The organism is Streptococcus sp. SO4 (assembly GCF_030440055.1).
Lineage (GTDB): Bacteria > Bacillota > Bacilli > Lactobacillales > Streptococcaceae > Streptococcus > Streptococcus nidrosiense.
Genome location: NZ_JAQFJI010000001.1, coordinates 1 through 115,343 on the forward strand (window position 1 = coordinate 1; position 115,343 = coordinate 115,343).

Annotated in this window: 113 protein-coding genes, 1 other RNA gene, 2 pseudogenes and 1 riboswitch (1 of these 117 running past the window's edge); of the genes and pseudogenes, 96 read left to right on the top strand and 20 right to left on the bottom strand. The window is 39.6% G+C overall.

From position 1 onward, the window contains the following. Positions 1-150 precede the first annotated feature (150 nt). The gene (locus PCY08_RS00005; RefSeq protein WP_000032544.1) at positions 151-633 is read right to left on the bottom strand and encodes an S-ribosylhomocysteine lyase; all 483 of its coding nucleotides are present in this window, start codon (positions 631-633) and stop codon (positions 151-153) included. Positions 634-856: 223 nt separating this feature from the next. On the opposite strand from PCY08_RS00005, the gene PCY08_RS00010 reads away from it, so the two are divergent. Further along, positions 857-2,833: a peptide ABC transporter substrate-binding protein gene (locus PCY08_RS00010; protein ID WP_301559015.1), complete on the top strand. Its 1,977-nt coding sequence runs from the start codon at positions 857-859 to the stop codon at positions 2,831-2,833. Between the two features lie 326 nt (positions 2,834-3,159). On the opposite strand, the gene pbp1a is transcribed toward PCY08_RS00010, so the two are convergent. Beyond that, positions 3,160-5,319 carry a penicillin-binding protein PBP1A gene (gene pbp1a, locus PCY08_RS00015; RefSeq protein ID WP_301559016.1) on the bottom strand — a complete coding sequence of 720 codons (2,160 nt, stop codon included), beginning with the start codon at positions 5,317-5,319 and terminating at the stop codon, positions 3,160-3,162. Beyond that, entirely contained in the window at positions 5,316-5,912 is a 597-nt protein-coding gene (gene recU / locus PCY08_RS00020; protein WP_049503036.1) for a Holliday junction resolvase RecU, read from the bottom strand. Before recU ends, pbp1a begins: the two co-directional genes overlap by 4 nt. Before the next feature lie 67 nt (positions 5,913-5,979). Here recU and PCY08_RS00025 point away from each other — a divergent pair, with 67 nt between their 5' ends. The 16 genes from PCY08_RS00025 to tig all read left to right on the top strand — a co-directional run bounded on the left by PCY08_RS00025 (position 5,980) and on the right by tig (position 21,086). Next, a complete protein-coding gene (locus PCY08_RS00025) occupies positions 5,980-6,507 on the top strand; it encodes an SLOG family protein (RefSeq protein WP_301559017.1) in 528 nt (175 codons plus the stop codon). 69 nt (positions 6,508-6,576) lie between these two features. Next, positions 6,577-6,906: a cell division regulator GpsB gene (gene gpsB / locus PCY08_RS00030; protein WP_000146538.1), complete on the top strand. Its 330-nt coding sequence runs from the start codon at positions 6,577-6,579 to the stop codon at positions 6,904-6,906. A gap of 18 nt (positions 6,907-6,924) precedes the next feature. Next, an RNA gene (gene rnpB, locus PCY08_RS00035) (RNase P RNA component class B) lies at positions 6,925-7,305 on the top strand. An 81-nt stretch (positions 7,306-7,386) separates the two neighbouring features. Beyond that, a complete protein-coding gene (locus PCY08_RS00040) occupies positions 7,387-8,544 on the top strand; it encodes a class I SAM-dependent RNA methyltransferase (RefSeq protein WP_301559018.1) in 1,158 nt (385 codons plus the stop codon). Positions 8,545-8,556: 12 nt separating this feature from the next. Beyond that, complete coding sequence (locus PCY08_RS00045; RefSeq protein ID WP_301559019.1) at positions 8,557-10,020, top strand: cell division site-positioning protein MapZ family protein; 1,464 nt, start codon at positions 8,557-8,559, stop codon at positions 10,018-10,020. A gap of 76 nt (positions 10,021-10,096) precedes the next feature. Then, positions 10,097-11,521 carry an NADP-dependent phosphogluconate dehydrogenase gene (gndA, locus tag PCY08_RS00050; protein ID WP_301559020.1) on the top strand — a complete coding sequence of 475 codons (1,425 nt, stop codon included), beginning with the start codon at positions 10,097-10,099 and terminating at the stop codon, positions 11,519-11,521. An 11-nt stretch (positions 11,522-11,532) separates the two neighbouring features. Beyond that, positions 11,533-12,222, top strand: a complete 690-nt coding sequence (locus tag PCY08_RS00055) for a response regulator transcription factor (RefSeq protein WP_301559021.1) — start codon at positions 11,533-11,535, stop codon at positions 12,220-12,222. A 95-nt stretch (positions 12,223-12,317) separates the two neighbouring features. Further along, positions 12,318-13,274: an N-acetylmuramoyl-L-alanine amidase family protein gene (locus tag PCY08_RS00060; protein ID WP_301559022.1), complete on the top strand. Its 957-nt coding sequence runs from the start codon at positions 12,318-12,320 to the stop codon at positions 13,272-13,274. A 123-nt stretch (positions 13,275-13,397) separates the two neighbouring features. After that, the gene (mvk, locus tag PCY08_RS00065; RefSeq protein WP_301559023.1) at positions 13,398-14,276 is read left to right on the top strand and encodes a mevalonate kinase; all 879 of its coding nucleotides are present in this window, start codon (positions 13,398-13,400) and stop codon (positions 14,274-14,276) included. Next, positions 14,258-15,211, top strand: a complete 954-nt coding sequence (gene mvaD, locus PCY08_RS00070; protein WP_301559024.1) for a diphosphomevalonate decarboxylase — start codon at positions 14,258-14,260, stop codon at positions 15,209-15,211. Before mvk ends, mvaD begins: the two co-directional genes overlap by 19 nt. Next, positions 15,198-16,211, top strand: a complete 1,014-nt coding sequence (locus tag PCY08_RS00075) for a phosphomevalonate kinase (RefSeq protein ID WP_301559025.1) — start codon at positions 15,198-15,200, stop codon at positions 16,209-16,211. The genes mvaD and PCY08_RS00075 overlap by 14 nt, the downstream gene beginning before the upstream one ends. Then, positions 16,189-17,190 (top strand): type 2 isopentenyl-diphosphate Delta-isomerase, encoded by a 1,002-nt coding sequence (gene fni / locus PCY08_RS00080; RefSeq protein WP_301559026.1) that lies wholly within the window; start codon positions 16,189-16,191, stop codon positions 17,188-17,190. Before PCY08_RS00075 ends, fni begins: the two co-directional genes overlap by 23 nt. A 94-nt stretch (positions 17,191-17,284) precedes the next feature. Further along, positions 17,285-17,983 carry a cell wall-active antibiotics response protein LiaF gene (gene liaF / locus PCY08_RS00085; RefSeq protein WP_049531077.1) on the top strand — a complete coding sequence of 233 codons (699 nt, stop codon included), beginning with the start codon at positions 17,285-17,287 and terminating at the stop codon, positions 17,981-17,983. Further along, a complete protein-coding gene (locus tag PCY08_RS00090; RefSeq protein ID WP_301559027.1) occupies positions 17,980-18,969 on the top strand; it encodes a sensor histidine kinase in 990 nt (329 codons plus the stop codon). The genes liaF and PCY08_RS00090 overlap by 4 nt, the downstream gene beginning before the upstream one ends. A gap of 18 nt (positions 18,970-18,987) precedes the next feature. Then, a complete protein-coding gene (locus PCY08_RS00095; RefSeq protein WP_045763599.1) occupies positions 18,988-19,620 on the top strand; it encodes a response regulator transcription factor in 633 nt (210 codons plus the stop codon). A 182-nt stretch (positions 19,621-19,802) separates the two neighbouring features. After that, complete coding sequence (gene tig, locus PCY08_RS00100; protein ID WP_301559028.1) at positions 19,803-21,086, top strand: trigger factor; 1,284 nt, start codon at positions 19,803-19,805, stop codon at positions 21,084-21,086. 47 nt (positions 21,087-21,133) lie between these two features. On the opposite strand, the gene PCY08_RS00105 is transcribed toward tig, so the two are convergent. The 3 genes from PCY08_RS00105 to rnhC form a co-directional block, all read right to left on the bottom strand. Then, positions 21,134-23,500: an ATP-dependent RecD-like DNA helicase gene (locus PCY08_RS00105; protein ID WP_301559029.1), complete on the bottom strand. Its 2,367-nt coding sequence runs from the start codon at positions 23,498-23,500 to the stop codon at positions 21,134-21,136. A 100-nt stretch (positions 23,501-23,600) separates the two neighbouring features. Then, a complete protein-coding gene (lepB, locus tag PCY08_RS00110; RefSeq protein ID WP_301559030.1) occupies positions 23,601-24,215 on the bottom strand; it encodes a signal peptidase I in 615 nt (204 codons plus the stop codon). Between the two features lie 3 nt (positions 24,216-24,218). Next, positions 24,219-25,100 carry a ribonuclease HIII gene (rnhC, locus tag PCY08_RS00115; protein ID WP_301559031.1) on the bottom strand — a complete coding sequence of 294 codons (882 nt, stop codon included), beginning with the start codon at positions 25,098-25,100 and terminating at the stop codon, positions 24,219-24,221. A gap of 86 nt (positions 25,101-25,186) precedes the next feature. Here rnhC and zapA point away from each other — a divergent pair, with 86 nt between their 5' ends. The 8 genes from zapA (at position 25,187) to PCY08_RS00155 (ending at position 34,816) form a co-directional block, all read left to right on the top strand. After that, positions 25,187-25,489, top strand: coding sequence for a cell division protein ZapA (zapA, locus tag PCY08_RS00120; RefSeq protein ID WP_000002025.1), 303 nt, complete (start codon positions 25,187-25,189; stop codon positions 25,487-25,489). After that, a complete protein-coding gene (locus tag PCY08_RS00125; protein ID WP_301559032.1) occupies positions 25,486-26,034 on the top strand; it encodes a CvpA family protein in 549 nt (182 codons plus the stop codon). Before zapA ends, PCY08_RS00125 begins: the two co-directional genes overlap by 4 nt. A gap of 263 nt (positions 26,035-26,297) precedes the next feature. Continuing rightward, positions 26,298-28,634, top strand: coding sequence for an endonuclease MutS2 (locus PCY08_RS00130; protein WP_301559033.1), 2,337 nt, complete (start codon positions 26,298-26,300; stop codon positions 28,632-28,634). Positions 28,635-28,780: 146 nt separating this feature from the next. Then, positions 28,781-28,869, top strand: a riboswitch (glycine riboswitch). A 90-nt stretch (positions 28,870-28,959) separates the two neighbouring features. Then, on the top strand, positions 28,960-30,282 hold the full coding sequence (locus PCY08_RS00135; RefSeq protein ID WP_301559034.1) for a sodium:alanine symporter family protein: 1,323 nt from the start codon (positions 28,960-28,962) through the stop codon (positions 30,280-30,282). Positions 30,283-30,781: 499 nt separating this feature from the next. Next, the gene (locus tag PCY08_RS00140) at positions 30,782-31,960 is read left to right on the top strand and encodes a ryptide export MFS transporter (protein WP_301559035.1); all 1,179 of its coding nucleotides are present in this window, start codon (positions 30,782-30,784) and stop codon (positions 31,958-31,960) included. A 223-nt stretch (positions 31,961-32,183) separates the two neighbouring features. After that, positions 32,184-32,732, top strand: a complete 549-nt coding sequence (locus PCY08_RS00145) for a carboxymuconolactone decarboxylase family protein (protein ID WP_301559036.1) — start codon at positions 32,184-32,186, stop codon at positions 32,730-32,732. A gap of 14 nt (positions 32,733-32,746) precedes the next feature. Continuing rightward, positions 32,747-33,811, top strand: a complete 1,065-nt coding sequence (locus PCY08_RS00150) for an acyl-CoA dehydrogenase family protein (RefSeq protein ID WP_301559037.1) — start codon at positions 32,747-32,749, stop codon at positions 33,809-33,811. A gap of 108 nt (positions 33,812-33,919) precedes the next feature. Beyond that, positions 33,920-34,816 carry a TDT family transporter gene (locus PCY08_RS00155; protein ID WP_301559038.1) on the top strand — a complete coding sequence of 299 codons (897 nt, stop codon included), beginning with the start codon at positions 33,920-33,922 and terminating at the stop codon, positions 34,814-34,816. An 84-nt stretch (positions 34,817-34,900) separates the two neighbouring features. Here the strand turns inward: PCY08_RS00155 and PCY08_RS00160 are convergent, their stop codons facing one another. Genes PCY08_RS00160 through PCY08_RS00175 form a run of 4 tightly spaced genes read right to left on the bottom strand, consistent with a single transcriptional unit; the run spans position 34,901 to position 36,556 of the window. Beyond that, positions 34,901-35,440 (bottom strand): DUF3278 domain-containing protein, encoded by a 540-nt coding sequence (locus PCY08_RS00160; protein WP_301559039.1) that lies wholly within the window; start codon positions 35,438-35,440, stop codon positions 34,901-34,903. 12 nt (positions 35,441-35,452) lie between these two features. After that, positions 35,453-35,794, bottom strand: coding sequence for a hypothetical protein (locus PCY08_RS00165; RefSeq protein ID WP_301559040.1), 342 nt, complete (start codon positions 35,792-35,794; stop codon positions 35,453-35,455). A gap of 10 nt (positions 35,795-35,804) precedes the next feature. Further along, positions 35,805-36,347: a DUF3278 domain-containing protein gene (locus PCY08_RS00170; protein WP_301559041.1), complete on the bottom strand. Its 543-nt coding sequence runs from the start codon at positions 36,345-36,347 to the stop codon at positions 35,805-35,807. A gap of 14 nt (positions 36,348-36,361) precedes the next feature. After that, positions 36,362-36,556 (bottom strand): helix-turn-helix transcriptional regulator, encoded by a 195-nt coding sequence (locus PCY08_RS00175; protein ID WP_006152985.1) that lies wholly within the window; start codon positions 36,554-36,556, stop codon positions 36,362-36,364. A 217-nt stretch (positions 36,557-36,773) separates the two neighbouring features. Between PCY08_RS00175 and PCY08_RS00180 the strand changes: the two genes are divergently transcribed. Next, positions 36,774-37,607, top strand: coding sequence for a metallophosphoesterase family protein (locus PCY08_RS00180; protein WP_301559042.1), 834 nt, complete (start codon positions 36,774-36,776; stop codon positions 37,605-37,607). Between the two features lie 63 nt (positions 37,608-37,670). Here the strand turns inward: PCY08_RS00180 and PCY08_RS00185 are convergent. After that, positions 37,671-37,895: pseudogene (locus PCY08_RS00185) on the bottom strand (transporter substrate-binding domain-containing protein); the annotation flags it as partial. A gap of 137 nt (positions 37,896-38,032) precedes the next feature. Here PCY08_RS00185 and PCY08_RS00190 point away from each other — a divergent pair. The 7 genes from PCY08_RS00190 to brnQ all read left to right on the top strand — a co-directional run bounded on the left by PCY08_RS00190 (position 38,033) and on the right by brnQ (position 43,678). Beyond that, entirely contained in the window at positions 38,033-38,533 is a 501-nt protein-coding gene (locus tag PCY08_RS00190) for a hypothetical protein (protein ID WP_301559043.1), read from the top strand. 195 nt (positions 38,534-38,728) lie between these two features. Further along, positions 38,729-39,334 carry a nitroreductase family protein gene (locus tag PCY08_RS00195; protein WP_000670142.1) on the top strand — a complete coding sequence of 202 codons (606 nt, stop codon included), beginning with the start codon at positions 38,729-38,731 and terminating at the stop codon, positions 39,332-39,334. 9 nt (positions 39,335-39,343) lie between these two features. Continuing rightward, positions 39,344-40,744 (top strand): dipeptidase PepV, encoded by a 1,401-nt coding sequence (gene pepV, locus PCY08_RS00200; protein WP_301559044.1) that lies wholly within the window; start codon positions 39,344-39,346, stop codon positions 40,742-40,744. 50 nt (positions 40,745-40,794) lie between these two features. After that, positions 40,795-41,379: a uracil-DNA glycosylase family protein gene (locus PCY08_RS00205; RefSeq protein ID WP_301559045.1), complete on the top strand. Its 585-nt coding sequence runs from the start codon at positions 40,795-40,797 to the stop codon at positions 41,377-41,379. Between the two features lie 12 nt (positions 41,380-41,391). Continuing rightward, positions 41,392-41,883, top strand: coding sequence for a prolyl-tRNA synthetase associated domain-containing protein (locus PCY08_RS00210; protein ID WP_301559046.1), 492 nt, complete (start codon positions 41,392-41,394; stop codon positions 41,881-41,883). A gap of 21 nt (positions 41,884-41,904) precedes the next feature. Next, positions 41,905-42,186, top strand: coding sequence for a rhodanese-like domain-containing protein (locus PCY08_RS00215; RefSeq protein WP_301559047.1), 282 nt, complete (start codon positions 41,905-41,907; stop codon positions 42,184-42,186). A 166-nt stretch (positions 42,187-42,352) separates the two neighbouring features. Further along, on the top strand, positions 42,353-43,678 hold the full coding sequence (gene brnQ / locus PCY08_RS00220) for a branched-chain amino acid transport system II carrier protein (protein ID WP_301559048.1): 1,326 nt from the start codon (positions 42,353-42,355) through the stop codon (positions 43,676-43,678). 46 nt (positions 43,679-43,724) lie between these two features. Here brnQ and PCY08_RS00225 read toward each other — a convergent pair whose 3' ends face one another. After that, positions 43,725-44,261 (bottom strand): DUF1307 domain-containing protein, encoded by a 537-nt coding sequence (locus PCY08_RS00225; protein ID WP_301559049.1) that lies wholly within the window; start codon positions 44,259-44,261, stop codon positions 43,725-43,727. A 133-nt stretch (positions 44,262-44,394) separates the two neighbouring features. Between PCY08_RS00225 and PCY08_RS00230 the strand changes: the two genes are divergently transcribed. The 6 genes from PCY08_RS00230 (at position 44,395) to pheT (ending at position 50,939) form a co-directional block, all read left to right on the top strand. Continuing rightward, on the top strand, positions 44,395-45,432 hold the full coding sequence (locus PCY08_RS00230; RefSeq protein WP_301559050.1) for a M42 family metallopeptidase: 1,038 nt from the start codon (positions 44,395-44,397) through the stop codon (positions 45,430-45,432). Position 45,433: 1 nt separating this feature from the next. Further along, the gene (locus PCY08_RS00235) at positions 45,434-45,895 is read left to right on the top strand and encodes an HIT family protein (RefSeq protein WP_045763571.1); all 462 of its coding nucleotides are present in this window, start codon (positions 45,434-45,436) and stop codon (positions 45,893-45,895) included. Positions 45,896-45,906: 11 nt separating this feature from the next. Further along, positions 45,907-46,623, top strand: coding sequence for an LD-carboxypeptidase LdcB/DacB (gene ldcB, locus PCY08_RS00240; RefSeq protein WP_301559051.1), 717 nt, complete (start codon positions 45,907-45,909; stop codon positions 46,621-46,623). Positions 46,624-46,900: 277 nt separating this feature from the next. Continuing rightward, on the top strand, positions 46,901-47,947 hold the full coding sequence (gene pheS, locus PCY08_RS00245; RefSeq protein WP_301559052.1) for a phenylalanine--tRNA ligase subunit alpha: 1,047 nt from the start codon (positions 46,901-46,903) through the stop codon (positions 47,945-47,947). Then, positions 47,947-48,456 (top strand): GNAT family N-acetyltransferase, encoded by a 510-nt coding sequence (locus PCY08_RS00250; protein WP_301559053.1) that lies wholly within the window; start codon positions 47,947-47,949, stop codon positions 48,454-48,456. Before pheS ends, PCY08_RS00250 begins: the two co-directional genes overlap by 1 nt. A 77-nt stretch (positions 48,457-48,533) precedes the next feature. Then, positions 48,534-50,939: a phenylalanine--tRNA ligase subunit beta gene (pheT, locus tag PCY08_RS00255; RefSeq protein WP_301559054.1), complete on the top strand. Its 2,406-nt coding sequence runs from the start codon at positions 48,534-48,536 to the stop codon at positions 50,937-50,939. Between the two features lie 119 nt (positions 50,940-51,058). On the opposite strand, the gene PCY08_RS00260 is transcribed toward pheT, so the two are convergent. After that, complete coding sequence (locus PCY08_RS00260) at positions 51,059-51,964, bottom strand: alpha/beta fold hydrolase (RefSeq protein WP_301559055.1); 906 nt, start codon at positions 51,962-51,964, stop codon at positions 51,059-51,061. A gap of 327 nt (positions 51,965-52,291) precedes the next feature. On the opposite strand from PCY08_RS00260, the gene PCY08_RS00265 reads away from it, so the two are divergent. The 11 genes and pseudogenes from PCY08_RS00265 to PCY08_RS00315 all read left to right on the top strand — a co-directional run bounded on the left by PCY08_RS00265 (position 52,292) and on the right by PCY08_RS00315 (position 63,817). Further along, entirely contained in the window at positions 52,292-53,185 is an 894-nt protein-coding gene (locus PCY08_RS00265) for an ABC transporter ATP-binding protein (RefSeq protein ID WP_301559056.1), read from the top strand. Next, entirely contained in the window at positions 53,182-54,381 is a 1,200-nt protein-coding gene (locus tag PCY08_RS00270; RefSeq protein WP_301559057.1) for an ABC transporter permease, read from the top strand. The genes PCY08_RS00265 and PCY08_RS00270 overlap by 4 nt, the downstream gene beginning before the upstream one ends. A 104-nt stretch (positions 54,382-54,485) precedes the next feature. After that, a pseudogene (locus PCY08_RS00275) lies at positions 54,486-54,629 on the top strand (aldo/keto reductase family oxidoreductase); the annotation flags it as partial. Positions 54,630-54,830: 201 nt separating this feature from the next. Then, positions 54,831-55,406: a TetR/AcrR family transcriptional regulator gene (locus PCY08_RS00280; RefSeq protein ID WP_301559058.1), complete on the top strand. Its 576-nt coding sequence runs from the start codon at positions 54,831-54,833 to the stop codon at positions 55,404-55,406. Next, positions 55,403-56,083 carry an ABC transporter ATP-binding protein gene (locus tag PCY08_RS00285; RefSeq protein ID WP_301559059.1) on the top strand — a complete coding sequence of 227 codons (681 nt, stop codon included), beginning with the start codon at positions 55,403-55,405 and terminating at the stop codon, positions 56,081-56,083. The genes PCY08_RS00280 and PCY08_RS00285 overlap by 4 nt, the downstream gene beginning before the upstream one ends. Before the next feature lie 3 nt (positions 56,084-56,086). Then, on the top strand, positions 56,087-57,232 hold the full coding sequence (locus tag PCY08_RS00290) for an FtsX-like permease family protein (protein WP_049527489.1): 1,146 nt from the start codon (positions 56,087-56,089) through the stop codon (positions 57,230-57,232). Between the two features lie 533 nt (positions 57,233-57,765). Beyond that, positions 57,766-58,341: a DNA-directed RNA polymerase subunit delta gene (rpoE, locus tag PCY08_RS00295; protein ID WP_000418422.1), complete on the top strand. Its 576-nt coding sequence runs from the start codon at positions 57,766-57,768 to the stop codon at positions 58,339-58,341. Positions 58,342-58,661: 320 nt separating this feature from the next. After that, positions 58,662-60,269 carry a CTP synthase gene (locus tag PCY08_RS00300; protein ID WP_000105251.1) on the top strand — a complete coding sequence of 536 codons (1,608 nt, stop codon included), beginning with the start codon at positions 58,662-58,664 and terminating at the stop codon, positions 60,267-60,269. Between the two features lie 118 nt (positions 60,270-60,387). Next, positions 60,388-61,521, top strand: a complete 1,134-nt coding sequence (locus PCY08_RS00305; protein ID WP_301559060.1) for an N-acetylmuramoyl-L-alanine amidase family protein — start codon at positions 60,388-60,390, stop codon at positions 61,519-61,521. A gap of 103 nt (positions 61,522-61,624) precedes the next feature. Next, on the top strand, positions 61,625-62,578 hold the full coding sequence (locus tag PCY08_RS00310) for a class I SAM-dependent methyltransferase (RefSeq protein ID WP_301559061.1): 954 nt from the start codon (positions 61,625-61,627) through the stop codon (positions 62,576-62,578). A 48-nt stretch (positions 62,579-62,626) separates the two neighbouring features. Further along, positions 62,627-63,817 (top strand): acetate kinase, encoded by a 1,191-nt coding sequence (locus PCY08_RS00315; protein ID WP_045763559.1) that lies wholly within the window; start codon positions 62,627-62,629, stop codon positions 63,815-63,817. A 55-nt stretch (positions 63,818-63,872) separates the two neighbouring features. On the opposite strand, the gene birA is transcribed toward PCY08_RS00315, so the two are convergent. Beyond that, a complete protein-coding gene (birA, locus tag PCY08_RS00320; RefSeq protein WP_301559062.1) occupies positions 63,873-64,808 on the bottom strand; it encodes a bifunctional biotin--[acetyl-CoA-carboxylase] ligase/biotin operon repressor BirA in 936 nt (311 codons plus the stop codon). A 210-nt stretch (positions 64,809-65,018) separates the two neighbouring features. Between birA and PCY08_RS00325 the strand changes: the two genes are divergently transcribed. Continuing rightward, positions 65,019-66,209, top strand: coding sequence for an O-antigen ligase (locus PCY08_RS00325; RefSeq protein WP_301559063.1), 1,191 nt, complete (start codon positions 65,019-65,021; stop codon positions 66,207-66,209). A 49-nt stretch (positions 66,210-66,258) separates the two neighbouring features. Here the strand turns inward: PCY08_RS00325 and PCY08_RS00330 are convergent, their stop codons facing one another. Then, positions 66,259-66,807: an NADPH-dependent FMN reductase gene (locus PCY08_RS00330; RefSeq protein WP_301559064.1), complete on the bottom strand. Its 549-nt coding sequence runs from the start codon at positions 66,805-66,807 to the stop codon at positions 66,259-66,261. A gap of 260 nt (positions 66,808-67,067) precedes the next feature. Between PCY08_RS00330 and PCY08_RS00335 the strand changes: the two genes are divergently transcribed. From PCY08_RS00335 to PCY08_RS00365, 7 genes are all read left to right on the top strand, one after another. Further along, positions 67,068-67,556, top strand: coding sequence for a DUF5590 domain-containing protein (locus PCY08_RS00335; protein WP_301559065.1), 489 nt, complete (start codon positions 67,068-67,070; stop codon positions 67,554-67,556). After that, positions 67,553-68,731, top strand: coding sequence for a pyridoxal phosphate-dependent aminotransferase (locus tag PCY08_RS00340; protein ID WP_301559066.1), 1,179 nt, complete (start codon positions 67,553-67,555; stop codon positions 68,729-68,731). The genes PCY08_RS00335 and PCY08_RS00340 overlap by 4 nt, the downstream gene beginning before the upstream one ends. Positions 68,732-68,878: 147 nt before the next feature. Further along, positions 68,879-70,225 (top strand): asparagine--tRNA ligase, encoded by a 1,347-nt coding sequence (asnS, locus tag PCY08_RS00345; protein ID WP_162489300.1) that lies wholly within the window; start codon positions 68,879-68,881, stop codon positions 70,223-70,225. A gap of 224 nt (positions 70,226-70,449) precedes the next feature. Further along, complete coding sequence (locus PCY08_RS00350) at positions 70,450-71,649, top strand: MFS transporter (protein ID WP_301559067.1); 1,200 nt, start codon at positions 70,450-70,452, stop codon at positions 71,647-71,649. A 67-nt stretch (positions 71,650-71,716) separates the two neighbouring features. Then, positions 71,717-72,484, top strand: coding sequence for an epoxyqueuosine reductase QueH (locus PCY08_RS00355; RefSeq protein WP_301559068.1), 768 nt, complete (start codon positions 71,717-71,719; stop codon positions 72,482-72,484). A 296-nt stretch (positions 72,485-72,780) separates the two neighbouring features. Beyond that, a complete protein-coding gene (locus tag PCY08_RS00360) occupies positions 72,781-73,554 on the top strand; it encodes a class I SAM-dependent methyltransferase (protein WP_045763551.1) in 774 nt (257 codons plus the stop codon). A 12-nt stretch (positions 73,555-73,566) separates the two neighbouring features. Next, positions 73,567-74,424: an Rgg/GadR/MutR family transcriptional regulator gene (locus PCY08_RS00365; RefSeq protein WP_301559069.1), complete on the top strand. Its 858-nt coding sequence runs from the start codon at positions 73,567-73,569 to the stop codon at positions 74,422-74,424. Between the two features lie 323 nt (positions 74,425-74,747). On the opposite strand, the gene PCY08_RS00370 is transcribed toward PCY08_RS00365, so the two are convergent. The 3 genes from PCY08_RS00370 to PCY08_RS00380 form a co-directional block, all read right to left on the bottom strand. Continuing rightward, complete coding sequence (locus tag PCY08_RS00370) at positions 74,748-75,281, bottom strand: DUF402 domain-containing protein (RefSeq protein ID WP_000775325.1); 534 nt, start codon at positions 75,279-75,281, stop codon at positions 74,748-74,750. A gap of 88 nt (positions 75,282-75,369) precedes the next feature. Beyond that, positions 75,370-76,146, bottom strand: coding sequence for a recombination regulator RecX (gene recX, locus PCY08_RS00375; protein WP_301559070.1), 777 nt, complete (start codon positions 76,144-76,146; stop codon positions 75,370-75,372). Between the two features lie 10 nt (positions 76,147-76,156). Then, positions 76,157-76,930, bottom strand: a complete 774-nt coding sequence (locus PCY08_RS00380) for an aminoglycoside 3'-phosphotransferase (protein WP_045763548.1) — start codon at positions 76,928-76,930, stop codon at positions 76,157-76,159. 55 nt (positions 76,931-76,985) lie between these two features. Here PCY08_RS00380 and rlmD point away from each other — a divergent pair, with 55 nt between their 5' ends. The 18 genes from rlmD (at position 76,986) to PCY08_RS00470 (ending at position 93,956) form a co-directional block, all read left to right on the top strand. Further along, complete coding sequence (gene rlmD / locus PCY08_RS00385; protein WP_045763547.1) at positions 76,986-78,353, top strand: 23S rRNA (uracil(1939)-C(5))-methyltransferase RlmD; 1,368 nt, start codon at positions 76,986-76,988, stop codon at positions 78,351-78,353. A gap of 117 nt (positions 78,354-78,470) precedes the next feature. Further along, positions 78,471-79,229, top strand: coding sequence for a triose-phosphate isomerase (tpiA, locus tag PCY08_RS00390; RefSeq protein ID WP_045763546.1), 759 nt, complete (start codon positions 78,471-78,473; stop codon positions 79,227-79,229). Between the two features lie 124 nt (positions 79,230-79,353). Then, complete coding sequence (locus PCY08_RS00395; protein ID WP_045763545.1) at positions 79,354-81,090, top strand: ABC transporter ATP-binding protein; 1,737 nt, start codon at positions 79,354-79,356, stop codon at positions 81,088-81,090. A gap of 10 nt (positions 81,091-81,100) precedes the next feature. After that, complete coding sequence (locus PCY08_RS00400) at positions 81,101-82,882, top strand: ABC transporter ATP-binding protein (protein WP_301559071.1); 1,782 nt, start codon at positions 81,101-81,103, stop codon at positions 82,880-82,882. 149 nt (positions 82,883-83,031) lie between these two features. After that, positions 83,032-83,550 (top strand): DNA starvation/stationary phase protection protein, encoded by a 519-nt coding sequence (locus tag PCY08_RS00405; RefSeq protein WP_016466667.1) that lies wholly within the window; start codon positions 83,032-83,034, stop codon positions 83,548-83,550. A gap of 127 nt (positions 83,551-83,677) precedes the next feature. Next, a complete protein-coding gene (locus PCY08_RS00410; RefSeq protein ID WP_301559072.1) occupies positions 83,678-84,184 on the top strand; it encodes a dihydrofolate reductase in 507 nt (168 codons plus the stop codon). Next, a complete protein-coding gene (locus PCY08_RS00415) occupies positions 84,184-84,354 on the top strand; it encodes a hypothetical protein (RefSeq protein ID WP_000442255.1) in 171 nt (56 codons plus the stop codon). The genes PCY08_RS00410 and PCY08_RS00415 overlap by 1 nt, the downstream gene beginning before the upstream one ends. Before the next feature lie 31 nt (positions 84,355-84,385). Continuing rightward, positions 84,386-85,618: an ATP-dependent Clp protease ATP-binding subunit ClpX gene (gene clpX, locus PCY08_RS00420; RefSeq protein ID WP_006145154.1), complete on the top strand. Its 1,233-nt coding sequence runs from the start codon at positions 84,386-84,388 to the stop codon at positions 85,616-85,618. 8 nt (positions 85,619-85,626) lie between these two features. After that, entirely contained in the window at positions 85,627-86,214 is a 588-nt protein-coding gene (gene yihA / locus PCY08_RS00425) for a ribosome biogenesis GTP-binding protein YihA/YsxC (RefSeq protein WP_045763541.1), read from the top strand. Positions 86,215-86,223: 9 nt separating this feature from the next. Then, positions 86,224-86,604: a RidA family protein gene (locus PCY08_RS00430; protein ID WP_001140424.1), complete on the top strand. Its 381-nt coding sequence runs from the start codon at positions 86,224-86,226 to the stop codon at positions 86,602-86,604. A 51-nt stretch (positions 86,605-86,655) separates the two neighbouring features. After that, positions 86,656-87,546 carry an RNase adapter RapZ gene (rapZ, locus tag PCY08_RS00435; protein ID WP_045763540.1) on the top strand — a complete coding sequence of 297 codons (891 nt, stop codon included), beginning with the start codon at positions 86,656-86,658 and terminating at the stop codon, positions 87,544-87,546. Next, on the top strand, positions 87,543-88,520 hold the full coding sequence (locus PCY08_RS00440) for a YvcK family protein (RefSeq protein WP_045763539.1): 978 nt from the start codon (positions 87,543-87,545) through the stop codon (positions 88,518-88,520). Before rapZ ends, PCY08_RS00440 begins: the two co-directional genes overlap by 4 nt. Then, a complete protein-coding gene (gene whiA, locus PCY08_RS00445) occupies positions 88,517-89,428 on the top strand; it encodes a DNA-binding protein WhiA (protein WP_045763538.1) in 912 nt (303 codons plus the stop codon). Before PCY08_RS00440 ends, whiA begins: the two co-directional genes overlap by 4 nt. A 305-nt stretch (positions 89,429-89,733) precedes the next feature. Further along, positions 89,734-90,429 carry a lantibiotic protection ABC transporter ATP-binding protein gene (locus PCY08_RS00450; protein ID WP_045763537.1) on the top strand — a complete coding sequence of 232 codons (696 nt, stop codon included), beginning with the start codon at positions 89,734-89,736 and terminating at the stop codon, positions 90,427-90,429. Between the two features lie 3 nt (positions 90,430-90,432). Beyond that, positions 90,433-91,170, top strand: coding sequence for a lantibiotic immunity ABC transporter MutE/EpiE family permease subunit (locus PCY08_RS00455; protein WP_045763536.1), 738 nt, complete (start codon positions 90,433-90,435; stop codon positions 91,168-91,170). Next, positions 91,170-91,907 carry a lantibiotic immunity ABC transporter MutG family permease subunit gene (locus PCY08_RS00460; RefSeq protein WP_045763535.1) on the top strand — a complete coding sequence of 246 codons (738 nt, stop codon included), beginning with the start codon at positions 91,170-91,172 and terminating at the stop codon, positions 91,905-91,907. The genes PCY08_RS00455 and PCY08_RS00460 overlap by 1 nt, the downstream gene beginning before the upstream one ends. Positions 91,908-91,926: 19 nt before the next feature. After that, the gene (locus PCY08_RS00465) at positions 91,927-92,586 is read left to right on the top strand and encodes a response regulator transcription factor (RefSeq protein ID WP_045763534.1); all 660 of its coding nucleotides are present in this window, start codon (positions 91,927-91,929) and stop codon (positions 92,584-92,586) included. Beyond that, complete coding sequence (locus PCY08_RS00470; RefSeq protein ID WP_045763533.1) at positions 92,577-93,956, top strand: sensor histidine kinase KdpD; 1,380 nt, start codon at positions 92,577-92,579, stop codon at positions 93,954-93,956. The genes PCY08_RS00465 and PCY08_RS00470 overlap by 10 nt, the downstream gene beginning before the upstream one ends. Before the next feature lie 381 nt (positions 93,957-94,337). Here the strand turns inward: PCY08_RS00470 and PCY08_RS00475 are convergent, their stop codons facing one another. Next, the gene (locus tag PCY08_RS00475; protein ID WP_301559073.1) at positions 94,338-95,306 is read right to left on the bottom strand and encodes an NAD(P)/FAD-dependent oxidoreductase; all 969 of its coding nucleotides are present in this window, start codon (positions 95,304-95,306) and stop codon (positions 94,338-94,340) included. Between the two features lie 134 nt (positions 95,307-95,440). On the opposite strand from PCY08_RS00475, the gene cdaA reads away from it, so the two are divergent. The 12 genes from cdaA to PCY08_RS00535 all read left to right on the top strand — a co-directional run bounded on the left by cdaA (position 95,441) and on the right by PCY08_RS00535 (position 106,891). Then, a complete protein-coding gene (cdaA, locus tag PCY08_RS00480; RefSeq protein WP_045763531.1) occupies positions 95,441-96,298 on the top strand; it encodes a diadenylate cyclase CdaA in 858 nt (285 codons plus the stop codon). After that, a complete protein-coding gene (locus tag PCY08_RS00485; RefSeq protein WP_301559074.1) occupies positions 96,285-97,058 on the top strand; it encodes a CdaR family protein in 774 nt (257 codons plus the stop codon). The genes cdaA and PCY08_RS00485 overlap by 14 nt, the downstream gene beginning before the upstream one ends. Positions 97,059-97,079: 21 nt before the next feature. Further along, positions 97,080-98,429, top strand: coding sequence for a phosphoglucosamine mutase (glmM, locus tag PCY08_RS00490; protein WP_301559075.1), 1,350 nt, complete (start codon positions 97,080-97,082; stop codon positions 98,427-98,429). A gap of 65 nt (positions 98,430-98,494) precedes the next feature. Beyond that, entirely contained in the window at positions 98,495-98,869 is a 375-nt protein-coding gene (locus tag PCY08_RS00495) for a DUF1149 family protein (protein WP_001050093.1), read from the top strand. Between the two features lie 3 nt (positions 98,870-98,872). Next, positions 98,873-99,721: a DegV family protein gene (locus PCY08_RS00500; protein WP_301559076.1), complete on the top strand. Its 849-nt coding sequence runs from the start codon at positions 98,873-98,875 to the stop codon at positions 99,719-99,721. A gap of 281 nt (positions 99,722-100,002) precedes the next feature. After that, positions 100,003-100,770 (top strand): 4-hydroxy-tetrahydrodipicolinate reductase, encoded by a 768-nt coding sequence (dapB, locus tag PCY08_RS00505; protein WP_301559077.1) that lies wholly within the window; start codon positions 100,003-100,005, stop codon positions 100,768-100,770. Next, positions 100,767-101,966 (top strand): CCA tRNA nucleotidyltransferase, encoded by a 1,200-nt coding sequence (locus PCY08_RS00510; protein ID WP_301559078.1) that lies wholly within the window; start codon positions 100,767-100,769, stop codon positions 101,964-101,966. Before dapB ends, PCY08_RS00510 begins: the two co-directional genes overlap by 4 nt. Continuing rightward, complete coding sequence (locus PCY08_RS00515; RefSeq protein ID WP_301559079.1) at positions 101,963-103,831, top strand: ABC-F family ATP-binding cassette domain-containing protein; 1,869 nt, start codon at positions 101,963-101,965, stop codon at positions 103,829-103,831. Before PCY08_RS00510 ends, PCY08_RS00515 begins: the two co-directional genes overlap by 4 nt. After that, complete coding sequence (locus PCY08_RS00520) at positions 103,831-104,436, top strand: hypothetical protein (RefSeq protein WP_301559080.1); 606 nt, start codon at positions 103,831-103,833, stop codon at positions 104,434-104,436. Before PCY08_RS00515 ends, PCY08_RS00520 begins: the two co-directional genes overlap by 1 nt. Before the next feature lie 122 nt (positions 104,437-104,558). After that, the gene (locus PCY08_RS00525; protein WP_006145170.1) at positions 104,559-105,071 is read left to right on the top strand and encodes an adenine phosphoribosyltransferase; all 513 of its coding nucleotides are present in this window, start codon (positions 104,559-104,561) and stop codon (positions 105,069-105,071) included. Between the two features lie 192 nt (positions 105,072-105,263). Beyond that, the gene (gene metA, locus PCY08_RS00530; RefSeq protein WP_001122704.1) at positions 105,264-106,208 is read left to right on the top strand and encodes a homoserine O-succinyltransferase; all 945 of its coding nucleotides are present in this window, start codon (positions 105,264-105,266) and stop codon (positions 106,206-106,208) included. A gap of 8 nt (positions 106,209-106,216) precedes the next feature. Continuing rightward, positions 106,217-106,891: a DnaD domain-containing protein gene (locus PCY08_RS00535; RefSeq protein ID WP_301559081.1), complete on the top strand. Its 675-nt coding sequence runs from the start codon at positions 106,217-106,219 to the stop codon at positions 106,889-106,891. A 198-nt stretch (positions 106,892-107,089) separates the two neighbouring features. Here the strand turns inward: PCY08_RS00535 and PCY08_RS00540 are convergent, their stop codons facing one another. Continuing rightward, on the bottom strand, positions 107,090-108,541 hold the full coding sequence (locus PCY08_RS00540) for an alpha-amylase (RefSeq protein ID WP_301559082.1): 1,452 nt from the start codon (positions 108,539-108,541) through the stop codon (positions 107,090-107,092). 246 nt (positions 108,542-108,787) lie between these two features. On the opposite strand from PCY08_RS00540, the gene PCY08_RS00545 reads away from it, so the two are divergent. From PCY08_RS00545 to aroA, 8 genes are all read left to right on the top strand, one after another. Further along, the gene (locus tag PCY08_RS00545; protein ID WP_301559083.1) at positions 108,788-109,951 is read left to right on the top strand and encodes a class I SAM-dependent rRNA methyltransferase; all 1,164 of its coding nucleotides are present in this window, start codon (positions 108,788-108,790) and stop codon (positions 109,949-109,951) included. Beyond that, entirely contained in the window at positions 109,948-110,625 is a 678-nt protein-coding gene (gene aroD / locus PCY08_RS00550; RefSeq protein ID WP_301559084.1) for a type I 3-dehydroquinate dehydratase, read from the top strand. The genes PCY08_RS00545 and aroD overlap by 4 nt, the downstream gene beginning before the upstream one ends. Next, positions 110,615-111,472, top strand: a complete 858-nt coding sequence (locus PCY08_RS00555) for a shikimate dehydrogenase (protein ID WP_301559085.1) — start codon at positions 110,615-110,617, stop codon at positions 111,470-111,472. Before aroD ends, PCY08_RS00555 begins: the two co-directional genes overlap by 11 nt. A 16-nt stretch (positions 111,473-111,488) precedes the next feature. Then, positions 111,489-112,556: a 3-dehydroquinate synthase gene (gene aroB, locus PCY08_RS00560; RefSeq protein WP_301559086.1), complete on the top strand. Its 1,068-nt coding sequence runs from the start codon at positions 111,489-111,491 to the stop codon at positions 112,554-112,556. A 9-nt stretch (positions 112,557-112,565) separates the two neighbouring features. Further along, positions 112,566-113,732: a chorismate synthase gene (gene aroC, locus PCY08_RS00565; protein ID WP_301559087.1), complete on the top strand. Its 1,167-nt coding sequence runs from the start codon at positions 112,566-112,568 to the stop codon at positions 113,730-113,732. Between the two features lie 9 nt (positions 113,733-113,741). Then, entirely contained in the window at positions 113,742-114,845 is a 1,104-nt protein-coding gene (locus tag PCY08_RS00570) for a prephenate dehydrogenase (RefSeq protein ID WP_301559088.1), read from the top strand. Positions 114,846-114,856: 11 nt separating this feature from the next. Further along, positions 114,857-115,195, top strand: a complete 339-nt coding sequence (locus tag PCY08_RS00575) for a YlbF/YmcA family competence regulator (protein ID WP_301559089.1) — start codon at positions 114,857-114,859, stop codon at positions 115,193-115,195. Between the two features lie 89 nt (positions 115,196-115,284). Next, positions 115,285-115,343, top strand: partial view of a 3-phosphoshikimate 1-carboxyvinyltransferase gene (aroA, locus tag PCY08_RS00580; RefSeq protein ID WP_301559090.1) — the beginning only. It continues 1,225 nt past the right edge of the window; only the first 59 of its 1,284 coding nucleotides appear in the window; it begins with the start codon at positions 115,285-115,287; its stop codon lies off the right edge, out of view.

Consider the following 115,343-nt stretch of genomic DNA (forward strand, 5'->3'; position numbering starts at 1 on the left):
TACTCTTATTCAAGTGGGCTTTTATCTGTTTTATCATAGGAAGTACCTCCTTAACTATCAGTTTAGCACATAAAAAAAGAAACCCAAATACAGAATTGTATTTGAATTTCTTAACTTAATGACATTGGCTGAAAAGCCGGTTCTTTTGTGTTAAATGACATGACGTTCAAAGGCATCATCTGAAATTCCTTGTTCAAGAATCAATTTTGCCCATTCCTTAGCTGAAAATAGGCTGTGATCCTTGTAGTTACCACAAGACTCAATGGTAGTCCCTGGGACATCTTCCCAAGTTGTAGTCTCAGCGATTTCCTTTAGTGAATCCTTGATGACAGCAGCGATTTCTGCGCTAGTATGACGTCCCCACATAATCATATGGAAGCCTGTACGACATCCAAATGGTGAACAATCAATCATCCCGTCAATGCGAGTACGGATGAGTTTGGCTAAGAGGTGCTCGATTGTATGAAGACCAGCAGTAGGGATAGAGTCTTCATTTGGTTGAACCAAGCGAATATCAAAGTTAGAAATGATATCTCCCTTAGGACCTGTTTCTTCCCCAATTAAACGGACATACGGTGCTTTAACAATGGTGTGATCCAGTTCAAAACTTTCAACAATAACTTCTTTTGACATGGTATTTCCTTTCAATTTTCTCCTTTCATTATATCATAAAGATTTACTTGAAAACTGCTAACAAAGAGATTTTTCAAATATGAATGCCATAAAAGTGACTGATTGTAAAAAATAATTTTAAAATAGCAATTGTTTTCAATTCAATTTGAAAAATTCTGAAAATTGTATTGACACTTGGCAAAAAAGGGACTATAATGTATAAAAAGTCATAAAGGAGTTTATTATGAAATTTTCAAAAGTAATGGCTCTAGCAGGGGTGACTCTGTTGGCGTCAGGTGTTTTGGCGGCTTGTTCAGGTTCGAGCGCAAAAGGTGAGAAAACTTTTTCTTACACGTATGAAACCGACCCAGACAACCTCAACTATTTGACAACTGGTAAAGCAGCAACTGCTAATATCACTAGTAACGTCATTGACGGTTTGATGGAAAATGACCGCTACGGAAACTTTGTGCCATCAATGGCAGAAGATTGGTCTGTATCTCAAGATGGTTTGACTTACACTTACACAATCCGTAAAGATGCTAAATGGTATACTTCTGAAGGTGAGGAGTACGCAGCTGTGAAAGCTCAAGACTTTGTAACAGGTCTTAAATATGCAGCTGATAATAAATCAGAAGCCCTTTATCTCGTCCAAGATTCTATTAAGGGTCTGGATGCATATGTGAAAGGTGAAGTTAAAGACTTTTCTGAAGTTGGAATCAAGGCAATTGATGATCAGACAGTTCAATACACTTTGAACAAACCAGAAAGCTTCTGGAACTCTAAGACAACCATGGGAATTCTTGCACCAGTCAATGAAGAATTCCTTACTTCTAAAGGAAGTGACTTTGCTAAAGCAACAGATCCAAGCAGTATCCTTTATAATGGTCCTTTCTTGTTGAAATCATTGGTAGCAAAATCTTCAGTAGAATTTGAAAAGAATCCAAACTACTGGGATAAGGACAATGTTCATATTGATAAAGTAAAACTTTCATTCTGGGATGGTCAAGATAATAACAAACTTGCAGAAACCTTTAAAGATGGTGGTTTCTCAATGGCTCGTCTCTTCCCAACAAGTGGAAGCTACTCTGAACTTGAAAAAGAGTTTAAAGACAATATCGTTTATACACCACAAGATTCTTCAACCTTCTTAGTTGGTACAAATATTGACCGTCAGTCTTACAAATATACTTCTAAGACTACAGACGAGCAAAAGACTTCAACTAAGAAAGCTCTTCTTAACAAAGACTTCCGTCAAGCCATCGCCTTTGGTTTTGATAGAACAGCTTATGCTTCTCAAGTTAATGGAGCAAGCGGAGCAAGCAAACTCCTTCGTAACTTGTTCGTACCACCAACATTTGTTCAAGCAGATGGTAAAAACTTTGGTGAATTAGTTAAAGAAAAATTGGTAACCTATGGTGATGAGTGGAAAGATGTCAATCTAGATGACGCTCAAGATGGTCTTTATAATCCTGAAAAAGCGAAAGCAGAATTTGCTAAGGCTAAGACAGCTCTCCAAGCAGAGGGTGTTCAATTCCCAATCCACTTGGATATGCCAGTTGACCAAACCAATACTACAAAAGTTCAACGTGTTCAATCATTGAAACAATCACTTGAAGCAACGTTAGGAACTGATAATGTTGTCATTGACATTCAACAACTTCAAAAAGATGAAGTCCTCAATGTTACTTACTTTGCTGAAACGGCTGCCGGTGAAGATTGGGACCTTTCAGATAACGTTGGTTGGTCTCCAGACTACATCGACCCATCTACATACCTTGATATCATCAAACCATCAGTAGGTGAAAATACTAAGACTTACCTAGGATTTGATTCAGGCACAAACAATGCAGCTGCCAAACAAGTTGGTTTGGAAGATTACGAAAAGATGGTTGTTGAAGCTGGAAATGAAGACACTGACGTTTCAAAACGTTATGATAAATATGCTGCTGCTCAAGCTTGGTTGACAGATAGTGCTTTGATTATTCCAACGACTTCTCAAACTGGACGACCAATGTTGTCTAAGATGGTGCCATTCACACTTCCATTTGCTTACTCAGGTAACAAGGGAACAAGTGAAGCCCTCTTGTACAAATACCTTGAACTTCAAGATAAGCCAGTAACTGCTGATGAATATCAAAAAGCTCAAGATAAATGGAAGAAAGAAAAAGAAGAATCTAATAAAAAAGCGCAAGAAGACCTTGCGAACCATGTCAAATAATAAAAAAGAGGCCGGACAAAAAGTCTGGCCTTTTGATATCATTCCTGAGACATCAGTTTGATATTTTAGTTATTAGTTCAAGCCCTGCATTGAAGTAGTAGAACAGACTTTCAAAGTTATGCTCCAGTTCATAGATAAACTACATAAACATAAGGTATCTTTTATCTATAATTTTAAACAGTTTTTCTGACTATTTAACTGGTGTTTGGGATAAGGTTGCGATTGAGATATTTAACCTGTTCAGTTGTTTCTCTACATATTTTTAAAAAGTTTGATATAAACTATATAGAAAAAACTGAGGTGTTATTCTCAGTTTTTTCTATATTTTATTGCTGTCTTCGTGGATTTTGTTGGGGTTGATTTTGTTGTTGAGGATTTGCAGATGAGTTTGGTTGCGTTGCATTTGGATTGGTAGTGCCATTCGTATTTTCATTTGAAGAGCTTTCACTTTCAGTTGTTGAAGTTGAACTTGAGCTAGAGCTCTCTGTAGTCGAACTTTCTTGAGTTGACTGTGGAATCCAGTTGCTGCTACGTGCCCCATTCTTGAAGATGTAATCACCACTTCTATGAAGTCCTTCAGGCATTGTCCAATCACCTGGGTTATCATCCTCTGAGAGATATGCCATCATTGAGCGGTAGATATTTGCAGCGACTCTAAATCCATCTCCTACGATTGGAGTGAGACGGTTTGAATAACCGGTCCAAACGGCCATTGAATATTTACGGGTATATCCTACAAACATTTCATCAGGTGTAACATAATCGTATCTCTTAATGTAATTTTCAATTTCATCATCTGTATAGTTTGATGTACCAGTCTTACCTGCTTGTGGAAGCCATGATATATAGGCGTCTGTACCAGAGTATAATACAGTTTTCATCATTTCGGTCATCATGTAGGCAGTTGTTTCTTTCATAGCGCGTGAACCTGGGTCAGAGAATTCTTTCGAAGTTCCGTCACTAAAGACAACTTTATTGATATACATTGGTTTGTGGTAGATACCACCATTAGCAAAGGCAGCATAAGCAGCAGCCATTTTCTCACTACTTGCTCCGTACTTTTTGTTTGACTCAGTCGTGTTACTTGAAATTGCGTTTGCATATACCATGGTTGGATAATCAATGCCAAGTCCGTTTAAGAATTTTTTGGCTTTATCGAGTCCAACTCTATCGAGAGTTTCAACTGCTGGTACGTTACGAGATTGTTGGATAGCAGTTTGAAGAGTGATGTTACCATAATAGCCACGATCCCAGTTGTAGACTGGAGTGCTGGTGCCTGGGAAGTTATATGGTACATCCTTGAGCATGTAGGCAGTAGAGTCATAAATGTCATACTCTAATGCGGGGGCATAGTCTGTGATTGGTTTCATGGTAGAACCCCAGTCACGGTTTGTTTCCACTGCTTGGTTAGTACCAAAGGATACATTGCTAGCTTGGTGACGAGATCCGAGTTGGGCAATAACTTTACCATTTGATACATCAACGATAGTAGAAGCTGCTTGGATATCATCATCAGGATAGTTTACGTATTGATCAGTGTTATAGACGTCCCAAAGGTGTTTTTGTACCTCTTGGTCGACGTTGGTATAGACTTCCATACCTGTTGTTAATAGATTATAACCTGTCTCTTGTTCTACTTGGTCAATAACCTCTTTAAGATAGTTATCCATGTATTGTGGATAGCTATTAAGAGATTTTAGACTTTGAAGTCCATCTGTGATTGGAGTATTGATGGCTGTTTCATATTGTTCAGCTGTAAGGTATCCTTGCCTTTGCATTTCTGACAAAACGAGGTTTCGTCTTTCAAGGGCAGCTTCAGGATGAGAATAAGGATCATATTGGTTAGGAGCCTGTGGCATTCCGGCTAGAAGAGCAAGTTGTGGAATTGATAAGTCTTTTAAATCTTTACCATAGTAATTTTGAGATGCAGTCTGCATACCATAGTTACCATTTGACATGTACACTTTATTGATGTAATATGTCAAAATTTCTTGTTTGGTTGCAGTTCTTTCTAACTGAATAGCTAGCCAAGCTTCTTGGGCTTTACGTGAGATTGTTTGGTCTGACGAAGAAGTTGAAAAGTAAGTTAATTTTATCAACTGTTGCGTCAATGTTGAACCACCTTGGAGGCCACCTCTACTAGTTAAGTTTCGCAGGAAAGCTCCAGCTATTCGAATGCTATCGATTCCTCTGTGGTTAAAGAAACGGTGATCCTCGATAGAGATAATCGCATTGACAAGATCAGTAGGAATGTCGCTACTTTGAGCATTGACACGACGTTCAGCACCTAAATCTGCGATTAGTTCATTTTTGCTATCATAAATTTTACTTGATGTAGTTGCAACAAGTTTACTCTCGGAAAGTTCAGGAGCTTTGTTTGCATAGTAAAGAAAGACACCACCACCAAGCAGGAAAGCTGCGATAAATAAGCTAATCACACCAATGCCGAGGTATTTAGCGATGCGTAAGATAGTTTGTTTGTTCATATTGTTTTACCACCTAGTAAATGTTGTTTGACTGTATCAAGGTAAGGAATTTGTGGAAAAGCAGACTGCTCAATCACATAACCGAATTCTTTGATATAGTCAAGCGGCATTGACTTTTTACCCATATCCTGATGATAAAAACGGATGAGGTCAAGTGCCGGCAATAAATACGTTTCTTGATAAGAAGAAAAATGAAGAAGGACAAAGCAAATCCCTTTTTGATCAAGGACTTGTTCCATATGCCGAATCTGATGAGGATGGAAGTTCTTCATCGGAATCGCATGTTTTTGCTTGGTTTCCTTGGCTTCGAAATCGATGTAAAAACCTTCATAAACTCCAGAATAATCGGTAGTTGATGCTTGTCTAAAATAAGCTTCAACAATCTTAGCACGACTACGCTGAGGATAGTCTACGCGGACAATCTGAACAGGAGTTGGTTTTTTGTGGATAACAGCCAAACCGTGTGTCAGATAATACTCGTTTGTAGCATTGATCATCTTTTCAAAGGTCATCCCACGATTTGCGAAATTTTTAGTTTGTGAGGTGACTTGTTGTTTTTTTTTTGATGAAAGTTTATGAGGATAGTTGACCATAATTCTCCTTATTGGTACAATAACATCACTCTATTATACCATAAAGGTGCACAGAAAGGGTGAAAAAATGCATACAGCCTTGATTTTAGGCTATTCTAGCTTTGATTTAGGATTGTTTAATGAAAAAGATATTCGTTTAAAAATTATTAAAAAAGCCATTCGTAGAGATTTGGAAAAAATGGCAGACGAAGGATTGAAATGGTTGGTATTTACGGGAACTCTAGGATTTGAACACTGGGTTTTAGAGGTGGCCAGAGATATGAAAGATGACTTTGGTTTCCAACTTGCGACTATCTTTGATTTTGAGACTCATGGGGAAAATTGGAATGAGGGAAATCAGGTTAAACTTAGTGAATTTAAACAAGTTAATTTTGTAAAATACGCCTATCCGAACTATGAACACAAGGGTCAATTACGAGACTATCAACTTTTCTTACTTGAAAATACAGATGGTGCCTATCTTTTTTATGATGAAGAAAATGAAACAAAACTGAAGTATTTTTACGAACTGATGAAAAAGAAAGACAACTATATTACAAAAAGATTAACATTTGAGGAATTAAACGAAGTAGCTGAAAATTTTTCCGAAAATTGAACCTTTGACCTTGCTTTTTGTTTGCCTTTTTTTATATAATAATACTAGCAACTGAGAATGGAGAGAGACATGGCAAGTATTATTTTTACAGCAAAAGATATTTTTGAGCAAGATTTTGGAAGAGAAGTACGTGGATATAGTAAAGCAGAGGTTGATGAATTCTTGGATGATGTCATCAAGGATTATGAAACTTATGCAGCATTAGTAAAGTCACTCCGTTTAGAAATTGCAGAGTTGAAAGAGGAATTGGCGAAAAAACCTCAAGTGACTCCAGTAGCTTCTGAACCAGCAGAGCTTGGAAGTACAACTTCTATGACAAATTTTGATATTTTGAAACGTTTGAATCGTCTTGAAAAAGAAGTATTTGGCAAACAAATCATGGATAATTCTGATTTCTAAGAATACTTCTGTTGTGCAATTTTTGGATAATCGCGTGAAGAGAGCTTCTTTTCATGAGGAAAGTCCATGCTAGCACAGGCTGTGATGCCTGTAGTGTTTGTGCTAGGCGAAACCATAAGCCTAGGGACGAGAAATCGTTACGGCAGTTGAAATGGCTAAGTCTTAGGATATGTCAGAGTAGACTTGAAAGTGCCACAGTGACGGAGTCTCTCTGGAAACAGAGAGAGTGGAACGCGGTAAACCCCTCAAGCTAGCAACCCAAATTTTGGTCGGGGCATGGAGTGCGCGGAAACGAACGTAGTACTCTGACTGCTATCAGCTAGAGCTGCTAGTGGTAGACAGATGATTATCGAAGGAAGTGGTCCTAGTCACTTCTGGAACAAAACATGGCTTATAGAAAATTGCATATAGGTTGGGGCTGAGATATATTCTCAACCTCATTTTTTAAAGTGAATAAAGAAAGGTCTATAAAAGACTGAAATGAAAACAACATTTAATTTAATTGCGACTGCTGCGGCGGGTTTGGAAGCTGTAGTTGGACGTGAAGTGAGAGATTTGGGTTATGATTGTCAAGTTGAAAATGGGCGTGTTCGTTTTCAAGGTGATGTTAAAGCGATTATCCAAACCAACCTGTGGCTAAGAGCTGCGGATAGAATCAAAATTGTTGTGGGAACTTTTCCTGCAAAAACATTTGAAGAACTCTTCCAAGGTGTTTTTGCTCTAGATTGGGAGAACTATCTCCCACTTGGAGCTCGTTTCCCAATTGCCAAGGCTAAGTGTGTCAAGTCAAAATTACACAATGAGCCAAGTGTGCAGGCGATTTCTAAGAAGGCAGTCGTTAAGAAACTACAAAAACACTATGCCCGACCAGAAGGTGTTCCCCTGATGGAGAATGGTCCAGAGTTCAAGATTGAAGTTTCCATTTTGAAAGATATAGCGACTGTTATGATTGATACAACTGGCTCAAGTCTCTTTAAACGTGGTTATCGTACTGAAAAAGGTGGTGCTCCAATCAAGGAGAATATGGCAGCTGCGATTTTGCAACTGTCAAACTGGTACCCTGATAAGCCTTTGATTGATCCAACCTGTGGTTCGGGAACATTCTGTATTGAGGCGGCTATGATTGCGCGCAAGATGGCACCAGGTTTGCGTCGTTCATTTGCTTTTGAAGAGTGGAACTGGGTTAGTGACCGCTTGATTCAAGAAGTCAGAACTGAGGCAAGCAAGCAGATAGATCGAGAGATTGAACTGGATATTATGGGTTGTGATATCGATGGTCGTATGGTAGAAATTGCCAAGGCCAATGCCCAGGAAGCAGGAGTATCTGGAGATATTCTCTTTAAACAGATGCGCGTACAGGATTTGCGTACGGATAAGATTAATGGAGTTATTATTTCTAACCCACCATATGGTGAACGTCTGTCAGATGATGCAGGAGTAACTAAACTTTATGCTGAAATGGGTGAGGTTTTTGAACCACTCAAAACTTGGAGTAAGTTTATTCTGACAAGTGATGAAGCCTTTGAAAGTAAATATGGTAGTCAGGCGGATAAAAAACGAAAACTCTATAATGGTACTTTGAAAGTTGATATGTATCAATATTTTGGTCAACGTGTCAAAAGAAATTTGACAGATTAGAAAGGAGCTGCCATGGATCAGAAGGATAAAAAAGAAGAATTGTTAGAACCGGAGAAAATCTCCCAAGAACCTCAGTTTGACTTTGAGGAAGCTAAGGATCTAACAGTTGGACAAGTTATTCGAAAAAATGAAGAAATCGAAGCAGGAGTAACTCCTGATGATACGATTTTGGACAAATACATTAAACAACACCGTGAAGAAATCGAAGCTGATAAATTTACAAACATTCAGGCGAAGAAAGAGGAACTGCAAAGTCTAGATGATTTGATCCAAGAAGCTAAAGAAACGATTGAAGAAGAGGTGGAACCAGTAGAAGAAGTCTCTGAGTCAGAAAAGTTTGCTGAAGAAGAGGGAGTAGCAACTGAAGAAGTTCTCCTTTCGCCACTAGAAGAAACTTTAGTTATGGATAAAAATCTTGTAGAGGAAGTATTTGAACCAGAACAGGTAGATAATGAGGAAACTTCACAAGAAGAAACCCCAATTCTAGCTCGCTCTCTTCAAGAAGAGGATGAGCCACGACGCAAAAAACTGTGGGTCATCTTGTCAGCTATTTTAGCGATTATTGTCTTGATTATTGGGGGTAGCTACTACGTTTATCGTCAAATTACGCGTTCTTCACAAGAAATTCAGTCTCAGTCATCTGATGCAGGTTTAGTAAGCAATCAAGCAATTCTTGATCAATTTAACAGTCTCTATGACACTTTTTATACTGATGAGAATAAAACTGCCCTAAAAAATAGTCAGTTTAGTCAACTAAATCAGCTTAAAGAACTTTTAGATAAACTTGAGGGCGCTAGAGAGCATACTCTTGCTAAATCAAAATACGATAGTCTTGAAACACAAATCAAGGCAGTACAAGATGTTAATGCTCAATTTGAAACGCCAGCTATTACAGATGGTGTTCTAGATACAAATGCTAAAGTAAAGGCAGATGCTAAATTTACCGAAGTTAAGACTGGGAATACTGAAATTGATAAACTGCTAGATAAGGCTATTAGTCTCGGTAAGAGTCAACTTTCAAGTTCTACAAGCTCAAGCAGTAGTCAGTCAAGTTCATCAAGCCAAACAGAGTCAAGCTCAGCAACTGAAAGCAATGCTAGCAGCTCTGCTAATGCATCAACTTCAGCGGGTGAAACAGCCTCAGCAAATAATATCCTAAATAGTGGACTAGCAAGCAATGGTGTGAACCTACAAAGAAGTGTCAGTCGAGTACCGTACAATCAAGCTGCTGTTAGTGATAGTAGTAATCCTGCTTGGACATTCGCTGATGGTGTCCTTGAACGCATTCTTGAGACTTCGCGTGCGCGTGGCTACATCACGGGTAACCAATACATTTTGGAACCTGTGAATATTGTTAATGGTAATGGCTACTATAATCTTTATAAACCAGATGGTACCTATCTCTTTACCCTAAATTGTAAGACAGGTTACTTTGTAGGGAATGGTTCTGGACATGCGGATGATTTAGACTACTAGTCAAATTGTTACAAAATTCTTTCTTTTCACAGATAAACATGATAAAATAAAACATATTAAACAAGAGGAGTGTCACATGACAAAAGCTAACTTTGGTGTTGTTGGTATGGCCGTAATGGGTCGTAACCTTGCCCTTAATATTGAATCTCGTGGTTATAGAGTTGCTATTTATAACCGTAGTAAAGAAAAAACTGAAGATGTGATTGCTTGCCACCCTGATAAAAACTTCGTGCCAAGCTATGATATCGAAAGCTTCGTAAACTCAATTGAAAAACCACGTCGTATCATGCTTATGGTTCAAGCTGGACCTGGTACAGATGCGACAATTCAAGCCCTTCTTCCACACTTGGATAAAGGTGATATCTTGATCGACGGAGGAAACACTTTCTATAAAGATACCATCCGTCGTAATGAAGAGTTGGCGAACTCAGGTATCAACTTTATCGGTACAGGTGTATCTGGTGGTGAAAAAGGTGCCCTTGAAGGTCCTTCTATCATGCCTGGTGGACAAAAAGAAGCGTATGACTTGGTAGCAGACGTTCTTGAAGAAATCTCTGCTAAAGCGCCAGAAGATGGAAAACCATGTGTGACTTACATCGGTCCTGATGGAGCTGGTCACTACGTGAAAATGGTCCACAATGGGATCGAGTACGGTGATATGCAATTGATCGCAGAAAGCTACGATCTTATGCAACACTTGCTTGGTCTTTCTGCAGAAGACATGGCTGAAATCTTTACTGAGTGGAACAAGGGTGAATTGGACAGCTACTTGATTGAAATCACAGCTGATATTTTGGGCCGTAAAGATGACGAAGGTCAAGACGGACCAATCGTAGACTATATCTTGGATGCTGCAGGAAACAAGGGAACTGGTAAATGGACTAGCCAATCAGCTCTTGACCTTGGTGTGCCATTGTCACTCATCACTGAGTCAGTATTTGCACGTTACATCTCAACTTACAAAGAAGAACGTGTACACGCTAGCAAGGTGCTTCCAAAACCAGCTGATTTCAAATTTGAAGGCGACAAGGCTGAATTGATTGAAAAAATCCGTCAAGCCCTTTACTTCTCAAAAATCATCTCATACGCACAAGGTTTTGCGCAATTGCGTGTAGCTTCTAAAGAAAACAACTGGAACTTGCCATTTGCGGACATCGCATCTATCTGGCGTGATGGATGTATCATCCGTTCACGTTTCTTGCAAAAGATCACAGATGCTTACAACCGTGATGCAGATCTTGCTAACCTTCTTTTGGATGAGTATTTCTTGGACGTAACTGCTAAGTACCAACAATCTGTTCGTGATATCGTAGCTCTTGCTGTTCAAGCTGGTGTACCAGTACCAACATTCTCAGCAGCTATCACTTACTTTGACAGCTACCGTTCAGCTGACCTTCCAGCTAACTTGATCCAAGCACAACGTGACTACTTTGGTGCCCACACTTACCAACGTAAGGATAAAGAAGGAACATTCCACTACTCTTGGTATGACGAAAAATAAGTAGGTCAACCATGGGGAAACGGATTTTATTACTTGAGAAAGAAAGAAATCTAGCTCATTTTTTAAGTCTGGAACTCCAAAAAGAGCAATACCGAGTTGATCAGGTAGGAGAGGGACAAAAAGCCCTCTCCATGGCTCTTCAGACAGACTATGACTTGATTTTACTGAATGCTCATCTAGGGGATATGACAGCTCAGGATTTTGCAGATAAGTTGAGTCGAACCAAGCCAGCTGCGGTGATCATGGTCTTGGACCATCGAGAAGAATTGCAAGACCAACTTGAAACAATCCAGCGTTTTGCTGTTTCATACATCTATAAACCAATTATTATCGATGATTTGGTCAGTCGTATTTCAGCTATCTTCCGAGGTCGAGATTTCATCGACCAACACTGTAGTCAGATGAAAGTTCCGACAGCTTATCGTAATCTGCGTATGGACGTAGAACATCATACCGTCTATCGTGGTGAGGAAATGATTGCTCTGACACGTCGTGAATATGACCTCTTAGCTACCCTTATGGGAAGTAAGAAGGTTTTAACTCGTGAGCAATTGCTGGAAAGTGTTTGGAAGTATGAAAGTGCGACCGAAACCAATATAGTGGACGTTTATATCCGTTATCTACGTAGTAAACTTGACGTGAAAGGTCAAAAGAGCTACATTAAAACCGTGCGTGGTGTTGGTTACACCATGCAAGAATAGAAAAGCAGTTGCAGTTTTGTAACTGCTTTTTTTGAGTCGTTGAAATGTTGACATATGATTTGATCTTTGCTACAATCATTTTGGAGGAAACAAGAATGAAATTTTTGAAAAAAATGATGCAAGTTGGACTAGCAGTATTCTTTTTTGGTCTGTTAGCAACAAGTACAGTATTTGCGGATACTACAGGTGGACAGTTTGTTGATAAGGACAATAGAAAATATTATATAAAAGATAACCATAAAGCAATCTATTGGCATAAAATAGACGGCAAAACCTACTATTTTGGTGATAGAGGAGAAATGGTTGTCGGTTGGCAATACATAGAAATTCCTGGGACAGGTTACCGAGATAATTTATTTGATAATCATGGAGTAAAAGAAATTGGACTCCAACAAAAATGGTTTTACTTTGGTCCGGATGGCGCTCTGCTAGAACAGCAAGAGAAACAAGTCTTAGAGGCAAAATCGTCTGAAAATACAGGAAAAGTATATGGTGAAAAGTACAATCCATCTGCTGAGAAGAGAGCCTATTACTTTGATGATGATTACGCCTTGAAGACAGGTTGGATTTATGAAGATGGTCATTGGTATTATTTAAATAAGCTAGGAAATTCCAACGACGATTCTTCTTATCCACTACCAATTGGTGAAATTGCTAAGGGTTGGACTCAAGATTTCCATGTTACTTTTGGCATTGACAGAAGCAAACCTGCTCCGTGGTACTACCTAGACCCAGAAACTGGCATTATGCAAACTGGTTGGCAGTATCTTGGTAATAAGTGGTATTATCTCCGTTCATCAGGTGCTATGGCGACAGGCTGGTATCTAGATGGTTCAACTTGGTATTACCTAGATGCTCAAAATGGTGATATGAAAACTGGCTGGATTTATGTCGATAATACTTGGTATTACCTCCGTTCGTCAGGAGCTATGGTGACCGGTTGGTTCCAAGCTAATGGTAAATGGTACTATGCTTATAGTTCAGGTGCCTTAGCTGTGAATACTACAGTAGGTGGCTACTACGTTAATTATAATGGCGAGTGGGTACAGTAATGAAAACAAGCGATTGTGAAAGGAAACAATCGCTTTTTTTGTGAAAATATAATAAAATAGAAAGGAATAAAGTTCTAAAATTTTATCTAGAAACAGATGATTTTCATCTGATAGTAGGATTAAATGACAAAAGAAGTTGGTGTCGGTCAGGCACATAGTAAAATTATTTTAATAGGAGAGCATGCGGTGGTTTATGGCTACCCAGCCATTTCTTTACCTCTTTTAGAGGTTGAAGTGACTTGTAGGGTAGTTCCAGCAGCGACACCATGGCGTCTGTTTGAAGAGGACACCTTGTCTATGGCTGTGTATGCTTCTCTCGAGTATCTAAATATTAAAGATGCGTGCATCCGTTGTCAAATTGACTCGGCTATTCCTGAAAAACGGGGAATGGGGTCTTCAGCAGCCATTAGCATTGCAGCCATTCGAGCGGTATTTGATTATTACCAAGCGGAACTTCCGCATGATGTATTAGAAATTTTGGTTAATCGGGCGGAGATGATTGCCCATATGAATCCTAGTGGTTTAGATGCCAAGACCTGTCTTAGTGACCAACCTATTCGTTTTATCAAGAATGTAGGTTTTGAAGAATTAACCATGGATTTATCAGCTCATCTGATCATTGCAGATACCGGAGTTTATGGACATACTCGTGAAGCTATCCAAGTTGTTGAGAGCAAGGGCAAGGATGCCTTACCTTTCTTGCATGCGCTAGGAGAGTTGACCAAACAAGCTGAAGAAGCAATAAAAACAAAAGATGCCGTGAAGCTGGGATTGATTCTTACCAAAGCTCATGGAAATCTAAAAGAAATAGGAGTTAGTAGCCTTGAGGCTGATGCCTTGGTTGAAACTGCTCTTGAACATGGAGCCCTAGGAGCCAAGATGAGTGGTGGTGGTCTAGGAGGCTGTATTATCGCCCTGGTTGCTAATGTAAGCCAAGCGCAAGAACTAGCAGAAAGTTTAGAAGAGAAAGGAGCTGTTCAGACATGGATCGAAAGCCTGTAACAGTACGTTCCTATGCCAATATTGCTATTATCAAATATTGGGGTAAGAAAGCAGAAAAAGAGATGGTTCCCGCGACTAGCAGTATCTCTTTGACTTTAGAAAATATGTTTACGGAGACGACACTTTCTCCTTTATCAGGAGATGCAAGCGCGGATGCCTTTTACATCAATGGTCAGTTGCAAAATGAAGCTGAACATAAAAAGATGAGTAAAATCATTGATCGCTACCGTCCTGAAGGAGCAGGGTTTGTTCGTATCGACACCAAGAACAATATGCCAACAGCGGCAGGTCTTTCTTCAAGTTCCAGTGGCTTATCTGCCTTGGTAAAAGCCTGCAACGCCTATTTCCAATTAGGACTAGATCGTAAAGACTTGGCCTTGGAAGCTAAGTTTGCATCGGGTTCTTCATCTCGTAGTTTTTATGGACCTTTGGCAGCTTGGGACAAGGATAGTGGAGAGATTTATCCTGTCGAAACTGACTTAAAACTAGCTATGATTATGTTGGTTTTGGAAGACCAGAAAAAACCAATTTCCAGTCGAGATGGGATGAAGCTCTGTGTCGAAACTTCTACGACTTTTGATGAGTGGATTCGTCAATCTGAACAAGACTACAAAGATATGTTGGTCTACCTCAAGGAAAATGACTTTAAGAAAGTTGGAGAATTGACAGAGAAGAACGCTCTTGCTATGCATGCTACGACAAAAACTGCAACTCCATCCTTCTCTTATCTGACAGATGCTAGTTATGAGGCTATGGATTTTGTTCGTCAGCTACGTAAACAAGGGGAAGCTTGCTACTTCACTATGGATGCGGGCCCTAATGTAAAGGTTCTTTGTCTAGAAGAGGACTTAGAACGCCTGTCAGAACTTTTAGGTCAACACTATCGCTTAATAGTTTCAAAAACAAAGGATTTGAGCCAAGATGACGATTGTTAAAACTTGTGGGAAGCTCTATTGGGCTGGGGAGTATGCCATTTTAGAACCAGGACAGTTGGCGCTAATAAAGGCTATTCCCATCTATATGACGGCTGAGATTAAAGCGTCTAATGATTATCGACTCTACTCAGATATGTTTTCCTATAGTGTAGACTTGCGACCGGATTCTTCTTATACCTTGATTCAAGAAACAGTTGTCTTAGTGGAGGAGTATCTAACTGCCCAAGGAGTTGAACTGCAGCCTTTTTCTTTAGACATTCGTGGGAAAATGGAGCGTGAGGGCAAGAAGTTCGGCCTGGGTTCTAGTGGCAGTGTGGTTGTTTTGGTCATCAAGGCCATGCTTGCTTTTTATGATAGACTGGCTGACAGAGAACTCTTGTTTAAATTGGCGAGTGCGGTACTTCTTAAACGTGGGGACAATGGCTCCATGGGGGACATTGCCTGTATCGTATCAGAAGACCTCGTCCTCTATCAGTCATTTGACCGTGAGAAAGTGGCAGATTGGCTAGAAAAAGAAGACTTGCAAGCTGTATTAGCACGTGACTGGGGCTTTTCTATTAGGAGCGTTGAACCGGTCTTGACATTTGATTTTCTGGTTGGTTGGACCAAGGAAGTTGCTGTGTCTAGTCACATGGTCAAGCAAATCAAGGATAATATGAACTCTAGCTTTTTACAGGCTTCAAAAGAAACGGTAGCTAACTTGGTAAAGGCTTTGGAGGTAGGTCAAGAAGAAACCATTATTGACATGCTGGAACAAGCCAGCCAACTTTTAGAAGGCTTGAGTTCAGATATTTACACACCTTTGCTCAGGCAATTAAAAAATGCCAGCCAAGACTTAAAATCTGTCGCTAAAAGCAGTGGTGCTGGTGGTGGAGACTGTGGGATAGCACTTAGCTTTGATCTAAATTCGACCACATTACTGAAAAAACGCTGGGCTGATTTAGGAATTGAGCTCTTGTATCAAGAAAGGATAGGACATGACGACAAATCGGAAGGATGAACATATCCGCTATGCCCTTGAACAAAACAGTACTTATAATAGTTTTGATGAAGTTGAACTGATTCATTCTTCGCTACCCTTATATGACTTAGATGAAATTGATCTTTCAACAGAATTTGCAGGTCGAAAGTGGGACTTTCCTTTTTATATCAATGCCATGACGGGTGGAAGCGATAAGGGGAGAGAAATCAATCAAAAGCTGGCTCAGGTGGCTGAAGCCTGTGGGATTTTATTTGTAACGGGTTCCTACAGTGCCGCACTCAGGGATCCATCAGATGAATCTTTTTCAGTCAAAACTAATCATCCTAATCTTCTTCTTGGAACCAATATTGGCTTGGACAAGCCTGTTGAACTAGGATTACAAACGCTCAAAGAGATGAATCCCCTTCTCTTGCAAGTTCATGTCAATGTCATGCAGGAATTGCTTATGCCAGAAGGTGAGCGTCAATTTAGATTATGGCAGCATAACCTGAAAGATTATGCTGAGCAAATCTCTGTGCCGCTTGTTTTAAAAGAAGTCGGCTTTGGTATGGATGTGAAGACCATTGCTAAGGCTTATGAGATGGGAATACGAACCGTTGATTTGTCTGGGCGTGGGGGGACTAGCTTTGCTTATATTGAAAACCGTCGCAGTGGTCAACGTGACTACCTCAATGATTGGGGTCAATCGACCATGCAAGCTCTTCTGAATGCCCAAGACTGGAAATATAAGTTGGAACTTTTGGTTAGTGGAGGAGTTCGCAATCCACTAGATATCATCAAATGCTTGGTGTTTGGAGCCAAGGCAGTTGGTCTATCACGCACTATGTTAGAGCTGGTTGAAAATTACTCTGTTGATGTCGTTATTTCCATTGTTGAAAGCTGGAAGGAAGACCTACGCTTGATTATGTGTGCCCTTAATTGCGCAAGGATTGAGGATTTGCAGCAGGTCGACTATCTCCTTTATGGAAAATTAAAAGAAGCAAAAGACCAAATGTGAGGAGGTCGGGATTTTTATCCCGATCTTTTTATCATTCCTCAGACGGATGTGACTTTTGGGATTTGTGATACAATTAAATAGAGAGGACGGATACATGCGAAAATTTCAAATTTTTCTATTTATTGAAGCTTGTTTATTAACAGGAGCTCTGATTATGATGGTATCAGAGCATTTTTCCCGTTTTCTGTTGATCTTGCTCTTATTTTTACTGCTGATTCGATACTATACTGGAAGACAGGGGAATAACCTTATATTAGTGGCAGTGAGCATCCTATTTTTCTTTATCATCATGCTCAATCCCTTTGTCATTTTAGCTATCTTTGTGGCTTTGATTTATAGTCTCTTCTTGCTTTATCCCATGATGAATCAGGAAAGAGAAGATACCAATCTGTTCTTTGAAGAAGTAGTGACAGTAAAGAGGGAGAAAAATCGCTGGTTTGGGAATCTTCACCACTTTTCAAGCTACCAGACTTGCCGCTTTGATGATATCAACCTTTTTCGTCTCATGGGGAAGGATACCATTCATCTAGAACATGTGATTTTGAGCAATCATGATAATGTCATCATCTTGAGAAAACTGGTGGGTACGACTAGAATTATTGTACCAGTAGATGTTGAAGTCAGTCTTAGTGTCAATTCTCTGTACGGAGACTTAACTTTTTTTGACCAGCCTAAACGTGCTCTACGTAATGAACAATTTCATCAAGAAACCAGAGATTATCTTAAGAGTCCTAAGAGTGTTAAGATACTTTTGACAACCATGGTTGGAGATGTTGAGGTGGTGAGAGGATGAAAAAACAACCTTATATTTTAATTGGTCTCACCTCATTTCTCTTTGTTGCTTTTCTATTTCGAAGCATTTTTAAGATCTTGGATTTGGAGTGGACTTCTCTTTTTCAGGATCTAGAAAAGACAGAAAAAGTCCTTTTTCTAGCCCTGATGTTTAGTCTTGCCTTAGCCTTTTTATTAGTCCTATTCTGGACAATGGTTGACGAAATTTCAAAGAGAAGAATCCAAGCAAATCTCAAACGTCTCCTAGCTGGCAAAGATATAGAAAGTCTGGGAGATGCTGACTTAGACGCAAATTTTAGAAATTTGTCAGGAAAGCTCGGTTTGTTGACAGAAGCTATTCAAAAAGCGGACAATCAAGCCTTGGTCAAAGAAGAAGAAATTGTTGAAAAGGAGCGAAAGCGAATCGCGCGTGACTTACATGATACAGTTAGCCAAGAAATTTTTGCTGCCCATATGATTTTATCAGGGCTCAGTCAACAAGCTTCCAAATTAGACAGAGAGAAGATGCAAACACAACTCCAAAGTGTGACTGCCATTTTAGAGACAGCTCAAAGAGACTTGCGCATTCTTCTTTTGCATTTACGACCAATTGAACTGGAACAAAAAAGCTTGGTGGAGGGTATTCAGCTACTCCTCAAAGAGCTAGAAGAAAAAAGTGAATTGAAGGTAAGCTTTAAATATCAGGTAACTGCACTCCCTAAAAAGATTGAAGAACATATTTTTCGGATTGTACAAGAATTGATTAGTAATACACTCCGTCATGCCCAAGCTTCATGTCTAGATGTTTACCTTTATCAAACGGAAACAGGTTTGCAGTTGAAGGTAGTAGACAATGGTCGTGGTTTTCAGCTAGATGATGTTGATGAACTAAGCTATGGTCTACGCAATGTCAAAGAACGAGTGGAAGATATGGCTGGGACAGTACAATTGATGACGGCTCCTAAGCAGGGTTTGGCAGTGGATATCCGCATTCCCTTGCTTGAGTGACTAACAAAAGGAAATGAAATGAAACTATTATTAGTAGATGACCACCAAATGGTGCGTCTGGGTTTAAAAAGTTATTTTGAATTACAAGATGATGTAGAGGTTGTAGGAGAAGCAACCAATGGTGCGGAAGGAATTTCCATGGCCTTGGAGCTTCGTCCAGATGTGATTGTCATGGATATTGTCATGCCTGAAGTCAATGGGATTGATGCAACACTTGCTATTCTCAAAGAATGGCCAGAGGCTAAAATCTTGATTGTGACCTCTTATCTTGACAATGAAAAAATCATGCCAGTCTTGAATGCTGGAGCTAAAGGCTATATGCTTAAGACTTCAAGCGCAGATGAGTTGCTACACGCTGTTCGTAAGGTAGCGGCTGGAGAGCTAGCTATTGAACAAGAGGTGAGTAAGAAGGTAGAATACAACCGTAATCATATTGAACTTCATGAAGACTTGACTGCGCGTGAACGGGATGTCCTTCAACTAATTGCTAAGGGTTATGAAAATCAGCGTATCGCAGATGAATTGTTTATCTCCCTCAAAACTGTAAAAACTCATGTTTCAAACATCCTTGCTAAACTTCAGGTTAGCGACCGCACCCAAGCAGCAGTCTATGCCTTTCAGCATCACTTGGTTGGCCATGAGGACTTCTAGATGAATTTTTTGGAGCCAAAGCAAGGTTTATTCGGTAAATTGGATACTTTTAGCCAAAAACAGTAATTTAGAATTAACAAGTATCTCAAGCAAGTCTGAAAACTCGGTTCTGACTTGAAAAAAGTTACTAGTATATGATATAATAGACTGTATTTAAAAAAATTTTAAGGAGAAATGACAGAATGTCTGTATCATTTGAAAACAAAGAAACAAACCGTGGTGTCTTGACTTTCACTATCTCTCAAGACCAAATCAAACCAGAATTGGATCGTGTATTTAACTCAGTAAAGAAATCTCTTAACGTTCCTGGTTTCCGTAAAGGTCATCTTCCACGTCCTATCTTCGACCAAAAATTTGGTGAAGAGTCACTTTACCAAGACGTTATGAACGCTCTTTTGCCAAACGCTTATGAAGCAGCTGTAAAAGAAGCTGGTCTTGAAGTCGTTGCACAACCAAAAATTGACGTAACTTCTATGGAAAAAGGTCAAGACTGGGTTATCACCGCTGAAGTTGTTACAAAACCTGAAGTTAAATTGGGCGACTACAAAAACCTTGAAGTATCAGTTGATGTAGAAAAAGAAGTAACTGACGCTGACGTTGAAGAGCGTATCGAACGTGAACGCAACAACTTGGCTGAATTGGTTATCAAAGAAGGTGCTGCTGAAAACGGCGACACTGTTGTTATCGACTTTGTTGGTTCTATCGACGGTGTTGAATTTGACGGCGGAAAAGGTGAAAACTTCTCACTTGGACTTGGTTCAGGTCAATTCATTCCTGGATTTGAAGACCAATTGGTAGGTCACTCAGCTGGTGAAACTGTTGATGTAATCGTAACATTCCCAGAAGACTACCAAGCAGAAGACCTTGCTGGTAAAGAAGCTAAATTCGTAACAACTATCCACGAAGTAAAAGCTAAAGAAGTTCCAGCTCTTGACGATGAACTTGCAAAAGACATCGATGAAGAAGTTGAAACACTTGCTGAATTGAAAGAAAAATACCGCAAGGAATTGGCTGCTTCTAAAGAAGAAGCATACAAGGATGCAGTTGAAGGTGCAGCAATTGATAAAGCTGTAGAAAACGCTGAAATCGTTGAACTTCCAGAAGAAATGATCCATGAAGAAGTTCACCGTTCAGTAAATGAATTCCTTGGAAACTTGCAACGTCAAGGTATCAACCCTGACATGTACTTCCAAATCACTGGAACTACTCAAGAAGACCTTCACAAACAATACGAAGCAGAAGCTGAGTCACGTACTAAGACTAACCTTGTTATCGAAGCAGTTGCGAAAGCTGAAGGATTTGACGCTTCAGAAGAAGAAATCCAAAAAGAAATCGAGCAATTGGCTGCAGATTACAACATGGAAGTTGCACAAGTACAAAGCTTGCTTTCATCTGAAATGTTGAAACACGATATTGCAGTGAAAAAAGCTGTTGAATTGATCACAAGCACTGCAACAGTAAAATAATCTGAAAAGATAAAAAGCCCACCGGATTCGGTGGGTTTTCTTATACTTTATTTTCCGAAAATCTCCTGCAGGTCTTCTTGGCTAATCCCAATCATGGCTGGAATATTAGACCAGTTGTCTTCGGTTAGAATGTAGGATTGTTCAATGTCTGTTGAAGTGGCAGTATCGGTAGCAAGTTGGGTTGTTTCCTCGGCGCTCTCCATTAAGTCAGCGAAACGTTCAATTAGATAGGTCTTACGAGCCGTTCCGATGTGCTGAGTTGCATAGTCAAAGGCCTGTAATTCACCTAGTAAAATGAGCTTACTTTTTGCACGAGTGATGGCAGTGTAGATGAGATTACGCTCTAACATGCGCTTACTTGCGCTGGTGATAGGCAGGATAACAACAGGAAACTCGCTCCCCTGAGATTTATGGATGCTCATGGCATAGGCTAAGCGAATCTTGTACCATTCATTTCGAGGATAGGAGACCTCATTGCCGTCAAAATCAATCATAATTTCATCTTGCTTAGATTCAGTGTATTTTCCAGGAATCAAGTCTGTGATATAGCCTAAGTCTCCGTTGAAGACATTGACCTCTGCATCGTTGACTAGGTGAATAACCTTATCTCCTGTTCGATAGTGACACTGAGGAGCTTCAAAGCTAAGCTGGTCTTTTTGTGGAGGATTGAGTAGGTCTTGCATGAGCTGGTTGATGGCATCAATACCAGCAGTTCCACGGTACATAGGGGCAAGAACCTGAATATCACGAGCAGGGATGCCACTTCTGATAGCAGCACCTAGGATTTTTTCAATGCTAGCAGGGATATGGTTACTAGCGATTTCAAAGTAGGAGCGATCTGCTTTTTTCTGGGTAAAATCTGCAGGCAATATTCCCTGACGAATCTGACTTGCAAGAGTGACGATGGTTGATTCTTCGCTCTGACGGTAGATTCGTTCCAAACGTGTTTGAGGGATGGTTGGTATCTGAAGTAAATCTGCTAGGACTTGACCAGGACTGACAGAAGGTAACTGGTCACTATCTCCAACGATGAGGATTTTACTGGTAGAGGAGATATTGGAGAAGAGTTGGTTAGCTAGCCAAGTATCTACCATGGAAAACTCGTCAACAATGATAAAGTCAGCATCCAGATAATCTTCCAGATGGCTGGTATCGTCGTCTCCAGTCATACCCAAGTGGCGGTGAATAGTTGCACTTGGTAGTCCTGTTAATTCATTCATGCGACGAGCTGCGCGACCAGTGGGAGCGGCTAGGAGAATGGGCAGATTGTTCTTTTTCTTGAGATCTAGTCCTTCTAAGAGAGCATAGACAGCGATAATGCCGTTGATAACAGTAGTCTTACCTGTACCAGGTCCACCTGTAAGGATAAAGACCTTGTTTTGGATTGCATCGCAGATGGCCTGTTTTTGAATACTATCATACTCAATCCCCAGTTCTTCCTCAACAGTTGCGATATGTTCTTGAATGGTTTCTAGATCCTGTTTTTTACTCTGCCCTTTTTCGAGGATTCTGATGAGATGGCTACGAATCCCTTCTTCTGCAAAAAAGAGGCTATTATCAAAGATTTTGGTATCAATCTGCTGGACCTTATCTTCTTCAATCAGATAAGCAAGCTCTTGGGCAACTTGACTCGGCTCTAGTTCGACTGGACGGGAGGATTCAAGAAGGTTGAGGGTTTGCTCCAACAAGTCTCTAGCTTCCATATAGGTATCTCCCGTTTCCATGCAACCTTGAAAGAGGCTATGGACGAGACCCGCACGGAAGCGCTCGGGAGCTTGACTCTCAATTCCCAATTCTTGGGCCAGTTGGTCAGCAATGGTAAATCCCAAGCCCTTGATATCCTCAACCAGTTGATAGGGATAATTCTCGACAATCTCTAGCGTTTCTTCCTTGTAAAAGTCTTGAATCTGAAAGGCTAGTTTATTTGGGATTCCGTAATTAGCCAGTTTAGCTAAGACCATCTCTGTTCCGTAATTAAGGCGAAGAGTTGAGATGAAGGCTTCACGGTTTTTAGCAGAGAGTCCAGAGATAGACTGGAGTTTGTCTGGATTTTCTAAGATTTTGTCAATAGTGTTATCTCCGTAAATATCCACAATTTTCTGAGCTGTTTTGAGCCCAATTCCCTTAAAATGGCTGCTGGAGAAATACTTGACCAAGCCCTTACTAGTCGGCTTGGTTCTCTCATAGCGAGTCATTTGTAGCTGTTCCCCATACTTGGAGTGTTGGACAATTTGTCCCCAAAAGGTGTATTCCTCTCCTTCAATGATATCAGCCATAGTACCTGTGACAATGATTTCATAATCATCAAAGTCTTCAGCATTGGTATCCTCAATATCTAGGAGCAAAATACGGAAAAAATTGCTGACATTTTCAAAAATAATGCGTTCAATGGTGCCTGAAAAATAAACTTCCATAAAATTCCTTACAATAGTGTCTGAGAAAATTTATCTCAGATTTAGTCAAAATAGAATGAGAAGAGGCTGAGATAGAAAATTCTCGGCCTCTTCCTAGTTTTTAAAATGTTCCGATACGCTTGAGTGGCCAGAAGCGGAATTTGGCTTCTCCGGTGATATCTTTTACCTTAAAGGTACCAACATGTCGACTGTCGCTAGATACCAGACGGTCATCACCCAGTAGGAGGTATTCACCTTCTGGAACAGTGAAGGTAAAGCTAGTGTTGTAATTAACATCTAGGGTGAAGGCCTGAGCCTTTTGAGCTAAAGTTCTAAAGTATTCGCCCTTTTTTCCATCCCAACCAGTTCCAGTATAGGTGCTTTGGAGTTTATCTTCCTTGAAACGCTTGAGGTATTCTGCTAAATAGGGCTCATCAGTTTCTTGACCGTTAATATAGAGTTTATCGTTGTCATAACGAATGGTATCTCCTGGCATACCAATGACCCGTTTAACGATATCCTTGTTCCCATCGTCTTCATGAGCAACCACAATATCAAAACGATTGATTGGGAGATGTTTAACCACAAAGAGGATTTCTCCATCTGCTAGGGTAGGATCCATAGAATGTCCTTCTACGCGGACATTGCTCCAGAGAAAGAGACGGCTAAGACCTACTAGTGTAATAAGTAGGAAGATAACTCCCCACTCTTTTAAAAACGATTTTAAATATTTCATAATTTACCTTTCTAGCATTTTTTTTGCTTTTTCAGTATTTTTAAAGTGTAGTTTGGCGCAGAAGTTGAGTCCCTGCATACCATAAGCATGAAGGATTTGGCTAGCTACCTTATCAGAAGCTGTTCCAGCCCCGCTTGGAAGTTGATAACCAAGTTCTCTACCCAGATTTTCGAGATTTTCTAGAAAGAGATCACGCGCAATGATAGAACTTACTGCGACAGCCAAGTACTTACCTTCGGCTTTTTCCTCTAGGCTGACTGGATTAGAAAAATGATTGGCTTCATTTTTTAAGTACTTCTCATAGTTTTGAGCACTCGTAAAAGCATCGATCACAATCTTTTCTGGCTGGACTCCCTTTTGTAGGAGGAGAAAAATCGCTTGATTGTGCAGAGCTACCTTTACGGAAACGGCATTGTAGCGCTCTCCGATGACTTCATTATACTTACTTGGAGAAAGAAGAAGCGCTTGGTGCTGGATTCTCTCCTTAAGCAGAGGGGCAAGCTGACGAATCTTTTGGTCTGTCAGAGTCTTAGAATCCCCTACACCTAGTTTTCGTAGGAAGTCATGTTGGTCAGGAGTCACAAAGGATGCTACTACAGCCAGACCACCGAAGTAGGAACCATTCCCCACCTCATCTGTTCCAATCAAGGGGAAATTTTGTCCGCTAGTTCCTTGACTGACCTGATAACCAAAAAAACTGGCATAGTTTTCAGCCATTTCTCCCTGAAGCAAGACTTTTCCAGAAGTGTAGATGGAAACACTAGCTTGGGGAAGCTTCAAAAAGTAGCGAATATAAGGATTTTTACTAGGAGTCAGTGCCTGTTCATATTGCTGAACAAAGGCTTGGATTTCCTTTTCACTCGGGGTTAATGTAATACTTGCCATAGTTCTTATTGTACCATAAAAGCTGTAGAATTGGTAAAAACTGACAAACTTAGTGAAATTTGGTATAATATCGTGAGGTGAATTTTATGGCAAATTTAAATCGATACAAGTTTACATTCGGCAAAAAAACATTGACCCTAACAACTGAGCATGACAACCTCTTTATGGAGGAAATTGCCAAGGTCGCGACAGAAAAATATGAAGCAATCAAAGAACAAATGCCTGGAGCGGATGATGAGACAATCGCTATTTTATTAGCAGTCAATAGCTTGTCAACTCAACTCAGTCGTGAGATTGAATTTGATGATAAGGAGCAAGAATTAGAAGCTCTCCGTCATCAGGTTGTAGCAGCAAAACAAGAACAGAGCAAGATTGAGGATTCCCTATGATTTCCGTCCTTCTCTTATTGGTTCTTGCATGGAGCTTTTATATCGGTTACCGTAGAGGATTAGTTCTCCAGATTTACTATTTTATAGCAACTGTGATTTCAGCTCTTCTTGCAGGAAATTTTTATCAATCTTTAGGGAAACAATTTGATTTGTTGATCCCATATGCAAGTCCACAGCAAGGGCAGGGTACCTTCTTTTTCCCTTCAAATCAACTTTTCCAACTGGACAAAGTCTTTTATGCAGGTCTTGGTTACCTCTTAGCCTTTACTATATTTTATTGCATTGGTCGTTTGCTGGGTCTCTTTCTTAATCTTCTACCGACTAAAAAGCTAGCGGGTCAATATTTCCGTATAGGTGCAGGAGTTTTATCAGTGGCTGTGACCTTATTTGTCCTCCAGATGATACTGACTATTCTTGCGACTGTTCCTTTACAAATTGTTCAAAATTCACTTGAAAACAGTTTTGTAGCTAAACATATTATCCAGAGTGTTCCCATCACTAGTCATGTGATTAAACAACTCTGGGTAACCAAAATAATCGGATAAAAAGGGCGGGAACTATTCCTAGCCTTTTGTTTACAATTTCATACTCTTCGAAAATCTCTTCAAACCACGTCAGCTTCGCCTTGGATTATATATGTGACTGACTTCGTCAGTCTTATCTACAACCTCAAAGCAGTGCTTTGAGCAACCTACGGGTAGATTCCTAGTTTGCTCTTTGATTTTCATTGAGTATCAATAGTTTAGGAGCCTTTTTGAAAAGAGTGAGAATTTTAAAAATTCGTTCGCTCATTACGAAGGAAAAGAAAATGAATAAAAAGATACTAGAAACATTAGAATTTAATAAGGTCAAGGCTTTATTTGAGCCTCATCTTTTGACTGAGCAAGGACTAGAACAGTTGAAAGAACTTGCTCCGACTGATAAAGGAGACAAGATTAAGCAAGCTTTTGCAGAGATGAAGGAAATGCAAGAACTCTTTGTCGAGCATCCTCATTTCAGCATTTCGGCAACAAAAGATATTGCTGCAACTAGCAAACGTTTGGAGATGGGTGCTGACCTCAACATCGAGGAATTTCTCCTTCTCAAGCGTGTCATCTTTGCCAGTCGTGAATTGCAGAATTTTTATGACAATCTTGAAAATGTACGTTTAGAACACCTAGCTAACTGGTTTGAGAAACTTCATGATTTTCCACATTTACAGGGAAATCTACAAGCCATCAACGAAGCTGGATTTATTGAGAACTTTGCTAGTGAGGATTTGGCACGAATCCGTCGAAAAATCCATGATAGTGAAAGTCAAGTCCGTGATGTCCTGCAAGACCTTCTCAAACAAAAAGCTCAGATGCTGACAGAAGGTATCATCGCAAGTAGAAATGGTCGCCAAGTTCTTCCAGTTAAGAATACCTATCGTAATAAGATTGCTGGTGTGGTTCATGATATCTCTGCCAGTGGGAACACTGTTTATATTGAACCACGTGAAGTAGTCAAGTTGAGTGAGGAAATCGCAAGTCTTCGTGCAGACGAACGCTATGAGATGATGCGTATCCTCCAAGAACTCTCTGAACGAGTAAGACCACACGCAGCTGAAATTGCAAATGATGCTTGGATTATCGGACATTTGGACCTGATTCGTGCTAAGGTGCGCTTTATCCAAGAGACGGAGGCAGTAGTACCTCAAGTGTCTGAGGGACAGGAGATTCAACTTCTTCACGTTCGTCATCCCTTGGTTAAAAACGCTGTTGCCAATGATGTGCACTTTGGGAAAGATTTGACAGCTATCGTCATCACGGGTCCTAATACAGGTGGTAAGACCATTATGCTCAAGACCTTAGGTTTGACCCAGTTGATGGCTCAGTCTGGTTTGCCTATCCTAGCTGATAAGGGTAGTCGTGTAGGGATTTTCGAGGAGATATTCGCAGATATCGGAGATGAACAATCCATCGAGCAAAGTCTCTCAACCTTCTCTAGTCACATGACTAATATCGTAGATATTCTGGGTAAGGTCAATCAAAACTCCCTCTTGCTACTGGATGAGCTTGGAGCAGGTACAGATCCCCAAGAAGGAGCTGCTCTTGCCATGTCTATCCTAGAAGACTTACGTCTGCGTCAGGTCAAGACTATGGCAACCACTCACTATCCTGAACTTAAAGCCTATGGTATTGAAACGGCCTATGTTCAAAATGCTAGTATGGAGTTTGATACAGCTAGCTTGCGTCCAACTTATCGTTTTATGCAAGGAGTTCCTGGTCGAAGCAATGCCTTTGAAATTGCCAAACGTCTAGGCTTGTCGGATGTCATTGTAGGTGATGCTAGTAAGCAAATTGACCAAGACAATGATGTCAATCGCATCATTGAGCAATTGGAAGAACAAACACTTGAAAGCCGGAAACGTCTTGAGAATATTCGCCAAGTCGAGCAAGAAAACCTCAAGATGAACCGTGCCCTTAAAAAACTTTATAACGAGCTCAATCGTGAGAAAGAAACTGAACTCAATAAGGCGCGTGAGCAAGCTGCTGAGATTGTTGACTTAGCACTAACTGAGAGTGATGATATACTTAAAAATCTTCACAGTAAATCTCAACTAAAACCACATGAAATTATCGAAGCCAAGGCTAAACTCAAAAAATTAGCTCCTGAAAAAGTTGACCTTTCTAAAAATAAGGTTCTCCAAAAAGCTAAGAAGAAACGAGCTCCAAAAGTTGGAGATGATATTATCGTTTTAAGCTATGGTCAACGTGGTACCTTGACCAATCAACTCAAGGATGGTCGTTGGGAAGCACAGGTTGGCTTGATTAAGATGACACTTGAAGAGAAAGAATTTGATTTGGTTCAAGCCCAGAAAGAAGCGCCAGTCAAGAAGAAACAAGTTAACGTGGTTAAACGTGCAGCAGGCAAAGGCCCACAAGCTCGACTAGACCTTCGTGGCAAACGCTACGAGGAAGCCATGGAAGCCTTGGATGCCTTTATCGACCAAGCTCTTCTCAACAATATGGCCCAAGTCGACATCATCCATGGTATCGGTACAGGTGTCATCCGTGAAGGAGTAACCAAATACCTGCAAAGAAACAAGCAAGTCAAGAGCTTTGGCTATGCACCGCAAAATGCAGGCGGATCTGGCGCAACCATTGTAACCTTTAAGGGATAAAGCGAAACGAATGAAAATTATAATAAAATTTTCTGAAAATAATTGACAAGAGCTAAATTTTCTTGTAAAATAAATAAAAATTAAATACAACACCGAATGAAGTTTAATAGAAGTGGAAAATCGTTTGATTTTTCATGACTGTAAATGGACGGAACTCTGGAGAGACCGTAAAGGCACCGAAGGGGCAAGGCAGGCAACTGCTCAAACTCTCAGGTAAAAGGACAGAGCAATGATAGAGCGCTTTTTGGCATTTATCGATGCATTCCAGAGTACATGTTTTTAACATGTGCTCTTTCTTTTGGGGTTGAATAGATAGGAGAATGGTATGTTAAATTTGCTAAAAGAGCTGGATGCTCTAGTATGGGGACCACCCCTTTTAATTTTATTGGTTGGTACAGGGATTTACTTAACCCTTCGTTTAGGGCTTTTACAAATCCTGCGTCTTCCTAAGGCCTTCCAGCTTATTTTTACCAAGGATAAGGGGCATGGAGATGTGTCGAGCTTTGCTGCCTTATGTACAGCCCTCGCAGCAACTGTTGGTACAGGAAATATTATCGGGGTTGCAACGGCTATCAAGGTTGGTGGACCATGTGCTCTTTTTTGGATGTGGGTGGCTGCTTTCTTTGGAATGGCAACCAAGTATGCAGAAGGACTACTTGCTATTAAATATCGAACCAAGGATGACCATGGTGCGGTAGCAGGAGGACCGATGCATTATATCCTTCTAGGGATGGGCGAAAAGTGGCGCCCTCTTGCAATCTTCTTTGCTGTAGCTGGAGTACTAGTTGCACTTTTGGGGATTGGTACTTTTACCCAGGTGAATTCCATTACAGAATCCGTGCAAAATACGGCTAGTATTGATCCGACAATTACTGCACTTGTTTTATCTATTTTCGTAGGGATCGCAGTCTTTGGTGGACTTAAGTCCATTTCTAAGGTATCAACTACAGTTGTTCCCTTTATGGCTATTGTCTATATCTTGGGAACCTTTACAGTCATTTTCTTTAATATCGATAAAGTACCGGCAACACTTTCACTGGTCCTTACATCAGCTTTTAGTCCCATAGCTGCAGTGGGAGGATTTGCAGGAGCTAGTGTTCGGATGGCTATTCAAAATGGTGTGGCGCGTGGTGTCTTCTCAAATGAGTCGGGATTGGGTTCGGCTCCCATTGCGGCTGCGGCAGCTAAGACCAACGAACCGGTGGAGCAAGGTTTAATTTCCATGACAGGAACCTTTATTGATACCTTGATCATCTGTACCTTGACTGGTTTGACAATCTTAGTGACTGGGGTTTGGAATGGTAATTTAGATGGTGTTGCTCTAACTCAGTCAGCTTTTTCTACAGTATTTTCTTTCTTTGGACCTGCTCTTTTAACGGTCTTCTTGGTACTCTTTGCCTTTACCACGATTTTGGGTTGGAACTATTATGGAGAGCGTTGTTTTGAATTTCTCTTTGGCGTTCGCTTTATCTGGCTTTATCGTGTGGTCTTTGTACTCATGGTCTTGCTGGGAGGATTTATCGAGCTGGATATGGTCTGGGTCATTGCGGATATTGTTAATGCACTTATGGCTCTGCCAAACTTGATTGCACTCTTAGCCTTGTCGCCAGTTGTTATTGCTGAGACTAAGAAGTATTTTGCTAAATAATGTAAGATTGATATTACCATTTATAGATAAGACTAGCATCTGTTTGTGAGATGCTAGTTTTTTCACTACTAGGGCTAGTCTTTTATTTTATACTCAATGAAAATCAAAGAGCAAACTAGGAAACTAGCCGTAGGTTGCTCAAAGCACTGCTTTGAGGTTGTAGATAAAACTGACGAAGTCAGTCACATATATAATCCAAGGCGACGTTGACGCGGTTTGAAGAGATTTTCGAAGAGTATTCTGTCATAAGATGAATGAAATTCAATAGTACCTCTTTTATGATATCCTTTATTTGCACTTTTATTTATTGTATAATAGTCAGCATAAATCTGTTTTTATACTCAATGAAAATCAAAGAGCAAACTAGGAAGCTAGCCGCAGGCTGTACTTGAGTACGGCAAGGCGAAGCTGACGTGGTTTGAATTTGATTTTCGAAGAGTATTAGTCTGATATGTCTTGTTTCATCTATGTGCGAAAGAGAAATAAACTGGAGGTATTTATGTCAAAAGATATTCGAAAATTAGTGACTTCACAGGGAATAGCGAATCTAGCAGATGTCTTTTTTAGAGTCATTGTGATTGCAAATGTGTTTGTCTTATCTGGTTCGGTCATTTCAACCTCCCTAGTACCAATTCTGATAGGTCTATCCTCCTTTTTAGCCAGTTTCTTAGTCCCGTTAGTAACAAAGAGATTAGCTTTAAATCGTGTTCTTTTCTTGACTCAATTTGGTAAGACGATTCTGTTAGCGATTTTGGTTTTTCTACTCAAGCAATCTGAAACTATTTCCCTCCCTCTCTTATATGCTATTGTCACTTTTATCTCCGTTTTGGATGGTTTTGCAGCACCTGTTTCCTATGCGATTGTTCCACGCTATGCAAGTGATTTAGCTAAAGCGAATGCAGCCATTTCTATGAGTGGTGAAAGTGTACAACTAGTTGGTTGGGGTTTAGGAGGTTTCTTATTTGCGAGTCTGGGAATGAATCCTAGCCTGCTCATTGTGTTAGCCTTGTTTACAATTTCGACGATTTTGATGGTCGGTTTGCCACTTGTCGAAAAAGAAGAGTTATCCTCTGAAACAAGCCTTGAGACGCTAACAAAGGGTTGGCGATTGGTGGCTAAAGAATCAAGATTAGGCTTTATTGTCCAAGCCAATCTTTTAGAAATTTTAGCTAATGCTATCTGGGTATCATCTGTTTTACTTGTTTTTGTGACTGAAATTTTACACCAGTCAGAAAGCTATTGGGGCTACGTCAATACAGCCTATTCCTTGGGGATTATCTTGGGAGGTGCTATTGTCTTCCGTCTAGCAGAGAAAGTTGTTACCTATAAATATCAAACTATGACCTTTTCTTTGTTAGCTACAGCACTAGTAACTCTGTTGATAGTGTTATTTCCAAATCCACCTATTTTTCTATTCCTATCTCTAGTAATTGGTTTTCTATCTCAGATTAAGGAAGTTCCTGAGAGCGTATTTTTACAGGAATCGGTTGATGAGAAGGAACTTGTGAATGTTTACTCCGTTATTGAAGTTGTCTCTACATTGGCTTTTTCTGCTTCTGTTTTTCTAATGAGTTCTATCACAGAATATTTTGGAGTATTTACTGGCTTTGGCTTGACTATATTCTGCTTGTTAGTAGAGTCCATCTTAGTTTTAAGAAACAAGCATCAGATAAATTAACAGTATGATCACACATCTGGTGTGATTTTTTGTTTTCATAAAAATTTTTTATCAGTGCAATTTAAAATATATATTATGCAAGGTATAGATTCTGTGTTAGACTTATTGTCAACGAAAAGCTAACGAGTCATCAATCAAGGCAAGGATTTGTTCAATAGGCTGATGAGATTTCGTAAGATTTTCGCAGAAACTATTTAATTACAAAACGAAAAGAGGTCCCCTTATGACAACATTTACTATCCACACAGTAGAATCAGCACCAGCAGAAGTGAAAGAAGTTCTTGAAACGGTAGAAAAGGATAACAATGGCTATATCCCAAATCTAATCGGTCTTTTGGCCAATGCCCCTACAGCCCTAGAGGCTTATCGCACTGTTGGCGCTATTAACCGTCGCAACAGTCTAACACCTGTAGAGCGCGAAGTGGTACAAATCACTGCAGCTGTAACTAATGGTTGTGCCTTCTGCGTCGCTGGCCATACAGCCTTTTCTATCAAGCAAATCCAGATGAACGATGACCTACTTCAAGCCCTTCGCAATCGTACTCCAATCGAAAGCGATCCTAAGCTGGATACCCTAGCTAAGTTTACCTTGGCAGTTATCAATACCAAAGGGCGCGTAGGAGATGAAGCTCTTGGAGAATTTCTTGAAGCAGGCTATACACAAGAAAATGCCTTGGATGTTGTTCTCGGTGTCAGTCTAGCAAGTCTTTGTAACTATGCCAACAACCTAGCTAACACACCGATTAATCCAGAATTACAACCTTATGCATAGGAGGAGGACAAAGTATGGGATTTTTTTCAGAAGAATTTTTAAGCTGGTTAGACCAGCACGCTGATGAAATTGACAAAAAATCATGTCAAGCTGGAGAAGAGCTGATTGAGAAAATTGCTGCAGAAGGCGCCTTTCGTGTAGGAGTACCAAAAGTTCTTGGAGGGCTAGGTGGAAGTGATCAAGATGTTATCGATATCCTTGCAGAACTCGCTCAACATTCCTTAACAGCTTCCTTTATCTCATGGGGGCAACGAACTTTAATAGACAATATTCTTCATACTGATAATGCTTATTTCAAAGAAGTTTACTTGGAAAAACTCCTATCAGGAGAATATGCAGGTGCTACGGCCTTATCTAATGCAGTCAAGTATCTATCTGACTTAGAAGAACTAAATGTTCGAATTCTTGAAGAAAATGGGAATTATTACCTAAAAGGACGACTTCCTTGGGTAACCAATGCACGTAGGGATCGCTTTCTTACTATTTTTGTAGCAGGATTTGCAGATGATCCGAGCCAAAGTTACGTAGTAGCTGTACCATCGGACGCAGAAAACTTTAGTCGTTCCGAAGATTTGGAATTTGTTTCTCTCCAAGGAGGAAATACAGCAGCTCTGACTTTTAACAAGGTATCTTTAAAGGAAGAGTGGATTCTATCGAGGGATGCTCATCAATTTTTAGCGCAAAATCGTCCAGCCTTTTTAGGCTACCAATTTGGCCTAGCCTTTGGTTTGGCTGAACGTTCACTCTCAGAAGCCGAAAAAGAATTGGGGAAAAGAGATGTCTTGAAGGAAGAATGGCAGCATCAGGTCGAACAGTTAGATGATATTCGACATTCTCTCTATCAAGGACTATCTGAAGAGTCCTATTTCGTTAGAAATCCGCGTGAGCTATTCCAGTTACGAATTGATATTGTTGATATTGTTGCTCAAAGTCTCTTGTTAGAACTACAAGCTGGTGGCGGTAGAGGATATTTTAGTAAATCGACATCTGGTTTCATACGTCGTTGGAATGAAGGTGCCTTTTTACCAATTGTTTCTCCTAGTGCAGTGCAATTGCGACATATTCTAGCGACAAACTAACAATAAAGAAAATAAAAACGAGGTTTATCTTTTTAAACTTCGTTTTTTAATACTTCATTTAAGCGCTTTTATGCTATACTGATAATAACATGACTATTGGAGGTTCACATGAAAAAACTCCCCTTGGCCTTTTCAGGGTGCTTATTGGGATTGGCTGGAGCAGGCAATCTCATCCTGGATATTTTTCCACTATTATCGCACGTCTTTAGTTTGTCAGGCTTGATTTTATGGTTTTATTTTTTATACAGTCATCTTAGTGATTGGCAAGAGAGCCAGCAAGAACTTAAGAAAGCTCCTCTATTATCGGGAATGGCGACCTTTCCCATGGCAGGGATGATTTTATCAACCTATTTACTGCGAATCTTACCCACGAGTATGAGTATCATAGCGCAAGCTCTGTGGTGGTTTGCCTTTCTACTAGATGTAGGTTTAATCATCTACTTTACTAAAAATTATGTGCAGACTAAACCAAGAACGAACGCAACGCCAAGTTGGACAGTTCTTTATGTGGGGATAGCAGTAGCAAGCTTGACCTACCCAGTGGTGGGTATAGTCGAGATTGCCTATGGCGCTTGGATTTTTGGCTTTACCTTAACCCTTTACCTTTATCCTCTGATTTATCAAGATTTGAAAAGTAATCCATTGCCACGGGCTTTACTGGGGCAAGAAGGAATCTATTGTGCTCCCTTTTCTCTACTGTTGGCAGCACTCGTTCGAATCGGAGGTTCAGCTCTTCATGGCTGGATTTTGCTAGTCATGATCCTTGCCTCACAGGCTTTCTTTTTCTTTGTCCTCAGTCGTTTGCCAAGGATTTTAAAACAGGGATTTCAACCAGCTTTTTCAGCCCTAACCTTCCCAACTATCATCACTGCAACTTCATTGAAAATGGCTCAAAGTATTCTGCAGATTCCAGTCCTTAACCTCCTCGTTTGGCTAGAAATGATCATTTGTTTAACAATCCTTGTCTATGTATTAGTAGAATATATGAGGTATTTAAGGAATTAAAAAAGCCCCTAGCACTGAGAAGTGTTAGGGGATGTTCTTTCTGTTAGGTTAATAGCTATTATAACCAACAATCCAAGCAGTTTCTTACTTTTCCTTATGTAGTGATAGAAAGCTGTAGACCATAGTCCCGAAGATTGCTCCAATACTAAGACCAAAGACAAGTAAGGGGACCATTATCTCTGTTTGGATGATTTTTTCCAAGAAAATTGATAGAGGTATCTGCTGAACGAAGAGTTTATGAAAGAGTAGCAGGGCAAATAAGCCAATCTCAATACTTATAAATACCAACCAACTACGAACTTTTATTTGGTGTTTGCTGTAGGTTTTGTAGATGATTTCTGATTTGTCATCCTTTTCAAGATGAAGCTCTTGGACGGCTCTTTGAGCTTTTATACTCATGAACCAAATGAGTCCAAAATAGATGTAGGGCATAACATTTCGAACAATTTCTATAAAGCGTCCGAACAAAATATAGAATAGGAAGAGAATGAAGGAAGAGTAAAAGATTTGGACCATGGAACGGGCGCAAGCCTTATAGATGACCTCTTGACGGCATTCATCAAAAGGCCCTTGGATATGAAAGAAATTTCGAAGTAAGCGAGTTGTTAAGTCTTCTTTTTGCATGGTAGGGACCTCTTAATAACCTTGTTTTTGATTAACTTCTTTAAAGAGTTGATAGAGAGTATAGAAGTAGACTAGACTAAAAACGATACAGATGGTTAGAAATAGTAGATATCTCCAATCCATAGAACTCGTTATCAGTTGTGGGAGTGATACGAGGATAAAGCAGAGAGATGCGTTTAAGAGGCGTCTTTTTTTTGATTTGATTTTCTGAAATCTTTGTCCTTTGTTCAAGACAGGAATGGCTAAGAGGAAGATGATCAGAAAAGGACGTGTAATTTGGCCATAAACTAGGAAAACTGTCACAAAGATACTGATCAAAATATGGCTGAGAATTAAAGTTACTAGTGATTTCATAAGTTTCCTCCTAATCGTCGTCTTGATCTTCTCTAGCTTTTTGAATGCGAAGAGTGACGACAATATGCACTGTTAATCCGAAAAAGAAGGCTGCAACGATGGTTGACAAGATACTTCTTGTATTCAAGAGAGCGGTAAGATAACTTTTGCTATCATCCATTAGGATATTGAGAAGTGGCATTCCAAAGAACATGGCTATTCCATAAACCAGACCAGCTTTAAGTCCAGGATTACGTAACTGTTTCTTTTCCTTCTGGCTCAACATATCAGGATCGATAGCAGCAATACCAGTTTTTTTAGTTTGAGTAGTGACATAGAAAGAACAAACCAAGGAAATCAGAAAAATAATGATTGGATATCCGAAAGCGACCATTTGGGGATATTTATAGGCAAGAACAAAGGGGATGAAATTGCCTAGAGTCATGAGGTAAAAGAGAATCATAAAGACTTTATTCCCGATGTGGTCAGCCTCGCGTCGTTTGTGTTCATCAAGTGGCCCTGAAATGCCATAGATACGTTTGATTAGTTTTTCATAGAGGGGTTCTTTTTTCATTTTTCTTCTCCTTTTTAAAAATCATCCTCCCAAAAGAGACTGTTGAGGTCAGTTTGGAGGCTGCGGGCGAGATTGAGACAGAGTTCCAGGGTAGGATTGTACTTGTCGTTCTCAATCATGTTGATAGTTTGCCTAGAGACACCGATATCCTTGGCAAGTTCGAGTTGGGACTTTCCCAGTTCCTTGCGGAATTCTTTTACGCGATTCATGCTTCCTCCTTTTTAGTTAATGTCACATATATTTGACTATAGTATATTCTTTTAAGAACATAATGTCAACTATTTTTGACATATTTGTAAAAGAATCTTGCTGATAATATTTCTATGTGAAAATCTTCTAGCGATTTTATGCTATAATGAAGAAAAGTAAAAAATATAAGAGTGGATTGAATAAACCGAAAGCTATCCACTAAAGAAAGAGCAGAAAATGAACCATAAGATTGCAATTTTATCAGACATACATGGCAACACGACGGCCTTAGCTGGAGTACTTGAGGACGCTAAAAATTTGGGAGCGACTGAATATTGGCTTTTGGGAGATATTTTTCTTCCTGGGCCGGGAGCAAATGACTTGGTGGCTCTTTTGAAAGAACTTCCCATTACAGCATCCGTTCGAGGGAACTGGGATGATTGTGTTTTAGAGGCTTTAGATGGGCAATATGGTTTAGAGGATCCCGAAGAAATTCAGTTTCTCAGGATGACTCAGTATCTGATGGAGCGCATAAATCCCGAGCATATTGATTGGTTGAGAAAGCTACCTATGATAGCCAAGAAAGAAATCGAAGGCTTGCGCTTCTCACTTTCTCATAATTTGCCTGAGAAAAACTATGGTAGAGATTTACTGGTTGAAAATAATACTGAAAAATTTGACCAGCTACTTGATGAAGATACAGATATAGCCGTCTATGGCCATGTCCATAAACAGCTTCTTCGTTACGGTAGTCAAGGTCAACAAATCATCAATCCAGGTTCGATTGGTATGCCTTATTTTGACTGGGGAGGGCTGAAAAATCACCGAGCCCAGTATGCCTTGCTTGAGGTTGAAAATGGTGAATTGGTCAATATCCAATTTCGAAAAGTTGCTTATGATTATGAAGCAGAGCTAGAATCAGCCAAGACCAAAGGTCTTCCTTTTATCGAAATGTATGAAGAATTACGACGTGAGGACAACTATCAAGGACATAATAGGGAATTACTTGCTATCCTAAATGAAAAGCATGGCTATGTGGAGGATGTGAAGAATTATTTTGATTTTTTGTAAGAGTTGCTTTAACGAACAGATACTAAATAAACGATTGGACGAGCCAATCGTTTTTAGTATTTCTTATTGCAATTGTGACTGATCTGGTAGGTAAGAACCACCGAGATAGGTTTTGCTGAGTTTTTCAAGGGTTCCATCTTGGTAGAGTTCTTTAAGAACCTTGTCAAATTGGTCTTTAAATTCTTTTTGGTCACTTGAAAAGATGATGTAGTTGTTTGGATTGTCATTGCTTTCCAAGTCAACTACGTTCAAGTCTAAACCTCGGTCTTGGATAATTTTTTGAACATTTTCGATAGATTTAATATAGATTTTAAAAATAGCGAACTCAAAGATCTTTTTAGCTTCAATAATTCGGTAAATGTTTGACAATGAAATTATTTTATTTTAAAATATAGGTATCATAAAACTATTTAAAGGAGATAGTCATGAAAAAACTTCTTACTGTGGGCCTTGTGCTCTTATCAGTTGCAACTTTAGCAGCTTGTGGAAATAAATCTTCTGATTCTGCAAGTAAAGCTTCAAGCTCGACTGAACAAACATCTGCTTCATCAAAAACAGATAACTCAAAGACAAACACATCTGAAGTTACTCTTTTAACAGATGAAGAAATCGACAACGCTAAAACAGTTGGAGATATGAAAACTCTTTTTGGTAAGTTGATTGACAGCTATAAGAAATATGTTGAAGAAATCGGTGACAAAGTTCCAGAAGCTCAAAAAGATGCTTATAAACAACAAGTGGAACCTGCTCTTAACTCACTAGAAACTTCAAGAAAGGCATTTAATGATGGATTGTCAAGCGCTGGTTCTGATGATACAGAAATGCCAGAAGAAGCACGCACTGTTTTCCTTCAACAATTGAAGACTGCACGTGATGCTATGAAACAAGCGATTGAGTCTGCAAGTAAAATTGTTTCAGCGCAATAATATGAGTAAAGTAGGCGAGTAATCGTCTACTTTTTCTTATGCAAAAAATTTTTACTATAGCTAGCAACTAAATCGAAAAGTATGTAATTCCTGATTAAGAGTTGGAATAAAGATCTCTACATTATGAAAAATCTCTGCAAGCTCTTTCAGAATGTGGTAAAATGGAAGCAATAGAAATAGAAAAGGAAATCAATTATGAAATTTCTTGAGTTAAATAAAAAACGTCATGCGACCAAGCATTTTATTGATAAACCTGTCGATCCGAAGGATGTTCGTACAGCTATCGAAATCGCAACCTTGGCACCAAGCGCTCACAACAGTCAGCCTTGGAAATTCGTCGTGGTTCGTGAAAGAAATGCTGAACTAGCAAAATTGGCTTACGGTTCAAACTTTGAGCAAGTAGCATCTGCACCTGTAACCATTGCCTTGTTTACAGATACAGACTTAGCTAAACGTGCTCGCAAGATTGCCCGTACTGGTGGTGCCAACAATTTCTCAGAAGAGCAACTGCAATACTTCTTGAAAAATCTTCCAGCAGAGTTTGCGCGTTACAACGAACAACAAGTCAGTGACTACTTGGCTCTTAATGCAGGATTGGTTGCGATGAACTTGGTCCTTGCTTTGACTGACCAAGGAATCGGATCAAACATTATCCTTGGTTTTGACAAATCAAAAGTCAATGAAGTCTTGGAAATCGAAGAACGCTTCCGTCCAGAGCTCTTGATTACAGTGGGATACACAGATGAGAAGTTGGAACCAAGCTATCGCTTGCCAGTAGATGAAATTATCGAAAAAAGATAGGAAGAAAAAATGACAGTTATTGATTTTACAGCAGAAGTAGAAAAACGTAAAGAAGACCTCTTGGCTGACTTGTTTAGCCTTTTGGAAATCAACTCAGAACGTGATGACAGCAAGGCAGATGCTGAGCATCCATTTGGACCTGGGCCAGTAAAAGCCTTGGAAAAATTCCTTGAAATCGCAGACCGTGATGGCTACCCAACAAAAAATGTCGACAATTACGCAGGACATTTTGAGTTTGGTGAGGGAGAAGAAGTTCTCGGAATCTTTGCCCACATGGACGTAGTGCCAGCAGGTAGCGGTTGGGACACTGACCCTTACACTCCAACTATCGAAGATGGTCGTCTTTATGCGCGTGGTGCTTCTGACGATAAGGGTCCTACTACAGCATGTTACTATGGTTTGAAAATCATCAAAGAATTGGGACTTCCAACTTCTAAAAAAGTTCGTTTCATCGTGGGAACAGACGAAGAATCAGGTTGGGCAGATATGGACTACTACTTTGAGCATGTAGGACTTGCAAAACCAGACTTTGGCTTCTCTCCAGATGCTGAATTCCCTATCATCAATGGTGAAAAAGGAAATATCACAGAATACCTTCACTTTGCTGGTGAAAATACTGGTGCAACACGTCTTCACAGCTTCACAGGTGGCTTGCGTGAAAACATGGTACCAGAATCAGCAACTGCAGTCGTTTCAGGTGACTTAGCTGACTTGCAAGGGAAACTAGACGCTTTCGTTGCAGAGCACAAACTCAGAGGAGAAATCCAAGAAGAGAACGGTCAGTACAAGGTAACTGTAATTGGTAAATCAGCTCATGGTGCTATGCCTGCTTCAGGTGTCAATGGTGCGACTTACCTTGCCCTCTTCCTCAGCCAATTTGCTTTTGAAGGACCTGCAAAAGACTATCTCGATATTGCTGGTAAGATTCTCTTGAATGACCACGAAGGTAAAAACTTGAAAGTAGCTCATGTGGATGAAAAGATGGGTGCCCTTTCTATGAATGCGGGTGTTTTCCGCTTCGACGAATCAAGTGCTGACAATACTATTGCCCTCAACTTCCGTTATCCAAAAGGAACAAGCCCAGAGCAAATCAAGTCAGTTCTTGAAACCTTGCCAGTTGCTTCAGTTAGCCTTTCTGAACATGGGCATACTCCTCACTACGTACCAATGGAAGATCCACTCGTTCAAACCTTGTTGAATGTTTATGAAAAACAAACAGGTCTTAAAGGTCACGAACAAGTCATCGGTGGTGGAACATTTGGACGTTTGTTAGAGCGTGGTGTAGCCTACGGTGCTATGTTCCCAGATTCTATCGATACTATGCACCAAGCCAACGAATTTATCGCCTTGGACGATCTTTTCCGTGCAGCAGCTATCTACGCTGAAGCTATTTACGAATTGATCAAATAATGCTATAGAAGTCTGAGATTTAATGCTTAGACTTCTTTTTGGAGGAGAAAATGTCTCAAATCGAAAGAATCAAGCAAGCTATCATAGAGGATCCACAGAATGCCAGCTATACTGAGCAAGGCATCGAGCCACTCTTTGCAGCACCAAAAACAGCTCGTATCAATATCATTGGCCAGGCACCTGGTCTCAAAACCCAAGAAGCAGGGCTATACTGGAAGGATAAAAGTGGCGACCGCTTGCGCGAATGGTTGGGTGTGGATGAAGACACCTTTTATAACTCAGGTTACTTTGCAGTCATGCCCATGGATTTCTACTTTCCAGGTCATGGGAAATCGGGTGACCTGCCACCTCGTCCAGGTTTTGCAGAAAAATGGCATCCAAAACTCTTGAAGGAGTTACCAGATATTCAATTAACACTCTTGATTGGGCAGTATGCCCAAGCCTACTATCTACATGAGAAAGTTAGTGGTAAGGTGACAGACCGTGTGCATCGGTTCAAGGATTATTTGCCTGATTATTTCCCTCTGGTGCATCCTTCACCACGCAATCAAATCTGGATGAAAAAAAATCCTTGGTTTGAGGCAGAAGTGGTTCCAGAATTACAAGCATTGGTACAAAAGATTATTCATCAATAAAGGAGAAAAAGGATGGATGCCTATCAACAAGTAGCTAATAAGTTACAAGAGTTGGGGATTACCTATGATGTGGTGGATCATCCACCTGCATTCTCGACAGAGCAGGCAGATAGCTATATTGAAGGCCTGGAAGGGGTTCGGACCAAATCTATGTTTTTGACCAACAAAAAGAAAACCCAGTACTATTTGCTCATCATGGATGACAAGAAACCATTGGATATGGATGACTTTAAAGTTCAAGTGGGAGCTAATCGGATCCGCATGGCCTCATTGGATTCCTTGGCTGAGAAAATGAACCTACCAGCAGGAACAGTATCACCTTTTGGTTTGTTAAATAATGAAGAAAAAGACATTCATGTTTATTTTGATAAGGATATTGTATCAGAGGATGTCATGACCTTCCACCCTAATACAAATGAAAAAACGATTTTTATTAAAACCCAAGACTTGTTTCGATTTTTAGAGTCGATTGGATTTACCTATGAGATAGTAATCTTACCTTAATGCCATTATAAAGGAGAAATGATGAAAGAAATTACTTTTAACGATTTTTACCAACTTTACCAGAATAGCTCACTTTCTGTATTGGATGTGAGAGAAGTAGAGGAATTTGAGGCTCTTCATCTAGAAGGTGCTCATAATTTCCCTCTCAGTCAACTGGCAGATACTTATGAGCAACTAGATAAAACCCATCCTTACTATGTGATCTGTAAATCAGGAATACGTTCCGCACGTGCTTGTCAATTTTTATCAGAACAAGGATATGAGGTTATCAATGTCCAAAGTGGCATGGATGCCTTAGAATAAGAAAAATTTCCTTCGAAACCTTTAAAAAATTGGAAGGATTCGAAGGATCTTTTTTGCATTAAAATTCGGAAAATTGAAAACATTTTAGAATGATTTCCTGACAGCCTTTTCTAGCCTTTAATCATGTTATACTAAGAAAGTATTTTATTTTTAATAAGGAGAGTTTATGGCTAAAAAAGGTGCTTTAACAGGATTACTCCTGTTTGGAATATTTTTTGGAGCAGGTAACTTGATTTTCCCTCCAACTCTGGGCGCACAGTCTGGAGAAAACTTCCTTCCTGCCATTGCAGGATTTGTATTTTCAGGTGTTGGGATTGCCGTCCTAACCTTGATCATTGGGACCCTCAATCCTAAGGGCTATATCTATGAAATTTCTAAGAAAATTTCTCCATGGTTTGCGACGATTTATCTTGCAGTTTTGTACTTGTCGATTGGTCCATTCTTTGCCATTCCACGTACAGCAACAACATCGTTTGAGGTCGGTATTAGTCCCCTTCTAGCTGAAGCAGATAAGGGTTTAGGTTTGATTGTCTTTACCATTCTCTACTTTGTTGCAGCCTATTTAATCGCCCTTAATCCTTCAAAAATCTTGGATCGTATCGGTCGAATCTTGACTCCAGTTTTTGCCATCTTAATTGTTATTCTGGTTATCCTTGGAGCTTTCAAGTATGGTGGGAACGCACCACAAGTAGCGTCAGGAGCTTATCAAGCATCAGCCTTTGGTGCAGGTTTCCTTGAAGGATACAATACACTTGATGCACTTGCTTCTGTTGCTTTCAGTGTTATTGCAGTACAAACCTTGAAACAACTTGGTTTTTCAAACAAGAAAGAGTACATTTCAACCATTTGGGTGGTTGGAATCGTTGTAGCACTTGGATTTAGTGCTCTCTACATCGGTCTAGGTTTCTTGGGCAATCATTTCCCAGTAACAGAAGAAGCAATGAAGAGCGGAACTCCTGGAGTTTATATCTTGTCTCAAGCGACTCAAGAAATCTTTGGTTCGACAGCACAGCTTTTCCTAGCAGTTATGGTAACTGTTACTTGCTTTACAACGACTGTAGGCTTGATTGTATCAACTGCTGAGTTCTTTAACGGACGTTTCCCACAAATCAGCTACAAGGTTTATGCGACTGTCTTTACCTTGATTGGTTTTGCCATTGCAAATCTTGGTTTGAGTGCTATTATTAAGTACTCTGTACCAGTTCTCGTTATTTTGTACCCAATTACGATTGCCATTGTCATGATTGTGATTGTGAACAAGTTTGTTGCTCTTTCAAAACCAGGAATGCAATTAACTGTTGGTATTGTCACAGCCATTGCTATTGCAAGTGTTTTAGGAACTACTTTTAAAGTTGAGGTCCTTGCAAATATCGTGAATGCTCTACCATTTGCGGAGGCTTCTCTGCCATGGTTGGTACCAGCTATTATCGGAATTCTACTTTCTCTTGTTCTTCCAAATAAACAAGAAAGTGAAGCTTTTGAAATGGAATAGAAAAAACTTGGCATCGACCAAGTTTTTTCTATTTAGTCTTAGTTGATTAGTTTTTTTCTGTATAACCAAGGTCTGTTAACATTTTTTTAGAGGCTTTAAAACTTACGTTTTTTCCAACGCCTGAGTATTCTTCTGGTAAAGCTTTTCTAAGTTCGTCAATGCTTGCAACTGAAAGGTCAATCTCAAGATCTTGTACGACTTTACCATCTTTAACTTCGATTGAGAAAGTTACCCCTTTGAGTCCCTTATAGCCTTTGTAGGTTTCTTCAAGAATACTTTTTAAAGCATCTGCAGTATTGTTGAGGACTTCAGGATCAGCGACATTATGAGCGGTTTGTTTGACCACGTTATCACCGTCAACTGTATAAGTTAAGGTTGATACGACACCAGGCTGAGAATCGTTCACAAAGGTCGCAGTTTTTAATTCGGATTTCTTTTCAGTAGTGCTAGATTCAGAAGTTTTTACTTCAGTCGTTTCTGGTGTAGAAGAGCTAGAAGAAGTGGTTGAGGATTGTTTTGAACATCCCAACAAGAATGCCAAAGGCAAGGCTAAGAAAAGTGTCGTTTTGAAATATTTGTTCATATTTCTTCCTTTCATCATAATGCTTTACTTAATTTTACCATAGATTAATTTTAAAATCAAAGTATTTTAAGTTTTTCTTTTTTGCACATACTACGATGGGAAAAGTGATATAATGGTAACAAGAGGTGAAAAAATGAATCAAACAGTAGAATATATCAAAGAACTAACTGCTATTGCGTCACCAACAGGTTTTACGCGTGAAATTACGAATTATTTAGTTGAGACGCTTGAAAAACTAGGTTATCAACCTGTCCGTACTGCTAAAGGTGGGGTGAATGTTACCATTAAAGGTAAAAATGACGAGCAGCAGCGCTATGTGACTGCCCATGTGGATACCTTGGGAGCTATCGTTCGCGCTGTTAAACCAGATGGTCGTCTCAAGATGGATCGTATCGGTGGCTATCCTTGGAACATGATTGAAGGCGAAAACTGTACGGTCCATGTAGCTAGCACAGGTAAAACCGTATCAGGTACGATTTTGATCCACCAAACTTCTTGTCACGTTTACAAAGATGCTGGAACTGCGGAACGTACACAGGACAATATGGAAGTTCGTTTGGATGAAAAAGTGACCAATGAAAAAGAAACACGCGCACTCGGTATCGAGGTTGGTGATTTTATCAGCTTTGACCCACGAACTGTCGTGACTGAGACAGGCTTTATCAAGTCTCGTCATTTGGATGACAAGGTCAGTACAGCTATTCTCCTTAATCTCCTCAAAGTCTACAAAGAAGAAGGGATTGAACTTCCTGTCACTACGCATTTTGCCTTTTCAGTCTTTGAAGAAGTGGGGCATGGTGCTAACTCAAGTATCCCTAGTCAAGTTGTCGAATATCTAGCTGTGGATATGGGAGCAATGGGAGATGATCAGCAGACAGACGAGTACACAGTGTCTATCTGTGTTAAAGATGCTTCTGGTCCTTACCACTATGAATTCCGTCAACACTTAGTAGCTCTCGCAAAAGAGCAAGACATTCCGTTTAAACTAGATATCTATCCATTTTACGGTTCGGATGCTTCTGCAGCCATGTCAGCTGGAGCAGAAGTCAAGCACGCTCTTCTAGGAGCAGGTATTGAGTCAAGTCATTCTTACGAGCGTACTCATATTGATTCTGTTCTTGCTACTGAGCGTATGGTAGATGCTTATCTCAAAAGTGAGTTGGTGGACTGAGATGTGCTTGATTTGTGATCGAATTGAACTCATCAAGTCTGGAGACAATCCCTACTTTGTCAAGGAATTAGAAACAGGATATGTTGTCATTGGTGACCACCAGTATTTTGAAGGTTACACTCTATTCTTAGCCAAGGAACATGTCACAGAACTACATCATCTAGATCCAAGTGTCAGACTTCAATTTTTAGAGGAAATGAGTCTGGTGCAGGAAGCTGTCTCTAAAGCTTTTTCTGCTGAAAAGATGAATATAGAGTTGTTGGGAAATGGAGATGCCCATGTCCACTGGCATATTTTTCCTAGACGAGCTGGTGATATGAAGGGACACGGTCTTAATGGTCGTGGTCCAGTCTGGTGGGTTCCATGGGAAGAAATGATTGCTGAAGAATATCAGGTTAAGGGAAGTAAATTAGAAGACTTGATTGCAAGATTATCTGAGACTTTAAACCAGATGATTAAATGAAAGGATAACAGATGAAAAAAAGATACCTTATCTTATCAGGATTATTAGCCTTGACATTGGCAGCTTGTTCACAAGAAAAATCAGCGACTTCTGACGCAAAAACTTCTTCAGAGCAATCAACTGTACAAGAAGGAACCGCGGGAAGTAAGTCTCAGGAAGCTAGTCAAAAGAAAGCAGAAGTGGTTAACAAAGGAGATCACTACAGCATTCAAGGTAAGTACGATGAGATTGTTGTGGCTAATAAGCATTATCCTATGTCAAAAGATTACAATCCTGGAGAAAATCCTACCGCAAAGGCAGAACTGTTAAAACTCATTGCAGCTATGCAACAAGCAGGCTTCCCAATTAGTGATCACTATAGTGGGTTTAGAAGTTATGAAACTCAAACTCAGCTTTATCAGAACTATGTAAATAAAGATGGCAAGGCTGAAGCTGACCGCTATTCTGCAAGACCTGGTTATAGTGAACACCAAACTGGCTTAGCTTTTGATCTGGTTGGAACAAATGGAGACCTAGTCACTGAAGAAAAGGCAGCCCAATGGCTATTGGACCATGCTGCAGACTATGGCTTTGTCGTTCGTTACCTCAAAGGTAAGGAAAAGGAGACGGGTTATATGGCTGAGGAATGGCACCTTCGCTATGTTGGCAAAGAAGCCAAAGAAATTGCAGCAAGTGGCCTCAGTCTGGAAGAGTATTACGGCTTTGAAGGTGGAGACTATGTTGATTAGTCGCAAAACATCTTGCAAGATTACTTAAAATTTGATAAAATGAATAATAATTAAATAGGAATCTGCAAGACTAGTATCTCAGGGGAAGTATATCAGGGAGGAGAGCCGTGACTGAAAGCTCTCTATATGAAAACTGGGTGAATTCACTTGCCTATGGATTCAGAAATAAAGGTCTGACTTGTCAGATGAAAACGGATGGTACCGCGTGTCAACGCTCCGAGTGGAGTTTTTGACATGTGGTTTTCTTTTTATCTCACGAGTGACTGATGGAGGAATTATGTCAACTATTGAAGAACAATTAAAAGCGCTTCGTGAAGAAACGCTAGCTAGCTTGAAGCAGATTTCTGCTGAAAATGAAAAAGAGATGCAAGATTTGCGTGTCTCAGTCCTTGGTAAAAAAGGATCACTGACTGAAATCCTCAAAGGGATGAAAGATGTATCAGCTGAAATGCGACCAGTTATCGGAAAACACGTAAATGAGGCTCGTGATGTCTTAACAGCCGCTTTTGAAGAAACAGCTAAGCTCTTGGAAGAAAAGAAAGTGGAAGCTCAATTAGCAAGTGAAAGCATCGATGTGACACTTCCAGGTCGTCCAGTTGCGACTGGTCACCGTCACGTTTTGACACAAACTAGTGAAGAAATCGAAGATATCTTTATCGGTATGGGTTACCAAGTCGTGGATGGATTTGAAGTTGAGCAAGACTACTACAACTTCGAACGTATGAACCTTCCAAAAGACCACCCAGCCCGTGATATGCAGGACACTTTCTACATCACAGAAGAAATCTTGCTCCGTACCCACACATCTCCAGTTCAGGCGCGTGCGATGGATGCCCATGATTTTTCTAAAGGTCCTTTGAAGATGATCTCACCAGGACGTGTGTTCCGTCGTGATACAGACGATGCGACCCACAGTCACCAATTCCACCAAATCGAAGGCTTGGTTGTTGGGAAAAACATCTCTATGGCCGATCTTCAAGGAACTCTTCAGTTGATTGTACAAAAAATGTTTGGTGAAGAGCGCCAGATCCGTCTGCGTCCATCTTATTTCCCATTCACAGAGCCATCTGTTGAGGTGGATGTTTCATGCTTCAAGTGTGGAGGAGACGGTTGTAACGTATGTAAGAAAACTGGTTGGATCGAGATTATGGGTGCCGGTATGGTTCACCCACGTGTCCTTGAGATGAGTGGTATCGATGCGACTGTCTACTCTGGCTTTGCCTTTGGTCTTGGTCAAGAGCGTGTTGCTATGCTCCGTTACGGAATCAATGATATCCGTGGTTTCTACCAAGGCGATGTCCGCTTCTCAGAACAGTTTAAATAATGATTAGAAAAGTAGAAAAAGCAGATGTTGGGGTGTTGTCCCAGATTGCCAAACAAACCTTTCGTGAAACATTTGCTCATGATAATACGGAAGAGCAGTTACAGGAATACTTTGAAGAGTCTTATAGTCTGAGAGTTTTGTCAGCTGAGTTGGAAAATCCTGAAACAGCGACCTATTTCATTATGCATGAAGAGGAGATAGCTGGTTTTCTCAAAGTCAACTGGGGAAATGCTCAAACTGAGAAAGAATTAGAGAACGCTTTTGAAATTCAACGCCTCTATGTGCTACAAACATACCAAGGATTTGGACTTGGTAAGCAACTATTTGAATTCGCTTTGGAACTTGCCGAAAACAATGGTTTTTCCTGGGCTTGGCTAGGTGTTTGGGAGCATAATACGAAAGCTCAAGCATTTTATAATCGATATGGTTTTGAAAAATTTAGCCAACATAGTTTTATGGTTGGGCAAAAGGTAGATACGGATTGGTTACTGAAAAAGAAATTAAGGTAAGAAGATGATTCTTCTATATGAAATGATAGGAAAGGAAAAAAACTAGAGTGGCAACGGTCATTCTGGGAAACTAAATTATGTTAGTATCATACAAATGGTTAAAAGAATTGGTGGACATTGATGTACCATCACAAGAGTTGGCTGAAAAAATGTCAACCACAGGGATCGAGGTCGAAGGTGTCGAATCACCTGCTGCTGGTCTCTCAAAAATTGTCGTCGGAGAAGTCTTGTCTTGTGAAGATGTGCCAGAAACTCACCTCCATGTTTGTCAGGTTAACGTTGGCGAAGAAGAAGCCCGTCAAATCGTCTGTGGCGCACCGAATGTGCGTGCAGGCATCAAGGTTATGGTGGCACTTCCGGGAGCTCGTATCGCGGACAACTACAAAATCAAAAAAGGGAAAATCCGTGGTTTAGAGTCACTTGGAATGATCTGTTCCCTTGGTGAATTGGGGATTTCTGATTCAGTTGTACCTAAGGAATTCGCAGATGGTATCCAAATCTTGCCTCAAGATGCTGTTCCAGGGGATGAAGTATTCTCTTACCTAGACTTGGATGATGAAATCATCGAACTTTCTATCACGCCAAACCGTGCAGACGCTCTTTCTATGCGTGGAGTAGCGCACGAAGTAGCAGCTATCTATGACAAGGTAGTCAACTTTAAAGAATTCAGTTTAACAGAAACCAATGAATCTGCAGCAGACGCTCTTTCTGTCAGCATTGACACAGACAAGGCTCCTTACTATGCGGCTCGTATCTTGGATAATGTGACCATCGCACCAAGTCCACAATGGTTGCAAAACCTCCTCATGAACGAGGGCATTCGTCCCATTAACAATGTCGTTGACGTGACCAACTACATCCTACTTTACTTTGGCCAGCCTATGCATGCCTTTGACTTGGATACCTTTGAAAGAAGCGAGATCCGTGTGCGTGAAGCACGTGCTGGTGAAAAATTGGTAACCTTGGACGGTGAAGAGCGTGAGTTGGAAACAAATGACTTAGTGATCACTGTCGCAGACAAACCAGTTGCTCTTGCAGGTGTTATGGGTGGTCAGGCTACAGAAATCTCTGAAAAATCTAGTCGTGTCGTCCTTGAAGCTGCTGTCTTCAATGGCAAATCTATCCGTAAGACTAGTGGTCGCCTCAACCTTCGTTCAGAATCTTCTTCTCGCTTTGAAAAAGGCATCAACGTGGCAACTGTCAATGAAGCCCTTGATGCGGCAGCGAGCATGATTGCAGAGCTTGCAGGTGCAACAGTACGTAAGGGGATCGTTTCAGCAGGTGAGCTCGACACTTCTGATGTGGAAGTTTCTTCAACCCTTGCAGACGTCAACCGTGTTCTCGGTACAGAACTTTCATACGCTGATGTAGAAGATGTCTTCCGTCGCCTTGGCTTCGGTCTTTCTGGAAATGCTGATTCCTTTACTGTGAGCGTTCCTCGTCGTCGTTGGGATATTACCATCGAAGCTGATCTCTTTGAAGAAATCGCACGTATCTATGGCTATGATCGCTTGCCAACTAGTCTTCCAAAAGACGATGGGACAGCAGGTGAATTGACTGCGACACAAAAACTTCGTCGTCAAGTTCGTACCATTGCTGAAGGTGCTGGATTGACAGAAATCATCACTTATGCTCTTACAACTCCTGAAAAAGCGGTTGAATTTACGATTCAGCCAAGTCATTTAACAGAGTTGATGTGGCCAATGACCGTGGACCGTTCAGTTCTCCGTCAAAATATGGTTTCAGGTATTTTGGATACAGTTGCCTACAACGTAGCACGTAAGAATAAAAACTTGGCTCTTTATGAGATTGGAAAAGTCTTCGAGCAAACTGGTAATCCAAAAGAAGAATTGCCAAATGAAATTAACAGCTTTGCCTTTGCCTTGACAGGCTTGGTCGCTGAAAAAGACTTCCAAACTACAGCCGTTCCGGTTGACTTCTTCTATGCCAAGGGAATCTTGGAAGCCCTCTTTGCTCGCTTGGATCTTGAAGTGACCTATACAGCAACATCTGAAATCGCTAGTCTCCACCCAGGACGTACAGCCTTGATTTCACTTGGTGACCAAGTAGTCGGTTTCCTCGGTCAAGTACACCCTGTTACAGCCAAGGCTTACGATATTCCAGAAACTTATGTAGCAGAGTTCAACCTTTCAGCTATTGAGACAGCTCTTCAACCAGCCGCTCCATTTGTGGAAATCACCAAATTCCCAGCGGTGAGCCGTGATATCGCCCTTCTCCTCAAGGCAGAAGTCACTCACCAAGAAGTTGTAGATGCTATCCAGGCTGCAGGCGTGAAACGATTGACAGATATCAAACTCTTTGACGTTTTCTCAGGCGAAAAATTGGGACTAGGTATGAAGTCAATGGCTTACAGCTTGACCTTCCAAAATCCAGAAGATAGCTTGACTGACGAAGAAGTCGCACGCTACATGGAAAAAATCCAAGCATCACTCGAAGAAAAAGTGAATGCAGAAGTGCGTTAAAAATTTTCAATCCATCCCTAGGGATGGATTTTTTAGTAGAAAAAATCATCAAGCTTTAGCCTGATGATTGAATCAAATTGACGGGGAAACAACTCCTTTTTAATACTGTTACAAGATAATCAGACATCGGTATTTTTTGTCATCCAATCAGCTATGAAGTGATAGGTATCGTTTCGATTATTCTCGTTTAGAATTTCGTGACGAGCCTCTTCAACTAATTGAAGGCTTACTTTCGAATGTGAAACCTTTAGGAGTTTTACAAATCTTTCTATACCTTTACCATTTTCGCCTAGAGGATCTTCTTGTCCTGAAATCACGAGAATTGGGAGTTGGGTTGGAATCTCATCGATCACTTGTTTACTCGCTACTTGGTTAGAGAAGTAAAAAATGGCTCTGTACATGGGAATAGTAGGTATGAATTGACAGAATGGATCCTTCAGATAAGCATGATTGGATTCTTCATTTTTTGAGAGCCAATCGACAGATGTTTTAGGATTTTTAATAGTTCGATTAAAGCTATCAGTTGATAGATAAGTCAAGAGTTTACTACGGTATTTATTCCCTTTTATAAGTCGGATGCATTCTGTTAGTATGAGAGCGAACCGAGTCAGAAACTGAGGTTGTTGACCAGTCGCCATGATAATCAAGGCATTGATAGGTGGTTTTCGCTTAGCTACATAATAGCGACACATAAGAGACCCCATAGAATGCCCTAGAAGGACTATTGGAAGTTCTGGATAGCTTTCTTGAATAAAAGAGGTCACTCTTTCAATATCATCGATGAGTTCCTCGGGAGATTCAGGAAAGACTCCTAGCTGACTTGGATTTTGAGCAGTATAACCATGGCCGATATGGTCATGGCCGATAACAGTAAAGCCTTCGTTATTCATGGCTAGAGCAAATTCTTCATATCGTTCTACGTATTCTACCATGCCATGTACAAGCTGAAGAATGGCTTTTGGCTGTTCAGCTTCCCAAATGATTAAGTTATTGTTGTTTGGCTTGAGTTTAAGTCTTTTTTTCATATCAGTTTCCTTGCCGATGATAATCGATAGTCTATCAAAAATATACCATAAAATAGCACGATAAGCTAGGCAGAATGATGAAGTTTAGTAGTAACAATTCAGGACTAAAAATGGACATTTGAGGACATAGTCAACGGATTTATCAAGAGATGAGTATAATAAATTTATCACTTAAAACCTGGAGGACTAAAATGCTTGGTGATAAGCTAATAAAGTTCCTATCCAGAAAATATCCTTCTTGAAATCAAGATTTAAAAATGTACATAAATCATTGTAAATGCTATCAAAAAGGAGTATAATGAGTGCAATAAATTTCGGAGGTGGATGATGCTCGAAGTAAGAAATCTAGAGAAAAGTTTTGGGCCTAAGCAAGTTTTGTATGGTATTGACTTTCAAGCAAGACCAGGGCGTATTTTAGGGCTGGTTGGTAAAAATGGAGCTGGGAAAACAACTATTTTTCACAGTATTTTGAAATTTTTAGACTATCAAGGGGAGATTGAGCTTGATGGTCAAGACATTCGTCAGGAGACCTATGCTCGCATTGGTTATCTCCCTGAAGAACGCAGTCTTATGCCTAAATTGACAGTCCTTGAACAAGTTCGTTACTTGGCTACCCTAAAAGGCATGGACACCAAGGAAATCAAAGAAAAACTCCCTCAATGGATGGAAAAACTGGAAGTCAAGGGGAAACTGACGGACAAAATTAAGAGTCTCTCAAAAGGAAATCAACAGAAGATTCAGTTGATTATCACTTTGATTCATGAACCAGATTTGATTATCCTAGATGAGCCTTTTAGTGGCTTGGATCCAGTTAATACCGAACTTCTTAAGCGGGTTATCTTGAAAGAAAAAGAACGCGGCGCGACCATTATCTTTTCTGACCATGTCATGACCAATGTCGAAGAACTTTGTGATGATATCCTCATGATTCGTGATGGGTGTGTGGTCTTGCATGGACCGGTTCAAGAGGTCCGAAATCAATATGGCAAAACACGACTTTTTGTTTCTAGTGACCGAAGCAAGGAAGAACTGGAGAGTCTTCCTCATGTCAAACAGGTTAGCTTGACCAAGCAAGGTAGTTGGAAGTTGATTTTAGATGATGAAAGTGCAGGTAGAGAACTCTTCCCAATATTGACTCAAGGTCAATATATCGCGACTTTTGATCAACAAGCTCCAACAATCGATGAAATCTTTAAATTAGAATCAGGGGTGGAAGTATGAGAAATATGTGGGTTGTAATCAAAGAAACCTATCTAAGACATGTCAAGTCGTGGAGTTTCTTCTTTATGGTGATTTCGCCTTTCCTCTTTTTAGGTCTATCTGGAGGAATTGGTGTTCTCCAAGGTTCTTCCTTGGCTCAAAATAGTAAGGTAGCAGTAGTTAGTGCCGTTCCTCTTGTTACAGAAGAACTTAAATCGACCAATGGTCTTAACTTTGACTATAAGGATGAAGCGAGTGCCCAAGCCGCTATCAAGGATGAGAAAATAAAAGGTTATCTAACCATCGACCAGGAGAACAGTGTCCTCAAGGCAGTCTATCATGGTGAAACTTCACTAGAGAGTGGCATTAAGTTAGCAGTGACCGCTAAGTTGAATGAACTCCAATCCCAACTCAACCGTTCAGAAGCAAATTTGTCTCAGGAACAGGAAAAACGCTTGGCTCAAACAATTCAATTCACAGAACAGATTGATGAAGCCAAGGAAAATAAAAAGATGGTCCAAACCTTTGCGGCTGCAGGACTAGGTTTCTTCCTATATATGATTTTGATTACTTATGCTAGTGTCACTGCTCAAGAAGTAGCCAGCGAGAAAGGAACCAAAATCATGGAAGTGGTCTTCTCAAGCATTCGTGCTAGCCATTATTTCTACGCCCGCATGATTGCCTTACTTCTAGTCATTTTGACTCATATTGGTATTTATGTTGTAGGTGGTCTTGGAGCTATTTTCTTCTTTAAGGATATGCCTATCTTGGCAAATTCAGGTATTCTAAATCACTTGGGAGAAGCCTTTTCGATCAATACCTTGTTGTTTGTCTTGGTTAGTCTCTTTATGTATGTAGTCTTGGCTGCCTTCTTAGGTTCTATGGTTTCTCGACCAGAAGATTCTGGTAAGGCCTTATCGCCTTTGATGCTTTTGATTATGGTAGGTTTCATTGGGGTAACAGTATTAGGAACTTCTGGTGATAATTTGATCTTGAAAATCGGTTCTTACATCCCATTCGTTTCAACCTTCTTTATGCCATTCAGAGCTATCAATGGTTACGCAAATGGACTAGAAGCATGGATTTCGCTTGCTATAACGGTTATTTTTGCAGTAACTGCAACAGCTTTTATCGGACGTATGTATGCTAGTTTGGTTCTTCAAACGGATGATTTGGGGATCTGGAAAACCTTTAAACGAGCTTTGAGCTATCGTTAAAAGAGATACCTTCAGTAGATGCTGGAGGTGTTTTTGCTTTGCGAAATCATTGCCGTGTGGTCTTCTTTACCTTACAATGAAAGAAGTATGAAAAGGAGGAGGACATGAACTATATTGATGTTGCTGAAAATGAGTGTTTATTAATAATTGTCCTTGGGATGATGCTGATCAGTCAGATGAGTGAAGATGAGGTGGGGGTGGCCTTGTCGATTGGTATCAAAACCTTTGACCTAGCGGATATCTATGGCTAGTGTGAGGTCCTGCTGGGTAAAGTTTTCAAGCACCGTTCGAATCTTCGGGACTAGATTTAGTAGACCAGACGTTACTTATATCAGTGGGCTGGTTTTATTGTTCTATGCTTTACAGATTTTTCTTGACAAGTTTTCTTTGTTATGGTATTCTTTTAGGTAACAAACGTTGCGCAACAAATGTTGCATTAAAGGAGTATTATGCCACCAAAGGTTAAATTTAGTAAAGAGACTATGATTGGGACAGCTTTACAATTGGTTAGAGAAGAGGGAATGTCTAGTTTGACGGCTAGAGCATTAGCAGAGAAACTGGGCGCCACACCAAGAGTCATTTTTGGGCAATTTGCTAATATGTCTGAGTTACAAGCAGAGGTTATTATTGCTGCGGAAATGGTCGTGGTGGAGTATATACTCAAGGCTTTAGAAGATGAGAAGCCTTTTCGATCTGTCGGGGTTGCTTATATCCTTTTTGCCTCAAAAGAGCCCCAACTTTTTCAATTGCTTTTCCAAAATCCTAGCAAAGATCCGATTCGTCGCTTTCAAGATTTTCTTCCCATGAAGGATCATAGTTACCAATTGGTTCTGGATTCGATTGTCGCAGACTATCCTTTGACGTTAGAGGAGGCTAGTCGCCTGTACCAGCATCTATTTATCTACTCGCACGGGATGGCCTCTATGGTTGCTTCTGGTATTTATCAGTTCGGCATGGAAGAAGTGATTGGATTACTGACAGAGGTTTGTCAATCTCTCATCAAAGAAATGGTAGGAAAGAAATGATTCAACTAGAAAATGTGCACAAAAGCTACGGCCAAACTAAGGTTTTAAAGGGGATTGACTTGCAGATTCAAGACCAGGATGATGTGGTTATCCTCGGTCCTTCTGGATCTGGGAAATCAACTCTCTTAAATGTGCTGTCAGGATTAGAAAAGGTAGACGAGGGGCATATCCTCATTCAAGGACAAGATTTATCACAACTCACGGATGCTCAATTGACAGCCTTTAGACGGGAGAAGATTGCCTTTATTTTCCAGCAGTATTATCTATTGCCGAATCTGACGGTCAGACAGAATGTAAAGATGGGAGCTGATCTGGCAAACAATCATGATTATTTACAGATCATCGAGGATTTGGGACTTGGCGATAAGCTGGACAAATATCCGAGTGAATTGTCTGGTGGGGAACAGCAGAGAGTCTCCATTGCTCGGGCCTTGGCCAAAAAGCCAGAGATTCTCTTCTTAGATGAGCCGACGGGAGCTCTGGATGAAGAAACAGGGCGCAAGATTCTCGACTATATCTGGAAATTGAAGGAAAAGCTGGGCTTTACCTTGATTATGGTGACACACAACCAAAATATTGCGGATATGGCCAGAACCATCATTCGTGTCAATAGTGGCAAAATTACCGAAGTTGTGACCAATGATCAGCCACAGACTGCTTATGAGATTGGATGGTAAGCCATGTTTTCAGTAAAAGATATTCGAAAATTAGTTGTCGTCAGTATCATTGGGGCTTGTGCGGTATTTGTGGCCAATCTCTTCTTGAATTTTTACTTGGATATCGAGCAGTTGGAGATTTCTAAAACCAATCCGATGATTCAGACCTACTATGATGCCCAGGTTTCGCTTTCCTGGATGGTGGCAATGGTCAGTGGGGTTGTCTTGTCCTTAACATCGATCCTTCTCATGTGTTTTTATATCAAACAATTTGTCGATGACCACAAGGAACAATTAGGAATTTTAAAGGCTTTGGGTTATAGCAATGTCCAGTTGGCTAAACGATTTTGGGCTTTTGGACTCAGTTTTGGAATTGGGGCACTTCTTGGCTATTTCGCTTCTTTTCTTATGATGGGGCATTTTTATGACTTTCGTAATGAGAAGGGGATCTTGCCAGAAATCACCATTCATTTTCATTGGCAGCTCTTGGTCGCTTTAGTGATACTGCCAACGACTTTCTTTATGGTTCTTGCGATTGGCTATGCTAGAAGACAACTACAAACGCCGGCCCTTCGCCTATTGAAAAAATCCCCAACACCGATTAAGGACAAAAGGAAAAAAAGTGCTCCTAAGAAAGAAAAATCCTTCCTAAAAGAGCTGTCTTCGTCACTGATTTGGGGAAGAAAATCGATCCTGTTTTTTGTAGTCTTTGGTTCTATGTGTTTTGCGGCCATGGTTCAATTGTCCTTTGGCCTAAGGGACTACACAGATGACATCATCCAAACCATGATGATCATGATTGGCTTGATCCTTTCTTTCTCGATTCTCTTTTTGTCATTGGGGATTGTGGTCTCAGAAAGTCGCGAAACCTTGGCTCTTATGAAGGCATTTGGCTACACAGATCGTGAATGCCAAGGGCATATTCTCGCTCCCTATCGTTTTTGGGCTTATCTAGGATTTGTTTTAGGGACGGCTTATCAATACGGTATCATGGAAATCTTGATTGGTATAATCAAAGATACGGTTCCTGAAAAGATTGAGCATAACTTTGATTGGAATGTTTGCTTCTGGACTTTGATCGGTTTTGCTGTGGTTTATGAAAGCCTCTTTTATCTATCCAACAGAAAACTCCAAAAACAAACCATCAAAGAAGTGCTCTTAGCAGAATAGTGTGAAAATGGCTGGTTTTCCCAGCCTTTTTTCTTTGTGGTAAATGATTGACAGAGAGAGGCTTTTCCGCTATTCTAGGGGAATGATAGAATGGAAGTGAGACATTATGAAACGGAACTACTGGCAGGACCTTAAAGGGGCCTTTTACTTAATCTGGCGCAACAAATGATCCTTTATCTAGGTAGGAATCCTCTTGCAGTTTGTGGTTGACATTGGAGCTGCATCTTTGAGTCATAAATAAATCAAAAGACCTGTGAGTGTATCTCCCAGGTCTTTTATACTCTTCGAAAATCTCTTCAAACCACGTCAGCTTCCATCTGCAACTTCAAAACAGTGTTTTGAGCAGCCTGTGGCTAGCTTCCTAGTTTGCTCTTTGATTTTCATTGAGTATTAATTAGCTGAAATATTTCATATTTATTTCTCCTAAACCTTTGACTATTAGGCAAAATTATCGTACAATAAAGAGTACATGATAAAATGAGATCAGAGTTTATCCACTCTGGCGTTAGTAGTAAAAAATGAGGAGAAACGCTTTGGAATTAGAAGTATTTGCTGGGCAAGAAAAAAGTGAACTATCTATGATTGAGGTGGCTCGTGCCATCTTGGAACTCCGTGGTCGTGATCACGAAATGCATTTTAGTGATTTGGTTAATGAAATCCAAAACTATCTCGGTACCTCTAATAGCGATATTCGTGAAGCTTTGCCTTTGTTCTACACAGAGTTGAACTTTGACGGTAGCTTTATCTCACTTGGAGATAACAAATGGGGTCTTCGTTCATGGTATGGAGTTGATGAAATCGATGAGGAAATCATTGCTCTTGAAGAAAGTGATGATGAAGAAGTAGCACCTAAGGCTAAGAAAAAACGTGTCAATGCCTTTATGGATGGTGATGCAGATGCTATTGATTACAGTGCAGATGATCCAGAAGATGAGGATGCATACGAAGAAGATCCAGCTCTCTCTTATGATGATGAAAATCCAGATGATGAGAAGAATGAAGTGGAAGCCTACGATGCTGAAATCAATGAAATCGCCCCAGATGATCTAGATGAAGAAGTCGATCTTAATGAAGAAGACGACGAAGACTCTGAAGAAGAGGAAGAATAAAAATAAAGAGGAGTTGGAGCTGGAATCGGTCTATCAAGTCTCGATTTCCTAGATCCAGCCTCTTTTTACTTTTTAGTTTGAATGAGTTATGCAAGATGAAATGCCAAGTTAACGATTTGTTCTATTTGACAAATGCTTCATTTTGAGGTAATATATTGTTCGGGCACCTCTTTTAGAGGTCGGAGCTCCCTAGTTATTAGGGAGCTATTTTTGTTTTTCCAGGAAGCTTTTCTTCTTGGGGTGTAGTTATTGATGAAGGTCTTGTTTTCTCAATCCCCTGTTAGTGAACAAGACCTTGAGCATTTTAGAAAGAGGAATCTATGTCTACGAAATATATTTTTGTCACTGGTGGTGTGGTATCGTCTATTGGGAAAGGGATCGTTGCAGCGAGCCTTGGGCGTCTTTTGAAAAACCGTGGTTTGAAGGTGACCATTCAAAAATTTGACCCTTATATCAATATTGACCCAGGAACCATGAGCCCTTACCAGCACGGAGAAGTATTTGTAACAGATGATGGGGCTGAGACAGACTTGGACCTAGGTCACTATGAACGTTTTATCGATATCAACCTCAACAAATACTCAAATGTGACAACTGGTAAAATCTACAGCGAAGTTCTTCGCAAGGAACGTCGTGGAGAGTATTTGGGTGCAACTGTCCAAGTTATTCCTCATATTACAGATGCCTTGAAAGAAAAAATCAAGCGTGCTGCTCTTACAACAGACTCTGATGTCATTATTACAGAGGTTGGTGGAACAGTCGGAGATATCGAGTCCCTTCCATTCTTAGAAGCTCTTCGTCAGATGAAGGCAGATGTGGGTGCAGATAATGTCATGTATATCCATACGACTTTGCTTCCTTACCTCAAGGCAGCTGGTGAAATGAAGACCAAACCAACTCAACACTCTGTCAAAGAATTGCGTGGTTTGGGAATTCAGCCTAATATGTTGGTCATCCGTACTGAAAAGCCAGCTGGACAAGGAATTAAAAATAAACTGGCCCAGTTCTGTGATGTGGCACCAGAAGCAGTTATCGAGTCCTTGGATGTGGATCATCTTTACCAAATCCCACTTAACCTGCAAGCACAAGGTATGGATCAAATCGTTTGTGACCATTTGAAAATTGATGCACCTGCAGCAGATATGACAGAGTGGTCAGCTATGGTTGACAAGGTCATGAACCTCAAAAAACAAGTCAAGATTGCTCTTGTTGGTAAGTATGTTGAGTTGCAAGATGCCTACATCTCAGTTGTTGAAGCCTTGAAACACTCTGGTTATGCCAATGATGCAGAAGTCAAGATTGATTGGGTCAATGCTAACGATGTGACAGCTGACAATGTGGCAGAACTCCTATCTGATGCTGACGGAATCATCGTGCCAGGTGGTTTTGGTCAACGTGGAACAGAAGGTAAGATTGAAGCGATTCGCTATGCGCGTGAAAATGATGTACCAATGCTGGGAGTCTGCTTGGGTATGCAGTTGACCTGTATCGAGTTTGCCCGTAATGTCTTAGGTCTTGAAGGAGCTAATTCAGCAGAGCTAAATCCTGATACCAAATATCCTATCATCGATATCATGCGTGATCAGATTGATGTTGAGGACATGGGTGGGACCCTTCGTTTGGGACTTTATCCTTCTAAGCTAAAACGTGGTTCTAAGGCAGCGGCAGCTTATCACAACAAAGAGGTGGTGCAACGCCGTCACCGTCACCGTTATGAATTTAACAATGCTTTCCGTGAACAGTTTGAAGGAGCAGGTTTTGTCTTTTCAGGCGTTTCACCAGACAACCGCTTGGTAGAAATTGTGGAAATTCCAGAAAACAAATTCTTTGTGGCTTGTCAGTACCACCCAGAGCTTTCAAGTCGTCCAAACCGCCCAGAAGAACTTTACACTGCTTTTGTAACAGCAGCGGTTGAAAATAGTAAATAGTCATGATTAAACCTTTGAGAGTCATCTCAGAGGTTTTTCCTATATACATTTAGGATATCTCTTGCAAAAAAATAACATAGTGATATAATTAACATGGATAAAAACAGGAGGAAATCTCATGAAAAAAATTACACTATTTAGTTTGTCTCTAGCAGGTTTAGCCTTACTGGCTTTCCCTCATTCAGGAAAGGCCTTCGAATTGGAAGAAGAATGGGTTATTAAGGGTGGCGTTTGGTATCAAGATGGCAAAATTCTCAGATTTAATAATGGCCATGAAGTAGATATTAAAGTATTGGATTTGCCTAAAAACGAAAAAATTGAATGGAAAGTCACTTTAAATGGTCAGGATCAGACAGTCAATTTCCTAGGTCAAGAAAAGGACAAGTCTATGGTAGGTACAGAGGGGCGTTACCTGAATTTCTATGTACCTTATGGATACCGTGGAGATATCAAGGTAGAAGCCAAGAGCGGAAATGAAGTAAAGACCTGGTCCACTAAAGTAGTAGATGATGTATATAATGACGGTGGAAAGAGTGGTTACTTCCGTATTGAAGAATCAAACGATCAACACACCTACCTTGATGCAAAATGGGACTATCAAACCAAGACCTACACTGCTACCTTACCAGAGACTGTCAATGGTCAAAAAGTATTTGCTTGGGCAGACGACTATGAAGAATTGAAACTTCAAAAACCAGGAGTTATCAGTCATTCCTACAGGGGGGCAGGAGCCTTCAAAATACTTTATCCGATTGTAAAAGCAGAAAGCTGGCTAAAAAAGAATTACAGTGAAAAGTGGTACTATCAAAAACAAGGTCAACTAGTTAAAGATGCTTGGATCAAGGATCAGGGAAGCTGGTATTTTATGGATGATAAAGGGGTTATGTTTAATCAAACATGGCTCTATCAAGGTGACAGTTGGTATGCCTTTAAGTCATCAGGAGCTATGATTTCAGCTGATTGGTTATATGATAACGGCTCTTGGTATTACCTAAAAGACTCAGGTTCTATGGCGACAGGCTGGCTTAAAGATGGTGGTACTTGGTATTATCTAAAAGACTCAGGTTCCATGGCAACAGGCTGGATCAAAGATAATGGCTCTTGGTACTATCTAAAAGATTCAGGTGCAATGGCAACCGGTTGGATCAAAGATAATGGTAAGTGGTATTATCTGGCTTCATCTGGTAATATGCTTAGCAATACACGCACACCAGATGGTTACTATGTAGATGCCAGTGGAGCTTGGAAATAAATGTTAAACAGAGAAAGTCTACTGAGGAGGTAGATTTTCTTTTTTTCATTTTCACAATTATGAAAATCTGGAAAAAGGACATTATTTTTGGTAAGATAAGGGTATGGATTTTGAAAAAATTGAACAAGCATATACCTATTTACTAGAAAATGTCCAAATCATCCAAAATGATTTGACGACAAATTTTTACGATGCCTTGATTGAGCAAAATGGGATCTATCTGGATGGTCAGACAAATCTGGAAGATGTCAAGAAAAATAATCAAGCATTAAAACGATTGGCTCTTCGAAAAGAAGAGTGGTTACGAACCTACCAATTCTTGTTAATGAAGGCAGCGCAAACAGAACCTCTACAAGCAAATCACCAGTTTACACCAGACGCCATTGGTCACTTGATGATTTTTCTGATGGAGCAACTGTGGCCTGCTGAAAATCTAAGTTTATTAGAGTTGGGTTCTGGGATGGGAATTCTGGGTGCTAGCTTCTTAACGTCCATGAACAAAAAGGTAGATTACCTTGGGATTGAACTAGATGACCTCTTGATCGATCTGGCTGCAAGCATGGCAGAAGTTATGGATCTGCAAATGGGCTTTGTCCAAGGAGATGCAGTACGTCCACAAGTATTAAAAGAAAGTGATATAATCGTGAGCGACCTCCCAATTGGCTACTGCCCAGACGATCAGATCGCCTCACGTTACCAAGTGGCAGCAAAGGATGAACATACTTACGCTCATCATCTATTAATGGAGCAATCTCTCAAGTATCTAAAGTCGGGAGGCTATGCTATTTTTCTTGCTCCAACAGATCTTTTGACGAGTCCTCAGAGTGACCTCTTGAAATCCTGGCTGACTGATCAAGCTCAACTAGTCGCTATCATAGCTTTACCGGAGGATCTCTTCGCTCAAGGAGCCCAGTCTAAGACCATTTTTGTTTTGCAAAAGAAGGTGGGAGAAGGGACAGAGCCCTTTGTTTATCCACTTGCTAGTCTTCGTGATCCTGAAATTTTGTTGGAATTTAAGGAAAATTTTCAAAATTGGTGTCAAGAACATGAAATCTAGTATAAATTTTGATATAATAGTTGAAAACGCTTAAAAAGGGGAAACATTATGACAAAAACCATTGCAATTAACGCTGGAAGCTCTAGCTTGAAATGGCAACTTTACCAAATGCCAGAAGAAAAAGTGCTTGCAAAAGGGTTGATTGAGCGAATTGGATTGAAAGATTCTATTTCTACAGTTAAGTTCGATGGTCGCTCAGAACAACAAGTCCTTGACATTGACAACCATACTTTGGCAGTTAAGATTTTGCTTGATGACTTGATTCGTTTTGATATTATTAAATCTTATGATGAAATTACTGGTGTTGGACACCGTGTCGTTGCAGGTGGAGAGTACTTCAAAGAGTCTACAGTCGTGGAAGGTGATGTAATTGAAAAAGTTGAAGAGTTAGGTCTTCTTGCTCCATTGCACAATCCTGCGAATGCTGCGGGTATTCGTGCCTTCAAAGAATTATTGCCAGATATTACGAGTGTCGTTGTTTTTGATACTTCCTTCCATACAACAATGCCAGAGAAAGCTTATCGCTATCCTCTACCAACAAAATATTACACAGAAAACAAGGTTCGTAAGTACGGAGCCCATGGAACTAGCCATCAGTACGTTGCTCAAGAAGCAGCAAAACTCTTGGGTCGTCCACTTGAAGAGTTGAAGTTAATCACTTGTCACATCGGTAATGGTGCTTCTATTACAGCTGTTAAGGGTGGGAAATCTGTTGATACCTCAATGGGATTCACTCCACTTGGTGGTGTAATGATGGGAACTCGTACAGGAGATATTGACCCAGCCATCATTCCTTATTTAATGCAATATACAGAGGACTTTAACAAGCCTGAGGACATCAGTCGTATCCTCAATCGTGAGTCAGGGTTGATGGGTGTTTCAGGTAAGTCTAGTGATATGCGTGATGTAATTGCTGCTATGGATGCAGGAGATCACGATGCTACTTTGGCTTATGAAATGTATGTTGACCGTATCCAAAAACACATCGGACAATACTTGGCAGTCCTAAATGGAGCAGATGCTATTATTTTCACAGCAGGTATCGGTGAAAATTCTACTAATGTACGTGAAGATGTTATTTCAGGGATTTCTTGGTTCGGTTGTGATGTAGATCCAGAGAAAAATGTCTTTGGTGCAACCGGAGATATTTCGACAGATGCAGCAAGTGTACGTGTACTGGTAATTCCAACGGATGAAGAACTCGTTATCGCGCGTGACGTTGAACGTTTGAAAAAATAACAAATTAAAAAATCGACCTTCAATAAGAAAGGTCGATTTTTTTGATCTAGGAAAACTACCATTTAGTCAGTGAAACTTCTCCACTATTGAGCCAAATCTTTTCACCGTTTGCTAATTCTATCTGCAGTTGACCTTGGTCAGAGATGTCACAGGCTTTTCCTGTGATTATTTCCTGATCCTTCTTGAAGGAAATTTCTTTTCCTAAAACGATTGAGCGTTTTTTATAGAGATAGAGGAGTTCATCGGCTTCTGTTTCATAGAAACATTTCCAAATTTCAGCAATCAATTCATTGCGAGTAATGGGAGTATGTTGAGAAAATAAGCTTCCAGCTTTAGTTTGTAGATTCTTGGGAAATTCAGCGATCGAAAAGTTGATTCCGACCCCAATGATAACATCTGTAACGAGTCCAGTTTCGACGGAGGTAATGGCTTCGGTTAGAATACCAGCAATTTTTTTCTGGTTCAGATAAATGTCATTGACCCACTTGATATCCACGTCGATTAAACTAAGGTTTTTGATAGCCTTGTAGATAGCTCCAGCTGTTAGAAGTGTATAGGCTGGAAGATTCTGATAAGGGAGATTGGGTTGTAGGTGGAGGGACATGTAAATTCCCCCCTTATCAGGTGAGTAATAAGGACGTTGAAAACGACCGCGTCCCATAGTTTGGCTAGTGGAAAGGTAGAGTTTATCCCCTTTGGCACCACCTTCCATAGCCTCTTTAGCATCAGTTTGGGTGGATTTTGTTGAGGGTTTAAACTGGACAGTAATGGGACTATTCGCTTCGATTTCCTGAGGCAAGATAAGGTCTCCGTCCAGAAGTTTATACCCACGATTTTTGATACTGTCAATCTCCAGTCCCTCTTGCTGGAGACGTTGGATAGCTTTCCATACTGAAGTTCGAGATAGATTTAATCTCTCAGCTATTTTTTCTCCGCTTAGATAATCAGTCTCAGTAACTAGTATTTTATAGACTTCTTGGTAGGATTTCATGCTAGACCCTTTCTGGAATAATTAGATTTATTGTACCATATTTTTAAAAAAGGGATAGCGATTTTCAAGTAATATTAGCTAACTATAAAATTTTACCCAGTTTTAGTTAGGAGTATAGAGGTAAAGAGGTTTTCAAATCGCTTGAAAAATGGTAAAATGTTTTAATAGCTTATTTATCTGAATGTAATATTCAGAAGGAAAGGATCTGTTGTGAAATCAATAGGTGTCATTGAAAAGTTAAAAAGTTTATCGAAACAAGAAGGACTTCTTTTAGGAGTTATTCTGAGTATTTTTCTCCCTTTTTATCTTTTTGTTATTATTTTTATCTCTTACTTACTTTGGTTAGTATATACTGGGGAGATGAAGGGGATCTTGAAACGTCTGTCTCAACACCCTGTTTTGCTCTTTTTTATTGCCTATAGCACTGCAATTTCTCTTCTAGCACAAAATGTGATGGGAGTAGTTTCTTCGGTGGCCATGTTTCTGTTTGCCATCTTCTTTTACTATTATCAATCTCAATTGACTCCTAAATTTTTCAGGTTGACGATTGAAGGGGTTTTAGCCTCAAGTGTCTTGGCAGCAGCTTTTGCAGCCTTGGAACATTTCCAAATTGTAAAGAAATTTGATTATACCTTCCTCTCACCACGAATGCAGGTTTGGCATCAAAATCGAGCGGAAGTTGCCTTCTTTAATCCCAATTACTATGGAATTATCTGTTGTTTCTGTATCATGATTGGTTTTTACCTGATTAGCACAACGAAGTTAAGGTGGTTACGAATCTTTTCTATGATTGCCATCTTTGCTAATTTATTCGGTTTAAACTTTACGCAGAATCGTACAGCTTTTCCAGCCATTATTTTTGGAGCGATTATTTATCTCTTCACAACCATTAAGAACTGGCGTGCTTTCTGGCTTAGTATAGGAGTTTTTGGGGTTGGTTTAGCCTTTCTATTTTCTAGTGATTTGGGTGTTCGAATGGGAACCTTAGATTCATCTATGGAAGAACGTGTTTCTATCTGGAATGCTGGAATGGCCTTGTTTAAGCAAAATCCATTTTGGGGTGAAGGACCGCTAACCTACATGCACTCTTTCCCTCGTATTGGAGCACCTTATCATGAACATGCTCATAGTATTTATATAGATACGATTTTGAGTTATGGAGTTGTTGGTACAGTTCTCTTGGGGATTGCTTCTGCCACTCCAGTACGAATGTTGATTGATATGAGTCAAGTACCTAGTAAGCGTCCTATCCTTGGACTTTACCTCTCTTTCTTGACAGTAGTAGCTGTGCACGGAATTTTTGATTTGGCTCTCTTTTGGCTTCAATCATCCTTTATTTTCCTTTTAGTGATGTGTAGTTTACCACTAAAACATAGTATGATTGATGAATTAGTTGATTAAGAAAAAGATAGTAGAAACTAACATTTTCTACTATCTTTTTTTCATTCAATTATTGAATAGCTTGAACCAAGTCTTCAGCTTGTTGTTTTAGTGAAGTAGCAACACTGTCTTTAAGGACTAATTTGCCATCTACCCAAGCAGAATCATTGACACGAGCTGCAGTGAATTCACCAACAACTTGTGTACGGATGAATGGCAAGAGGTCTTTGTAGATTGCAAAGAGTTGTTCATGACCTGCATTTGCTACTGAAGATACAGTAACGATTTTATCTTGAAGAGCAGATGCTCCGCGTGTATCAGATAAGTCAATTGCGCGTGAAATCCAGTCAAGCAAGTTTTTCACTGTTCCAGGAATTGAGAAGTTGTAAACTGGAGAGAAAATCCAGATAGCATCAGCAGCTAGAACAGCTTCACGAGCTGCTGCTACAGCTGGAAGAGTTGGAACTTCAAGTTCTTGATTAAAAAGTGGGATTGCTGAGTAGTCAAGGTAGCTAACCTCAGCTTTACCTGCAAGAGCTTTTTCAGCTTCTAGAGCCATTTGGTGGTTGAAAGAACCTTCACGAAGTGAACCAACGATAAATAATACTTTTTTAGACATAGGGAGTCTCCTTTAGATTTTAATCAGAGTTATCTCTGTTGTTATAAAAAATGTTACAACAAAACAAAATCATTTGCAAGAAATCTGCTCAGAAAATAAAAATCGATGATAGTCAAGATTATTTTTAGGAGTAGAGATTATGAAAAGTCTGTGAAATCAATGATTCAAACTTCATATAGTCCTGTCATAAGAGAAGTTCCGTACTAAATCCTCCCCTTTATTCACTTGTAATTCACTAGGATAGATGGTAAAATAGACGAGTGAAAGTGAGACAGAAAAAAGAAAAAAATTCCTTATTATTTCAGTACAGCATTGGTTTGACCCTGCTGGCTCTAGTTGTGACTTCTTCCTTTCTCTATTTGGTGTGGCTTAGCATGAAGCCTTATCAGACAGCAAAGGTAGAAGGGGAAAAACTTGCCAAGCAGTATGCGAATCTAGAAACGGTCAGCCAGGTTGATATCTTTAATGGCTTAGAAAGCTATTATAGTGTTCTTGGTCAAGATAAGAATCAGAAACCAGTTGCTGTTTTAATAGAGAAAAGTAATAACAATATTTACGTATATCAACTAGAAAATGGTACTTCACAAGAAAAAGCAGAAGCAGTTGTTAGAGAAAAAGGAGCAACTGAAATTGATACGGTTACCTTTGGACGCTATGCTGAAAAGCCTGTTTGGGAAATCAAGTCTGGTGGAGACTATTATCTAGTAGATTTTGAAACTGGTGCCCTAATCGAAAAGGAGAAGCTATGAAATTATCTAAACGTGTCTTAGAAATGGAAGAAAGTGTCACTCTGGCTAGTGATGCAAGAGCAAAGAAGTTAAAAGCTGAAGGAAAAGATGTTCTTTTCTTAACTTTAGGTCAGCCCGATTTTCATACTCCTGAAAATATTCAAGATGCCGCTGTTGCAGCCATTCGAGATGGACGTGCTTCTTTCTATACGGTAGCTTCAGGTTTGCCTGAGTTAAAAGCAGCAGTCAATACCTATTTTGAGCGTTATTATGGTTATTCCGTAGCGGCTAACGAAGTCACTTTTGCTACAGGTGCAAAATTCTCACTCTATACTTTCTTTATGGCTGTGGTTAATCCTGGAGATGAGGTCATTATTCCAACACCTTACTGGGTTAGCTATGGAGATCAGGTTAAGATGGCAGAAGGTGTTCCAGTCTTTGTCCAAGCCAAAGAAGACAATCACTTTAAAGTAACTGTGGAGCAATTAGAAGCAGCTCGCACAGATAAGACCAAGGTTTTGGTTCTTAACTCACCATCTAATCCGACTGGGATGATTTATTCTCGTGAAGAACTCTTGGCCATTGGAAATTGGGCTGTTGAACATGATATTCTCATCCTAGCAGATGATATTTATGGACGCTTGGTCTATAACGGTAATGAGTTTGTGCCAATCTCTAGTCTATCAGAAGCCATTCGCAAGCAAACCATTGTCATTAACGGTGTATCAAAAGCTTATGCCATGACAGGTTGGCGGGTGGGTTATGCAGTAGGTGATCCAGAAATCATCGCTGCCATGAGTAAACTAACAGGTCAAACGACTTCAAACCTGACTGCGGTATCTCAATATGCAACGATTGAAGCGCTAACTGGACCGCAAGACTCTGTAGAAACCATGCGTCAGGCTTTTGAGGAACGTCTCAATACCATTTATCCTCTCTTGTGTGAAGTCCCTGGTTTTGAAGTTGTCAAACCACAAGGAGCCTTCTATCTCTTCCCAAATGTCAAAAAAGCTATGGAGATGAAAGGTTATAGCGATGTAACAGAATTTACAACGGCTATTCTTGAAGAAGTTGGTCTGGCCTTGATTACAGGAGCCGGATTTGGAGCACCAGAAAATTTTCGTCTCAGCTATGCGACAGACTTGGATACCCTTAAAGAAGCCATTCGTCGTTTGCACCAATTTATGGAAAAATAAGAAGTTAAACCTCCGTCCTTTTGGCGGAGGTTTTTGTAGCTAAAAACTTATGAATTTCTGTCAAACTAGCTAGCTATCAGGCATTATTTGTGGTACAATAATGAGTAATAATGTCTTTGGACAAGTTAAACGAAAAAAGGAAGATAAATGATGACAAAACGTGTAACAATTATCGAAGTAAAAGATTACGTTGGTCAAGAAGTCACTATCGGTGCTTGGGTTGCCAACAAATCAGGAAAAGGAAAAATTGCCTTCTTACAATTGCGTGACGGAACAGCCTTTTTCCAAGGTGTGGCTTTTAAACCAAACTTTATCGAAAAATTTGGAGAAGAAGTAGGTCTTGAAAAATTTGACACCATCAAACGCCTAAGCCAAGAAACATCTGTTTTCGTGACAGGGATTGTTAAAGAAGACGAGCGTTCTAAATTTGGTTACGAATTAGATATTACAGACATCGAAGTTATTGGTGAATCTCAAGATTACCCAATCACTCCAAAAGAACATGGAACAGACTTCTTGATGGATAACCGTCACTTGTGGCTTCGTTCACGCAAACAAGTAGCTGTCATGCAAATCCGTAATGCTATCATCTATGCAACTTATGAGTTCTTTGATAAAAATGGCTTCATGAAGTTTGATAGCCCAATTCTTTCAGGAAATGCTGCAGAAGATTCTACAGAACTTTTTGAAACAGACTACTTCGGAACACCAGCATACTTGAGTCAATCTGGTCAACTTTACCTTGAAGCTGGTGCTATGGCCCTTGGTCGTGTCTTTGACTTTGGTCCAGTATTCCGTGCTGAAAAATCAAAAACTCGCCGTCACTTGACTGAATTCTGGATGATGGATGCAGAGTATTCATACTTGACACATGATGAGTCACTTGACTTGCAAGAAGCTTATGTTAAAGCTTTGCTTCAAGGTGTTCTTGACCGTGCGCCTCAAGCCTTGGAAACATTGGAACGTGATACAGAGCTCTTGAAACGCTACATTGCAGAGCCATTCAAACGCATCACTTACGATCAAGCCATTGACCTCTTGCAAGAGCATGAAAATGATGAAGACGCTGACTACGAGCATCTTGAACATGGTGATGACTTCGGTTCGCCACACGAAACATGGATTTCAAACCACTTTGGTGTACCAACCTTCGTGATTAACTACCCAGCAGACATCAAGGCCTTCTACATGAAACCAGTTCCTGGTAACCCAGATCGCGTACTTTGTGCAGACTTGCTCGCACCAGAAGGTTACGGAGAAATCATCGGTGGTTCAATGCGTGAGGAAGATTACGATGCTCTTGTTGCGAAGATGGAATCTCTTGGTATGGATCGTACAGAGTATGAATTCTACCTTGACCTTCGTAAATACGGTACAGTACCACACGGTGGATTTGGTATCGGTATCGAGCGTATGGTTACCTTCGCAGCAGGTACAAAACACATCCGTGAAGCTATTCCATTCCCACGTATGTTGCACCGTATCAAACCTTAATAGCCATAAAAACGCCGTCTGGCGTTTTTATACTCTTCGAAAATCAAATTCAAACTACGTCAGCTTCACCTTACCGTACTCAAGTACAGCCTGCGGCTAGCTTCCTAGTTTGCTCTTTGATTTTCATTGAGTATTACTTTAAATGAAAGAGGTGGAGAAAATGTAGGCAACTCTAAGTAAGTCTTTTAGAAATACTCATATTATATATTGAAAGAGAGAAAACGATGTTTAAAAGAACTTACAAAGGCAATATTCCACTCCTGGCAGGTCTGGAATTCACTTCTTATTTTGGAATTACCAGTTTTTGGATTATATTTTTCATTCAAAATGGTCTTTCCTTACTTCAAATTGGTCTATTGGAAAGTATCTTTCACGGTACAAGTCTCTTGTGTGAAATCCCGTCTGGTATGTTGGCCGATCGATTTAGCTACAAGACCAATCTCTATTTGGCTCGCTTGGCTAGTATTGTGTCCTCTATCTTGATTTTGTTTGGTCAGGGGAATTTTTGGATTTATGCTTTTGCTATGATGGTCAACGCTTGGTCTTATAATTTTGATTCGGGGACCAGTACCGCTTTCTTATATGATTCAGCAGTTGAAGCAGGTCAAAAGGACCGATATCTTCAGATTTCTAGTTTTTTGTCTGGTGTGGCAGAAGTCACCCGAACCTTAGGTACAGTTGTGGCAGGCTTCTTTATTCACGGAGCATTGGCTTGGACCTATCTGATTGCTATTGGATTTTCATTTCTTTCTATAATCTTGATTTATTTGATGAAAGAACCAATGGCTAAGAGAGAGAAAAACGAAGCCTTAACTTTTAAAACGATTGTCCTGCAAGTTCGAAAAGAATGGCAGGAAAAACCAGTACTCTTTTATTGGATGATGACTTATCAGCTAGTTGGAACACTCATGTGCATGTTTTACTTTTATTATCAGCAGAAAATAAGTGATTTAGCAGGGTGGCAGGTTTCACTAGTCATGCTGATTGGTAGTGGCTTAAATCTTATAGCAGTTTATGTAGCCAGTCAAATCGGTAAAAAATGGAATAGCAATCGAGTTTTTCCGACGCTTGTTTCACTAACGGGCTTGGCCTTACTATTGGTGTTTTCTGGAACCCCCTTTGCTTTTCTTCTCGTATATCTTTTGACCGATACACTCTATGCAGTTTATCAGCCGATCTATTTCAATGACTTACAAGGCTATTTACCGTCCAGTGTGAGAGCAACTATGCTTAGTATCAATTCTATGCTCTTTAGTCTTTCCATGATTGTCGTATTTCCACTGACAGGCTGGATGATTGATCGTTGGGGTCTTGTAGCTGTCTTTTTAGTTCTAGGTCTTATCTTGCTTTTAACTTGTCCTATCTTAATAATCAGTCTGACAAGGATGGGCAAGCTATTAGATAAGGACTTAATAACTGAGTAAAGCACGAAAACCTATTTGCTCAAAGGATCATCCTGTGGTACAATAGCAAGAGGAAAAGGAGAAGAGTATGATCGATGTAGAAGAAATTCTAAGTAAGATGAATCCCAATCAAAAGATCAACTTTGACCGTGTCATGCAAAAGATGGTTCAAGTTTGGGAAAAAAATGAAGAGAGACCAACCATTCTCATGCACGTCTGTTGTGCTCCTTGTAGCACCTATACTTTAGAGTATTTGACCAAGTATGCAGATGTGACTATCTATTTTGCTAATTCAAATATCCATCCTAAAGCTGAGTATCACAAGCGTGCCTATGTGACAAAAAAGTTTGTCAGCGATTTCAATGAACGAACTGGCAACAAGGTTCAATATCTAGAAGCACCCTATGAACCCAACGAATACCGTCAGCTGGTCAGAGGTTTGGAAGAAGAACCTGAAGGTGGGGATCGTTGCAAGGTTTGTTTTGACTATCGTTTGGACAAGACAGCGCAAGTGGCTATGGACTTAGGATTTGATTACTTTGGTTCTGCCCTAACCATCAGCCCTCACAAAAATTCACAAACCATCAATAGTATCGGGATTGATGTGCAGAAAATCTACACCACTCATTATCTTCCGAGTGATTTTAAGAAAAATCAAGGCTATAAACGCTCTGTAGAAATGTGTGAAGAGTATGACATTTATCGCCAATGTTATTGTGGCTGTGTCTATGCTGCTCAAGCACAGAATATTGATTTAGTACAGGTCAAGAAGGATGCAACAGCCTTTATGGTAGATAAGGATATCGAAAAAGACTATTCGCATATCAAGTTCACTGTTACGAAGTTAGATATTTAAAGGGAAACCTGCCTAATGTGGCAGGTTTTTTGCTAGGGAAAAGCGAAAGACAGAAATTGATGGACTAATCTATGAATTCCTAATCCTAGGATCTCAATCCTTTAATAAATCAGTGCCTCTTAAAACTTGTGGATGAAAAATGAAGTTTTGTTTAAAAGAGTTTTTTGGAATTTAGAAGACCAAAAAATAGTTCAATACTGTGGTAAAATTATTCTTTTTTGCATTTATACAACTTATTTTACACTACCTTTATTCTTGTGATATAATGTCAAATTATAGAGTGGAGGTCATTTAGAATGATTGATAAAGTAATTGAACAATATAAAAATCATAATAATCTTGATATTCGAGTAGAATTGCATAAGAAGTATTCTAAAAATAGATTGGGATTTAACAATTGGATTTTTTCTAACTACCAACTCACTGGTGAGTTAAAGATACTAGAATTGGGATGTGGTACAGGAGAACTGTGGAAAAGTAATCTTGATTCTATAGACAAGATGAAGCAATTGATTATAACGGATTTTTCTAATGACATGGTAGAAACTACGAAGTTAGTGATTGGAAATAGAGATAATGTCAACTATGAAAGAATGGATATCCAAAATATTTCTTTTAAAAATGAAACTTTTGATATTGTTATTGCTAATATGCTTCTACATCATGTAAATGACATTGATAAAGCTATCTCTGAAGTGAATAGAGTATTAAAAAAAGGAGGAATTTTTTATTGTGCTACATTTGGTGAAAATGGAGTTGTAGATTATTTGGCAAGCTTATTTAAAGATGTAGTTAATCAAAATTTGGAAAATAAAACTTTTACTTTACAAAATGGGAAAGCTTTTTTAAATAGGTATTTTGACACTGTGGAAAAATTAATTTATGATGATGAGCTACAGGTGACAAGTATAGACGATCTAGTTCAATATATTCAATCCTTGAAAGGAATTTCCGAAATAGGTTCACTAGAAGAGGAAATAATTCGTAATAGATTGGAAAGTGAGTTTAATAATGGTATGTTGATTATTCCTAAAGAATATGGTATGTTTATCGCTCGAAAAGAGAGTTAAGGGAACGAAATTGTGAAAAATTACGGAGAAGCTTTTAGATATTTTAGAAAATTAAACGGATATTCTTTAGAGTATGCTGCAGCTGATTCTATATCAAAATCTCAACTCTCTAGATTTGAAAGGGGAGAAAATGAAATTTCTCTTTCAACGTTTTTTGAATTATTATCAAATATCAATGTTTCGATCGAGAATTTTTGTAATTATCTAGAACATTATAAAAGATCGGAGCTTGATGATTTTTTGGTTAATTTATCTCCAAATTTTTATAGTTTGAATACTAAAGGATTGGAGGAAATAAAAAATGAGCAACAAAAACTTTTTGAGAAGAGTGGAGAAAAAACTTATAGAATAAATACAATTATGGTTCAGGGACTATTAAATCAGATAGATTGTAATTATGTAGTTAGTAGAGATGATCTAAATTTAGTATATGACTATTTATTCCAGAAGGAACGCTGGGAGTCCTATGAGATAGCGCTGATTGGTAATTTATATCATCTTTTTGAAATAGATTATATCTACAGGGTCGGAAAAGAAATACTAGAGCGTACACATTATTACGAAAAAATCGGTAAGAATAGAAATTTAGTTGTGTCAGCTTGTTTAAATTTTTGGTTCTGTTGCCTTGAAAATTCACATCTATCATATGCAGACTACTTTGAAATGAAATTAAGAAAATTATTAAAAGATGACACAAAAGTCTTTGAAAAATCTACATTCAAGTTTGTAGAAGGATATAAAATCTACCTGATAGAATCTAAAGAATCTGGAATTAAACAAATGCAAAATGTCATTAAATATTTTGAGTTTATTGAATCTAAAAATATTGCTTTATATTTTCAAAAACGATTAAATGAGCTGGTAGATTAATAGCATTTTCTCTGTTAAGGTATCCTTTTAAAAAGTTGTACTAAAAGATTGATGTTATATTGAAATACAAAAACTAAATATTTTGATACGAAGGTGATCTGAATTCTTTTAAAGCAATCATCTTCGTATTTTTGTATTAAACGATATAAGTTTGTTGTAAACTTATAAGGAACAAAGAAATTAAAAAAGTATTAGTCTATCCATTTATTTTGTATATCTCGCGAATTCTATCATAATGGATTTATTCCTTTTTGTGTTTACACAACTTATTTTACACTACCAAAAAAACGAGGTCAGGATTTTAATCCTGACCTCTGACAACTTTACCGATTCTTTAGTTCTACGTAGCGTTTGTACCAAATGTTGACATAGGCTTCTGAGAAAGGACCTCGCTCATTGTTAATCCAATCAACAAGAATCTTAACATGCTCTTTCAGAATATAGTCTAGATCAGAAGAATACTTCATTTTTCGCTTATGTCGTTCATACTCCTCAACGTCCAAGAGGCGTTTTTCACCATCTGTAAAAACTTTAACATCCAAATCATAGTCAATGTATTTTAAAGCTTCTTCATCCAGATAGTAAGGACTTGCCATATTGCAGTAGTAGGAGATACCATTTTCACGAATCATAGCGATAATATTAAACCAATATTTCTTGTGAAAGTAAACAATAGCCGGTTCTCGAGTCACCCAACGACGACCGTCACTTTCGGTAACAAGTGTGTGGTCGTTGACGCCGATAATAGCGTTCTCTGTTGTTTTTAGTACCATGGTGTCTCGCCAAGTACGGTGGAGACTCCCATCATGCTTATAACTTTGAATTGTAATAAAGTCGCCTTCTTTTGGAAGTTTCATAACTAACCAACTTTCTACAATTTATAAGTTTATCGTTTACTATTGTATCACATTTTTGTTTAAAGTTCTTAGTTTTTTCATGAAAAAATTAAAGATATTCTCTGAGAGCACTGGCTATATCCGAAAAATCAAAGCCTTTTCGTGCTAAAGCTTGGGTCAAACGTTGTTTCAGTTCGTATCCTTCATACTTTCGTGAATATTTCCGATACTGCTTGTCTAACTCTTTAAAAATAAGTTCCTGAACGGTTTCTTCTTCGACCTGGCTATCCAATTGGTCAAAGGCTGTTTTGGCTTCTGTGTAGGAAAATCCTTTATTGGTCAGGCTTTGGATAATCTTATCCTGAAGAGCGCGGGCAGGTAACTTCCCCTGGTATTTTTTCAGTAGTTTTTCCGCTGTGCGCTCTGCGACTTCCGTCATATCAAATTCTTGTATGACTTCTTGGATAATGGATTTAGCAACGCCTTTTTGAGAAATCTTCTGCATCAGCATATAGCTTCCCTTATCTCCTGAAAGCTGATTGGAATTGATGATGGCATAAGCATATTGGCGATCATTGATCCAATTATCATCTTTTAAAGACTGGATAACTTTGGGGATGATGTTCTCATTAACTTCATGTTTGGCAAGATAATCTTTAACTTCTTTTTCAGTGCGAGCCTTGAAGGATAAGTGGTAGAGAGCTAGATTTTTACTGTAGGAAAATTGCGCAAATAATTTAATCTCAGTTAGTTCTTCAGCTGAGATCTCTTTCCCTTTTGTCAACATAAAGCGCACAATGGTATCCTCTGTAATGTAGCAGGTTTGGTCGCTATCAAGCTCAAGTAGAAAGAGTCTTTTTTTCTTTTCAAGTTTTGTGATTTTCATGGTTTACCTCTTATCCAAATGCTTCGAAGGCAGCAACGAGTCGAAGTTTATTGCTATCAACCAGTTCCCTCCCGTAATAGTCGAGAAATAGTTCAGCATATTTGGGATCTTTTAAGTTGTAATTGAGGGACCAAATAGCCCAAAAGAGATCGATATGCCGATCACTGAAATCAGCCGAACCAAGGTCAATAAAACAAGAGAAATGGCTGGCATCTTTAAGAATAAAGTTCGGTAGACAGGCATCCCCGTGAATAAAGGCATCTGTTTTTAAAAGGTGCCCTTGTTCTTGGATGAGTTGGAAGGCCTCTTCGCGACTGTTAATCTGGAATTGGGGTAGGAGCGCCTTGGCATAGAACTCCCCTTTTTCATAGTTTTTAAAGGCTCTTTCTTTATAGGCTTTTAAATGATTTTCTGATGGAAAATTTTGTGGGTTTAAGTTGTGAAGCTTTTTAAGAGCCTCTGCCATGGTTCGGCAGATTTTTTCTGGCTGGTCTAAAAAAGCGAGAGCATCATGACCAATAGCCTCTTTAGTCAGGAGGTAGTCTTTATCTGTAGATAGATAGTGGATGACTGGAGTTCCTATTCCCTCTTGTTCAAACCAACTCGCAATGCTAGTTTCTCGCTCTAAACTTCCCTTTTGATCAATTTTTAAATAGTAACCTGAATCAAGATAGAGAACTCTTGCGCCTGAATGAGAAGAGCTGTCCGATAGGTTTGCCTCCTCTATATAAGTTCGTAATTGCTCAGGAAAATCCAATGAGGAAAAAGATATCTTTGTATTCATGGTTTTATTGTAACATATTCTTAACCATTGAGAAACTACGTGGTATAATAGACTTATGAATCTAAAAGTCAAACAAAAAATTCCATTAAAAATCAAGCGCATGGGGATTAACGGGGAAGGAATCGGATTTTACCAGAAAACCCTCGTTTTTGTTCCAGGAGCCCTCAAGGGAGAAGATATCTATTGTCAGGTGACTTCGGTTAAGCGTAACTACGTTGAGGCTAAGCTGCTTGAGGTCAATAAAAAATCTAAGTTTCGAGTGGTTCCAGACTGTACTATTTATAATGAGTGTGGTGGTTGTCAGATCATGCATCTACATTATGATAAGCAGCTGGAGTTCAAGACAGATCTTCTCCATCAAGCTCTGAAGAAATTTGCCCCTGCTGGCTATGAAAACTTTGAGATTAGACCAACTATTGGCATGCAGAAACCAAAGTATTATAGGGCTAAACTGCAATTTCAAACACGAAAGTTTAAAGGTCAAGTCAAGGCAGGTTTGTATGCTCAGAATTCCCATTATTTGGTCGAGTTAAAGGACTGCCTGGTTCAAGATAAGGAGACACAAGCTATTGCCAATCGCATTGCTGAACTCTTGACTTACCATCAAATTCCGATTACGGATGAACGGAAAATCCTTGGGGTTCGAACCATCATGGTTCGTCGAGCACGGAAAACTGGGCAAGTTCAGATTATCATTGTGACCAATCGCCAATTGAATTTGACTCAATTTGTGAAAGACCTAGTCAAGGATTATCCTGAAGTAGTGACTGTCGCAGTCAATACCAATACTGCTAAAACTAGTGAAATTTATGGGGACAAGACGGAGATTATTTGGGGGCAGGATAGTATACGCGAGGGTATTCTAGATTATGAATTCTCTCTTTCACCTCGAGCATTTTATCAGCTTAATCCTGAACAGACTGAAATTCTCTATAGTGAAGCCGTTAAGGCCTTGGACATTACTGAGAACGACCATCTGATTGATGCTTATTGTGGTGTTGGGACCATTGGTTTTGCCTTTGCGAAAAAAGTCAAAAGTTTGAGAGGAATGGATATTATTCCAGAAGCTATTGAGGATGCCAAAGAAAATGCTAAGCGTATGGGGTATACCAATACCCACTATGAAGCAGGAACTGCAGAAGAAATTATCCCTCGTTGGTACAAGGAAGGCTATCGTGCTGATGCCTTGATTGTGGACCCGCCACGTACAGGTTTAGATGACAAACTCTTGGATACCATCGTCACATACGCTCCTGAAAAGATGGTCTACGTTTCCTGCAATGTGTCTACCTTGGCGCGTGATTTAGTCCGATTGCTAGAGGTTTATGACCTGCATTATATCCAGTCCGTTGACATGTTTCCACACACGGCTAGAACAGAAGCAGTGGTCAAATTAACGAGGCGCAAGCCAGCTTTTAAATAGAAATGGCAACTGGAAAGTTTTTGAAAAGAAGACTTCTAGTTACAGAGTAAGATTTGCAAGCTATCTATAAATATGATAAAATAAGTAGAAAATAAAATGAAAAAAGAGGTATGTGAAATGTCACGTAAACCATTTATCGCTGGTAACTGGAAAATGAACAAAAACCCAGAAGAAGCAAAAGCATTCGTTGAAGCTGTAGCATCAAAACTTCCTTCATCAGACCTTGTTGAAGCTGGTATCGCAGCTCCTGCTCTTGACTTGACAACTGTTCTTGCTGCTGCTAAAGGTTCAAACCTTAAAGTTGCTGCTCAAAACTGCTACTTTGAAAATGCTGGTGCTTTCACTGGTGAAACTAGCCCTCAAGTTTTGAAAGAAATCGGTACTGACTACGTTGTTATCGGTCACTCAGAACGTCGTGACTACTTCCACGAAACAGACGAAGACATCAACAAAAAAGCAAAAGCAATCTTCGCTAACGGTATGCTTCCAATCATCTGTTGTGGTGAGTCACTTGAAACTTACGAAGCTGGTAAAGCAGCAGAATTCGTAGGTGCTCAAGTTTCAGCTGCTCTTGCTGGATTGACTGCAGAACAAGTAGCTTCAACAGTTATCGCTTATGAGCCAATCTGGGCTATCGGTACTGGTAAATCTGCTTCACAAGATGACGCACAAAAAATGTGTAAAGTTGTTCGTGACGTTGTAGCTGCTGACTTCGGTCAAGAAGTAGCTGACAAAGTACGTGTTCAATACGGTGGTTCAGTTAAACCTGAAAACGTTGCTGAATACATGGCTTGTCCAGACGTTGACGGAGCTCTTGTTGGTGGTGCATCACTTGACCCAGAAAGCTTCTTGGCATTGCTTGACTTTGTAAAATAAGCCTTAAATATCTGAGACAGACAGTTCCCTCTCTTGAGGTTTTGGCTGCCTGTCTTCTTTTTAGTAAAATGGCGTGCGAAAGCACGCTCTTTTCTGCATTTTAGAAGAAAAAGAAAGGAGAATTATGCTGTATATTTGGTCTTATCTCAAACGCTATCCCAAGTGGTTAGTGTTAGACTTTCTCGGGGCAATTTTCTTTGTCATTGTCAATCTAGGTTTACCAACAGTTTTAGCCCGCATGATTGACCAGGGAATCAACCAAGGTGATCAGGATAAACTCTATTTTTGGGCCGTAATCATGTTGGTTATTATCGTCTTGGGAACATTTGGACGGGTTGTTCTGGCTTATGCGGCTAGTAAATTGACCACCAATATGGTCAAGGATATGCGAAATGATGTTTATGCTAAGTTACAAGAGTATTCTCATCACGAATATGAACAAATCGGTGTGTCTTCACTAGTTACTCGTATCACCAGTGATGCCTTTGTCCTCATGCAGTTTGCGGAACAAACGCTTAAGTTGGGTGTTATCACACCCATGATGATGCTATCAAGTATTCTCATGATTTTCTTGACGAGTCCTTCACTAGCCTGGATTGTCGCTTTTTCCGTTCCTTTTCTAGCTGTAGTAGTCATTTATGTGGCGGTCAAAACGCGTCCCTTATCTGAAAAACAACAGAAAACACTGGATAAGATTAACCAGTATGTCCGTGAAAATTTGATGGGGCTACGAGTGATTCGTGCCTTTGCTCGTGAAGATTTCCAAGAAAAACGTTTTGAAGAGAAAAATGCAATCTATGCAGACAATTCGAATCGCTTGTTCAAATTGACTGGTTTGACGGAACCACTTTTTGTGCAAATCATTATTGCCATGATTGTAGCTATCGTTTGGTTTGCTTTGGATCCTCTCAAGCACGGCAGTTTGCAGATTGGGGATTTAGTAGCCTTCATCGAGTATAGTTTCCACGCCCTCTTGTCCTTCCTCTTCTTGTCAAACCTCTTTACCATGTATCCACGTACTGCTGTATCTAGCGAGCGTTTGAAGGAAATCATGGACATGCCCATTTCCATTGATCCAAACGAGGATGGAGTTCAAGAAACAGAAACACATGGTTACTTAGAATTTGATAATGTGACCTTTGCTTATCCTGGGGAAACAGAAAGCCCTGTTTTGCATAACATTTCCTTTACTGCTAAACCGGGAGAAACCATTGCATTTATCGGCTCAACTGGTTCAGGTAAGTCTACTCTGGTTCAATTGATTCCTCGTTTTTACGATGTTACGCTAGGGAAAATTAAGGTCGATGGTGTTGATGTACGGGATTACCGTCTCAAATCACTCCGTCAGAAGATTGGATTTATTCCACAAAAAGCCTTGCTCTTTACTGGGACTATCGCAGACAATCTCCGCTATGGGAAAGAAGATGCCAGTCATGAGGACTTGCACCAAGCAGCTGATGTAGCCCAAGCCAAAGACTTTATCGAAAGTCGAGAAGAAGGTTTTGCAACGCATCTGGCCGAAGGGGGAAGCAACCTATCAGGTGGTCAGAAACAACGCTTGTCGATTGCCCGCGCAGTCATCAAGGGTCCAGACATCTACATCTTTGACGATTCCTTCTCAGCCTTGGACTATCGTACAGATGCTATTTTACGCCGTCGTCTCAAGGAAGTGACGCAAGATGCTACGGTATTGATTGTCGCGCAACGTGTTGGAACCATTATGGATGCTGACCAGATCATTGTCCTTGATAAGGGTGAAATCGTTGGTCGTGGCCGTCATGAAGAATTGATGGAAACCAATGACATCTATCGAGAAATTGCTGAGTCGCAGCTGAAAAATGCGTCTCTGACAGAAGAATAGGAGGTAAAGGATGAAACAACAATCTAGTCTAGCTCGTCTATGGAGCTATTTAAAAGCCTATCGATTTTCTGTTTTCTTTGCAGTCTTCTTGAAAATAGTCAGCGTCATTATGAGTGTTATCGAGCCTTTCGTATTAGGGCTTGCCATCACAGAATTAACCAGCAATCTCCTTGCCATGGCAAATGGTGTTGCAGGAGCGGGTATCAATACCAGCTATATCGCAGTGATTCTAGTGATCTATCTCTTGCGTGGGCTTCTCTATGAGTTGGGTTCTTATTACTCAAACTACTTTATGACCAATGCGGTACAGTCCATGATACAGGATTTGCGAAATGAAATGAGTGAAAAAATCAACCGCATCCCTGTGTCCTACTTTGATAAGCATCAGTTTGGAGATTTGTTAGGTCGTTTTACAAGTGACGTTGAGACTGTTTCGAACGCTCTACAACAATCTTTCTTACAGATTGTCAATGCAGTCTTTACCATTCTTTTTGTTATGGGAATGGTCCTCTATCTAAATCTTCAGTTAGCTATCATTGTTATCTTGTCGATTCCGATAACTTATTTTGGGGCTAAAACAATTCTGAATCGTTCGCAACCATACTTTAAACAGCAAGCAGCCATTCTAGGACGTATGAATGGATTTGTACAAGAAAACTTGACAGGTTTCAATGTCCTCAAACTTTTTGGCCGTGAAGAAAACTCTCAAGAGAGATTTGAGAAGATTACGGATGAATTGCAACAAGTTGGATTCAAGGCGAGCTTTATTTCAGGATTGATGATGCCGGCCTTACACATTGTATCTGACTTAACTTATCTGATAGTCGCTGTCCTAGGAGGATTGCAGGTTATTGCAGGCCGCTTAACCATCGGTAATATGCAGGCTTTCGTTCAGTATGTGTGGCAGGTCAGTCAACCGATCCAAAATATCACTCAATTAGCAGGACAAATGCAAAGTGCCAAATCTTCACTTGACCGTGTCTTTGAAGTTTTGGATGAAGAGGAAGAAGTCCAAGCTGCTGAAGTAAAAGACTTGGCACCATTGACAGGTCAAGTTAGCTTCAAGAATGTTGATTTTCAATATGTGGAAAATAAACCATTGATTCGCAATTTCAACCTAGATGTTAAACCTGGAGAGATGGTAGCTATCGTTGGACCTACTGGAGCAGGTAAAACAACCTTGATCAACCTGCTTATGCGTTTTTACGATGTGACAGCTGGTGCCATTTTAGTGGATGAGCAAGATATTCGTGACCTGTCTCGTCAGGACTACCGTCGTCAGTTTGGGATGGTCCTACAGGATGCCTGGCTCTATGAAGGCAGTATCAAGGAAAATCTTCGCTTTGGAAATCTTGATGCAACAGATGAGGAAATCGTTGAAGCGGCTAAGGCTGCCAATGTTGACCACTTTATCCGCACCCTTCCTGGTGGCTACAACATGGAGATGAACCAAGAGTCAAGTAATATATCTCTTGGCCAAAAACAGTTGTTGACTATCGCGCGTGCACTCTTGGCTGATCCAAAAATTCTAATCCTTGACGAAGCGACCTCATCAGTTGATACACGTTTAGAACTCTTGATTCAAAAGGCCATGAAGCGTTTGATGAAGGGGAGAACAAGCTTTGTTATCGCCCATCGACTTTCTACTATTCAGGAAGCGGACAAGATTTTGGTGCTGAAAGATGGACAGATTATCGAACAAGGAAATCATGAAAGTCTCTTAGCTGCAAAAGGTTTCTATTATGACCTTTATCAAAGTCAATTTTCTAGTAAAAACAGAGAAAATAGCTAGGATAAATAGCCACTCATTTTCTTAAATTATCAGTCAATTACAACTTTTTTAATATGGGTTAATTTTCTTGCTTTTGTCTACTAGGTGTAGTATACTGAGGTAGTAATCAATAAATATGGTTGCAAAAATAATATTATGAGGTGAGAAAAATGGTAGAATTGAAAAAAGAAGCAGTAAAAGATGTAGCAACATTAACTAAACCAGCGGCAGAAGCGCTAGTAAATACAAAGGAAGTTTTGAATCAAGCCGTAGCTGACTTGTACGTAGCACATATCGCTCTTCATCAAGTACACTGGTACATGCGTGGACGTGGATTCATGGTATGGCATCCTAAGATGGATGAATACATGGATAGTCTAGATGCTTACCTTGATGAAATCAGCGAACGCTTGATTACACTTGGTGGCAAACCATACTCTACTTTGACAGAATTCCTTCAACACAGTGAAATCGAAGAAGGAGTTGGAGAATTCCGTAACGTAGAAGAAAGTTTGGAACGTGTCCTTGAAATTTATCGTTACCTTATCACTCTTTTCCAAAAAGCTTTGGATGTAACTGATGAAGAAGGTGATGATGTAACCAATGATATCTTCGTTGGTGCTAAGGCAGATCTTGAAAAAACAGTCTGGATGCTTGCAGCAGAATTAGGACAAGCACCTGGTTTGTAAGATACTGTATTTTTCTAAAAATCCGTAGAAGTTTTCTACGGATTTTTTCTATTCAAGAGGGCATTCCAAAACAGTCTTTTTTGAAGATTTTTGATAAAATAGAACTATCAATGAAAAGGATGAAAGCATGACAAAAAAAATCGTAGCCATTTGGGCTCAAGATGAAAAGGGTGTAATCGGGAAAGAGGATCGTTTACCTTGGCATTTGCCAGCAGAGTTAAAACATTTTAAAGAAACAACCTTGAATCATGCCATTTTAATGGGACGTGTAACCTTTGATGGAATGGGACGACGTTTGCTTCCAGGACGTGAAACCTTGATTTTGACGCGCAATCCTGAAGAAGCAATCGATGGTGCTCTGGTTTTCCAAAATGTTGAGGATGTTTTAGACTGGTATCATCATCAGGCTAAGAATCTCTATATCCTTGGTGGCAAGCAGATTTTTCAGCTTTTTGAACCTTATCTCGATGAGATTATTGTGACACAAATCCATGCTCAAGTTGAAGGGGATACTTATTTCCCAGCAGATTTTGACTTGACAGTTTTTGAGACTCTTGCAAGCAAATCTTATTCCAAAGATGAGAAAAATGTCTATGATTTTACCATCGAATATAGAAAGAGAAAGGAAGTCTAATGGAGCGTAGTATTTTTGGATTTTTTACAGCTCTTTTGTGTGCTGTCTGTCTTGTAGCTGGAACACACGCTTTTCGTAAAAAGCGCTTTGGACTTGCTACTCTACTTTGGCTTAATGCTTTTACAAACTTGGTGAATAGCATTCATGCTTTTTATATGACCTTATTTTAGATAGAAAAATCATTTAGAACGGAAGGGAATCATGCCTACAAATAGGAAAAATGATATGATGGTTTATTGCTCATTTTGTGGCAAAAGCCAAGAAGAAGTTAAAAAAATAATCGCTGGGAACAACGCTTTTATCTGTAATGAGTGTGTGGAGTTAGCCCAGGAAATCATTCGTGAGGAGTTGGCAGAGGAAGTCCTGGCAGACTTGTCTGAAGTACCAAAACCAATCGAACTCTTAAACATCTTGAACCACTATGTGATTGGTCAAGATCGTGCCAAACGTGCCTTGGCAGTGGCTGTATATAACCACTACAAACGCATCAATTTCCATGACACTCGTGAAGAGTCAGAAGATGTGGATTTGCAAAAATCAAACATTTTGATGATTGGCCCAACTGGTTCAGGGAAGACTTTCCTTGCTCAAACTCTTGCTAGAAGTTTGAATGTACCATTTGCCATTGCAGATGCAACAGCTCTTACTGAGGCTGGTTATGTTGGTGAGGACGTGGAGAATATCCTCCTCAAACTCTTGCAAGCAGCTGACTTTAACATCGAACGTGCAGAACGTGGGATTATCTACGTGGATGAAATTGACAAGATTGCCAAGAAGAGCGAGAACGTGTCTATCACACGTGACGTTTCTGGTGAAGGGGTGCAACAAGCCCTCCTCAAGATTATTGAAGGTACAGTAGCAAGTGTTCCTCCACAAGGTGGACGCAAACATCCACAACAAGAGATGATTCAAGTAGATACTAAGAATATTCTCTTCATTGTTGGTGGAGCCTTCGATGGCATCGAAGAGATTGTCAAACAGCGTCTTGGTGAAAAAGTTATCGGTTTTGGACAAAACAACAAGGCCATTGACGAAAACAGCTCATACATGCAAGAAATCATCGCAGAAGATATTCAAAAATTCGGAATTATTCCTGAGTTGATTGGGCGTTTGCCTGTCTTTGCAGCCTTGGAGCAGTTGACCGTAGATGATTTGGTTCGCATCTTGAAGGAGCCAAGAAATGCCTTGGTCAAACAATACCAGACCTTACTTTCTTATGATGATGTTGAGCTTGAATTTGACGACGAAGCCCTCCAGGAAATTGCCAACAAAGCTATCGAACGCAAAACTGGTGCGCGTGGTCTTCGCTCAATCATTGAAGAAACCATGCTAGACGTTATGTTTGAAGTTCCAAGCCAAGAAAATGTGAAAACAGTTCGTATCACAAAAGAAGCGGTTGACGGAACGGCTAAGCCAATTCTAGAGACAGCCTAGAGGTGACTATGGAAATCAATACACAAAATGCTGAGATTTTGCTGAGTGCAGCCAACAAGTCCCACTATCCGCAGGATGAACTTCCTGAAATTGCTCTTGCAGGTCGCTCAAATGTTGGGAAGTCAAGCTTCATCAACACCATGCTTAATCGTAAGAATCTAGCTCGTACTTCTGGAAAACCAGGAAAAACACAACTACTCAATTTCTTTAATATTGATGACAAGATGCGTTTTGTGGATGTGCCTGGTTATGGTTATGCCCGTGTTTCCAAAAAGGAACGTGAAAAATGGGGTCGTATGATTGAAGAGTACTTGACTACTCGAGAAAATCTTCGAGCGGTTGTTAGTCTTGTAGACCTTCGCCATGATCCGACGGCTGATGATGTACAGATGTACGAATTTCTTAAATATTACGAAATTCCTGTCATCATTGTGGCGACTAAAGCAGATAAGATTCCGCGTGGTAAATGGAATAAGCACGAATCAGCTATTAAAAAGAAATTAAACTTTGATCCAAGTGATGATTTCATCCTCTTTTCTTCAGTGACAAAAGCAGGAATGGACCAAGCTTGGGATGCTATTTTAGAAAAATTGTGAGGAATACAAATGGCAAAAACAATTCATACAGATAAAGCTCCAAAGGCAATTGGACCTTACGTTCAAGGAAAAATCGTTGGCAACCTTTTGTTTGCTAGCGGTCAAGTACCTCTATCTCCTGAAACTGGAGAAATCGTAGGAGAAACGATCCAAGAACAGACTGAACAAGTTTTGAAAAACATTGGAGCTATTTTGGCAGAAGCGGGAACGGATTTTGACCATGTTGTTAAAACAACTTGCTTCTTGAGTGATATGAACGACTTTGTACCTTTCAATGAGGTATACCAAACAGCCTTTAACAAGGAATTTCCAGCTCGTTCAGCTGTAGAAGTAGCTCGTCTTCCTCGCGATGTAAAAGTCGAAATTGAAGTCATCGCAGAGATTGGATAAGCGAGTTGAAGTTTGGTTCTTCCAAACTTCTTTTGATATAAGGAGACAAAGATGACAAAGAAACAACTTCACCTGGTGATTGTTACAGGGATGAGTGGTGCAGGGAAAACTGTAGCCATTCAATCTTTTGAAGATTTAGGATATTTTACGATTGATAATATGCCGCCTGCCCTCTTACCAAAGTTTTTGCAGTTGGTTGAGACCAAGGATGATGATCATAAGTTGGCCCTAGTAGTGGATATGCGTAGTCGTTCCTTCTTCTCAGAGATTCAGGCTGTCTTGGATGAATTGGAAAACCAAGATGATTTAGACTTTAAAATCCTCTTTTTGGATGCGGCAGATAAGGAATTGGTGGCACGCTATAAGGAAACTAGAAGAAGCCACCCTCTGGCAGCAGATGGTCGTATTTTGGACGGAATTAAGCTGGAACGTGAACTCTTGGCACCATTAAAAAATATGAGTCAAAACGTGGTAGACACGACAGAGTTAACTCCACGTGAACTTCGTAAGACCATTGCAGAGCAGTTTTCGGACCAAGAACAGGCTCAGTCCTTCCGTATTGAGGTTATGTCTTTCGGGTTTAAATATGGCATTCCTATTGATGCTGACTTGGTATTTGATGTCCGTTTCCTCCCAAATCCCTACTATCTACCAGAACTCCGTAATCAGACAGGTGAGGACCAGGCAGTTTATGATTATGTTATGAATCATGAGGAATCTGAAGATTTCTACCGTCATTTGTTAGCCTTAATTGAACCAATTCTACCAGGTTATAAAAAAGAAGGAAAATCTGTTTTAACCATTGCAGTGGGTTGTACAGGTGGGCAACACCGAAGCGTTGCCTTCGCTAAACGATTAGCCAATGATTTGGCGAAAAATTGGCCTGTAAACGAAAGCCATCGTGATAAAGACCGAAGAAAGGAAACGGTAAACCGTTCATGAGAAAACCAAAAATTACGGTGATTGGTGGAGGAACTGGAATCCCTGTTATTTTAAAAAGTTTACGGGAAAGAGATGTGGACATTGCAGCCATTGTAACTGTTGCTGATGACGGAGGTTCTTCAGGTGAGCTGCGTAAAAATATGCAGCAGTTGACACCACCTGGAGATTTACGCAATGTGCTTGTTGCCATGTCAGATATGCCAAAGTTCTATGAGAAGGTTTTTCAATACCGCTTTTCGGAGGATGCAGGTGCCTTTGCTGGACATCCGCTGGGGAATATTCTCATAGCAGGGCTTTCTGAAATGCAGGGTTCAACCTATAACGCCATGCAATTGCTGAGTAAATTTTTCCATACGACAGGTAAGATTTATCCATCTAGTGATCATCCCTTGACCTTGCATGCAGTCTTTAAAGATGGTTCAGAAGTAGCTGGGGAAAGTCATATTGCAGACCATCCAGGCATGATTGACCATGTTTATGTTACCAATACCCTGAATGATGAAAAACCGCAGGCTAGCCGTCGAGTTGTCAATACCATTCTTGAGAGTGATATGATTGTCTTAGGGCCTGGTTCACTCTTTACCTCCATTTTGCCGAATATTGTCATTGAAGAGATTGGACAAGCCCTTCTTGAAACCAAAGCAGAGGTGGCTTATGTTTGCAATATCATGACCCAACGTGGTGAGACTGAGCATTTTACAGATAGTGATCATGTGGAAGTCTTGCATCGTCATCTTGGTCGCCCCTTTATTGATACCGTACTTGTTAATATCGAAAAGGTTCCAAGAGACTATATGGACACCAACCGTTTCGATGAGTATCTAGTTCAGGTTGAGCATGATTTCGATGGTTTGCATCAACAAGTCCCCCGTGTCATTTCATCCAACTTCCTACGCTTGGAAAATGGTGGTGCCTTCCATGATGGGGATTTAATCGTGGATGAATTAATGCGCATCATACAGGTGAGAAAATGAGTTTCACAGTAGCAGTAAAAGAAGAAATCCTAGGTCAACACCACCTGAGTCGCTATGAGTTATCAGCCATTATCAAGATGTCTGGAAGCGTAGGTTTGTCTAGTTCTGGCTTGACCTTGTCCGTTGTTACAGAGAGTGCCAAGCTTGCCCGCCATCTCTATGAATCGTTCTTGCACTTTTATGGTATCAAGTCGGAGATTCGTCATCATCAGAGAAGTAATCTTCGAAAAAATCGGGTCTATACTGTGTTTACAGATGAGCAAGTTCAAGAACTTTTAGCGGATTTGCGTCTGGCTGATTCTTTCTTTGGTCTGGAGACGGGAATTGATCCAGATATTTTAGGAGATGAAGAAGCAGGTCGTGCCTATCTCTGTGGTGCATTTTTAGCAAATGGGAGTATTCGGGATCCCGAGTCAGGCAAGTATCAGCTGGAAATTAGTTCAGTTTATCTAGATCATGCCCAAGGGATCGTTTCGCTCTTACAGCAGTTCTTGTTAGATGCCAAGGTGATTGAACGAAAAAAAGGTGCAGTGACCTATCTCCAGCGAGCAGAAGATATTATGGATTTCCTGATTTTAGTAGGAGCTATGCAGGCACGTGATACTTTTGAAGGTGTTAAGATTCTCCGAGAAACTCGAAATGACCTCAATCGTGCCAATAATGCAGAGACAGCTAATATTGCTCGTACGGTTTCAGCGAGTATGAAAACCATCAACAATATCAGTAAAATCAAAGATAGAATTGGTTTGGATAATCTGCCAGCAGACTTGCAGGAAGTTGCCCGTCTGCGTATCCAGCATCCAGACTATTCTATTCAAAAGTTGGCAGATAGTCTGACCAATCCCTTAACCAAAAGTGGTGTCAATCATCGCCTGAGAAAGATCAACAAAATCGCAGAGGAACTGTAAAATATAATATATTGATGTTCAAAAAAGATATATCGAGATTGATGTTTAAAAATTTTTAAAATAACCTCAAATTTAAAAAATTCTACTGAAGTTTCATTCAGTAGAATTTTCATTTTCATAGGATTCGTTGTTTTAAGAGATTAAGGTTCTAGATAGAATACTAAAAATTTCAAATTTTTTTTTTAATCTTCATTAAATTGCGTAGTTATAGTTTTCTTAAAAATTAATAGATAATTATGTATTTTCTTTATAAAATCTTTAAATTTATATTTTATTATTGAAGTGTAAATTTAAGGAGGATCAAAATGGGAAAAAATATTTTAGAGACACGGAATTTGTCAAAGAAATTTGGGAATCAACTTGTAGTGAATAATATTTCATTACAAGTGAAAGAGAATTGTATCTACGGATTACTTGGTCCAAATGGTGCTGGGAAATCAACTACACTAAAGATGATAACAGGAATGCTCCACAAATCGTCCGGAGATATTATCTTTAATGATCATATATGGAGTAGAAAGGATCTCGAACAAATTGGTGCTTTGATAGAGTTACCTCCGTTGTATGAGAACTTAAGTGCAAAAGAAAATTTAAAAGTAAGAACAATGTTACTTGGATTACCTGAATCAAGAATTGATGAAGTTCTACAAATCGTTGGTCTATCAAATACAGGTAAAAAAAGAAGTGGAAAATTTTCTTTGGGAATGAAACAACGATTAGGAATTGCAATAGCACTGTTAAATAATCCTAAATTATTAATTTTAGATGAACCAACCAATGGCTTAGATCCATTGGGAATTCAAGAATTAAGGGAGATGATTCTTGGCTTCCCAAAACAAGGCATTACAGTAATTCTATCCAGCCATAATATTTCCGAAGTTGAGCAAGTTGCAGATTATATCGGGATAATATGTGAAGGTGAATTAAAATACCAAGATATAAAAGACTCTCAAGAAAGTTTAGAAAATTTATTTTTGGAAGTAGTAAAGAAGGAGAATTAAAAAATGATGAATTATATTCTTGGTGATTATTTAAAATATAAAAGAACTTTTTTAAAAAAAATAATCTATATAATACCTATATCTTTGATAATTTTATCTTATTTACTGGTACCACCATATTTTACAATAGATTCATATAATTGGTGGTATACTATAATTATGCCAATCACTTATGCACTGATTCCTGCTTTAATGAATCGATACGAAGATAAAAAAATAAAATATAGGGCAGTTTATCCTCTCAGTATTGATTTGCGAAAGATTTGGATATCAAAAATTATAGTGGCAAGCTGTTTGATTCTGATGGCCAGTTTGGTTCATTTGATAGCAGTTTTAATTGTACAATTTATTTTTGGAGATCAAATATTTTTAAGCTATAGCTTTAGTACTTTATTAGTCTCAAGTATATTATTAGTGGTATCAAGCATATGGCAAATTCCATTTTGTCTACTATTAGCTAAAAAGTTTGGTTTTTCTACTAGTCTTATGATAAATGGTTTATTAGGTGTTGCACTTGGAATTGTGTTTTCTGCTGGAAATTATTGGCTGTTATCTCCATATAGTTGGAGTATAAGAACGATGGTTCCAATGCTGAAAATTATGCCAAATGGACTACCAGCAGATGGAGGAAATATGATGTTAAACACATCAATTTTTCCTCCATGTATCTTCTCAATTCTGTTATTTCTTCTATTATCTTACTTATCATCTATTTGGTTTGCAAAACAGGAGGTAAGATAGTGATAAATATTTTAAAATCTGAGTTATATAAGATAAAACATACTTGGTTACCCTGGTTATATCTGTTACTCCCAATACTATTTGTGATTATGATATATGCTGGTTTTAAATTTACGGGCCTAAGTAGGTATTCAATAGAGGATGTCACATTAAATTATTTGATTACATTAGGTGCATTGTTCCCGATTGTTATTGGTTTCATTACTGCAAAGGTAATAGAAATGGAAGCAGAAGCTGGTTGCTTTCAAATAATGTTAACTGGTTCGCAATCAAGAACTAGTATGTATATTGGTAAGTTATTATCTTTATTGTTGTGTGCATCACTATCACTTATTTTACTCCAAAGTAGTTTTTTGATGCTTTTTAATTATAAAGAATTTTATGATTTGGTATTGGAATCAGTCTTAATGATTATAGGAGTTGTTCCGTTATATTTAATACATCTGGTTATTAGCCTCAGATTTGGGAGTGGAGCCTCTATTGGTCTTGGTTTCTTTGAAACTTTGATAGCTCTACTTGCTGTTACAAGTATGGGGGATAATATTTGGTATTACTTACCAAGTTCATGGCCTTCAAGGCTTTGTGGTCTTTATTTTGTAGATAAAATTTCAGGTGAAAACTCATTTTATTTTGAATTTTTTAAATGGTCTTTAGTTGCAACACCAATAATAGTTGTAATGTTATTTGGAAGTTTGATTTGGTTTAATAAATGGAACGGCAGAACTAATATGGAATAGAAATGAAGGTGGTAATAAGATGGTGAAAATATTAGCTATAGATGATGAAATGGATCTTTTGGTTTTAATCAAAAATATTTTAACACAAAAATTATATCATGTAGATATTTTTCAAAATCCAACAGAAGTACCTATTTCTAAATTATCAGAGTATGATTTAATCTTGTTAGATATAATGATGCCAAAAATCGATGGTATATCTTATTGTAAATCTATTAGAGATAGAGTAGACTGTCCCATCTTATTTTTAACTGCAAAATCTTTGGAAAGTGACATTGTTTCGGGTTTTTCAACAGGAGCTGATGATTACATTTTAAAACCTTTTGGAGTAAATGAATTAATTGCGAGAGTTGATGCCCATTTACGTCGAGAAAACCGAGAGAGACATTTAAGTTTAAATCTTGGAGAAATTAGATTTGATTTATCAGCGAATATAATTTATGTGAATGATAAGAAAATTCCTTTTACAAAATCTGAGTATCGAATTTGTGAACTTCTAGCACGTAGACGTGGACAAGTATTTTCAAAGGAACAGATTTATGAGATGATATTTGGATATGATGGAATAGGTAATTCTTCAGCTATTTCAGAACATATTAAAAATATTCGCGCAAAATTACAGAAGGAAGGTGTATCTCCAGTAGTAACTGTATGGGGGATTGGATATAAATGGGAATAAAATTAAAAGGGCAATCGCTAAAAATAATATTTTTAGAATATCTAATAAGTGTAGGAATTGTATTGTTTCTTTCATTTGGTTTAGTAATTCTGATGTTCACCACCATGTATTCATTAGGATTTATTTTACCTGCTGATTACACAGAAAATCAGATTTATGAGAGGAAGAATGCGATAGCCAATACAGAGACCTTTGATAAAAATCTTATACCAGATAATGCCTCATATCTATTAATTTCAAAGGATGGAAATATCATTACTAGTTCAATGAGTAAAGATGAAGAAGATCGAGCAATTCGATACTATAATAATGAGAGAGTATATAATACCCCATCTTATAGCTATATAGAAATTTTACGAAATGACGGTTATTGTATTATTCAATATTCAGTAAAACCCTATTTTACAAATAAATTCATGGCAAAATATTTTCCTAATGTCAATGTAGTGTATGTCAGTATTCTTATTTTAGTTAGTTTACTAAATACATTGGTTGTTACAATAGTATGGGCTAAATATCTTGTGAAACAACTCTCACCTATATTTGCTGCTTCCGAAAAAATATCAGAACAAACTTTAGATTTTGACCTGCATTATTCAAGAGTCAAAGAATTTAATGAAGTTCTATTTAGTTTAGAGAAAATGAGAAATGCTTTGCAAGAGTCATTAATCAAAGAGTGGATACAGGAAGAAAATAAGCAAAAACAGATTTCTGCTTTGATACATGACTTGAAAACCCCAGTATCTATTGTTCAAGGAAATGCTGAGTTGCTTAAAAAGACATCTGTGACAGAGGACCAGAGTATTTATATAGATTATATACTGAGGAATAGCAATAGAATATCTGAATATATAAAAACACTTCTAATCATGAATAAGAATTCTAATGCCACTGAATACCAGCCACAATCGTTGGCAGTAAAAACTGTATCAGAACAATTGGTAACAGTTTCTAAAGAACTAATGTCAATTAATTCTAACAATCTAAAAACTAATGTAGTAGTTGAAGATGGTATAATGAGTGTAGACTTGAAACTCTTAGAGAGAGCATTGCAAAATGTCTTAGCGAATTCAATTGAAAATAATAATGGAATAGTTACATTGGAATTGAATCTAAAAACTGTAGATGACTTTTTAGAAATATCAGTATTAGATAACGGGAAAGGTTTTTCTGATATCGATTTAATTCACGCAAAAGAACAGTTCTATCGTGGAGATTATAGCAGGCATTCTGCAACTAATTATGGTATTGGACTATTTATTACTGAACAAATAATCAAATTACATGGTGGATCAGTAATCTTGAAAAATAGAGAAGCTTGTCGTGGTGCTGAAGTTAAATTTATATTACCGATACAGAATGATAAATGAGCCATATTAACACTTAACTTATGTAATAATTAATCTAACAGCTCTAACATCAAACTTTATAACATGTTCATAACTGTATTTAACGTCAATTTGTAAATTTTAACTTCGAACTTTCACTACAAATTACACTAAGATAGAATATTATCTAGTATTACTCATACGGTGCACAGAGTTTGTTAGTCTGAATATGTCGGAATGAGGGGCAATATTAAAAAACTAATCAATAAGTATTAAACTTTCTATAAAAAGCAAATAAAGGTGGTTAGTGGAAAAGTTTTTAAAATCATAAAAACGCATAATAGCAAGTTCTTTAGATACTTGTTATTATGCGTTTTATCATGAAATTTCACTTGATTTTTTAATAAAGTTGTAATTTTGACATTATAGACTTGTAGAGTGTTTTGGTTGTACTTTTTGTTCGGGGTCAATATAGTTGATTGCATTGTTGACAGCAGTTGGTGCTTCACCAAGACCTGTTGCAATCAAGTCAATCTTACCTTCGTAGTAGCAGCAGTCACCGATAGCATAAATTCCAGCTTGGCTTGACTCTTGCTTGCTATTGACGATAATCTTGTGGCGGTTCAGTTCTAATCCCCATTTTTTAAGATTACCTACAGAAGATTTAAAGCCATAGTTGACAAAGAGGTGGTCCAATTCAATGGTTTCGGTTTCATCGGATTTGACTTTTGTGATTTCAAGCTTGTCAAGAGTTTGGCCGTCACCAAGAAGTTGACTCGGCACAAATGGTGTTTTGATAGTTACAGAAGACTCTTGCAAGGCTTGTACGCTATGCTCAAGTGCACGGAAGTTATCGCGACGGTGAACAAGTGTAGTTGGAGCAATCTTTTCAAAAGCTAAAGCCCAGTCAACGGCTGAGTCACCACCACCCAGGATGGTTACCTTCTGACCAGCATATTGTTGAATATTAGAAACGTGGTAGTGGATATTGTCATAGCCTTCAACACCTTCTAATTCGAGTGGACGTGGTTTAAAAGCACCACCACCCATAGCAATAATAACGGTTTTAGAAGTATGATTTCCCTTATTAGTTGTAAGCTTAAAAACATCATCCTCTTTTTCAATCTCAAGAACAGTTTCATTGAGGTGAACAGGTGTCTCAAACCCTTCAAGTTGTTCCAAAAGGCGGTTAGTCAATTCTTCCCCTGTGAGGTTTGGAAAACCTGGAACATCGAGAATTTGTTTTTCAGGATATAGGATAGCAGGTTGACCACCTAGTTGAGGAAGAGAATCAATGATTTGTACTTTGGCTTGACGAAGGTGAGCATAAAAGGCTGCGAACAGACCGACAGGTCCACCTCCTACAATGGTAATATCATATAGTTCAGACATGGTTTCTCCTTAATTCATTTCTATCATTTTATTCTATCATATTTTCTACCAATTTAAAATGAAGTAGGGGGAAGAAAATTTTCATATAAAATGATATAATGAAGAGTAGCTTTTTTATGGAGAGGAGGCCTAGAATGAATTTTCAGCAATTATCTAATCTTCAATACTGGTCTAGTTTGTTTTCCAGTCCTTGGAGTATTCTGATAAATGTGATTGATATTCTTATCGTTGCCTATATCTTATACCAATTTACAAAATCAATTGCAGGAACCAAGATTATGATCCTGGTTCGAGGTGTTTTAGTTTTTATCTTAGCTCAGATAGCAGCAAATACCCTGGGCTTGACGACTATTTCTTGGTTGATCAATCAATTGATTACTTACGGTGTTATCGCAGCAGTTGTTATTTTCTCTCCAGAAATTCGGACAGGTTTAGAGCGATTAGGACGTGCGACTGATTTCTTTTCAAGTACACCAATGAGTTCAGAAGAACAGATGATTCAGGCCTTTGTTAAGGCAGTTGAATATATGAGCCCGCGAAAAATTGGAGCACTTGTATCAGTTCAGCGTGTCAGAACCTTGCAGGAATATATTTCCACGGGGATTCCTTTAGATGCTAAGATTTCTGCAGAACTCTTAATCAATATCTTCATTCCAAACACACCTTTACATGATGGTGCAGTCATTATAAAAGGTGATCGAATAGCTGTAACATCTGCTTATCTTCCACTTACTGAAGACACTGGTATTTCTAAGGAGTTTGGAACGCGACACCGTGCAGCCATTGGTTTATCTGAGGTTTCTGATGCTCTCACTTTTGTGGTATCAGAGGAAACTGGAGGTATTTCCATTACCTATAATGGTGTCTTTAAGCATGATTTAACGATGGAAGAATTTGAGGAAGAGCTACGTCGTATACTGATTCCGGAAAATTCACAAGAGCCAAGCTTAACAGAGCGTATATTAGGAGGCTGGAAGAATGAAAAAAAATAGTTTATATATCATCTCCTCACTCCTCTTTGCTTGCGTTTTATTTATCTACGCTACCTCTATTAATTACCAAAATAATAATAATGCAAGACCGGCTCGAACAGAAACCTATACCAATACGGTCGTAAATGTACCGATTGATATTCAGTACGATAGTGAGCAGTATTTTATTAGCGGTTTTAGTTCAGAAGTAACGGTATTTTTAACTGGATCTAATCGAGTGACCTTGGCTAGTGAGATGCAAGAAAGCACTCGTAAATTCAAGGTTATTGCAGATTTGACACAAGCTACCGAAGGAACCATTGAAGTTCCCTTGACCATTGAGAATCTTCCAAGCGGTTTAACAGCCCTAGCAACACCACAGAAAATCACCGTTAAAATTGGGAAGAAGGCAACACGGGATAATTTACCAGTCACTCCACAGATCGACTCTGGTAAGGTTGATGAACGAATTATCATCGATAGTGTGACCGTTTCAGATGAACGCGTTTCAGTTACAAGTGATGCCGACACCTTATCTAAGATTGATAAGATTGTGGCTGTTTTACCAACGAGTGAAAAAATTACTGGAAATTATACAGGTTCAGTTCCCTTACAAGCTATTGATAAGAATGGAACAGTTTTACCAACGGTGATTACACCGTATGAAACAACCATGAAGATAACAACGAAACAAGCTAGATCAGCAAGTAGTTCTACCTCTTCAACGAAATCTTCTACTACAGGGTCTGAAACCACACCAGACTCTTCAAAGAAAGACTAAAAAATTAGAAAAGGATATAACATGGGTAAATATTTTGGAACGGACGGAGTCCGTGGAGAAGCAAACGTAGAATTAACGCCAGAATTGGCTTTTAAACTTGGTCGCTTCGGAGGATATGTCCTCAGTCAACATACGACGGAAGCACCTAAGGTTTTTGTAGGACGTGACACACGTATTTCAGGTCAAATGCTTGAAGCTGCTCTTATTGCTGGACTTCTTTCAGTGGGAATTCACGTTTATAAACTTGGTGTACTTGCAACACCAGCAGTAGCTTATCTTGTAAAAACAGAAGGTGCGAGCGCAGGTGTCATGATTTCAGCTAGTCACAACCCAGCCCTTGATAATGGAATCAAATTCTTTGGTGGTGACGGTTTTAAACTTGACGATGACAAGGAAGCAGAAATCGAAGCCTTGCTTGATGCGAGCGAAGATACTCTTCCACGTCCAAGCGCTGAAGGTTTAGGTACTGTTGTTGATTATCCAGAAGGTTTGCGCAAGTACGAATCCTACCTTGTTTCAACTGGAACTCCTCTTGAAGGAATGAAGGTGGCCTTGGATACTGCCAACGGTGCAGCTGCAACAAGTGCTCGTCAAATTTTTGCAGATCTAGGTGCTCAATTAACAGTTATCGGTGAAACACCAGATGGCCTTAACATCAACTTGAACGTTGGTTCAACTCATCCAGAAGCTTTGCAAGAACTTGTAAAAGAAAGCGGGTCAGCTATTGGTTTAGCCTTTGATGGGGATAGCGACCGTTTGATTGCTGTTGATGAAAATGGCGAAATTGTCGATGGTGACAAGATTATGTACATCATTGGGAAATACCTCTCTGAAAAAGGTCAATTGGCTCAAAACACGATTGTGACAACAGTTATGTCCAACCTTGGTTTCCATAAGGCCTTGGATCGTGAAGGGATCAATAAGGCAGTTACTGCTGTTGGAGACCGCTATGTCGTTGAAGAAATGAGAAAATCTGGCTACAATCTCGGTGGTGAGCAGTCAGGTCACGTTATCTTGATGGACTATAATACTACTGGTGATGGTCAGCTTTCAGCAGTTCAATTGACGAAGATCATGCAAGAAACAGGTAAGAGTTTGTCTCAATTGGCCTCAGAAGTGACAATTTACCCACAAAAATTGGTCAATATCCGTGTGGAAAATACCATGAAAGAAAAAGCTATGGAAGTTCCTGCTATCAAAGCTATTATCGAGAAGATGGAAGAAGAAATGGCAGGAAATGGTCGCATCCTCGTTCGCCCAAGTGGAACGGAGCCACTCTTACGTGTCATGGCTGAAGCCCCAACCACTGAGGAAGTAAACTACTATGTAGACACTATTGCCCAAGTTGTTAAAACTGAGATTGGTATTTAGTAAATCTAGCAGAAAATAAAAAAATATGGTACAATGGCAACTATATTGTACCAATGGAGATGAAAATGAATTTAAAACGTGAACAAGAATTTGTCAGTCAGTATCACTTTGATGCGCGTAACTTTGAATGGGAAAATGAGAATGGAGCACCTGAAACTAAGGTAGATGTAAACTTCCAGTTGCTTCAGCATGATCAAGAAAATCAAGTTACCTCTTTAGTAGTTGTTTTGAGCTTTATGATTGTCTTTGATCGATTTGTCATTAGTGGAACGATTTCTCAAGTCAACCATGTTGAAGGTCGTATTATCGATCAACCAAGTGATTTCAGCCAAGAAGAGGTTGAGACCCTAGCTCGTCCATGTTTGGACATGCTTAATCGTTTGACTTATGAAGTAACAGAAATTGCCCTTGATTTACCGGGAATTAATTTGGAGTTTTAAGAAATGAAATTAGCGGTCATAACAGACTCGTCTGCTTTTCTACAAGCGGAAACCTTGCGGAAAGAAGATTTATTTGTGCTAGACATTCCTGTGAATATCGATGGACAGGAGTATGTTGAAGGTGTAAATCTAACCGCTCAAGAATTTTATGAAAAAATGGCTTCAGCAAGCGAATTACCAAAAACGAGCCAACCAAGTATTGCCAAGTTGGATGAAATTTTATCATCATTAAAAGCTAAAGGCTATACACATGCCTTAGGTCTTTTCCTATCTTCTGGAATATCAGGATTTTACCAAAATATCCAGTATATGAAGGATGAATATGAAGGGTTAACCATTGCCTTTCCTGATACCCGTATTACAAGCGCTCCCCTAGGCTATATGGTTGAGAGTGTCTTTAGATGGGCAGAGCAAGGAGAAGAGTTTACTACCATTTTAGATCAGTTGGAAAATCAAATCCAGAAAACTTCAGCCTTTATCATGGTGGATGATCTTGACCATCTAGTTAAGGGGGGACGACTCTCTAATGGTGCAGCCATTTTGGGGAATCTCCTTAGTATCAAGCCAATCCTATATTTCAATGACCAAGGTGTGATAGAAGTATACGAAAAGGTTCGTACAGAGAAAAAGGCTACAAAACGCTTGGTTGAAATTGTTAAAGAAGCAACAGCTAATGGGAATTACCAGATTACTGTCATTCACGGGAACGCTCCTCAAAAAGCAGCAGATTTGCGCCAGCTTTTAATCGATGGTGGAGTGGCTACAGATGTTTCAATTGCAACCTTCGGTAGTGTTATTGGGACTCACCTGGGAGAAGGAAGTATTGCTCTGGGCTATACACCCATAATCTAGACTATTTTTCATGGACAGCTAAGGTCCTTTGTATCTTAGAATTGAACACGCCTGGAACTCTGTGTGAAAAAGATAGTTCTTTTAAGGAGTAGACACTCCTTGATCAGAACTCCTATTTTCACTTTGAGTTCTTACAGGCTTTGTATCTTAAAAATTGAACACGGACTACCTACCTCTTGAAAAAAGATGCCTGTCTTGCCTTTCGTGTATAGTCAGCGCCATTCCTTATTTTTCATGGGCAGCTAGGGTCCTTTGTATCTTAAACAGGAGTAGAGATTGAGATGAGTATTCGAGTAATTATTGCTGGTTTTAAGGGGAGAATGGGACAATCTGCTTGTCAGATGGTTTTGTCTGATCCTGAACTTGAACTAGTTGCAGTATTGGATCCTTTCGAAACTGCAACAGAATGGCAGGGAATTCCAGTATTCAATGATAAGAATGACTTGGCAGGCTTTGAAGCAGATGTGTGGGTGGACTTTACAACACCAGCTGTTGCCTATGAGAATACCCGTTTTGCGCTTGAAAATGGTTTTGCTCCTGTCGTTGGAACAACAGGTTTCACTAGTCAAGAGATTGAAGAACTAAAAGAATTTTCTCGTTCTAAAAACTTGGGTGGCTTGATTGCTCCTAACTTTGCCTTGGGTGCTGTCTTACTCATGCAATTTGCGGCACAAGCTGCAAAATACTTCCCAAATGTAGAGATTATTGAGCTTCACCATGACAAGAAAAAAGATGCCCCTAGCGGAACAGCTATCAAAACAGCGGAATTGATGGCAGAGGTTCGTGAGTCTATCCAACAAGGTGCGAGTGATGAGGAAGAACTCATTGCAGGTGCACGTGGAGCTAATTTTGATGGCATGCGAATCCATTCGGTTCGTTTACCAGGTTTGGTAGCCCATCAGGAAGTAATTTTTGGAAATCAGGGAGAAGGATTGACCCTACGTCATGACTCCTATGATCGTAGCTCCTTCATGACAGGGGTGAATTTGGGAATCAAAGAAGTTGTCAAGCGTCATGAGCTTGTCTATGGATTAGAGCACTTATTATGAGATTAACACAAATGCCTTCTGAATTTCAGAAGGCTTTACCAGTATTAGAAAAAATTAAAGAAGCAGGCTTTGAAGCCTATTTTGTTGGAGGCTCTGTTAGGGATGCCCTCCTCAATCGTCCCATTCATGATGTGGATATTGCGACGTCATCTTATCCAGAAGAGACCAAGCAGATTTTCCCTCGTACAGCTGATATCGGGATTGAGCATGGAACCGTCTTGGTTTTAGACGGAGATGAAGAGTACGAAGTGACCACTTTTAGAACTGAAGATGTCTATGTAGACTACCGTAGACCAAGTTCAGTTTCTTTTGTTCGTTCGTTAGAAGAGGACCTCAAGCGCCGAGATTTCACAGTCAATGCCTTTGCCTTGGATGAAGAAGGGGAAATCGTTGATTTATTTGATGGTTTACAAGATCTAGAAAATCAAGTTTTACGAGCAGTTGGTGTAGCTAGTGAACGTTTCAACGAAGACGCGCTACGCATTATGCGCGGATTTCGTTTTCAAGCCAGTCTTGGTTTTGAACTCGAGCAAGAAACCTTTGAAGCTATGAAGACCTTAACGCCACTCTTAGAGAAAATTTCTGTGGAACGTACTTTTGTAGAATTTGATAAACTTCTACTAGCCCCTCATTGGAGAGTAGGCTTATCTTCTATGATTGAAAGTAAAGCTTATGATTATCTTCCAGATATGGCTGGTAGTCAGGACAAACTCCAATCTTTGTTTGACTTAGAGGCTGATTTTACCTTTGAATCTTCTGAGCAAGCCTGGGCAGCACTTTTATGGGTTTTAGAAGTGGAAGATGCTCAACAATTTTTGAAACATTGGAAAACTTCGCGTCAATTTGCCAAGCAAGTTCAAGATTTACTTACGATCTTAGAACTTCGTGAAGAAGGAGAACTAAGCAAGCGCGATTGTTACTGCTTTGATCTAGATTTGCTTTTACAGGCTGAAAATCTTCGTCAGGCTCAAGGAAAAGAAGTCAATCCACAGGCCATCACAGAGACTTATCACAGCCTAACCATCCATGATAAGAAAGAAATTCAAATCAATGGTGGGATTTTGATCAAAGAATATGGCTATCAACCAGGACCAGAAATGGGTGAAATTTTAGCAGAGATTGAGTATGCTATTGTGGATGGAGATTTGGAAAATAACTTGGAAGCTATTCATGCCTACTTGAGGGAGAAAAAATGAGTGATTTTATTGTTGAAAAACTAAGTAAATCCGTTGGGGACAAGACCGTCTTTAAGGATATTTCCTTTATCATTCATGACTTGGACAGAATCGGTCTTATCGGTGTCAATGGAACTGGAAAAACGACACTTTTAGATGTTCTTTCAGGAGTTTCAGGTTTTGATGGTGACGTAAGCCCTTTTTCGGCAAAAAATGATTACAAGATTGGCTACTTGACTCAGGACCCAGATTTTGATGATAACAAGACTGTCTTAGATACTGTTCTATCGAGTGATTTGAAAGAAATCCAGTTGATCCGTGAGTATGAATTGCTTATGCTCAACTACAGTGAGGACAAGCAGGCCCGTTTGGAACGTGTCATGGCCGAGATGGATTCTCTCCAAGCTTGGGAAATTGAGAGTCAGGTCAAGACCGTTCTCAGCAAGTTGGGTATTCAGGATTTATCAACTCCCGTTGGAGCCCTATCAGGTGGTTTGCGAAGACGGGTTCAGTTGGCGCAAGTCCTTCTGGGCAATCATGATCTTTTGCTTCTTGATGAGCCTACCAACCACTTGGATATTGCCACCATTGAGTGGCTGACCCTCTTCTTGAAAAATTCCAAGAAAACAGTGTTATTTATCACCCACGACCGTTACTTCCTAGATGCGCTTTCAACGAGAATTTTCGAATTGGACCGAGCTGGTTTGACAGAGTATCAAGGAAATTACCAAGACTATGTTCGTCTCAAGGCTGAACAGGATGAGCGCGACGCAGCTCTTCTTCACAAAAAGGAACAACTTTATAAGCAAGAATTGGCTTGGATGAGAAGACAACCACAAGCTCGTGCAACCAAGCAGCAGGCACGTATCAATCGATTCCATGACTTGAAAAAGGAGATTTCTGATACTAGTGTTGAGACAGACTTGAGCATGAATTTTGAAACTAGCCGTATCGGAAAAAAAGTTATCGAGTTTAAGGATGTTTCCTTTGCCTATGACGACAAGCCGATTCTGAAACATTTTAACCTTTTGGTTCAAGCCAAAGACCGTATCGGAATCGTTGGGGACAATGGTGTTGGTAAGTCAACTCTTCTCAATCTCATTGCGGGAAGTCTTGAGCCAACGGAAGGAGAGGTTATCATCGGTGAGACGGTTCGCATCGCCTATTTCTCTCAACAAATCGAAGGTCTGGATGAAAGCAAGCGAGTTATTAATTACTTGCAGGAAGTGGCAGAAGAGGTTAAAACTAGCGGAGGCTCTACGACATCTATCGCGGAGTTATTGGAACAGTTCCTTTTCCCTCGTTCAACGCACGGTACCTTGATTGAGAAGCTGTCAGGTGGAGAGAAGAAACGCCTGTATCTCCTCAAATTGCTCTTGGAAAAACCCAATGTGCTTCTCTTGGACGAGCCGACAAATGACCTTGACATTGCGACCTTAACAGTTCTAGAAAATTTCTTGCAAGGCTTTGCAGGGCCTGTCTTAACAGTTAGTCACGATCGCTATTTCCTTGATAAGGTTGCGACTAAGATTCTTGCTTTTGAGAATGGTAGCATTCGTCCTTTCTTTGGGCATTATACCGACTACCTAGATGAAAAAGCCTTCGAAGCAGAAGCGACAAATCAAGTTCAAAAGGCTGAGAAGGAAAAAGTCGTCAAAGTCCGTGAAGAGAAGAAACGCATGACCTACCAAGAAAAGCAGGAGTGGGCAAGTATTGAAAGTGATATCGAAGCCTTGGAAAACCGTATCTCTGTCATTGAAGAGGAAATGCAGGCCAATGGCTCGGACTTTGGGAAGCTAGCTACTCTTCAAAAAGAGTTAGATGAAAAGAATGAAGCCTTGCTTGAAAAATATGAACGCTATGAATATTTAAGTGAGTTGGTTTAATGGAAGAAAAAATTATCAAATGGAGCAGTAAGAAAATCATTTGGACTATTCTTCTCTGCTTAGTTGAGTTATCTTTTCTTCTTTGGATCCTATTTTTTATGATGACCTATCCCAAGGAGGCACCTGTGGGATTGGTGGCATTAAGACTCTTTGTCTTATTCTTAATCATCATTGTTGGATGGATTTTGTATGAACGTTTGCGACTTCTTTTTTCAGATAAAGAGTATTTGAAATGTACGGCCCAAGGTTTTTCCTATAAGCCACATCCTAAAAAAGATTGGCAGTTTTATTCCTGGGGGCAGGTAGAAACGTTTTCTCTTATGAGAATCAAGGGTGGTAGAAGTTCAAGGGATTTTTATACTATTGAAGTTCATTTTTATGACAAGGATTTTATAAAACCCAATTCTTTATGGAATCGTCTACGAAGTAGATTTTCGACTGCAAAGCAAGCAAATGTTTTGAAAATCCCAATCTATTTGCTGGATGTCGGTTTACCGCGAAGAGTATTTGAAACCATGTCCTACTTTGAGCGAGAGTGGCGAATCCAACAAAATCGTCAACGCAATCAAAAATCTAAAAGCAAAAAGAAGGCAAGAGTTCATTAAACGAGCAATAGTTATAGATCTGATTAGAAGCCTTGGACTCAGTTTCCAGGGTTTCTTTCTATTTCTCTTTTCTAAGATTTATGGTATAATAGGGAGTAAAAACTTAAAAAGAAAGAAATGCTATGAACTTAAAAGATTACATTGCAAGTATTGAAAATTATCCACAAGAAGGAATTACATTCCGTGATATAAGCCCTTTGATGGCCAACGGCAATGCCTACAGCTATGCTGTTCGTGAAATTGTTCAATATGCTACTGATAAAAAGATCGATATGATCGTAGGACCAGAAGCGCGTGGATTTATCGTTGGATGTCCAGTCGCTTTTGAGTTGGGAATTGGTTTTGCACCTGTGCGTAAACCAGGAAAATTGCCACGCGAAGTCATTTCAGCTGACTACGAAAAAGAATATGGTGTTGATACTTTGACTATGCACGCAGATGCTATCAAACCAGGTCAACGTGTTCTCATCGTAGATGACCTTTTGGCAACAGGTGGTACTGTGAAAGCAACCATCGAAATGATTGAAAAACTTGGTGGTATCGTAGCTGGTTGTGCCTTCTTGATTGAGCTTGATGAGCTTAAAGGTCGCGAAGCTATCGGAGATTACGATTATAAAGTGCTTATGCATTATTAATGAAAAACAGTCCCTAGGGCTGTTTTCTCTTCATCTGATATAAAAAAAGGCTATATCTAGTTAGAGAAAAACTATAATTGAAAACTATATCTTCTTACAGTATAATAAAGGGAAGGACTTTCGTCAGCTGATTTTTCATTTGACGACTGTATGTTCGTTTGAGCCTAGAATTGATACAGTAAGGAGATTTCCATGCCGATTCGAATTGATAAAAAATTACCAGCAGTTGAGATTTTACGAACGGAAAATATTTTCGTCATGGATGACCAGAGGGCGGCTCATCAGGATATTCGACCACTGAAAATTCTGATTTTAAACTTGATGCCACAGAAGATGGTTACAGAGACTCAGCTTTTACGACATTTAGCTAATACTCCTTTGCAGTTAGATATTGATTTCTTATATATGGAAAGTCATCAGTCGAAAACAACTCGTTCTGAGCATATGGAGACTTTTTATAAGACCTTCTCGGAAGTTCAAGACCAGTATTTTGATGGCTTGATTATCACAGGAGCGCCGGTTGAGCATCTTCCTTTTGAAGAAGTGGACTATTGGGAGGAATTTACTCAGGTCATCGATTGGTCAAAGACACATGTCTTTTCAACCCTGCATATTTGCTGGGGAGCACAGGCTGGCCTCTACTATCGTTACGGCGTAGATAAACACCAGATGGCTCAAAAGCTTTCGGGAATTTATCCTCAGGATGTTTTAAAAGAAGGTCATCTTTTGTTGAGAGGTTTTGATGACTTGTATGTGTCTCCTCATTCTCGTCACACAGAAATTCTCAAAGAAGACATTGTAAATAAAACCAATCTAGAGATTTTAGCATCTGGAAAAGAGGTGGGAATCTCTATCCTTGCAAGCCGAGATTTAAGAGAAGTTTATAGCTTTGGGCATTTGGAGTATGATCGTGATACGCTAGCCAAGGAATATTTTAGAGATCTAGATGCTGGTTTAGATCCCCATATACCAGAAAATTATTTCAAAAATGATGACATCCATGAACTTCCTTGTATGCGTTGGAGTTCCTCAGCAGCTCTCTTTTTCAGTAACTGGGTAAATTATGCAGTTTACCAAGAAACGCCTTTTGAGTGGAAGAGTGCAGAAGAAGATGTGTCTCATTTTGGATATTTATAAGAGGAATTATGACATATTTAGATGCTTTCAAATCAGGGAACTTGGTGCTACCAAGTGCTCTGCTCTTAAACTACAATCAACTGTTTTCATCAAGCGATGATTTCTTAGTTTGGCAATTCTTTTACCTACAAAATACAACAGCTTTAGGGGAATTGTCCCCAAGCCAGATTGCTGAGAAAATTGGAAAGCAAGTCTTTGAAGTCAATCAAGCGATTTCGCGCTTGACAGAAAAAGGCTTACTTCAATACCGAACCATTGAACTCAATGGTGAGATAGAAGTGATTTTTGATGCGACTTTAGCTTTAGAGCGCTTAGACCAACTTTTTGAAAAGCAAGAACCTAGCCAAGTGCTACCCGCTAAAAATGATTTGAAAGACTTGGTGGAAACCTTCCAACAAGAGCTAGGTCGTCTCTTAAGTCCTTTTGAAATCGAAGATTTAGAAAAGAGTTTGAAAGAAGACAGAACCAGTGTGGACCTGATCAAAGAAGCCCTACGTGAGGCTGTTTTGAATGGAAAACCAAATTGGAAGTACATCCAAGCTATCCTAAGAAACTGGCGTCATGAAGGCATTAAGAGTGTAGTCCAGGTAGAGGCCAAGCGTCAGGAGAGAGAAGCGACTAATCCTCAAAATGTTCAAGTTTCTGCAGATTTTCAAAATGCTATGGATCTTTGGAAAGACTAATTTTAAGTATTGATAATAGAAAAAATGCCTACAGGCTAGAAAGAAAATCTAGCTTGTGGGCATTTTTTGTGTGTTTTATACTCAATGAAAATCAAAGAGCAAACTAGGAAGCGAGCCGCAGGTTGCTCAAAACAATGTTTTGAGGTTGCAGATGGAAGCTGACGTGGTTTGAAGAGATTTTCGAAGAGTATTAATTGATTAGTTAGCCAGTCCCCATACACTAAGCGAGCGTTCTGTAACTGGGAAATCTCCATAACCTTCAGCATTAATCGTTACTTGGTCAGGATGATTTCCTAGTAAATCAACAAAGGTTTGGTCAGTCCATTCTTGACCGACGAACATGGTTTTAGAGTTTGCTTTAGCATTAGAAATCACGATGGCAAGTGGCGATTGATTTTCAGCTCCTGAACGGACCCAACCGATACAATTAGGGTCATCAAAGTAGTCCGTTTGCTCTCCATAAGCCAACTCTTTTCGAATAGCTAGCAAACGGTCAAGAACATCTTTGAAATCTTGCTGAGCATATTGACCAGAAATACCGTAGTAGTCTCCATAAAAGACACATGGGAGCCCCTGCTCTCGCAAAAGAATGAGGGCGTAGGCTGCTGGTTTAAACCATTCTTCAACAGTGGATTCAAGAGCCTGGCCACGTTGAGTATCATGGTTATCGACAAAGGTTACAGCTCTTTCTGGATTGATTTGCACCAGACTATCTTCAAAGATGGTTGTCAAATTATAGTCTTCTCCAGCCTTGCTTGCTTCAAAGAGATTTTGGTGAAGGCGAACATCGACAAGATCAAAGCGTTCTTCAATCTTTTCAAGGTAATCCAGATTTGCTTCCTTGTCTGGATTCCAGAATTCTCCAAAGACATAGAAATCTTGGCCATATTTTTCTTTGATATCGCGAATGAAGTTGCGCATAAAGAAAGAGTCAATGTGTTTAACTGCATCCAAACGGAAACCTGTTACGCCAGTCGTTTCCATAAACCAATCAGCCCAGTCGTAAATATTTTGTATCACTTCAGGATGTTTGAAATCTAGATCGGCATACATAAGATAGTCGTAATTGCCATTCTCATTGTCGACTAATTCCTCATGAGCCCAGCCTTTATTATCACCTTGTATCAGATAGATACCAGACTTACGGCGTTTAGCATCGTAGTCAGTTCCAGTAAAGTGGTACCAGTGCCAGTGGAAGTCATTGTAGGTGTTTTGTCGTCCATCAAAGGTAAAACCAGTCCAGCCATTGATGGTAAAAGGTTCTCCTAGTTCCACAGTTCGATCTTCTGGATCCACTTCTATTACTTGGAAAGATTCTAAATGGTCAGCGGCTGCCTTATGATTTAAGACGATATCAGCCATTGGTTGAATCCCATGAGATTTTAAAGTTTGGATGGCATGAAGATAGTCTTCTTTAAAGCCATACTTGGTACGTACAGTACCCTTCTGATTAAATTCTCCAAGGTCAAACAAGTCATAGACGCCATAACCAACATCCTTTTCATTTGTTGCTTTAAAAGCAGGTGGCATCCAAATGTGACTAATACCTAAGTTGGCTAGGTGTTCAGCGTCGTCAGCTAGGCGTGTCCAGTGCTGACCGTCGTGGGGCAGATACCACTCAAAATATTGCATTAGGGTTTGATTCTTCATAGTTGATCCTCTTACTTACAGTGATGAGAATTATTGTAGCATAAAGCTAATGAATACGCAAACGTTTGCGTTGTAATTAAACTCTTTGAATTTTATGTCTATTTTTCAACTGGAAGTGTTGAAATACTATAAAAGAAAAATAGTAGGACTAATGGGAGGAAAAATTCTCTCAGATAGGGCAAGATGATGGATGAATCAATAGTTTCTATTTTGTGAATTGTCACAAAATTTGTTATAATAGTATTTATGAATAAAGTATTCGTCAGTAGACGTGTTGAAAAAAAACTAAACCAAGGTCTAGTACTTTTGGAGGAAATTGATTTTCCAGAACTATCTGAAACTGATCAAGAAGTTGAGTTATTTAGTCAAAACAAGCAGTTTTTGGGCAAGGCCTATTTATCTCGTCAAAATAAGGGGATTGGTTGGTTTGTAACGAACCAGAAGCTTTCTTTTAACCAAAAATTCTTTGAAAGTTTGTTTGAAAAAGCCAAACAAAAACGTTCTTCTTACTATCAAGATGAGTTGACAACTGCCTTTCGTTTGTTTAATCAAGAAGGCGATGGCTTTGGTGGAATGACTCTGGACCTATACGGAGATTATGTTGTTTTTTCCTGGTATAACTCCTATATCTATGGACTTCGCCAAGAGATCTTAGCAGCTTTTGCTCAGGTTTTCCCTGAAGTCTTAGGTGCCTATGAAAAGATTCGTTTTAAAGGTCTAGACTATGAGTCTGCCCATATCTATGGTCAAGAAGCACCAGAAAATTTTACAGTTCTTGAGAATGGAGTTCTCTATCAAGTCTTTATGAACGACGGTCTTATGACAGGCATCTTCTTGGACCAACATGAAGTGCGTGGTAGCTTGGTGGATGGTTTAGCTATGGGGAAATCCTTGCTTAATATGTTTTCCTATACAGCAGCTTTCTCAGTTGCTGCAGCAATGGGAGGAGCTAGTGAAACAACCTCTGTAGACCTAGCCAAACGTTCAAGAGAACTGTCAGAAGCTCATTTTCATGCCAATGGACTCAGTCTTGACAGTCATCGTTTCATTGTTATGGATGTCTTTGAATACTTTAAATACGCTAAACGTAAGGGCTTGTCTTATGATGTGATCGTTCTTGATCCACCTAGCTTTGCCCGTAATAAAAAGCAAACTTTCTCTGTAGCTAAGGACTATCATAAGTTGATTTCCCAGAGTTTAGAGATTTTAAATCCGGGAGGTATAATCATTGCTAGCACTAATGCTGCCAATGTTTCCCGTCAAAAATTTATAGAACAAATCGACAAAGGATTTGCAGGAAGAAAGTACCAGGTTCTTAATAAATATGGACTTCCAGCAGACTTTGTCTACAATGAAAAAGATGAAAGTAGTAATTACCTTAAGGTGATTAGCATGAAGGTAACTAAATGAAATTAGTCGTTTCAGTAATGCCAAAGAGTTTAGAAGAGGCGCAAGGAATCGATGCCATGCGGTATATCGATGCTGATATCATTGAGTGGCGTGCCGACTTCCTACCAAAGGAAGCTATTTTACAGGTAGCTCCAGCTATTTTTGAAAAATTTGCAGGTCGCGAACTCCTCTTCACCCTACGTACTCGTGCTGAGGGAGGCGAGATCGATTTGGATTCGGCGGAGTATGTACAAATTATCAAAGATGTAGCTCAACTCTATCAACCTGAATATATCGATTTTGAGTATTTTTCTCACAAGGATGTTTTTGAAGAGATGCTTGATTTTCCAAATCTAGTCTTGAGTTATCATAATTTCCAAGAAACTCCAGAGAATATGATGGAAATCTTATCCGAGCTAACCAGCCTAACGCCCAAAGTGGTTAAAGTATCGGTTATGGCTCATACAGAACAAGATGTATTGGACCTTATGAACTTTACACGTGGCTTTAAAACACTGAACCCAGAACAAGAATATGTGACGATTTCTATGGGGAAAATGGGTAAGGTTTCTCGTATCACTTCAGATGTGACGGGTTCTAGCTGGTCTTTTGCGAGTCTGGACGAAGCCAGTGCTCCAGGACAGATTTCACTTTCTAGCATGAAAAAAATTCGGGAGATACTAAATGAAGATTGATGGCTACACACGTTTAGCAGCTGTAGTCGCCAATCCTATCAAACACTCCATTTCACCTTTCATTCACAACAGAGCTTTTGAGGCAACCAATACCAATGGGGTTTATCTTGCTTGGGAAGTAGAAGCGACAGACTTGGCAGAAACAGTTGCCAACATTCGTCGTTACCAGATGTTTGGAATCAATCTTTCTATGCCCTACAAGGAGCAGGTGATTCCTTATTTGGATCAATTGAGTGAAGAAGCTCGTTTGATTGGTGCTGTCAATACAGTGGTGAATCGAGAGGGAACTTTAATCGGATATAACACAGATGGCAAGGGATTCTTTAAGAGCTTGCCTTCTTTTAAAATATCTGGGAAAAGAATGGTCTTGTTAGGAGCAGGCGGTGCAGCCAAGGCAATTTTGGCGCAGGCAATCTTGGATGGAGTCAGTCAGGTTTCTGTCTTTGTACGTTCGGCTTCAATAGAAAAAACAAGACCTTACTTAGAAAAATTACAAAATGAAACAGGGTTTAAAGTAGATTTATTTGCTTTAGAAGATGTTTCTGAACTGCAAGCAAGGATAACTGATTCGGATTTACTGGTAAATGCGACTAGTGTTGGTATGGATGGAGTATCTCTGCCAATCCCAGCAAGTGTCCTTTTACCAGAGAAGCTTTTGGTAGCTGATGTGATATATAAACCCTTTGAGACACCATTTTTAAAGTGGGCAAGAAACCAGGGCAATCACGCTGTTAATGGCCTAGCCATGTTGCTTTACCAAGCAGCTGAAGCTTTTCAGTTATGGACTGGCAAGGAAATGCCAACCGATCAAATCTGGGAATTACTAAAACAAAAGTATCAAAAATGAAAAAAGGAGAACTGCTATGAAAATCAGAATAGACCTTCCCCACCATCCTTATGATATTCAGATTGAAAAAGGATGCTTGTCTCAAGCAGGAAAATGGTTGCGGGAACTTTGGCAACCGCAAAAAGTCGTTATTATTACCGATAACCATGTGGCTTCTCTCTATGCAGAAAAAGTTAAATTGAGCCTAGAGGATGCTGGTTTTCAAGTGGCAGTTTTTGACTTTCTAGAGGGTGAAGAGCGAAAAAATCTAACCACAGTTCAAAAGGCTTATGAATTTCTAGTTAAGCAAGACTTGACTCGCAGTGACGGCATCGTAGCTTTAGGTGGTGGTGTCGTTGGTGATTTGGCTGGCTTTGTAGCCTCAACCTATATGCGAGGTATTCACTTTGTTCAAATTCCGACCAGTTTGACTGCTCAAGTCGACTCTTCAATCGGTGGTAAGACAGGAGTGAATACTCCTTTTGCTAAGAATTTGGTGGGAACTTTTGCCCAACCAGACGGCGTTTTGATTGATCCAACCGTTCTTGAAACCCTAGGTAAACGAGAGTTGATTGAAGGAATGGGTGAAGTCATCAAGTATGGCTTAATTGAAGATCCAGAACTCTGGGACTTATTATCTGAAATGGATGGTTCTGTAGAGAGTATTTTGGAGCATTCAGAAAGTTTGATTGAGCATTCTTGCCAGGTGAAACGCAAGATGGTAGTTGAGGATGAATTAGACAATGGCATTCGTCTATATCTCAACTTTGGTCATACAATCGGCCATGCTATTGAAGCAACTGCTGGTTATGGACGTGTCATGCATGGTGAGGCAGTAGCGATGGGAATGGTTCAGGTTTCTAAGGTAGCCGAACAAAAAGGCCTTATGCCAGCTGGAATCACTCAGTCTATCCGAGAAATGTGTCAGAAATTTGGGCTTCCTGTGGATTATGAAAACTGGGATGTTGATAAGCTGTATCAGGCTTTGACTCATGATAAAAAAGCGCGTGGTAACACCATGAAATTAGTTCTGGTACCAGAGCTTGGTTCAGCAAGGATTCACCCCGTCTCACTCGAAGAAATGAAAGATTACCTAGTAAAATAAGGAGAATGTATGAGATATTTAACAGCAGGAGAATCACACGGTCCTCGTCTGACAGCAATTATTGAAGGGGTTCCAGCAGGTCTTCCTTTGACTGCCGATGATATCAATGAGGATCTCAAACGTCGCCAGGGTGGTTACGGTCGTGGTGGACGCATGAAGATCGAGAGCGACCAAGTTGTCTTTACTTCTGGTGTTCGCCACGGGAAGACGACAGGGGCTCCCATTACCATGGATGTCATTAACAAAGACCATCAAAAATGGCTAGATATTATGTCTGCCGAGGATATTGAAGACAAACTTAAAAGTAAACGAAAAATCACTCATCCTCGCCCAGGTCACGCTGACTTGGTAGGCGGTATCAAATACCGCTTTGATGATTTGCGAAATTCTCTGGAACGTTCATCTGCCCGTGAAACGACCATGCGAGTAGCAGTTGGGGCCGTGGCTAAACGTCTATTGGCTGAGCTTGATATCGAAATTGCCAACCATGTTGTTGTCTTTGGTGGCAAGGAAATCGATGTTCCAGAAAACTTAACAGTCGCAGAGATCAAAAAACTAGCTGCCCAGTCAGAAGTTTCTATCGTTAACCAAGAACGTGAGCAGGAAATCAAGGACTATATTGATCAGATTAAACGTGATGGAGATACCATCGGTGGTGTTGTCGAAACAGTTGTCGGTGGCGTTCCAGTAGGTCTTGGTTCCTATGTCCAATGGGATCGCAAACTAGATGCAAGATTAGCTCAAGCGGTTGTCTCCATCAATGCCTTTAAGGGTGTGGAGTTTGGTCTTGGTTTTAAAGCAGGTTATCTCAAGGGTAGCCAAGTCATGGATGAAATCCTCTGGTCACAAGCAGATGGCTATACTCGTCGGACCAATAATCTTGGAGGTTTCGAAGGTGGTATGACCAATGGTCAACCGATTATTGTTCGTGGGGTCATGAAACCAATTCCAACTCTCTATAAACCATTGATGAGCGTTGATATTGAAACCCATGAGCCTTATAAGGCAACGGTGGAGAGAAGTGATCCAACCGCTCTTCCAGCAGCAGGTGTTGTTATGGAAGCAGTCGTAGCAACAGTTTTGGCCCAAGAAATTCTAGAGAAATTCTCTTCTGATAATCTGGAGGAATTAAAAGAAGCTGTTGCTAAACATCGGGAGTATACAAAGAATTATTAAGGAGTTCTTATGGCAAAAACCATCTATATCGCAGGACTAGGTTTGATTGGTGCTTCCATGGCACTGGGAATCAAGCGGGATCATCCTGATTATGAGATTTTGGGATACAATCGTAGTCATGCATCTAGAGATATTGCTTTGGAGCGAGGAATGATTGATCGTGCGACGGATGATTTTGCCAGTTTTGCTCCACTTGCAGACGTCATCATTCTTACCCTGCCAATCAAGCAAACCATTGCTTTTTTACAAGAATTGGCAACTTTGGAACTAAAAGAAGGTGTCATTATTTCTGATGCTGGATCGACCAAGTCAGCTATCGTGGCTACAGCTGAGAACTGTTTTGCAGATAAGCCTGTTCGCTTTGTTGGAGCTCATCCTATGGCAGGGAGTCATAAGACAGGAGCGGCTTCTGCCGATGTTAATCTTTTTGAAAATGCCTACTATATCTTCACACCTTCGAGCCTAACGACTCCAGACACGCTTGAAGAAATGAAGGACCTGCTATCAGGTCTGCACGCTCGTTTCATTGAAATCGATGCTGAAGAGCATGACCGAGTGACTTCTCAGATCAGTCATTTTCCACATATCTTAGCATCAGGGTTGATGGAACAAACTGCTAGTTATGCTGAAGAGCATGAGATGGCCCGACGTTTTGCGGCAGGTGGTTTCCGTGATATGACTCGAATCGCCGAAAGTGAGCCAGGCATGTGGACTTCTATCCTCTTATCCAATCGAGAGACTATTATTGAACGCATCGAGGATTTTAAGCGACGTTTAGACGAGGTTGGACAAGCTATTAGCAAGGGTGACGAAAACCAAATCTGGAACTTTTTCAATCAAGCGCGTGAGCAACGCCAAGCTATGGAAATCCATAAACGTGGCGGTGTTGACAGTTCTTATGACCTCTATGTCGATGTTCCCGATGAGGAAGATGTTATCTTGCGCATCTTGGAATTGCTAAGAGGAACTTCCTTGGTCAATATCCATATCAATGAGGAAAACCGTGAAGATATTCACGGGATTCTGCAAATTTCCTTTAAGAATGCTCAGGATTTAAAACGTGCTGAGCAAGTCATTACAGAAAATACGAACTACACAGTTGTTATTAAATAAGGAGGACAATTATGTCAAATATTTACGATAGTGCAAACGAACTTAGTCGTGGACTACGCGAATTGCCAGAATACAAGGCGGTTAAGGAAGCTAGAGATGCTATCCAAGCCGATGCAGAAGCTAGCAAGATTTTTGCGGATTATATTGCTTTTCAGCATGAAATCCAAGTCATGGCCCAAACTGGTCAAATGCCCGACGCTTCTTTCCAAGAAAAAATGGAATCTTTTGGCAAGTTGATCCAGGGCAACGCTCTTTTATCGGCTTTCTTTGCCAAACAGCAACAACTTTCTATCTACCTTTCTGATATTGAAAAAATTGTTTTTGAACCAATTTCAGAACTTTTAAAATAAGAATTTACCTCATAAAGTCAGGAATTTTTAAGAAATTTCTGACTTTTTATGATAAAATAAGAAAAAGTATTGTCAGTATGAGGTCTAGTATGAAGTTAAAAACAAACGTTAAGCATTTGAATGGTAGCATTCGAGTACCAGGGGATAA

Bases quoted from the DNA above. Each gene is read 5' to 3' on its own strand.
- PCY08_RS00340 (WP_301559066.1), top strand. From the start codon at position 67,553: ATGAAATTATCTAAACGTGTCTTAGAAATGGAAGAAAGTGTCACTCTG.
- PCY08_RS00455 (WP_045763536.1), top strand. From the start codon at position 90,433: ATGATGAATTATATTCTTGGTGATTATTTAAAATATAAAAGAACTTTT.
- PCY08_RS00175 (WP_006152985.1), bottom strand. From the start codon at position 36,556: ATGAATCGCGTAAAAGAATTCCGCAAGGAACTGGGAAAGTCCCAACTC.
- PCY08_RS00395 (WP_045763545.1), top strand. From the start codon at position 79,354: ATGCTGTATATTTGGTCTTATCTCAAACGCTATCCCAAGTGGTTAGTG.
- PCY08_RS00195 (WP_000670142.1), top strand. From the start codon at position 38,729: ATGAAATTTCTTGAGTTAAATAAAAAACGTCATGCGACCAAGCATTTT.
- PCY08_RS00475 (WP_301559073.1), bottom strand. From the start codon at position 95,306: ATGTCTGAACTATATGATATTACCATTGTAGGAGGTGGACCTGTCGGT.
- PCY08_RS00355 (WP_301559068.1), top strand. From the start codon at position 71,717: ATGATCGATGTAGAAGAAATTCTAAGTAAGATGAATCCCAATCAAAAG.
- PCY08_RS00040 (WP_301559018.1), top strand. From the start codon at position 7,387: ATGAAAACAACATTTAATTTAATTGCGACTGCTGCGGCGGGTTTGGAA.
- tig (WP_301559028.1), top strand. From the start codon at position 19,803: ATGTCTGTATCATTTGAAAACAAAGAAACAAACCGTGGTGTCTTGACT.
- PCY08_RS00090 (WP_301559027.1), top strand. From the start codon at position 17,980: ATGAAAAAACAACCTTATATTTTAATTGGTCTCACCTCATTTCTCTTT.
- PCY08_RS00430 (WP_001140424.1), top strand. From the start codon at position 86,224: ATGGCAAAAACAATTCATACAGATAAAGCTCCAAAGGCAATTGGACCT.
- PCY08_RS00410 (WP_301559072.1), top strand. From the start codon at position 83,678: ATGACAAAAAAAATCGTAGCCATTTGGGCTCAAGATGAAAAGGGTGTA.
- clpX (WP_006145154.1), top strand. From the start codon at position 84,386: ATGCCTACAAATAGGAAAAATGATATGATGGTTTATTGCTCATTTTGT.
- pepV (WP_301559044.1), top strand. From the start codon at position 39,344: ATGACAGTTATTGATTTTACAGCAGAAGTAGAAAAACGTAAAGAAGAC.
- PCY08_RS00555 (WP_301559085.1), top strand. From the start codon at position 110,615: ATGAAGATTGATGGCTACACACGTTTAGCAGCTGTAGTCGCCAATCCT.
- whiA (WP_045763538.1), top strand. From the start codon at position 88,517: ATGAGTTTCACAGTAGCAGTAAAAGAAGAAATCCTAGGTCAACACCAC.
- liaF (WP_049531077.1), top strand. From the start codon at position 17,285: ATGCGAAAATTTCAAATTTTTCTATTTATTGAAGCTTGTTTATTAACA.
- metA (WP_001122704.1), top strand. From the start codon at position 105,264: ATGCCGATTCGAATTGATAAAAAATTACCAGCAGTTGAGATTTTACGA.
- zapA (WP_000002025.1), top strand. From the start codon at position 25,187: ATGGCAAATTTAAATCGATACAAGTTTACATTCGGCAAAAAAACATTG.
- yihA (WP_045763541.1), top strand. From the start codon at position 85,627: ATGGAAATCAATACACAAAATGCTGAGATTTTGCTGAGTGCAGCCAAC.
- brnQ (WP_301559048.1), top strand. From the start codon at position 42,353: ATGGCTAAAAAAGGTGCTTTAACAGGATTACTCCTGTTTGGAATATTT.
- PCY08_RS00025 (WP_301559017.1), top strand. From the start codon at position 5,980: ATGCATACAGCCTTGATTTTAGGCTATTCTAGCTTTGATTTAGGATTG.
- aroC (WP_301559087.1), top strand. From the start codon at position 112,566: ATGAGATATTTAACAGCAGGAGAATCACACGGTCCTCGTCTGACAGCA.
- PCY08_RS00350 (WP_301559067.1), top strand. From the start codon at position 70,450: ATGTTTAAAAGAACTTACAAAGGCAATATTCCACTCCTGGCAGGTCTG.
- PCY08_RS00260 (WP_301559055.1), bottom strand. From the start codon at position 51,964: ATGAAAAAAAGACTTAAACTCAAGCCAAACAACAATAACTTAATCATT.
- PCY08_RS00150 (WP_301559037.1), top strand. From the start codon at position 32,747: ATGGGATTTTTTTCAGAAGAATTTTTAAGCTGGTTAGACCAGCACGCT.
- PCY08_RS00230 (WP_301559050.1), top strand. From the start codon at position 44,395: ATGAATCAAACAGTAGAATATATCAAAGAACTAACTGCTATTGCGTCA.
- PCY08_RS00400 (WP_301559071.1), top strand. From the start codon at position 81,101: ATGAAACAACAATCTAGTCTAGCTCGTCTATGGAGCTATTTAAAAGCC.
- dapB (WP_301559077.1), top strand. From the start codon at position 100,003: ATGAGTATTCGAGTAATTATTGCTGGTTTTAAGGGGAGAATGGGACAA.
- PCY08_RS00165 (WP_301559040.1), bottom strand. From the start codon at position 35,794: ATGAAATCACTAGTAACTTTAATTCTCAGCCATATTTTGATCAGTATC.
- PCY08_RS00535 (WP_301559081.1), top strand. From the start codon at position 106,217: ATGACATATTTAGATGCTTTCAAATCAGGGAACTTGGTGCTACCAAGT.
- PCY08_RS00380 (WP_045763548.1), bottom strand. From the start codon at position 76,930: ATGAATACAAAGATATCTTTTTCCTCATTGGATTTTCCTGAGCAATTA.
- PCY08_RS00005 (WP_000032544.1), bottom strand. From the start codon at position 633: ATGTCAAAAGAAGTTATTGTTGAAAGTTTTGAACTGGATCACACCATT.
- PCY08_RS00305 (WP_301559060.1), top strand. From the start codon at position 60,388: ATGAAAAAAATTACACTATTTAGTTTGTCTCTAGCAGGTTTAGCCTTA.
- gpsB (WP_000146538.1), top strand. From the start codon at position 6,577: ATGGCAAGTATTATTTTTACAGCAAAAGATATTTTTGAGCAAGATTTT.
- PCY08_RS00500 (WP_301559076.1), top strand. From the start codon at position 98,873: ATGAAATTAGCGGTCATAACAGACTCGTCTGCTTTTCTACAAGCGGAA.
- PCY08_RS00330 (WP_301559064.1), bottom strand. From the start codon at position 66,807: ATGTCTAAAAAAGTATTATTTATCGTTGGTTCACTTCGTGAAGGTTCT.
- PCY08_RS00315 (WP_045763559.1), top strand. From the start codon at position 62,627: ATGACAAAAACCATTGCAATTAACGCTGGAAGCTCTAGCTTGAAATGG.
- PCY08_RS00570 (WP_301559088.1), top strand. From the start codon at position 113,742: ATGGCAAAAACCATCTATATCGCAGGACTAGGTTTGATTGGTGCTTCC.
- birA (WP_301559062.1), bottom strand. From the start codon at position 64,808: ATGAAATCCTACCAAGAAGTCTATAAAATACTAGTTACTGAGACTGAT.
- mvaD (WP_301559024.1), top strand. From the start codon at position 14,258: ATGGATCGAAAGCCTGTAACAGTACGTTCCTATGCCAATATTGCTATT.
- PCY08_RS00010 (WP_301559015.1), top strand. From the start codon at position 857: ATGAAATTTTCAAAAGTAATGGCTCTAGCAGGGGTGACTCTGTTGGCG.
- recU (WP_049503036.1), bottom strand. From the start codon at position 5,912: ATGGTCAACTATCCTCATAAACTTTCATCAAAAAAAAAACAACAAGTC.
- PCY08_RS00575 (WP_301559089.1), top strand. From the start codon at position 114,857: ATGTCAAATATTTACGATAGTGCAAACGAACTTAGTCGTGGACTACGC.
- PCY08_RS00415 (WP_000442255.1), top strand. From the start codon at position 84,184: ATGGAGCGTAGTATTTTTGGATTTTTTACAGCTCTTTTGTGTGCTGTC.
- PCY08_RS00525 (WP_006145170.1), top strand. From the start codon at position 104,559: ATGAACTTAAAAGATTACATTGCAAGTATTGAAAATTATCCACAAGAA.
- PCY08_RS00515 (WP_301559079.1), top strand. From the start codon at position 101,963: ATGAGTGATTTTATTGTTGAAAAACTAAGTAAATCCGTTGGGGACAAG.
- PCY08_RS00285 (WP_301559059.1), top strand. From the start codon at position 55,403: ATGATTCAACTAGAAAATGTGCACAAAAGCTACGGCCAAACTAAGGTT.
- PCY08_RS00155 (WP_301559038.1), top strand. From the start codon at position 33,920: ATGAAAAAACTCCCCTTGGCCTTTTCAGGGTGCTTATTGGGATTGGCT.
- fni (WP_301559026.1), top strand. From the start codon at position 16,189: ATGACGACAAATCGGAAGGATGAACATATCCGCTATGCCCTTGAACAA.
- PCY08_RS00370 (WP_000775325.1), bottom strand. From the start codon at position 75,281: ATGAAACTTCCAAAAGAAGGCGACTTTATTACAATTCAAAGTTATAAG.
- aroB (WP_301559086.1), top strand. From the start codon at position 111,489: ATGAAAATCAGAATAGACCTTCCCCACCATCCTTATGATATTCAGATT.
- PCY08_RS00520 (WP_301559080.1), top strand. From the start codon at position 103,831: ATGGAAGAAAAAATTATCAAATGGAGCAGTAAGAAAATCATTTGGACT.
- PCY08_RS00225 (WP_301559049.1), bottom strand. From the start codon at position 44,261: ATGAACAAATATTTCAAAACGACACTTTTCTTAGCCTTGCCTTTGGCA.
- PCY08_RS00470 (WP_045763533.1), top strand. From the start codon at position 92,577: ATGGGAATAAAATTAAAAGGGCAATCGCTAAAAATAATATTTTTAGAA.
- PCY08_RS00180 (WP_301559042.1), top strand. From the start codon at position 36,774: ATGAACCATAAGATTGCAATTTTATCAGACATACATGGCAACACGACG.
- PCY08_RS00510 (WP_301559078.1), top strand. From the start codon at position 100,767: ATGAGATTAACACAAATGCCTTCTGAATTTCAGAAGGCTTTACCAGTA.
- PCY08_RS00450 (WP_045763537.1), top strand. From the start codon at position 89,734: ATGGGAAAAAATATTTTAGAGACACGGAATTTGTCAAAGAAATTTGGG.
- PCY08_RS00055 (WP_301559021.1), top strand. From the start codon at position 11,533: ATGGGGAAACGGATTTTATTACTTGAGAAAGAAAGAAATCTAGCTCAT.
- PCY08_RS00495 (WP_001050093.1), top strand. From the start codon at position 98,495: ATGAATTTAAAACGTGAACAAGAATTTGTCAGTCAGTATCACTTTGAT.
- PCY08_RS00540 (WP_301559082.1), bottom strand. From the start codon at position 108,541: ATGAAGAATCAAACCCTAATGCAATATTTTGAGTGGTATCTGCCCCAC.
- PCY08_RS00190 (WP_301559043.1), top strand. From the start codon at position 38,033: ATGAAAAAACTTCTTACTGTGGGCCTTGTGCTCTTATCAGTTGCAACT.
- gndA (WP_301559020.1), top strand. From the start codon at position 10,097: ATGACAAAAGCTAACTTTGGTGTTGTTGGTATGGCCGTAATGGGTCGT.
- asnS (WP_162489300.1), top strand. From the start codon at position 68,879: ATGATGACAAAACGTGTAACAATTATCGAAGTAAAAGATTACGTTGGT.
- PCY08_RS00280 (WP_301559058.1), top strand. From the start codon at position 54,831: ATGCCACCAAAGGTTAAATTTAGTAAAGAGACTATGATTGGGACAGCT.
- PCY08_RS00095 (WP_045763599.1), top strand. From the start codon at position 18,988: ATGAAACTATTATTAGTAGATGACCACCAAATGGTGCGTCTGGGTTTA.
- PCY08_RS00270 (WP_301559057.1), top strand. From the start codon at position 53,182: ATGAGAAATATGTGGGTTGTAATCAAAGAAACCTATCTAAGACATGTC.
- PCY08_RS00290 (WP_049527489.1), top strand. From the start codon at position 56,087: ATGTTTTCAGTAAAAGATATTCGAAAATTAGTTGTCGTCAGTATCATT.
- PCY08_RS00360 (WP_045763551.1), top strand. From the start codon at position 72,781: ATGATTGATAAAGTAATTGAACAATATAAAAATCATAATAATCTTGAT.
- recX (WP_301559070.1), bottom strand. From the start codon at position 76,146: ATGAAAATCACAAAACTTGAAAAGAAAAAAAGACTCTTTCTACTTGAG.
- pheS (WP_301559052.1), top strand. From the start codon at position 46,901: ATGTCAACTATTGAAGAACAATTAAAAGCGCTTCGTGAAGAAACGCTA.
- tpiA (WP_045763546.1), top strand. From the start codon at position 78,471: ATGTCACGTAAACCATTTATCGCTGGTAACTGGAAAATGAACAAAAAC.
- PCY08_RS00485 (WP_301559074.1), top strand. From the start codon at position 96,285: ATGAAAAAAAATAGTTTATATATCATCTCCTCACTCCTCTTTGCTTGC.
- glmM (WP_301559075.1), top strand. From the start codon at position 97,080: ATGGGTAAATATTTTGGAACGGACGGAGTCCGTGGAGAAGCAAACGTA.
- PCY08_RS00405 (WP_016466667.1), top strand. From the start codon at position 83,032: ATGGTAGAATTGAAAAAAGAAGCAGTAAAAGATGTAGCAACATTAACT.
- pheT (WP_301559054.1), top strand. From the start codon at position 48,534: ATGTTAGTATCATACAAATGGTTAAAAGAATTGGTGGACATTGATGTA.
- PCY08_RS00105 (WP_301559029.1), bottom strand. From the start codon at position 23,500: ATGGAAGTTTATTTTTCAGGCACCATTGAACGCATTATTTTTGAAAAT.
- aroD (WP_301559084.1), top strand. From the start codon at position 109,948: ATGAAATTAGTCGTTTCAGTAATGCCAAAGAGTTTAGAAGAGGCGCAA.
- pbp1a (WP_301559016.1), bottom strand. From the start codon at position 5,319: ATGAACAAACAAACTATCTTACGCATCGCTAAATACCTCGGCATTGGT.
- PCY08_RS00160 (WP_301559039.1), bottom strand. From the start codon at position 35,440: ATGCAAAAAGAAGACTTAACAACTCGCTTACTTCGAAATTTCTTTCAT.
- PCY08_RS00135 (WP_301559034.1), top strand. From the start codon at position 28,960: ATGTTAAATTTGCTAAAAGAGCTGGATGCTCTAGTATGGGGACCACCC.
- PCY08_RS00545 (WP_301559083.1), top strand. From the start codon at position 108,788: ATGAATAAAGTATTCGTCAGTAGACGTGTTGAAAAAAAACTAAACCAA.
- PCY08_RS00045 (WP_301559019.1), top strand. From the start codon at position 8,557: ATGGATCAGAAGGATAAAAAAGAAGAATTGTTAGAACCGGAGAAAATC.
- PCY08_RS00060 (WP_301559022.1), top strand. From the start codon at position 12,318: ATGAAATTTTTGAAAAAAATGATGCAAGTTGGACTAGCAGTATTCTTT.
- PCY08_RS00205 (WP_301559045.1), top strand. From the start codon at position 40,795: ATGTCTCAAATCGAAAGAATCAAGCAAGCTATCATAGAGGATCCACAG.
- rapZ (WP_045763540.1), top strand. From the start codon at position 86,656: ATGACAAAGAAACAACTTCACCTGGTGATTGTTACAGGGATGAGTGGT.
- PCY08_RS00140 (WP_301559035.1), top strand. From the start codon at position 30,782: ATGTCAAAAGATATTCGAAAATTAGTGACTTCACAGGGAATAGCGAAT.
- PCY08_RS00300 (WP_000105251.1), top strand. From the start codon at position 58,662: ATGTCTACGAAATATATTTTTGTCACTGGTGGTGTGGTATCGTCTATT.
- rlmD (WP_045763547.1), top strand. From the start codon at position 76,986: ATGAATCTAAAAGTCAAACAAAAAATTCCATTAAAAATCAAGCGCATG.
- cdaA (WP_045763531.1), top strand. From the start codon at position 95,441: ATGAATTTTCAGCAATTATCTAATCTTCAATACTGGTCTAGTTTGTTT.
- PCY08_RS00440 (WP_045763539.1), top strand. From the start codon at position 87,543: ATGAGAAAACCAAAAATTACGGTGATTGGTGGAGGAACTGGAATCCCT.
- PCY08_RS00310 (WP_301559061.1), top strand. From the start codon at position 61,625: ATGGATTTTGAAAAAATTGAACAAGCATATACCTATTTACTAGAAAAT.
- PCY08_RS00170 (WP_301559041.1), bottom strand. From the start codon at position 36,347: ATGAAAAAAGAACCCCTCTATGAAAAACTAATCAAACGTATCTATGGC.
- PCY08_RS00145 (WP_301559036.1), top strand. From the start codon at position 32,184: ATGACAACATTTACTATCCACACAGTAGAATCAGCACCAGCAGAAGTG.
- ldcB (WP_301559051.1), top strand. From the start codon at position 45,907: ATGAAAAAAAGATACCTTATCTTATCAGGATTATTAGCCTTGACATTG.
- PCY08_RS00265 (WP_301559056.1), top strand. From the start codon at position 52,292: ATGCTCGAAGTAAGAAATCTAGAGAAAAGTTTTGGGCCTAAGCAAGTT.
- mvk (WP_301559023.1), top strand. From the start codon at position 13,398: ATGACAAAAGAAGTTGGTGTCGGTCAGGCACATAGTAAAATTATTTTA.
- PCY08_RS00215 (WP_301559047.1), top strand. From the start codon at position 41,905: ATGAAAGAAATTACTTTTAACGATTTTTACCAACTTTACCAGAATAGC.
- PCY08_RS00465 (WP_045763534.1), top strand. From the start codon at position 91,927: ATGGTGAAAATATTAGCTATAGATGATGAAATGGATCTTTTGGTTTTA.
- PCY08_RS00210 (WP_301559046.1), top strand. From the start codon at position 41,392: ATGGATGCCTATCAACAAGTAGCTAATAAGTTACAAGAGTTGGGGATT.
- PCY08_RS00235 (WP_045763571.1), top strand. From the start codon at position 45,434: ATGTGCTTGATTTGTGATCGAATTGAACTCATCAAGTCTGGAGACAAT.
- PCY08_RS00250 (WP_301559053.1), top strand. From the start codon at position 47,947: ATGATTAGAAAAGTAGAAAAAGCAGATGTTGGGGTGTTGTCCCAGATT.
- lepB (WP_301559030.1), bottom strand. From the start codon at position 24,215: ATGAAATATTTAAAATCGTTTTTAAAAGAGTGGGGAGTTATCTTCCTA.
- PCY08_RS00125 (WP_301559032.1), top strand. From the start codon at position 25,486: ATGATTTCCGTCCTTCTCTTATTGGTTCTTGCATGGAGCTTTTATATC.
- PCY08_RS00130 (WP_301559033.1), top strand. From the start codon at position 26,298: ATGAATAAAAAGATACTAGAAACATTAGAATTTAATAAGGTCAAGGCT.
- rnhC (WP_301559031.1), bottom strand. From the start codon at position 25,100: ATGGCAAGTATTACATTAACCCCGAGTGAAAAGGAAATCCAAGCCTTT.
- PCY08_RS00075 (WP_301559025.1), top strand. From the start codon at position 15,198: ATGACGATTGTTAAAACTTGTGGGAAGCTCTATTGGGCTGGGGAGTAT.